The sequence below is a fragment of the Bacteroides sp. MSK.18.37 genome, from assembly GCF_019129155.2.
GTDB classification, from domain to species: domain Bacteria; phylum Bacteroidota; class Bacteroidia; order Bacteroidales; family Bacteroidaceae; genus Bacteroides; species Bacteroides ovatus.
This window is the reverse complement of record NZ_JAHOIB020000001.1, coordinates 3,402,618-3,517,960: the sequence shown is the minus strand read 5'-3', so window position 1 is coordinate 3,517,960 and position 115,343 is coordinate 3,402,618. Positions and strand designations below refer to the sequence as shown.

Below are 115,343 nucleotides of genomic sequence, written 5' to 3'. Positions count from 1 at the left end.
TAACGTTGTGCTTCACGGATGACAACACTTGCTATATTGGCAAAAAAAGGATTATCTATGTGTGGTACAAGAAGGCCTATAGTATATGTCGTGTTGTTGCGCAAACTTTGCGCAACTATATCAGGCTGATAGTCCAATTCTTTAACGGACTGCAAAATAACCTCCTTAGCAGACTGGCTGATCCTATATTTCTCTGATTTCCCATTTAACACTCTGGAAATCGTAGAGATAGAGTACCCAGTTTTCTTTGATACATCAATCAGAGTTTTCTTCATTACTGGTTGTTTTTTGCAAAAATAACATTTTATTTGAGAAAAAAGCAAGAAAAATATTTTGTTTTGAAAAAAATTTCTATATTTGCGCAAACGATTGCGCATCGTTTACGATTCAATTCGCCTTAATACTTAATACTCATTATATGGACACAAAGAAGAAAATCGTAGTGATAGGTAGCAGTAATACGGATATGGTTATCAAATCAGACCGTCTACCAAAACCAGGAGAAACAATTCTGGGAGGAAACTTCTTAATGAATCATGGCGGCAAAGGAGCTAACCAAGCCGTAGCTGCTGCAAGACTAGGAGGAGATGTCACTTTCATATGTAAAATAGGAAATGACATTTTTGGAAATGAAACCTTGGAAATGTTTCACAAAGAAAAGATCGACACTACTTATGTAGGAATTACCCCGCAGGAACCATCAGGAGTAGCTCTTATCAATGTCGACAAAAAAGGGGAAAACTGTATTGTTGTTGCTTCCGGAGCCAACGGGACTTTATCTATTGATGACATACAAAATGCAGAACCTGCCATCAAACAGGCATCCATCGTCATTATGCAGTTGGAAACTCCAATCGAGAGTGTCACTTATGCAGCCAAAATGGCTAAAAAAGATGGAATTACCGTTATATTAAATCCCGCCCCTGCCCCTACCCAACAACTGCCTGACGATTTATTAGCCAATGTCGACATTCTTATTCCTAATGTCACAGAGGCTGAAATCATCTCGGGAATGCACATTACAGATGATGAATCGGCAAAAGAAGCGATTCGTTATATTAGTTCGAAAGGCATAAAAACTGTCATTATTACGATGGGAGCCAAAGGAGCTCTCGCCTATGAAAACAATGAGTTTATCCACCTTCCAGCCTTCAAGGTAGAAGCAGTAGACACAACCGCTGCCGGAGATACATTCTGCGGCGGATTGTGCGTAGCTCTGTCTGAGGGCAAAAATCTAAAAGATGCAATTATATTTGCAAGTAAAGCCTCTTCTATTTCTGTTACCAGAATGGGAGCACAAGTATCTATACCTTTGAGAAAAGAAATACAATAATCATCCTTAATTCTGTTATTATGATAAAACAATGTTCAATCCACGGTCTATTGACAAGTATGTTGTTAATAGTATTTTCTTTGATGAGCAATGATGCTATTGCCCAGAAGGCAATAAGAGGTACAGTCCTCGATGAAGCAAATGAACCCATTATCGGTGCCAGTGTCCTTGTTAAAGGTACAACAAATGGTTCTATTACAGGAGTTGATGGAACCTTCAATGTAAAAGCGAATCCTTCTGATGTATTGGTTATATCTTATGTAGGTTATGCAACTGTTGAACAACAAGTAGGAAATCAGACACAGCTTGTAATACACCTGCGCGAAGACTCGAAAGTGCTTAATGACGTTGTAGTAATCGGCTACGGCTCTACCACAAAGAAAGAGCTTACAGGATCGGTTACCAGCATGAAGAAAGATGACCTCAATCCCGGAACATTCACCAATGCTATGGGAATGTTGCAAGGAAAAGTGGCAGGATTACAAATTATCAACCCGAACGGTGCTGATCCGACAGCCAAATATGAAGTATTACTTCGCGGAACAAACACACTTTCCGCAGGCCAAGGTCCATTAATTATTATTGATGGGGTGGCAGGTGCAGATATCAGAAATATCAATTTTCAGGAAGTGGAATCAATTGACGTATTAAAAGATGGTTCGGCAGCTGCTATTTATGGAACAAGAGGTACGAATGGAGTAATCATCGTCACAACTAAACGTGCAAGAAGTGGCAAAACGGAAGTTTCTTATGATGGGCAACTCACCGTGGGAGTCGTTTCACGCAGAGCAAAACCTTTATCGGCAAGCGAATACAAATCTGTTATCAAGGAATATCGCCCAGAATTGGAAAGTTATATTTTTGACAGTGATACCGATTGGTTTAAAGAAATTACACAAACTCCGTTCAGCCATAAGCACAACTTGTCTATATCCGGAGGTTCCGAGAAGTTCTCACACCACACTTCTTTCAATTATGAAAAGAGCGATGGCTTGCAAAAGCATAATAGCTCCGAAAAGCTAATGGCACGTACCAATATTCGCCAGTCATTATTAGATAAATGGGTCGATTTGGATTATAACCTGAATATCATTCATCGCAAATACAGCCCTTCCTCTACAAGTGCTTTTATGCAGGCATTTACCCATAATCCAACAGAGCCTGTTTATGACGACAGCGATCCGGATGCCGGAGGATATAGCCGTATCAAAGCAATGGAATATTACAATCCGGTAGCGATCATTAACGAAAGGAACATGGAAAGTAAGAATGATAATTATGGTGCAAATATTCGTGCTACTCTAAACATATTGCCTATAAAAGGATTAAAATGGGAGAACTTTGTTTCATACGACAAGGAACAATATGAGACACGTGAATACTACACACATTATTATCCAAGTTTAATAGGAACAAACGGGCAAGCCTATATTGAAAACTATCAGGAAAACGAAACACAATATGAGTCTACTTTAAATTACTCGAATATTTTCGGAAAACATTCCATTCAGGCATTACTCGGATATACATACCAGTATACTTACAGCACATCTGCATCCATGACAAATTCCGGTTTCGACTTCGATGACAACCAGACTCATAACATCGGAACAGGAACGAATCTAACTGAAGGCAAAGCCAGCATGTCGTCCAATAAAGAAGATAATACATATATCGGATTCTTCGGACGTTTTATGTACAACTACGATGATAAATATCTTTTGTCTGCTTCACTACGTCGTGATGGCTCCAGCCGTTTCGGTGACAATAATAAGTGGGGATGGTTCCCGGCTGTCAGCGTAGGTTGGCGTATAAATAAAGAGAAATTCCTCTCGAATGTCAAATGGATCGATGATTTAAAATTGAGAGCCGGATACGGAGTTACCGGTAACCAGGATTTCTCAAACTACAAATCTTTGATGATGATGACTACAGCCGGTAAATTCTATTACAATGGCCAATGGATCAATACTTATCAACCTGCAAGTAATGCAAATCCGGATCTAAAATGGGAGAAAAAAGCAGAGTTCAACGTTGGTGTCGATATGACAATGTTTGACAACCACCTCTCGTTCACTTTTGATTATTACAAACGGACTACATCAAACTTGCTATATGACTACATCGTGCCAACACCTCCTTATGTATATAATACCTTGTTTACGAATGTTGGAAAAGTTACTAATGAAGGAGTTGAATTAACAATATCCGGTACACCTTTTAACACTAGGGACTTTACATGGAATACCTCACTTACCGTTTCGCACAATAAAAACAAATTGGTGAAATTCACCAATGATGAATTCACTAACGGAACATACAAAGTGGGATGGTCTACAAGTGCTGCCTGCTACACTCAACGTCTGATAGAAGGACAGTCATTGGGTACTTTCTATGGTCCTATATGGTTAGGAACTGATACAGATGGAAAAGATGTATTGCTAGGACAAAATGCAGACGGTTCCGTACCGGAAGAACAATGGGAAAAAATTGGCTGTGCTTATCCGGATGCCACTCTTAGCTGGAGTAATACCTTCAGATATAAGAAATTCGACTTGAGTTTCTCACTGCGTGCATCTATCGGCGGAGAAATTCTGAACAACTATGCGATGGAATATGAAAATCTAAGCAGCATCGGACTTAGAAATATCTCATCAAACTGGTTATCTCAAACGAATTTCACAAGTACGACCTATAAATATTCCTCCAAATATATAGAGGATGCTTCTTATTTAAAACTGGATAATGTAACCTTTGGATATACTTGGGATTTCACATCCAAAATGATAAAAAGACTAAGATTGTCTCTTACTGCACAGAATGTATTCTGTATCACCGGTTATTCTGGTGTCGACCCAGAAGTTGCTCTTTCCGGACTGGAACCCGGTATGGAAAGTTTGAGCTATTATCCGCGTACAACAGAATTTACTTTTGGAGTTAATATAGTATTCTAAAAAAATAAGATTACCATGAAAAAGACAAATATAATATTAAGTTTCGTTATCTGTATATTATTATACGGATGTACCGATCTTAGCGAAACTGTATACACAGGAGTAGCGATGAATGACTTCTTTAAAAATGAGAAAGAACTGGTAGCCAATGCAGGTAGAGCGTATACGAAATTACAAGGATACAATTCCGAACAAAGTTTATGGACATTGCTTTTACAAGCTTCTGATGAATGTGCCGTTCCCGCTTGTGGTGGTTCCTGGTACAGCAATGGACGTTATGAAGAAATCCAGACGAATAAAATTCCACCTGCAAATAAATTATTGACAAGGGGATGGAACTGGATATTTAATGGTATTGCTGCATGTAATGAAATTATTTACGAAACGGAATTATCACCTATCCAGTTTGAAGGAAAAGAGAAGATTATAGCTGAAATGAAAATATTGCGTGCTTTCTACTATTATCAAGCCATTTCTTGTTGGGGAAACGTACCTTTCACAACTGACTACACGGAAACCGGATACCCGGAACAAAAAAGTCGTGAATATATTTTCAACTATCTGGAAAAAGAAATTAATGACAATATCGAGTTCCTAGACAGGGAGCCTTCAGATACTAATTATGGACGGGCCACACAAGCTGCCGCTTATTGCATTCTTGCGAAAATGTATCTGAATGCAGAAGCATGGTTCGGTACTCCAATGTATGACAAAGCAGAGAAAGCCTGTAAAGATATTATGGATATAGGTGCTTACAGCATTGAAGACTCTTATTCTACTAATTTTGATATAAAAAATGAAGATTCTAAGGAGAATATCTTTGTAATCCTGTATGACAGAGTATATACTAGCGGTGACAGTAACTCATTTTATTTGCATACGCTGACATTGGAAGCTGCATCACAAGCAACATTTAATATTCCGGCAGCCCCATGGTCGGGTTTTCTCTGCCAACCGGACTTTTTCCAAACATACGCAGAACAAGATCTTCGCAGAAGTCAGAGCTGGTTATACGGTCCTCAAGTAGACCTAAGCGGAAAGGATCTTGGTTTCGAATATACTCCTGTCTTCCCCGAAGAAAAATATTACAATAGCAACGGAGGACGTGGCACATACGACGGTGCACGCTGCTGGAAATGGCATTACCAGACTGATGGTTCTTTAAAAGAATATACAGTTAGTATGGACAACGACTTTGCCATCTTCCGTTATGCCGATGTTGTATTAATGTATGTAGAGGCTTTGGTACGACAAAACAGAACAAGTGAGGCCATCCAACTGGCAGACTTCAAGAAGATTCGTACAAGAGCAGGGCTTGATGCATATACTACAAGCCAATTGACGGTTGATGAACTTTATGCAGAACGAGGCAGAGAACTGGCATGGGAAGGATGGCGCCATGAAGATATGATACGTTTCGGAAAATATCTGAAAAAATATTGGGCACACCCTGACCAAAGTTCAGAAACTTTTAGAAATGTATTTCCAATTCCTACGGATATTTTAAATGCAAATCCAAAATTATCTCAAAACAAAGATTATTAACCACAATTGGAAGGTTCACATAGAAAAGTGTACCTTCCAACAAATCAACCCTGATAAGTATGAAAAAACCAATCATCTTTTTACTTGTTTTAATTACCAACATCTTATTTATCTCTGCACAGAAAATTTCAAAGACAGAGTTAAAAGACAAAATAGCTGGAGCTTGGATCGGGCAAATGGTAGGAAATATATATGGACTTCCTTTTGAGAACAAGTTTGTAGATGAACCTGCCCCGGAATCCAGATTTCCATTCGGTTACACTAAAAACATAGATAAATTGCAGAAGTATAACGGTGCATTCTCTGATGACGATACTGATGTTGAGTATATCTACTTACTATTAATGGAGAAATATGGTGTAGAACCTACTTATGCCAATATGCGCGAAGGATGGATGTATCATATCCGTGACCGTGTATGGCTAGCCAATAGGGCTGCACTCGGATTAATGCATCTTGGATTCACCCCTCCGTTCACAGGTGACGAAAATCTGAATCCGCACTGGTATCAGATCGACCCTCAATTGATTAACGAGATATGGGCGTATACAGCACCGGGAATGATTTCATATGCTGCAGGAAAAAGTGATTGGGCGGCCCGTATCACAAGCGATTCGTGGGCGGTATCTCCCACTGTCCTATATGGTGCAATGTACGCTGACGCTTTTTTCTGCAAGGATATCCGCAAACTGATTACACGAGCCTTGAAAGAACTACCTGCTGATGACAGATATGCGATAGCTGTAAAAGAGATGATTGCTTTATATGACAAATATCCTAAAGATTGGGTAAAAGCACGTCAAATCATGGCTAAAAAATATTACATAGATGAACCAGCCATGACAAAAACAATCTGGAATGCTAATCTGAACGGATTATGCGGGATTTTGGCTATGTTGTATGGCGAAGGAGATTTCCAACGGACATTGGATTTAAGCTGTGCAATGGGATTTGACTGCGACAATCAGGCAGCCACTATCTCCGGACTTCTAGGAGTAATGTATGGTGCAAAGTCTCTTCCCGAAAGTTTGACTAAACCTATCGAAGGATGGGAAAAACCCTTCAACGACCGGTATATCAATATCACCAGGTTTGATATGCCCGATGCTTCCATTGAAGACATGATTGAACGTACTTACAACAAAGCAATCGAACTGGTTTGTGCCAAAGGAGGAAAAGTAAAGGGTGATATGGTATATGTTAACCCCAAAGCACAATTCATCCCCCCTATGGAATTCTGTATCGGTCCGAATCCGGACTTGGAAATCGGACAGCCTACCGATTACTCATTTGCCTGCAGAACAAACGCTGATTTCAAATGGGAACTGGTAAAAGGTAAACTTCCGGTAGGAGTTACATTCCAAAACGGTAAACTGGCAGGAACTCCTACAGAAGCCGGCAAATATCCAATTACCCTTCAATTAAGCGCAAATAACAAGAACTCAATTACTAAAGACTTTGAGTTATTGGTTAAAACCAAGAATATAGCCCCCAAGGCTGACACTATTTACGCAAATATTCGCAAACTAAACGAAGAAGTACTCGATTCTTGCTGGATTACCTTTGGAAAACCGATGTACGCAACAAATGTAGAAGTAATTAATGACGGAGTCAAAGATGGCGTAGGATCTGTATTTTATTCATTAGCGGCCAAAAGTAATCTGCCTAAAATAGACTATTTCGGATACGGTTGGAAAGAAGAGCATAACATCAATATGCTTGTTTTAGATATGGGCTGTCTGGAAGAGTTCGGAGGATGGTTTACTTCTCTAAACATTCAATATCTTGGAAATGACGGACATTGGTATGACGTAGGTAAATTCAAATCAACTCCGGCACTTCCCGAAACCGATATTGTATTTTTCCAACCTCCGTTTGCACAATATGTTTTGGAATTCCCGGCAGTAGAAACCAAGGGAATACGCGTACTAATGGATGCAAAAGTGCAGGAACACTGGCATAAATACACAAAGAATGTATCATCATTCATCTCTATCACCGAGTTGGGAGTTTATGAGAAATAAAGGAGGAGAAGAATGAGGAAAATAATTACGATATGTATTATAGGGCTTTTTGCTCTCAACGTACAAGCCCAGCCTGTAAAAACTTTAAAGTTATCTGATAAAGAACTTTTAGATAAGATTAAAGGAGGATGGGCCGGACAAACCATTGGTGTTGTTTTCGGAGCACCTACAGAGTTTAAGTTCACGGGAACTTATATTCAAGATTACCAGCCAATCCCCTGGGCGGAAGGTTACGTAAAATATTGGTGGGAAAAGAAGCCCGGATTGTTCGATGATATTTATAACGATTGCACGTTTGTTGAGGCATTTGATGAACTTGGCCTGGATTGTTCACAAGAAGAACTTGCCAAAAGATTTGCATTCGCTGATTATCATTTGGCCCATGCTAACCAAGCAGGCAGATATAATATCCGCCAAGGTATCATGCCACCGGCTTCCGGTCATTGGTTGAATAACCCACATGCAGACGATCTGGATTTCCAGATCGAAGCAGACTTCATTGGTCTGATGGCTCCGGCAATGCTGCCGGAAGCATTGGATATCGCCTCCAGAGTAGGCCACATTATGAATAGCGGTGACGGTTTTTATGGCGGTGCTTTCGTAGCAGCTCTTTATAGCTCCGCTTTCTATGAAAAAAGTCCTGAAGCGATTCTAAAAACCGCAATCTCTGCCATACCTGAAAAGAGTACATTCCATCAATGTATTCAGGATGTAATCAATTTCCATTCTTTGCACCCGGACAACTGGAAAGATTGCTGGTACTTCCTGCAAGAAAAATGGAACTGCGATGTAGGATGTCCCAAAGGCGTATTTCTAAACTTTAATATTGACGCCAAGCTCAATTCCGCTTTCGTAGCATTAGCTATGCTCTACGGTAAAGGAGACTTCACCAACTCTATCGATATTGCAACACGCTGCGGACAAGATTCTGACTGTAATCCGTCTACAGTCGGCGGTGTACTCGGCGTCATGTATGGGTATGATAAAATCCCTTCATTCTGGTTAAACCCTTTGAAAGAAGTAGAAGACTTTACATTTGAAGGAACGAATATGTCGTTGGCAAAAGCATACCAAATGAGTTTCGATCAAGCTAAACAACTCATAGTCAAAACAGGTGGAAAAGTATCTGGTGGGGAGATAGAAATTCCAATCAAAAAGGCGGATGTACTTCCTTTAGAACAAAATTTCGAAAACACCTATCCACTTTATAGAGAACGCAAAGACTGCTTCCTGACAGATACATTTGAATTTGATTTCAATGGTAACGGATTTGTTATCTGGGGCAACATTTGCTGCACAAGAAGTATTACTCCCGATTATATCAATCGTGTATCTACACGCCACATCGGTTCCGAGGTGTTCGGATTGGCAGAGCCCAATGACCCTTACGTTGCTAAAGTGGAAATATGGATTGACGGAGAACTGGACCATGTAGCAGCTTTACCCATGAGAAACACAGACCGCAAAGTAGAACCAGCCTGGAAATACCTCATGAAAGAAGGAAGACACCACGTTAAAATGAAATGGTTGAACCGCAAAAAAGACTACATTATTCGTATCAACGACATAATGTATTATTCAGAGAAAAAAGAACATGATAGATTTTACTTTAATAAATAAGTTAAGATGAAAAAAGTCCTGATTAACATCATTCTACTATTTACCTTTTCCATATCGGGAATGGCACAAATAGAATATGGAAAAACAGTTGAAATAAGTAAAGAGGTACTGCTCGACAAAATTAAAGGAGGCTGGGCCGGACAAACCATAGGATGCACCTATGGCGGTCCTACAGAATTTAAATACAGAGGAGCGATCATTCATGAGAAAACTCCAATAATCTGGTATGATGACTATTGCAAGGACATCTTTGCAGAAGATCCGGGATTGTATGATGATGTATATATGGATCTTACCTTTCTGGAAGTAATGCAAAAAGAAGGGATAAATGCCCCTGCCGAATCATTTGCCAAAGCCTTTGCAAACGCAGATTACAAATTATGGCATGCCAACCAGGCAGCCAGATATAACATATTGCACGGTATTATGCCACCAGCATCGGGACATTGGAAAAATAATCCGCACGCTGACGATATTGATTTCCAGATTGAAGCAGACTTCATTGGAATGATATGTCCGGGGATGGTAAATACCGCCTCCAATTTTTCGGACAAGATAGGGCATATCATGAACTACGGCGACGGATGGTATGGAGGTGTATACATGGGAGCAATGTATGCATTGGCTTACGTAAATAACGACATTTATACAATTGTCACGGAAGCTCTTAAAACAATACCCGAACAAAGTAAATTTCACCGTTGCATCACAGACGTTATTAAATATTGGAAACAATATCCCGATGACTGGCGTAAATGCTGGCTGGAAATAGAAAACCGGCATGCTTTTGAGATTGGCTGCCCGGAAGGGGTATTCAATGCATTTAACATTGACGCCACTATCAATGCGGCTTACTGTGTGATGGGACTTTTATATGGCAACGGCGACTTTTTCAAAACAATGGATATAGCCACTCGTTGCGGACAAGATTCCGACTGTAACCCGGCAACTGCCGCAGGAATTCTTGGAGTCATACAAGGCTACAAGGCTATCCCCGAATACTGGAAACCGGCACTCGAAAGATGTGAAAATATTAAGTTCCCTTACACAGATATCTCTTTAAGTTCTGTATACGACATTAATCTCAAACTATTGAGTGATGTATTAAAAGCAAACGGAGGAAAAATAAAAGGAGATAAATACTATACCACGATTCAGAAGCCAAAAACCGTAGCATGGGAAGTTTCTTTTGAAGGCTTATATCCTTCTGAAAGAAGAGTTATCAAATATGATCTCGGTACAGAAAAAACATTTGAGTTCAATGGCAAGGGAGTTGTTTTAATGGGGATGATCAGGCAAGATGTTAAAGATAGTAATGACAATTACATCGCCATCCTGGAGGCCTACATTGACGGCAAGAAAGTAGAAACCATAGAAATGCCTTATGACTACATAAAAAGAAAGTATGACATTTTCTATAATTATGATTTAGAGGAAGGACCTCACAAACTGGTTATTAAATGGATTAATCCGAATGAAAAATATGCCGTTCAATGTAAAGACATGGTGGTTTATTCATCCACACCGGCAGAGCCAATCAATCCTTATAAATAAAAGAGAGAAGCCATGAATAGAAAACTACTCCTATTATTAGCCTTATTATTATTTTCCTACGGATTGTCATCATGTTCGTCTGATGATAACAATCCGTCCGAAGGCGAACAGACCGATACACCGGAACTGTTTACCAAACGCTATAATCCCGATCAAAGTTTTTACAGCAAAATATTAGGACAAGAAATCAAATATTCCGTATTACTGCCTCAAGAGTATCTATCGGAAAGTACGGGTAAATATGGAGTAGTTTTCCTTCTACATGGCTGGGGAGGAAACCAAAGTTCATGGGGACCTTCAGGTCTGAATATTCAAAGCATAGCTGATGCGCAAACCAGCAATGGTAGTATTCGCCCATTGATCTACATCATGCCGGAAGGTTTCAACACTTATTTTTGCAACCGCTATGACGGAAAGTTCAACTATATGGATATGTTCATTAATGAACTCGTACCCCTGATTGATAAGCGGTTCCGAACAACAGCCAGTAAGACGGAAAGAGCTGTTGCCGGATTCTCTATGGGAGGTTTCGGGGCATTAAGTATAGCATCGCAACATCCTGAAACATTCTCGGTATCAATAGGATTAAGTCCCTCTCTAAATACAGATGAACAATACATCTCTTTGTCACAAGACGGTTGGAATCTTCAATGGGGAAACAACTTCGGAGGAAGCGGCCAGACAGGAACAGGCAGGCTGACAAGCTATTATAAAAGCCAATGTCCGCTACACTTTTTCAAGGATAAACCAAGTTCCACATTTCAAACAGTACGGTATTACATAGACTGCGGTGATGATGAAGAAAGACTATATGCAGGAAACGGTGAATTACATTCTCTATTACGGGACAAAAATATCAAGCACGAATATCGTGTACGAAACGGTGCCCATACTGACAGTTATTGGCGTGAATCCATGAAAGAGGCACTGCCTTTTATCGAACGTTCATTCAAAGGAGAAAACTATCCGCAGGAAACTCTGAAAAAATTCACAGAGGAATTACATGCTACTAATAAAAACATAAAAGTAGGTAATTCCAATATCGAACTATGGTTACCGGATGACTACAATTCCGAACTAACTTACAAAGTTCTTTATTACAGCAAAGGAGAAGGTAATGTTGATCTTACAACAAAGAAGGTAGCAGTGGCATTAGATTCTCTTATGCAAATCAAACGTATGATAATTGCAGGTTTTAATGTGAAAGAAATGATTCTAAATGAAACAAATTTTTCAGCTATTACCGATGCTGTGGAAAAGACGGTTCATACGGAAAGCAATGCAGATTTCAGATTAGGATTAACATACGGTTCAGAAGCTGATTACTTATACAATCAGTCAACAGGCAATGCCCCTGCTATCAACTTTTTCTTTGCAGAAGACGCAGATATTATCAACCTTTCTGCCGAGAATCGTGCCAAAATCTATTATTTGGACATAACAGACGAAGGCAGCAACTACAATAGCATCTTTACTCTGTTCAATGGATTGCGAGGTGCAGAAGCTCCGGTGCAATATCGTGTCAGAAACGGGCTGGATAGTGAACAGTCCGCCCAAACAGGTATTTATTCAATGAGTTATTATATTGGTGAACAGTTAATAAAGAAATAATATGAAGAAGATACTGTTATATATTATCCTATTTCTATCAGGTATAGATGGAGCTTGGGCACTTCCCATAGAAAAAGAAGGGATGAGTATTTACAGTCCGTCCCTAAAGCAAGAAGTCTCCTACTCCATTATCTTACCGGAAGGTTATGAACATTCAGAAACAGAATATCCAGTCTTATACATGTTTCATGGAATAGGAGGTGATTATACCAGTTGGCTCGAATACGGCAACGTTGCCCGTGTAATGGATAAAATGATAAAAGAAGGAAAGATTCAACCTTTCATTATGGTTATTCCTGACGGTTACCTGTCTTATTACAGTGACACTTATGATGGCAGTTCCCTTTATGAAACTTTCTTTATCAAAGAACTGGTTCCATATATAGATAACAACTATCGTACTCGCAAGGATATTAATGGACGCTCGATCATTGGTTTCTCTATGGGAGGATTCGGAGCATTATCCGTTAGTTTGCGCAACCGCCACTTATTCGGCTCTGTCGTTGCGTTATCGCCATCCATCCGTACAGAAAAACAATACATAGAAGAAGGGCCACAAAAAGGATGGGACAATCAATGGGGACGGATTTTCGGAGGAGTGGGAAAGAATGGTAAGCAGCGCCTAACCAGTTACTATAAACAACATTCACCCTACCACATTCTTTCCACCCTCCGCAATTCCGATTTAAAAGGATTTGGCATCATGCTGGATATTGGAGATAAAGAAGGTACTCTTTGCGAAAGTAATGAAGAACTGCACCGATTATTACTGGAAAGACAAATACCTCATGAATGGGAAGTACGTTCAGGAGGACATGATTTCACCTGCTGGAATACTGCACTGCCCAAAGCATTCAGATTCATAAACGAATATTTCAATGGAAAGCGGTCAGGAAATAGTGAGAGTAGTCTTCCGAATGAGACTCCGTTTATCCAAACAGCCAATGCAACGGTCTATTATCCGGAACAGGCTCAAGGAAGCACAAGAAAATATCCTATTATCTATGTACAGGGAGAAATTAACGAACAACAGCAAAAGGTTCTCGTCAGTCAGTTTCATCAAATGGTAGATGAGAATAAAACATGGCCTGCTGTTCTTTGTTTCGTAAAAGCTAACACAGACCTGTCAGAAACAATTTCTGATATAGAAAAGCAACTCTCCGGCATCAGAGGTTCCCAACGTATGCGGGCTTTAATCACTTTGGGAGATAATATCAAAGAAGGTATAGAAGCCATTCAGGGAGAAAATTTGTTTACCGGCATAGTCTGTGTAAATGCCATCGGCAACGAAAATGATGCTCAAAATCTTATAAAAGCAGTCAACTCTTACAAAAGATATCCCAGATGCTGGATAGAGATACTCCCCGAATCAAAAGAATATGGTTTTAGTAGTAATATACATATCCTTTTGAAAGAATCGGACCTGGAACATGAGTTCCGGTCAAGAAAATGTAAAGAAGCCAATGTTTTCACTTATTGGGAAGATTGGATACTATATTTAAATAACAGAATTCATGTTTAACAATTAAATACTAATAGTATGTTCACAGTAAACAGTTATTTATTGGCAGTTATATTCTGCATCGTAACCATGATTTGTTGGGGTTCCTGGGGTAATACCCAAAAACTAGTTTCCAAAAATTGGCGTTATGAACTTTTTTATTGGGATTATGTGATTGGAATGGTATTGTTCACCATCTTACTAGGCTTCACAATGGGTAGTCATGGAGATACCGGACGTTCATTCCTGGAAGATCTGGGACAAGCATCAGGAGACAGCATTGGTTGGGTTATCTTGGGGGGCGTAATATTTAATGCTTCAAACATTCTTCTTTCAGCGTCTATTTCCTTGGCTGGTATGTCTGTTGCTTTTCCTTTAGGAGTTGGCATTGCATTGGTATTAGGGGTAATCGTCAATTATCTGGGAATTCCAACTGGTAATCCTTTGCTTTTATTTGGCGGTGTAGCTCTCATTGTTATTGCTATCATTTGCAATGGAGTGGCTTCCGGAAAAATGCAAAAGGGAGAAGAAAGCAGGAAAAACAACAAAAAGGGAATTATCATTGCATTAATTGCCGGTGTACTGATGTCTTTGTTCTACAGGTTCGTAGTGAAAGGTATGGACGTAGAAAACTTCAATTCTCCTGCTATAGGAATGATGACTCCTTATTCTGCCATCTTTGTTTTTTCAATAGGCGTATTACTAAGCAATTTTGTTTTCAACACATTAGTAATGAAATGTCCTTTTGTCGGAGAAAAAGTCAGCTACTCCGAATACTTTAAAGGAAACACGAAAACTCATATATGCGGAATGCTTGGTGGAGCGATATGGGGACTTGGTTCCGCGTTCAGCTATATCGCATCAGGAGAAGCTGGTCCGGCGGTATCTTATGCACTAGGACAAGGCGCACCACTTATTGCCGCTATTTGGGGAGTATTTATCTGGAAAGAATTTAAAGGTTCAACGAAATCTGTTAATCAACTACTGGCCTTGATGTTTATCTTCTTCCTGGTTGGTTTGGGAATGATAGTAGTTGCCGGAAACTAATTATTAACCTTAAATAGAACAACATGAAAAAGTATTTTTACTTATTAGCCATGCTGGCAGTAGTACTAGGTACGACTGCTTGCAGTGATGACGACAATCATCCCAGTACAAACATTCTGGATAAACCGGAAGTTACTGTTCCTGATGTAAAAGAGAGTTCTGCTGTTATTACATGGAAAGCCATAGGAAACGCAACAGCTTATATTTATAGCTTGAACAACGGTAGTGAACAAAGTACTGACCAAAATACAATTCAACTGACAGGTTTAGAGCCGGAAAAAAGTTATACATTCAAAGTAAAAGCTCAAAAAACCGGATCAATCTATTTTGAAGATTCAGACTATGCAGAAATCACTTTTACAACAACCTCTGAAGTAACAGTTTATCGGATAGCCACTTTTGCGGACGACTGGGATAAATGGTATTACGAATATAATGACAATGGTACGGTTAAACGTGTCTACAGGCTATATGAAGGAGAGTTGGATAGAGAATGGCTCTTTGCTTATGACGGAAATAATATCACAGTGACAGGTAAGAACGCATATAACATGACTTTAAATGACCAAGGTTATGTTGCAACTTTTGTAGATGGTTCCAACACTTACGAATATACTTATGATGAGAATGGCTACATGACCAAAGTTGAAAAGAATGGCAATATTGCATCTAACATCACCATAGAAAATGGAAATATTATGCAATGGACCAGATTTTCAGATGGAGTAGAGCAGTTTAAGGTTCAGACCTATTCTGCCGTGCCTAATGTGAGCGGAGCACATTGCATCTATGCGGAAAGCAGTGGAGCTAGTCGTTGGCTGGTTGAAACTGGTCTCTTTGGAAAAGCTTCGGCTAATTGCCATACGAGCAGTGGTTGGCAACATTCATCCAGTACAGCTACTTACACATTCGAATATGACGAAAATAGTTGTATCAAAGAGGAAAGCAAAAACTATGACGGATATATAGAGAATTTCTATTATACATATTTCTCCGAATAGCACTTTATGAAATAACTAATTCATGGAGGTGTGTCTAGAAGTCTGGCGCACCTCCATGAATTATAAAGTTATTAGAGACTTTAGACTGTTATATCCAGTAAAACCTCTCCCCTTACATTCAGCACCTTAATCCTCAATTCATCGTTCTTCTTTTCCAGAATCATCACCGTAGCACTGTCCATCTTATATCCTCCACCAATAATAACTGGATAATTATTACCCAGTTCCCCTTTCGGATGGTAAGCGTATTTATGGGTATGTGCATTCAGACTGACATTAAAAGGTGCTTTTTCCAATAATTTAGTCCACAGATCTGCACAGAGATTCTTTTCATAATTACCGTAAAGCGGAATATGATGAATAAGGACACGTTTCTTTGCTTTCTTGAATTCTTTGGCAGACAGTTCTTTTTTCAGAAAATCAACCTGTTCATTACGCAATTGAGTAAAATCGTTCAAGCCATAATATACCCAATGGTCGTCCGGTTTATCTTCTCCACAATCCAACATGACGATACGGGTATCTCCCCAGTTAAAAGAGGCATAAGTTTTATCTCCCACATAATCAAAATGGTCACGCAAACCGATAGAATAGGCATTGCGGATTTCATGGTTGCCACGCATAAAGAAAGTCGGTATGCGATCGCCACACACTCCTTCGGTCAGTTCACTGATAAATGTGGTTGCCTGCTCGTGATCCACAGGATCATCCACACAGTCACCATTGAAAACAACAAAATCATACTTAACATCCTGTATTTGTTTACATAGAGTACGGAAAGTATTGGTATGTTGATGCAAATCATTAAAAACAATAGCGGTAAAAGACTCTGTATCAGCAACAGGAAGAGTAAATTCACTGAAGGTCGATTGTGCTGTATTTCCAAATACCTTTTTATATGCCTGATAAAGCAACATCTCTTGCGAACACACACGATAATAATATTTCTGTCCGGGCTGTAAGCCATCTATACGTATTTTATGCAGCTTGTTATTGCAGACCACCTGACCGTCAACAATCATACGCGCACGTTCCAGCCGGGTAGTATCTGTGCCATATTCCACCCAGCAATAAGAAGGAACGGTTGTTTCCCACATCACAGTAATGCCATTACCCACAGGATTCTGCAAATAAGGTTTAGTACGGAATATCTTGTCTGCCTTTTCAGCGGTACGCAATTCCACAAGTATGGGACGATGGTCGGAAGCCATTAGCTCATTAACTACTTTCGCAGATATGACAGCAAATCCGGTAGCGTTTTGCTTTGACACGGCAATATAATCAATGGCCTCTTTTGGATCGGGAGCAGGATAAGTATGCTTTTCCGGATTGGAGAGTATTTGAAAATCCTTTTGCAATTCTTTGATGAAATCGGATTCAGGTTCAGCATTCATATCTCCGGCTAGAAAAAGAGGCTTTTTATAGGAAGCAATCAATGACTTCACTATTTCCAGGGACTTCATGCGATCTCCTTCCGTTAATGACAGATGAGTACAACAATAAATATAATCCTCAAATTCTGCCAGAATCAAGGTGCGGGCCTCTTCTCTACCAGGTAAAGGGATAGTTTGTAAACGTAGCGGAACTTGCTTTGTCAACAGTCCGATTCCATATTTACCTCCTTCAAACTCTATAGCAGGTGCAAAACAGGCATGCATCTGTGTACGTTCAGCTATTTCACCCAGCACATATTTCTGCCCGCTCCGACGGGTCATACTGTCTACCTCTTGTATAGCCACAACATCAGGAGAAGCATTATTTATCACATTGGCTACCCGTTGAAAACTGCAAATATCATCCATGCCGTTCGCATTTTTAATATTATAAGTCATCAGTCTCAATGTATGTTGAGCCTGTACCGGAAAAATAAATAGAATGACGAAAATGAGTAAAAAGATCTTTTTCATGTTCTTCATTTTTGGGGGTTATGTTAAGTCCCCCAAAGGTAAGAAAAAAATAAAAAGCCACAAAGATACGGATTCATACCTTTGCGGCCTCTTATTGTTAAGAATAACTTTTCTCTAAATGGGGGGATGAGAATAAAGCTATATTATTTACAAGGTCGATTTATTATCTTATTATTTCTTTTGCCACTTTGCGGCAGTATCCCACATTTGCGGATCTACGCTATTAAAGTGCCAAAAACCGATTTGAGAGATTCCCAGTTCATCAGCTAGTTCAAGTAGCGCTTCCGTACTTCTGGCATCACTTGCATAAAACAGATGCCGATTACCATCAGTACCATCATACAGATACATGTTTACCTTTTCATAACATAACCAGATAGGAGAAGGCAAAATTCCATTTATACTGTCAGGCACAGATTGGTAAATCTGCCTTCCTTTGATGCCGCCAGTTACAGCATAATCATTTGCATAAGCAGGCAACGCCATCACTAATTTATCATTTGGAATATGTTTCATCCAGAAAAGCATCGCCTCTCTAGTCCATAGATAATTAGACGTAGGTCCAATGCCCATACAATCATCCCTATGTTTGAGCTCGGGCTTATCTATCCCAGGTGCAAAATACATATCGTAACACATCACTCTAACTAAGTCGCAAGTAGTATTCAAAACTGCCGGATCGTGAAACATCTTAGTTTCGTTATCCTGATACAAAGCCGGATAAAAACTAACGCAATGGCTTAATTTCTTTCCAACAGCATGGAGTTCTTTTGAAGCCAGTTTCAGGAATTCGGTATATGCATCCTGAATATCAGGGTTCAAATGTTCGAGATCAAGATCTATTCCATCATATCCGTTTGCATTGCAATCACTTACATACTTCTCAACAAGCGCCTTTCTTTTCTGTGGCGTATCAATCGTTTCTTCATTCCCACCTACAGCCTGATATACTTCGATATGATTCTGATGACATTCATCGATAAATGATTTCGGAGGATTCCCGAAAACGCTAATGGAACTAATAATCTCTTTCACTGGCTCTATATCCTTAAAAGAGCTTCCATCTATATAGACATACCAAGGAGCTACTTTCTTCTCCTGGGTGGTGGAAGAGAATGTTTCCTGCTTGCAGGAAACACTCGTCATTACCAACATTACACAGCATATAGCTGTTCCAATTATACTTAAATACCTCATTGAATGTAAAGTAAACTGTTATTCTTCATCATAATTATACTTCTTATATTCTATATAGTCATATTTGACTGTATATGTCTTTGCAGTAGGCTTATCTCCTTGCCAGCCACCTCCATCAGCAAAGGTCATCATTGAGAATCCAAATTTAAACTGTGCCGGAGTATACCAAGTAGTAAATGTTTTCGCCACTTCACCATCTATAATCCATGCCGCCCAATATGCACCATCTGCATTAAGTCTAAGGTCAATAGTCAAAGTGTGTTTACCCGGATCAATAGGTACACCGTAAACTCCCATAGCTTCCGTATAACAACGTACCAGCATCTGACCAGGAACAGGAGGAACCGTACAAGCCGCACGATCATTTTCAGTACCCGAGAAAACAAACATAGAGAATGACCTTTCTTCAGCATTAGTTGCAGCGATATTACCACCTGCCAACCATTTTTCACCTACCCCTACCAAAGGAACATCTATTTCCCATGTATATTTTCCAGCTCCTATCTCCGGACCATAAACGAAGTTATTCCCGTTAGATAGATTCAAACTTCCATCCGCAATCGTTCCTCCATTGTTAGTCCATCCAACAGGAACAAAACCAGCTTCCTCAAAGTCCCACTTCACTGTTGTTCCCTCTGGTTCGGGAGGAAGCTGACCTTCGATAATCGGCTTCATTGAATAATCATAAGGAACATATTCAAGATAATCAAATAAGGCATAATTTTCTTGAGTTGCCGCATGATCGCCCATACCATAAAGATTCTCGACACTAGATATAGCACGGAAATAAGCCTCTTCACCATAATCTAATTGTGCCCTCTTTAAAACTTTACCATCAACCGACCACTCCGCCAGATATTTCTTATTTTCTAACTTCAAATCCAATACAAACGTATGCCAAGCATCCCCCTTAATAGGCGTGAATTCAGAGAAAAAAGGATTAGCCTGACTAGTCACAAGGCACAGCATATCATCTGGTCCGGCACTATGTGCTGCACGGTCTGCAGCTGTACCGGAACAAATTTCAAAATCCAATTCATGCCCATCGTCAAAATATAAAAATGCTCCAATACTGGCCCGGTCATTCATTCCGAATTTAGGGACATATATCCTCCATTCATAACGACCTGATCCGAATTGCGTTGTTGTCTGCACCTTGAAACGGTCCCCATTAGTACCTTCATACTCTTCACCTGCCCGGGTATAGATTCTTAACGCTTTTCCATCTTCACATTCGTCATTATCTACGATAGTGATCGGATTGATCCCTGCCACAAGCCCCGTCTTTTGCAATCCAGTAAAGTCACCGTAATTATAAATGGTTCCTTTATAGCCATCCTGAATAACTGTGATGGTTCGAAGTTCAGCACCTTTCGCCGCTATGGTCAAGGTTGCACTGCGTTTTGGGCCGTTATTCTTATCAGCAGCAATTGTTAACGTACCATTACCAGTTCCTTCCAAAGGAGAAACAGTAAGCCAATTACCACCTGCCTGATCCACTGCAACTTCCCAAGCTGCTTCTGACGTAATATCTACAGTCTGAACTTCAGTAGAGGAGACTCCGAATGTTAAAGCATTTGTGGAGATTCCGCATGCAACAATCTCTGTTTTCTCTTTGAAGCTATCACCGCATGATACTAAAGAGGCATTACATAATACACCTATTGCTAAATATAAATATCTTAGTTTCATAATGATTGTTTTTATTGTTTCATTCAGTTCTTCAAATTCGGATTAATAGACGAATCTACAAAAGGACGGGGAAGATACATTTTACTGTCATTCCACGTACCAGATACGGAAACAGCTTCTTTCCTGAAGACTCCGGGAGCCACTTCAATCTCCGGATTTAATTTTCTGTATTCAAAATGATCTTTAATGCGATTCATGCGAAACATATCCCTTGCTCTAGTGGCAATATTTCCCCAATAATATCCGGCTATTTCCCAGCCATGTTCATTATAGGCAGCTTCTGCCAGATCATCATACGACATGGTTGTCTTATAGATATCCCGGTCTGCAACAACAGATCCATTGGCACGATTGCGTACCTCATTCAATAAGTTGACAGCTTCCGTGATACTGCCTGTTTTTGAACGACCTACGGCTTCGGCATACCAGCAATATACTTCTGCCAAGCGAATAATCTGATGCGTCTTTTCTCCATTCTGATTCATCGAAATCTTCGGATTCGTATAGTCGAATTCTTCTCCAGTGGTCGTTTCTACTTTCTTCATGAAACAGGGAGCAACAACCACACGTGGCGCTTCCGGATTGGGGTCTTCCCACCAATCACGCAACTTAGTTTCATTCTTCAATATGATTTTCGGGAAATAAGATGCATCTTTGCGTGAGCCTTCCGGGAAATCATACCAGAATTTAATTTCTCCGTTCGTATCTCCCCATCCACCGCCACCATAAGCATAGTCTGCCAGGAAATCAGCTAAAGGGGCATTGGTAAGTGCATCTATTCCCAAATTATAGTAAACGCCAAGCAACACTTCAGGATTATTCTTATTATACTCCATCGAATATACTTGCTTATAATCAGGTAATAATTTGTAGTAGTAAGTACCTTTCTTCGCAGCATCGATTACTTCTTTTGCCTTTGCAGCGGCCAGTTGATAATATTCTGTTCCTTTGTTCAACGGCCATCCCGCCATTGCCATATACACATAAGCCAATGTTGCTTTTACAGCTCCTTGACTAACAGCAATGTTTACCCCATTTCTTGCGTAGGGTTCTTTAGTATAATTAGCAGGGACCATTGTTTCTGCCTTTTTCAGATCAGATACAATCAGCTCGTAAATTTCAGGAACGGTTGCCAATGGCATGTTGTAATTGATTTCATCTTTCACAACCATAGGTACCTCTCCCCAAGCCATTACAAAGTAAAAATAAGAATAGGCACGCCAATAATAAGCTTGTCCAATGGCTGCATCTTTCTCTTCCTGGCTCACCTCCGGAGTTCGTCCGGCATTATCTATAATGAAATTAGCAGCTTTTACCAATCTCCAACGAGCACCCCACAATTCAGTCACCCAAGTGTTATTGTCCGAAACATTATAAGTATCTACCTCACGCAACCCCTGTTTATTAGCTGCAGGGTGTGTAGAAATATCATCACCCATCACTGATTCGAAACCTGCCCAGATATTTGCATACATATCACTCGCAACTTTGGAATACATTCCATTCAGAGCCAAGTCCAGATCACCTTTTGAATTAAAGAAATTAGTTACCGCCAACTGCCCCTTAGGATCTTCTGTCAGTAAATCCTGGCAAGACACCATCCAAAGTGCTATCAATGCTAGTCCGACAGATTTGAATATTCTATATATTGTTTTCATATCCATGTATAGTTAAAAGATTAAAAGTTAAGTTTCATACCAAAAGTGAATGTTCTTGGAACAGGATAAGATCCCATATCCACACCATTAAAGCCATAATCGGATTCACTGTACACTTCTGGGTCCATACCTGTGTATTTCGTTAATGTAAACAGGTTTTGAGCACTGACCGACAGTTGAATATCGGCTACTTTCGTTATCTTCTTAGGAATATTATACGTAAGGCTTATATTTTTCAGTCTCACAAATGATGCATCTTCAAGCCAGAAATCGGAATCAGGATAGTTTCTATTATCTGAATTTTTATGACTTGCATACACAGCATCTGCTTTATTGGCTACTTTATCCCAACTTTTGTAATAAGCATCGGATAAAGAGATGAAGCGATATACACCTGTCATAGATCCCATCGCATAGCGGCTTACATTCAGTCTATCTTGTCCTAATGCAGCATTGATAAAGAGATTGAGCGTCCAGTTTTTCCAAGTGAATGTATTATTCCATCCGAAAGTCCAATTAGGCTCGGCCTGCCCTTTAGTAACCAGATCGTCAGCACCCGGATTGGTTGTCAAACTTCCATTAGATTGATGTTTATACAAGTTGGCGCCCTGGTCATTAAAGTTTGCCCATTCATAAAGATAGAAAGAGCCAATCGGATACCCTACTTTTTTAATTTGAATGGGACCACCGCCAATACTTGTATAATTCTCCCCAACGATAAAATCACTACCTGCCAGATCGATTATCTTATTCTTTAAATAAGATGCATTCAGCGATGTTTCCCAACCAAATATATCTTTGTCTGTCAAAGGAGTAGCTGTAATGGTGAATTCAACACCAGAGTTTCTAACTTCACCTTGGTTGACCCAGAAAGAGCCACCTCCGTTATACTGAGGAGCAGGTTTGCGAAGCAACAGGTCCTTAGTATCCTTTCGGAACCATTCGGCTGTAAAACTCAAGCGACCGTCTAAAACACTGGCGTCCAAACCTATGTTATACTGATAGGTGCTTTCCCAAGTTACATCCGGTGTAGCGAGATTTCCAGTCCAATAACCGGTATGGATTGCATCGCTACCATAACCGTCATAATTTGTAGGAGCCAACATACCTAATGTTGTGTAAGCACCGATACTTTGATTACCAACAACACCAAAACTGGCTCTTAGTTTCAATTGCTGGACAATGTTTTGTTTGCTCATAAAGTTTTCTTTAGCAACATCCCAAGCAACAGCTGCTGACGGAAAATATCCCCACTTATTATTCTTCTGAAACTTAGATGAACCGTCGGCACGGAAAGTACCTGTCAGCATATACTTCCCTTTGTAATTGTACATAATTCGACCAAGCCCGGACACAATAGCTTCTGCGGAATAGCCATTCTCTCCATCGCGTGTCTTTGCATTTTTTGCATTCCAATAACCAACAAACTCATTGGCTAAATCACTTCCGGTCAATTTTAGATTTCTGCCTTCGGCACCACTTGCTTCAAATACAGCTGTTGCAGTCAGATGATGATCGCCGAAACTTGTGTTATAAGTCACATTATTGGTATTCTGCCAGAATAGATTCATCCTGCTCGCATTTTCCATACCACTAATTTGTCCGGGTTTTGCTAATGACGAGGTGAAAGAGTAACTCGGAACATGAGAGTAATTAGCAGCACCCTGTACAGACAATGTCAACCCTTTCATTATTTTGAAAGTCAAATCCATATTAGTATTCAAAGCATACACGTATGAGTCACCATAATTTGCGACACGTGCACCATAAGGGTTTCCGTTTACTGAATTATAAGGGTCCATATTATAAACGCCCGTTACCGGATCTTTCATTTCCATCGTAGGAGAATAGTTCAGAAAGTTCATAATGTCAATACCCCCATTATGACTGTGAGTACGTGAAGCATTAATTTTGGTAGAAAGTGTCAACCACTTGGTGAGTTCATTATCCAAATTTATCCGCAACTGTGCACGTTGATACTTGGTCGTGATGGTCATGGCTGTCATATTCAGTACATTGGCTGAAATAAGATACTTATTTTTAGCCGTTCCACCCGAAATACCTAATTTATAGTCCTGACTAATACCGGTCTGCAACATCAAATTCTGCCAGTCAATGCCTTTGGAGCCATTCTTATAGGCTTCCATCTCATCATCTGCAAATGAGATACCATTATACTCCTTTAATGCAGTCGCATATTCATAAGCATTCAGTAAGTCATATTTTTTAAGGATGTTCGATACGCCTATAGCCACATCTGCATAAATCTGCACTTTACCTTCCACCCCTTTTTTAGTAGTTACCAATACCACACCATTAGCGCCGCGTGAGCCATAAATAGCCGTTGCCGAAGCATCCTTCAGAACTTCAATAGATTGAATGTCAGCAGGATTTACATCTAGTCCACCAGACATAATGCCATCGATGACATACAAGGGGTCATTGCTGGTATTAAGAGAAGTAGTACCACGAACACGAACTTTAACTGTACCACCAGGTAAACCATTTACGCTCGTCACTGCCACACCTGCAGTACGTCCTTGCAGAATATCTTCCACCCGCTTTACCGGCTGATCCTTAAATTGTTTGGAAGAAACAGAAGCCACAGCACCTGTTATATCTGATTTTTTCACTGCACCATAGCCAATGACCACTACTTCACTCAATTGGTTCTGATCTTCCTGCATTGTAATCTTCAAACTGGTATTCGTTCCCAGTTTAACCTCTTTAGTCACGTATCCGATATAAGAGAATGATAGTGTAGAGCCAACAGGAGCACTAATCGAGAACTTTCCGGAAATATCCGTTACGGTACCAGTTTGTGCATCTTTAAGAGTTACGTTGACACCGATGATAGGTTCATTGCTGTCGGCATCCGTAACAGTACCCGAATACTGCTTTGCAACCTGTGCATAAGTAGATGTAACTGCTGCAAAAAGAAATAGTAGCAAGCAGCCAAGCGTTTTTCTTAGATTATCCATATACTTTTCATTTAGTTAGAATATAATAATATTAGATTTTTAGGAATTTTAGATACAAGTCAAGGCATTCAAAATGTTCCCAACATTACTCCGCCACCTCTTCATTCTACAGTTTTAGGATGTATTCATAGTAAATAGTCTTTTTTTTAAGGTTTAATACGTTTCGTATTTAGTGTTAACTGTGCAAATATAGGCGCAAAGCATGGAAATAGAGATCAAATAACATCCATAATTAGTCCGCTACTGTTCAAAAGGATCATTCTGAATATCCTTTCGAGCTATCTAATGAGCTTTGTGGACAAAAGAAGATGAAATCTATTGTACAGTTTCATAACTTCTTTTATATTTGCTCTATCAAAAGAACATAACTATGTCAAAAGCACACGTACTAAAGAGGTATTCTTTTCTAATCTGGATATTATTCTTTGTTCTTTCTACCAAGGCTGAACAACAAGACTACTACTTCAGACAAATTTCTTTGGAACAGGGATTGTCACAATCAAGAGTGCAGTGCATTTACAGAGATCATTTAGGAGTAATATGGATAGGTACCAAATGGGGGTTAAATAGTTATGACCAATCTGAACTGAAAAGTTATTTTCATGACCGGGAGCAGCCCAACTCATTGCCCGACAATTTCATTCGTTTTATTACAGAGGATCGTTTAGGCGATTTATACGTTTCTACCAATAAAGGAATTGCCATCTACAATAAAGCAGAAAATCAGTTTCAGCCATTGAAATATAACGGGAAGCCATTTAACGCTTGGTCTTATCTTCAAATAGGTGACAATTTCCTGTTTGGAGGAGAAGAAACTTTATACCAATACAATCTGACGGATAAAAGTATTACGACAATCTTCCCCGACATCGATGGAGACAAGTTAAAATGTATCAATCGCATCTTTCAGTGGAGTCCCGATGTGCTGATAACCAGCAGTAAAAAAGACGGGCTTTGGATGTACGACTTGACAAAAAAGAAAATGTATCGATGTCCATTTGTAAAAGAGCGCGAGATAAACACCATATTTGTTGACTCTCAAAACCGGCTTTGGGTATCATTCTATGGCAAAGGAATAGCCTGCTACTCGAAAGAGGGGAAAAGGCTTTTCAGTTTATCCACCAAAAATTCCGGGCTCAACAACGATATCATTTTTGATTTTCTTGAAAAAGACAACCAACTTTGGATAGCTACTGACGGAGGAGGTATCAACATACTTGACTTCCAGACTATGAAGTTCTCTCATCTTAAACATATTTCCGATGATGAACAATCCTTGCCGAATAACTCTATCTACCGGCTGTATAAAGATCAGATGGACAATATATGGATAGGCAGTATACACGGAGGATTATTCGCCATTAAGAAAGTGTTCATCAAAACCTATAAAGATGTTCCACTGAACAATCTCAATGGAATTAGCGAACGTACCGTGGTTAGCATCTTTGAAGATAAGGATACATTGCTTTGGATTGGAACAGACGGAGGAGGTATCAACTCATTTGACCAAAAAACGAATACATTTCATCATTACCCTACTACATACGGGGAGAAAGTTACCTCTATCACAAATTTTTCTGAAAATGAGCTCTTATTATCATGTTTTAATAAAGGGGTATTTACCTTTAATAAGAGAACTGCACAGATGCAACCTTTTCCCATTATCAATGACTCTATTTCGAAAAGAGAATTTTCATCCGGTGATTTGGTAAATCTATATGCTACAAAAGATAATATTTACATATTAGGAGCAAAAGTCTATATCTATAACAAGCATACCCGGCAAACATCTATTCTCTACGCACCCCAAATAGACATTCAACGCCAAATAGCTATGCAGGCAATTTATTCCGACGATACGCATCTGTATCTAATGGGAACCAATAACCTGTTTAAACTAAACTTCAAAACTAACGAACTATCTTCATTAGTCAATATGAAAGAGGGAGATGATTTCACATCGGCCTGCCGGGATGATAAAGGTAACTTTTGGATAGGAAGTAATTTCGGACTGCTCTTCTATAATAAACAGACTGGAAAAACAGAAAAAATACATACCAACTTGTTCAACAGTGTATCCAGCCTTGCCTATGATAAAAAAGGAAAAGTCTGGATAGGAGCACAGAACATGTTCTTTGCGTATATTATCAACGAAAAACGTTTTGTTATCCTGGACGAATCCGATGGAGTTCCTTCCAACGAATTGATATTTACCCCTATTCCTGCTCTTCGTACTCCCAATCTGTATATGGGAGGTACTATGGGACTGGTACGCATTAATACGGATATTATTTTCGAAAGCAATTCGTCTCCTATTCTCAAGCTACTTGAAGTAAAACTGAATGGTAAATCAACTCTGAAACAGGTTAATAATAACTGTATTTCGATTCCCTGGAATCATTCATCGTTCAACATTAAAGTGATTGCTGACGAAAAGAACTCCTTCCGAAAACACCTTTTCCGATATGTCATCACAGGAAAAGACAAAATGGTGATCGAGAGTTATCTCCAGACACTCGAATTGGGTACATTAGCATCAGGAGAATATACCATCAGCGTATCCTGCGACACCTCCAACGGTGAATGGAGCCAGCCGACAGAGATCTTAACTATTATAGTCTCACCTCCTTGGTGGAAATCTACCTGGTTTATTATACTATGCATTTTCTTTGCATTTCTAGTGGCAGGAATGGTCTTCTTTAGTTTGATAAGAAAAAAAGAAAATCGGCTGAAACGTGAGATGCGGGAACATGAGAAGAAGATATATGAAGAGAAAATACGCTTCTTAATCAATATCAGCCATGAGCTACGCACCCCTTTGACACTCATCTATGCTTCCCTGAAACGAATTCTCAATAAAGAGGTGAAGCAAGACGAGCTACCGGAATATCTACAGGGTGCATTCAAGCAGGCCAATCAGATGAAAGATATTATCAACATCGTGCTTGATGCACGCAAAATGGAGGTAGGGCAGGAAGTGCTACACATCTCTTCGCATCCTTTGCACAAGTGGATACAGGAAGTGGCAGAAACATTTCAAACTGCATCGAAGGCCAAAGAAATTGAAATTACATACGACTTTGACGACAGCATACAATATATCGCGTATGATGACACCAAATGCAAAGTTGTTCTTTCCAATCTGATTATGAATGCTTTGAAATATAGTCCCAATCAGACTCGTATCGTCATAAAAACAATCCGTACAAATGAAAGTATACAAGTACACGTACAAGACCAGGGAATCGGATTGGATAATGTAGATATAAAAAAGCTCTTTACCCGTTTCTACCAAGGCAAACATAATGAGGGAGGAAGTGGTATCGGTTTATCTTATGCTAAAATGTTGATTGACTTACATGGAGGTAGGATGGGCGCTTTCAATAATAAAGACAGAGGGGCCACATTCTTTTATGAAATACCGGCTAATCTACAAGAACAAGAAGTATCATGTCCTCAACATTCCTACCTCAACGAACTTTTAAGTTCTCCGGAGGAAGAAGAGAAAATAGAATCCGAGGCTTTCTCTCTACAAGGGTATTCACTGTTGATTGTAGAAGACAAACAGGACTTAAGGGAATTCTTAAAAAGTGCCCTTAAAGATAAATTCAAGAAGATCTATCAGGCAGAAAATGGACTGGTAGCACTGGAAGTTATTAAGCAACAGCAACCGGACATTATAGTAAGTGATGTAATGATGCCACAAATGAATGGCTATCAGCTATGCAAGGAAATTAAAGAGAATCTGAATATTAGCCATATCCCTGTCATCCTGCTTACCGCCAGAGCCGATTCTGAAAGCCAGATGTTAGGATACAAATTAGGAGCTGATGCCTATTTACCCAAACCATTTGAAATGGAAATGCTCCTTAGCGTGATCCAAAACCAGATGAGAAATCGTGAATATATTAAGTCCAGATACAGGGGCAATCAATTCATTCTGTCTCCGCAAGAGGCCACTTTCAGCAATGCGGATGAACAATTTATGATCAAATTGAATGAAATGATCGATCAGAATCTGTCTCAACCAGATTTGGATGTGAAATTCCTGACTACTCAAATGGCAATGAGCCGGACATCCTTATATAATAAGATCAAGGAACTGACCGGCATGGGAGCAAACGATTATATCAATCGTAGAAGAATCGACAAAGCAATCATTCTTTTAACTCAGTCTGGCATGAGCATTACTGAAATATCAGAGCAGGTAGGTTTCACTTATCAACGATATTTCAGTACGTTATTTAAAGAAATGAAAGGAATGACTCCTTCTCAATTCAGAGCACAACATGGTTCCACCCAACAACAATCAGAGTAGATTCAGCACTTTAGTTTATCATTTATATAGAAATTATACTCCCCGGAACAGAGCGATTAGGATTTCCAGTGCAGATTTGGACGTTTCATGATTTGAAATGACTAAAATCTGATGAGTAGAATAAAGCATTCGACTACTTTTGCAGCAAGCAATTGATAGAAAACGAATACACTTAAATTCAATTATTATGAGAAACTACTATTTAACTCTGTTACTAATATGCATTTGCGGCCTTTGCTTTGCACAGCAACAGACCAATGACATCAGTACTAAAAATCCGCCAAACAAAGAATGGAACTTCAACAATCTGGATGGATGGAAATACGGACATCAGGATAACAACCCGGATAATCAATGCATATTAGAGAATGGTTACTTACGGATCTTTACCCGGGCTAACTCGGTGGATCGGAAAAAGGTTCATACTGTAGAACGGATTTATACAACAGGAAGATATACCTGGCGTACTCATATCCCGCAAATGGGAATAGGAGATCAATGTAGCGTGGGTTCGTGGATATACCATGACGACCAACATGAATTGGATTTTGAAGTCGGATATGGTAAAGATAAAGTTCGCAAGGAGTTAAATGCAACTCCCGACGAAATGATTGCTTATATGACATCGCAGGCATATCCTTTTTCTTCCGTTCCTGTAGTAATCAAGACCGGATGGCATCTGTTCGAAATTGATCTGACATTAAAAAACGGGAACTATTACATCACCTGGTTAATAGACAACGAGCCCAAACATGAACTTCAACTGGAATTTGGGAAAGACATTGCATTCCATATTTTTTGCAGTGTAGAGAATCTTAAATTTATTGGAGACCAACCGGCACAGCAGGAAAACTCCGGATTGTTTGATTTCGTCAGATATACATATCATGACTAAATAAATAAACTTAACACACATTTCTTAAAAGCCCAAAAAATTAATGCCATGAGAACAACGTTCATTTCACTTTCTCGGATATTCATGAACATTTGTCTCCATGCGCAGGATAGAGTAGTCGATGAAGGTCATGCTCTCTAAATATAAAATAGCCCTCGCTACAAATTTGTAACGGGGGTATTTTTTAGAGGAGTTATTCCTCCTCCTGCTAATATTTTGTTTATGTGCTTTTTATATCTGAATACATCAATCAGATAATCCCTCTCACTCTATCGTCAAATGCAGAAAGCGCAGCTTTCGCTCCTTCGCCCATAGAGATAATAATTTGCTTATAAGGAACCGTAGAAACATCTCCGGCTGCATAGATACCCGTCACATTCGTACGGCAATGTGCATCAATCATGATTTCGCCCGGACGGTTGGTTTCCACTATGTCGCGGAATACACTGCTATTCGCAGAAAGCCCGATTTGTACAAATACACCATCCAACTCAACCAAACGTTCTTCTTCCGTTTTGCGGTCTTTGATGCGCAGGGCAGTCAGCTTATCACCATTTCCTATCACTTCCGTAGTCTGTGAACTTACAAACACTTCCACATTCGGCAATGATTTAAGTCGCTCTTGAAGTACACTGTCTGCTTTCAACTCATCCATAAATTCAAAAACAGTGACTTTGGAGCAGATACCAGCCAAGTCAATCGCTGCCTCAATGCCGGAATTTCCTCCACCTACTACTGCTACATGCTTTCCCTTATAAAACGGCCCATCACAATGAGGGCAGAAAGCAACACCACGACCGATATACTCCGCTTCTCCCGGAACATTCAGTTTACGCCAGCTTGCACCAGTTGCAATAATCAGTGCCGGAGCCAGGAATTTCTCCCCAACAGAGGTAGTGATCTGCTTTTGTTTTCCAACCACTTCTACTTTTTCTACTTTACGATGCTCCAGCAAATCCACCGGATAACGCAACAAGTGAGTTTTCAGATTATCGGCAAGTTCATTTCCTGTCGTTTCCGGAACAGAAATTAGATTTTCAATACCCACCGTTTCTTTTACCTGTCCGCCAACACGCTCGGCCACGATAGCTACACGGAGTCCTTTACGGGCAGAATAAATAGCTGCTGATACTCCTGCAGGTCCTCCACCGACTACAATCACATCATATTCTTTCACCTCTGCATTCGCTTTGGTTTCGTCAATACCATATTGATCTTCCAACTTGGCAAGCAATTCGCCAAATTCACCACGGCCTACATGAAGCAATTTTCCATCTGCAAAGACAGAGGGTACTCCTTGTATCTTCAGTGCATCTACTTCATCCTGATAAAGCGCACCGTCTACCATTTCATGCGTAATAGCCGGATTCAAAGTAGTCATTGCATTCAGAGCCTGCACTACGTCAGGGCAGTTCGTACAAGTCAACGAAACATAAGTGGTCAGATGTATCGGGCCTTTCAGTGCTTTCACACGGTTGCAAACGGCCTCATCGGGAAAGTTCTTTCCTTTGCCGTCCAGATTCAGGATAGCCAAAAGCAATGATGTGAACTCATGTCCGTTAGGAATACCCCGGAATGTGATTCCGGTACGATCACTATTCTTTAATAAAGTAAACTTCAATGCTTCTCCCTCATTCACCGAGCAAGTGATATGATCGGAACAATCCGCTACATCTCCCAGCAACTCCAATAATTCTGTTTTGTTTTCGTGGCTGGATGATACGGATATATCAAAAGTAAAGTTTGCCTCCAGCCCAGCAAAAATACCCTTTAGTTGTTCTTTTAATGCAGATTCTAACATATCTTTTTCCTTTCATTTTTTTAAAAGAAAGGCCGGCAGCGTCTCTCGTTACCGGCCTCCCATAATCACCATTATCAAGATCTATCAAATCTTACCTACCAGGTCAATGCTTGGTTTCAGGGTAGACTCACCCTTCTTCCATTTAGCCGGGCAAACTTCTCCGTCATGGGTAGCAACAAACTGTGCAGCTTCCACCTTACGAAGCAATTCACTTGCATCACGGCCAATATTGTTATCATTCAGTTCCACCACTTTAATCTTTCCTTCCGGATTGACAACGAATGTACCGCGATAAGCCATACCCTCTTCTTCGATATATACACCCAGTGCACGGCTCAAAGCGCCAGTCGGGTCTGCCAACATCGGATATTGAATCTTGCGAATACTTTCAGAAGCATCATGCCAAGCTTTGTGCACGAAATGAGAGTCAGTACTTACCGAATAGATCTCTACACCCATCGCCTTGAACTGATCGTACTTTTCAGCCATATCCACCAATTCAGTAGGACATACGAAAGTAAAGTCAGCAGGATAGAAGAAAAGAATCGCCCATTTACCTTTCAGGTCATTGTTGGTTACAGTCTTGAAAGCTCCGTTGTGAAAAGCCTGAACACTGAATTCAGGAAGTTGAGAATTTAAAATTGGTTCCATAATCTTTATTGCTTTTATTGTTATTAATTGATTTGACTTATAACATCAGAAACAACGTTTTGTTTTTTGTTTCTGATGCAAAGATAAAGGCAGAAACCCCGCCTTTGCAAAAAAAGCCCAATCGAATATTTCTATGCGGTGATAGATGAAATTAATAAAAGCATTTTATACCTTTGCATGCATAAACAAAAAAACTGGAAAATATATACGATTATGGAACATCCTCTTGACCAATTCTTATATTGCCCTAAATGTGGTTCCTCTCATTTTGAGATTAACAACGAGAAATCTAAAAAATGTGCAGATTGCGGCTTTGTCTATTATTTCAATCCTTCTGCCGCCACAGTAGCACTCATCTTGAATGAGAAAAATGAACTGCTTGTCTGCCGGCGTGCTAAAGAGCCAGCCAAAGGGACTCTCGATCTTCCCGGCGGATTCATCGATATGAATGAAACAGGCGAAGAAGGTGTTGCTCGCGAAGTACTGGAAGAAACAGGGCTGAAAGTTAAAAAAGCCGTTTACCAGTTCACACTTCCCAATATTTATGTTTATTCAGGTTTCCCTGTACATACTCTCGATATGTTTTTCCTCTGCACTGTAGAAGACATGAGCCATTTCTCCGCCATGGATGATGTAGCAGATTCTTTCTTCCTACCTCTCTCCGAGATTCATCCGGAAGATTTTGGGTTGGATTCTATCCGTCGCGGACTTAGCTTGTTTCTAGCTCAATGCCGCTAAGATAATCTCATCAGCCTGATAGATTGAGAGTATTTCATCTATAGTTATGTCCCATTTTTAAGATATTCCTCCAAAACATCAGATAAAAAAATAATGATCTGGAGAATAAAATGCATAAAAACATGCAACTGTATGCAAAATCACAGGCTAATACCGTATAAATTCAAGTCGAATATGCATCTTTTTCTATCAAGAAAAGATTCGTTGGTTTAAAACCAAGGAGTTCTTCCCCACCGAGGAACGCTTCCTTTCTCACCGACGAAGCAGCTTTTGCTCGGTGAGGAAGACAAATAAGGGAAAATTAAGACCGTTTTTCTTCTATTTCATCACAAATATCGAAAAGGCAACAAACAACAAAATGCCAGTTTCTAACCACATTTCAGTTTACACAACAAGTGAAAAAGAAGAAAAGCATTACAATTTAATCGACAAACATCTCCTATAACAAAAAGAAAGAATTTCGCACCTACAAATCTCTGCGTTTTTTTATATTTCTCAATCCCTCCCAGTAATTACGCCTTTTATTCTCGTTTAAATATTCCTTTTCTTAAGATGGGCCATTTTTCAGTAGCCAATTGATGTATTTGTAAAATAGAAGTTCATCTCAACCAAATAGATCAAAGTAATTTATCACATAATCTTAAACAATCATATTATATTACTATAAATGAACAAAATACAACATATTGTGTTATCTTTGTAACCACCATTAATTTAATGGCCATTAAATTAACCGCCATTAAGATAGCAATAATATGAAGTTCTACGACCGAAAGAAAGAAATGGCGATACTGTATGCAGCTAAAAAGCAATCACAAACGAGCGCTTGCTTTACTGTAATGACCGGACGCCGACGAATCGGAAAAACAGCTCTACTCTTAGAGTCTGTCAAAGACACCCGATTCGTATATATATTTGTAGCAAGAAAGAGTGAAGTCCTGCTTTGCGCACAATATCAACCTGTCATTCAGGAAACGCTTGGCATTCGTATCTATGGAGAAATCAGAGAGTTCGCACAGCTCTTTGAACTGCTGATGCAACATTCCCAAAAGGAAAATTTCACATTAATCATTGACGAATTTCAAGAATTTCTCTATATCAATCCGTCTATCGCCAGTGATATACAACGTATTTGGGACCAATATCACGCGACTTCCAAAATCAATTTCATTGTATGCGGTTCCGTTTATTCAATGATGAAAAGAATATTCGAAGACCGCAAGAAGCCACTATACGGACGCCTTACCGCCCGAATTTCTCTGCATCCATTCACCACCACCGTTATCAAAGAGATTCTAGCAGACCATGCCCCTCAATTCACATCGGAAGATTTGCTTTGCTTGTATTTGCTGACAGGTGGAGTAGCCAAATACATCACCCTATTGATGGAAGCGAAAGCATTTAATAAAACTGCCATGATAAATTATGCGCTTTCCGAAGGCTCACCATTTCTGACAGAAGGCAAAGACATGTTGATTTCCGAGTTCGGGAAAGACTATGCCAATTATTTTTCTATCCTATCTCTCATTGCAGAAGGAAAAACAACACAACGAGAGATTGATTCCATCATCAATAAAAACACCGGTTCCTATTTAGCCAACCTTGAGGATGAATATTCATTAATCAAAAAAGTGAAACCGATGTTCGCTAAACCTAATAGTCGTGCTACCCGTTATTGCCTGCAAGACAATTTTCTACGATTCTGGTTTCGCTTTATTTTCTCAAACAACGCAGTACTGGAAATGGGGAAAAACCATTTACTGATAGAATATGTAGAAAAGAACTATGAACAATACAGCGGCCTATTGTTAGAAAAATATTTCCGTGAACTTATCGCTGAAAAAGAAGAAGTTACCGACGTAGGTAACTATTGGGACAAAAACGGAGAAAATGAAATAGACCTGATCGCCCTCAACCGGTTTAACAAAACAGCACTTATCGGAGAAGTAAAAAGAAATCCGAGAAAAATAAGTATCCCGGCATTGGAAAAGAAAGGAGAAACTTTACATAAAGAATTAAATGATTATAAAATAACTTTCAAAGGATTCTCATTGAAAGATATGTAGTACTTTTGCATAAACACCCGATTATGAAAAAAGAAATTACTAGACTCATTTGTGCCGCCATCTGCTGCACGCCCATTATAGGATTTGCCCAGACAGGTGACAAGTTCACTTCGACTGACAACCTTTATAAAGAAGGGAAAGAACTTTTCCAGGAAAAGAATTATGCAGCTGCTCTGCCGGCATTGAAAGCATTTGTAAAACAAAAGCCTGCAGCCAGCCTTCTTCAGGACGCAGAGTATATGCTAGTCAGTTCGGCTTACGAACTGAAAGACAAAAACCGCATCGAACTCCTCCGCAAATACCTTGACCGTTATCCTGATACTCCATACGCTAACCGCATTTATGCGCTGTTAGCCTCCTGCTATTTCTACGAAGGAAAATATGATGAAGCACTGGCACTCTTCAACTCTGCCGACCTCGATTTGTTAGGTAATGAAGAACGGGACGACTGCACCTACCAACTGGCTACCTGTTATCTGAAAACCGATAATCTAAGAGAAGCAGCCATCTGGTTTGAAACTTTGCGTGCCAACAGCCCCAAATACGCCAAAGATTGTGATTACTATCTTTCCTACATCCGCTATACACAAAAACGTTATACTGAAGCGTTGAAAGGCTTCCTCCCCTTACAGGACGACTCAAAATACAAAACCCTCGTCCCCTATTACATAGCCGAAATTTATGTGCAGCTCAAAAACTACGATAAAGCACAGATTGTAGCTCAAAACTATCTGTCAGCCTATCCGAATAATGAATACGCAGCAGAAATGTACCGTATTCTGGGAGATGTCTATTACCATTTCGGACAATATCACCAAGCCGTAGAAGCATTCAACAATTACTTGAATAAGGATCGCTCAGCTCCCCGGCGGGATGCCCTTTATATGCTAGGACTCTCCTACTACCAAACAAAAGTATACTCCAAAGCAGCCGAAACATTAGGTAAGGTAACAACTGACAACGATGCCCTTACCCAAAATGCATATCTCCACATGGGACTCTCTTATCTGCAACTGGCAGAGAAAAACAAAGCACGCATGGCTTTTGAACAGGCAGCCGCCTCCAATGCTAATATGCAAATCAAGGAACAGGCAGCTTACAATTACGCTCTTTGCCTGCACGAGACTTCTTTCTCCGCTTTCGGTGAATCAGTTACTGCCTTCGAGAAATTCCTGAATGAATTTCCGACTTCTCCTTATGCTGAAAAAGTCAGCAGCTACCTGGTAGAAGTTTACATGAATACACGTAGCTACGATGCAGCTTTGAAATCAATCGACCGGATTGCCAAACCAAGCGCACAAATATTGGAAGCCAAACAGAAGATACTGTTCCAATTAGGAACTCAATCTTTCGCTAACGCCGACTTCGAACAAGCTCTGAAATATCTAAACCAATCCATTGCCATCGGACAATACAATCGTCAGACCAAGGCAGACGCTTACTATTGGTGTGGAGAATCCTATTACCGTCTAAGCCGAATGGTAGAAGCCGCACGTGATTTTAATGCTTATCTGCAACTCACCACCCAACCCAATAACGAAATGTATGCGCTTGCCAATTATAACTTAGGGTATATCGCTTTCCACCGGAAAGACTATACGCAAGCAAGCAATTATTTCCAAAAATACGTTCAACTGGAGAAAGGTGAAAATGCAACCGCACTTGCCGATGCATACAATCGTATTGGTGACTGCCACCTGCATGTACGTAACTTTGAAGAAGCCAAACAGTATTATTCGCAAGCCGAACAGATGAATACTTCTTCCGGAGACTATTCTTTCTATCAGCTGGCTCTTGTATCCGGTCTGCAGAAAGACTATACCGGTAAGATTACCTTGCTGAACCGTCTGGTAGGAAAGTACCCTGCTTCTCCTTATGCCGTAAACGCTATTTACGAGAAAGGGCGTTCCTATGTTTTGATGGACAACAACAATCAAGCCATTACTTCTTTCAAAGAATTACTTACTAAATATCCTGAAAGTCCGGTCAGCAGGAAAGCTGCCGCCGAAATCGGATTATTATATTACCAAAAAGGAGATTACAACCAAGCAATCGAAGCCTACAAACAGGTTATCGAAAAATATCCGGGTAGTGAAGAAGCCCGCCTTGCCATGCGTGATTTGAAATCTATTTATGTGGATCTCAACCGCATCGACGAATTTGCTGCTTTAGCAAATGCCATGCCAGGACACATCCGTTTCGATGCTAACGAACAAGACTCGCTTACGTATGCCGCCGCAGAAAAGATTTATGCACGAGGCAGAATGGAAGAAGCCAAAACAAGCCTCAACAAATACCTGCAAACTTTCCCGGAAGGAGCCTTCAGCCTGAACGCACATTATTATCTCTGCCTGATCGGAAACGAGCAGAAAAATTATGATATGATTCTTCTCCATTCCGGTAAACTGCTGGAATATCCTAACAATCCGTTTGCAGAAGAAGCACTGATCTTGCGTGCTGAAGTGCAATTCAACCAGCAAAATATGGCTGAAGCATTGGCTAGCTACAAAATGCTGAAAGAAAAAGCAACCAACGTAGAGCGCCGCCAACTTGCTGAAACGGGTATTCTGCGTTGCGCCTTCCTATTGCGAGATGACATAGAAACCATCCATGCAGCTACCGACCTGCTTGCAGAAGCCAAACTTAGTCCGGAGCTAAGAAATGAAGCTCTTTATTACCGTGCTAAAGCCTATACCAAGCAAAAGGCTGACAAGAAAGCAATGGAAGACTATCGTGAACTGGCCAAAGACACACGTAACTCTTACGGTGCCGAAGCTAAATATCAGGTTGCACAATCCCTCTACGACGCAAAAGAATATGCCGCTGCAGAGAAAGAGTTGCTCAACTATATAGAACAGAGTACGCCACATGCTTATTGGCTAGCGCGCAGTTTTATCCTTCTATCCGACGTCTATCATGCTACGGGTAAAGATCTGGACGCACGCCAATATCTGCTAAGTCTGCAACAGAATTATCAAGGGAATGACGATATTGAAAGCATGATTGAAAGCAGACTTAGTAAATTGAAAGTTGAGAATTGAGAATAAAAAAATAGAAAAGTATGAAACGATCTCATTATATAATAGGAGGACTCGCATTGGCTATGTCAATGCCATCCTGCCTTCAAGCCCAAACCACCCAACCGAAGGATACAACAATGACCCGCACGGTCGTTGTGGAACAAGAATATAACCCGGACATTATGGACGCCTCGAAAGTAAACGTCCTGCCTAAAGTAGAAGAACCGACAGTGAGCAAGAAAGAAGTAGAGTATGCTACAACATTCTTTCCGGCCACTTCCGTTCCGGCAGGCCTGATGCGCCCCTATACCGGAAAAGAAGTTCAACCCGGCACTACCCCGGGATATGTACGTGCCGGATATGGTAATTATGGCAATTTGGATATTCTTGCCAATTATCTATTCCGTCTGTCGCAGAAAGACAAATTGAATGTACGTTTCCAAATGGATGGAATGGATGGTAAGTTAACTCTTCCCTTCACAGATGGAGAAAAATGGAATGCATTTTATTATCGCACACGCGCAAATGTAGATTACACACACCAATTTAATAAACTGGACTTAAATATTGCCGGAAACTTCGGATTGAGCAACTTCAACTTCCAACCGGAAAGCGTAAACAGCAAGCAGAAATTCACATCCGGTGACTTCCATGCGGGCATTCATTTCACTGATGAGACTGCACCACTGCGTTTCAACGCAGAAACAAATCTGTTGATGTATGAACGTCAACATAACATGTTCAATGAATCTGAAGCCAATACAGGTATCAAGGAAACAATCATACGCACCAAAGGCGATGTCACGGGAGCTATCGGCGACCAACAATTAATAACTATCGCTTTGGAAATGAACAATCTTCTCTACAACGGATATACAAAGAATGTTTCCACCGGAGATGAATACTTCAAAAACTACACAACGCTTCTTTTAAATCCATATTACGAACTGGATAATGATGACTGGAAACTGCATATCGGAGCCAATGTAGATTTATCTTTCGGATTTGACAAGTCTTTCCGTATCTCACCCGATATCACTGCACAGTATATTTTTTCTGATAGCTACATTGTTTATGCAAAAGCAACCGGCGGTAAGCAATTGAATGATTTCCGCAGATTAGAAAGTATCTGTCCTTACGGTGAACTGCCGGAGGCAAATACCACTGCCACTTTGGGATACGTACAACGTCCTTATGATACTTACGAGCAAATCAACGGTAGTATCGGATTCAAAGCAAGCCCTTATCCGGGACTTTGGTTCAACGTGTTCGGTGGTTATCAGAATCTAAAGAACGACTTATCTTATTTAGGTTTTGACCCAAGTAATATTCATTCAGGTTCTTACCTTTCTTTTGCTCAAGATAATACAGAAAATCTCTACCTTGGCGGTGAAATCAGTTACGATTACAAAGATATCCTCGGAATATCAGCTAAATATACTTACCGTAATTGGGACAGCAAAACAGAGGAATATCTGTTGGCTGTGAAACCAGTCAGTGAAATGTCTTTCAATGTACGTATTCATCCGATCTCTGCTCTTAACATAAATCTAGGTTATGATTACATCAGCCGGAAAGAAGTGAAAGAATATGCAAAAATGACCGCAATTAATGATTTGCATATCGGAGCCAGCTATAATGTATTCAAAGGAGTATCCGTTTATGCTCAAGTACATAACCTGCTGAACAAGAAATATCAATATTATTTAGGTTATCCTACGGAAGGATTCAATTTCTTAGGAGGATTGAGTTTCCGATTCTAAGGAAAATAGACAGAATATAATAAAAACACAATATGCCCATCCCGTACTATTCGAGATGGGCATATTGCATTAAATATCATCTTATTTCATTTTAATATATACCACCGAACGTCCTGAATCAAATTTTAAGATTTACCATATTAGCCTTTACCTTCACAGATGTAAATTTCAAGATTTTATTAAATTCTCCTTATAATATAAGGTAGGGAGAATCTTTTTTTTTACTTTTGTCCCCGAATATTGTGGTACAAGCCATTATAAAAGAAAGAATTATGCAGAAAAACCTTGTCATTGTCGAGTCTCCGGCAAAAGCAAAAACGATTGAAAAGTTTCTGGGGAAAGATTTCAAAGTCCTTTCTAGTTACGGACACATACGCGATCTGAAGAAAAAAGATTTCAGTATCGACGTAAATAATGATTTTAAACCCAGCTACGAAATCCCGGCAGACAAAAAGGCGCTGGTTAGCACACTAAAGACAGAAGCTAAAGAGGCAGAAACCGTATGGCTCGCATCCGATGAGGACCGCGAGGGAGAGGCAATTGCCTGGCATCTGTATGAGGTCTTAAAACTAAAACCGGAAAACACAAAACGAATCGTATTTCATGAAATTACGAAAAGCGCTATTTTAAAAGCGATTGAGCAACCACGCGACATTGACCTCAACCTCGTAAATGCACAGCAAGCACGACGGATTCTGGACCGTATCGTAGGTTTCGAACTCTCTCCCGTGCTTTGGAGAAAAGTGAAACCGGCACTTTCTGCCGGACGTGTTCAGTCTGTCGCTGTCCGCCTGATCGTTGAACGTGAACGTGAAATACATGCTTTCCAAACGGAAGCCGCTTATCGCATCACTGCCGTATTCCTCGTTCCGGACACGGACGGAAAACTGGTGGAAATGAAAGCTGAACTGGCTCGCCGTATTAAAACAAAAGAAGAAGCGAAAGCTTTCCTCAACGCATGTCAGGGAGCAAGCTTTGCCATCGACGATATTACTACCCGCCCGGTCAAGAAAACGCCTCCTGCTCCATTCACAACATCTACGTTGCAACAGGAAGCCGCACGCAAACTAGGATATACCGTAGCGCAGACCATGATGCTCGCGCAACGCTTATACGAATCGGGATTCATCACTTATATGCGTACAGACTCTGTCAACCTCTCGGAATTTGCGACAGCAGGCAGTAAAGACGCTATCATCAAAATGATGGGTGACCGCTACGTACACCCCCGCCATTTCGAAACAAAGACTAAGGGTGCACAAGAAGCGCATGAGGCTATCCGCCCTACCTATATGGAAAACCAATCCATTGAAGGAACAGCACAGGAAAAGAAACTGTACGACTTGATATGGAAACGCACCATTGCCTCACAAATGGCAGATGCAGAACTGGAAAAGACAACTGCTACCATAACAATAAGTGGCAGCAGCGACGTGTTTACAGCCATCGGCGAAGTGATTAAGTTTGACGGGTTCCTGCGTGTATACCGTGAATCTTATGATGATGACAACGAACAGGAAGATGAAAGCCACCTGCTTCCTCCCCTGAAAAAAGGTCAGAAGTTGGAACACGGCCCTATCATCGCAACCGAACGTTTCACCCAACGTCCTCCACGCTATACTGAAGCAAGTCTTGTACGCAAGTTGGAAGAACTGGGTATCGGACGTCCGTCTACGTATGCACCTACTATCTCTACCATCCAACAACGCGAATATGTGGAGAAAGGTAATAAAGACGGGGAAGAACGGCAGTTTAATGTCATGACATTGAAAGATTGTCAGATTAAGGATGAAAACCATACTGAAATTACCGGTGCAGAAAAGGCGAAGTTATTCCCAACGGATACCGGCACTGTGGTAAATGATTTCCTTACCGAATATTTCCCAGACATTCTGGATTTCAACTTTACCGCCAGTGTAGAAAAGGAATTTGACGAGATTGCAGAAGGAGAAGTGAAATGGACTTCTATCATGAAGAATTTCTATGATAAGTTCCATCCGTCTGTAGAAAACACATTGGCTATCAAGACGGAACATAAAGTAGGCGAACGTATTCTGGGAGAAGAACCGGGAACAGGCAAGACTGTTTCTGTTAAGATTGGTCGCTTCGGTCCTGTTGTACAGATTGGTACTGTAGAAGATGAAGAAAAACCACGCTTCGCACAAATGAAGAAAGGTCAATCCATGGAAACCATCACTTTGGAAGAAGCACTGGAATTATTCAAATTACCTCGTACACTGGGCGAATATGAAGGAAAATCAGTCAGTGTAGGCGTAGGCCGTTTCGGTCCGTATGTCCTGCACAATAAGGTATATGTATCGCTCCCGAAAACACTTGATCCGATGGAAATTACTTTGGAAGAGGCAGAACAGCTGATTCTGGAGAAACGCCAGAAAGAAACGGAACGCCACATCAAGAAGTTTGAAGAGGAGCCGGAACTTGAGATTCTGAACGGACGTTACGGACCTTATATTACCTATAAGGGTTCCAATTATAAAATTCCTAAAGATATCGTCCCGCAGGATTTGAGTTTGGCTAGCTGTTTGGAACTCATCAAATTACAAGATGAAAAAGGACCAGCGACCACAAAAAAAGGACGATTCGCAAAAAAGAAATAAAAAAACTAGAAAAAGAGCAAATTATATAATTAAATGTATATATTTGCTCTTTATCTTTTAATACACAAACTTATGAAGCAAACAAATTTAAAGTATTTAATGATAGGAGTGCTTACCATAGCTTCCATCAGTTGTATGGACAAAGAGCGTGACTTATCTTGGGAGAGAAGGCATATGCCAAAAGAAGCATACTTCGACTTCAACATGACCCAAGCTGTCGCTTTGGATATCAATTATTGTTTCAAAAGCGAAAATTATCGTGTTCTTTTTAACATTTACGATCAAGATCCCATTGAATACTCAGCTGACGGCAGCGTGTCCCAAAAGGACATAGAGCCTATCTACCGTGCAGTTACAGACGAAAAAGGCAAATTCAGCGGAGAAATGAATATTCCGGCGGACCTCTCGGAAGTATGGTTATCATCGGATTATTTAGCCACCGTATCTCCTCTTAAACTAACGATTGACGACAGTCGTCGGCTTTCATTTAATCAAGATGCATATATCGCTACCTTACGTTCACAAACGGCATCAAAAACCAGAGGAGTGACCGTGAACCAACATACCTATCTAAAAGAATGGCATGTTCTTCCCAATGCAGACTGGGATGACAGCGGAAGACCAACCAACCTGGAACCTAAAATAAATATACCTCCGGCAGACGTACTATACAACATCAAGTATGTTTTCAGAAAGGTTACAGTCAAAGATGAGAGCGGTAAAAGCAAGGTTATGAACATCAGTCAGAATTATCCGGAGTTTTTTGATGGTTCCATCAAAATGACTTCAGATATTCCAATTGTTAACCCGACCGAAGTAAGCCTCGTATTTATAAACAGCTCTGCTGCATGGTACAATACAGTTGGATATTACACCTATCCGACCAACAATCCGCCCCAGAGCACGAGTGATATAAAACAAATAATTGCATTCCCAAACACCTCTCCTGTTTACAAGACTTTAGGGGTAGGAGCATTAGTGTGTGGCGAAGAAATAAAACTCAAATATTGGAATGAAGAGACACAGGAATACGAAGACAAATTTCCTGCAGGAGTCACAATTGGCTGGTGCCTTCAAGGTATGGGATTCAAGAGTAAACTCACCTCAGAAACAGATAAAGACAAAGTGGGCGATATCATAAAAGGTATGGGGGCACGCTACTCCACCAGGAATCTAAACACGAATAATACACAAAGAACTGTATCTCTCCGTGATTCCAAGTCCGGGCAGATTGTAGCAGTAGGATTCGAAGATAATATTGACTTCGATTATGCAGATGCCATCTTCTATATTCATACGTCAGAAAAGAATGCTATTGACCCGATATTGCCTCCATTGCCTGAAGACCCCGAAGCAATCCCCGAGCAATATAAAATTTCTTATTCCGGTACACTGGCTTTTGAAGACTTATGGGCTAAGTTAGGTGATTACGATATGAATGACGTAATGGTAAAGTACACCAGTACGATGACCCGAAATGCTCTTGACAATCGCATTTACGAAATTGAAGACAAGTTTATCTTACAGCACTGTGGCGGTTATCTGCAAAACGGATTTGGATATCAATTACACAAGCTCTCAAACAGCAATGTCAAGAGTGTAAAAATAACGGGGCCTGATGCCAGTGGTTTATCAAGTTCTATATACATGGAAGGAAAAGAAACAGAGCCTGGACAGTCTCACCCAACCATATTGTTGTATGACGACATGACAAAATTCAAAAATATCACTGATGAATCAAAGAAAGAATATACTGTAACCATCACGCTTGATGGAGCTAGTGAGAAAGAGGTGGTACCTCCTTACAACCCGTTTATCTTCATCAGTTCCAACGAGGGTAGAGGCAAAGAATTACATCTGATAAATTATCCCCCGACTGACAAAGCCGACTTATCGTTACTGGGAACCGGAAAAGACATCTACAGACCAGAAGAAGGGATGTATTATGTTTCTGCAGACTTGATGCCGTTTGCTATCAATATGCCAGTAAGTAATCTCCCGGTTCCAGAGGAAGGGAAACGAATCGATCAATCATATCCCAAGTTCTCTGGATGGGTATCATCGAATGGGAAACAAAATAAAGATTGGTACAAATAAAGATTGATACGATTTAAATAAGAGCAGCCCGGATATTGTACGGAATCGCTATCGGGACTTCGCATTGCGAACCATCGATGAAAAAGACATAATAGACATCCGTTTAGAAAGGCGCGAATTACGCAGTTCACACAACTTCTTGAATACTCACCAAGAATTCGTGTGAACTGTGTTTTTATTTTAAGCCACAATATTATAGGATATAAGTATTATCCGTTATGAATGGGCTTTCATCATTAAATCTTCGGCTCCCATTTTATCTTAAAACCTTTATTAGGGAATAGCATATCAAACACAATCACGAATATAAAAACAGATGTTACCAAGATATTCATCGTCAATAAAGAAATGTGATAAGGCCAGGGAAGCAGTAAAGCCAAAGCTATTACAGCAATAATATGTGATAAAGGAAGCATACGGCACGTGACATATTTATAGATACTATTTGCCAGAATATAAACGATTGGTCCGATAATCAGAACAAAAACAACTTCCGCTCTCATTTCTTGTTCGGGATGGGCAACAATCAGTTCGTCTCCTACCGCACAAATAATCAATGCTCCCACCAGTACGATATGAATTGCATTATAAATCAACCCCAGCTTTCCGGGATCTTTCACTTCCTGTATTTTCCGACTACCGGCTTCACTGCTCACATCAAAGTAAACCCACCACATAGCCAAACTACCAATGAAAGATATGACAGCAGAAATAATCACGAGAGGCGTCCATTCTTCTACTTCACTCAAAGAAGCTCCTGTCATCAATAGAGTTTCTCCAAAAGCAATAATCACAAACAACTGGCAACGTTCCACCAAATGATGCCCTTCAATAGTCCATTCCTTGCTACTGTCCGAACGTCCCAGACGAGGTAAAGCAAATCCGTGCATCGGGGCTGTATAATCACAGATAGCGGCTATAATCCACAGTAGAATTTGCCATTCTCCCTGCAATATGGCACCCGTAATCCAAAAGACGGCAGATATACAGAACCAGCCCATAATTCGCTTAAAATTAGCAGCCAGATGATGATCTCCTAACACCCCGATAATATAAAGTGTTCTCCCTGCCTGTATCAGAACATAGCAGACAGCAAATATCAATCCCCGGTAAGTAAAGGCATAAGGAATGGCAGCCGCCATCACCAGCCCCACCAGCATACTGATAAAAAGAAGAATACGTATCGGCCGGGTATCCGGGTTGAACCAGTTAGTCACCCAGATGGTATGTTGCCACAACATCCAGACTGCAAACCACAGGATTGTTTCTTTCAATAATCCTTCCCAAGTGAGATTATGAAGCAAATAATGTGAAAGTTGCGTGACCGAGAAAACATAAATCAGGTCAAACAGCAGTTCGGAATAAGAGACAGTAGCAGTTTCCGTTTCTCTCTTCCGAAGCAATGGATGGGGGGAGTAAAACATACGGGGTTCCTTTTATATATATATAAAAGAAACCCCGCAGAAGTCTATTTTGTTCAGAGAAAGTCTTACATTCTGGAAGGAACTTCGATACCCAGCAAATTCATTCCCAAGCGAACAACTTTAGCTACATTAGCAGACAGAGCGATACGGAATACTTTCACCGCCTCATTCTCTTCGCGCAGAATACTATAGTCATGATAGAACTGATTGTATTCTTTCACCAAGTCATAAGTATAATTAGCAATAATAGACGGGCTGTAATCTTCACCGGCTTGTTTTACAACAGCAGCAAAGTCGGCAACCATCTGAATCAGCCCTTCTTCCTTTTCACTCAATTCAATACCAGCCGGAATCTGTTCAGGAATCACGATACCTGATTCGGCAGCTTTCCGAAGTACAGACTGGATACGTGCATAAGTATATTGAATAAACGGACCTGTATTACCATTGAAGTCGATAGATTCTTTCGGATTGAATGTCATATTCTTACGGGCATCGACTTTCAGAATGAAATATTTCAATGCTCCCAGACCCACAATACGGGCAATATCATCAGCTTCTTCCTGTGTCAAACCATCCAGTTTGCCTAGTTCTTGTGAAGTTTCTTTAGCAGTGGCAATCATTTCCTCCATTAAGTCGTCAGCATCAACTACCGTACCCTCACGGGATTTCATCTTACCTTCCGGCAGTTCCACCATTCCGTAAGAGAAGTGTACCAGACTCTTACCCCATTCGAAACCAAGTTTATCGAGCAAGATAGAAAGCACCTGGAAGTGATAGTTCTGTTCGTTACCTACTACATAAATCATCTTATTAATCGGGTAATCGGCAAAACGAAGTTTAGCCGTACCGATATCCTGAGTCATGTAGACAGAAGTACCGTCACCACGGAGAAGGAGCTTATGATCCAGTCCTTCGGCAGTTAGGTCGGCCCATACGGAACCGTCTTCTTTCTTGTAGAAGAAACCTTTTTCCAGACCTTCCATTACCTTTTCTTTTCCTTCGAGGTAAGTATTGGATTCATAATAGATCTTGTCAAAGCTAACCCCCATCTTCTTGTAGGTTTCGTCGAATCCTGCATATACCCAGTTGTTCATCATTTCCCACAATCCGCGTACTTCCGGATCACCGGCTTCCCACTTCACCAACATTTCGCGGGCTTCCTGCATCAATGGAGATTCAGCTTCAGCCTTTGCTTTCGCTTCATCGCCACTCATTCCCTGCGCTGTAAATTTAGCCATCAGCTCTTTTACTTCCGCTTTATAATGCTTATCGAAAGATACATAATAATCACCTACCAGGTGGTCACCCTTCTTACCCGAAGTTTCAGGAGTTTCACCGTTTCCGTATTTCTTCCATGCCAGCATGGACTTACAGATGTGGATACCACGGTCGTTTACAATATTTGTTTTGACTACCTTATTGCCGTTTGCCGCTACAATGTTAGCCAATGCGTTGCCTAAAAGGTTATTACGCACGTGTCCCAAGTGAAGCGGTTTGTTTGTATTCGGAGAAGAATACTCAATCATCACCAATGGAGAAGCGTCAGTGACCTGCATTAAGCCGTACTGTTCATCCGCCTGAATCTCGTTCAGCAATTCAATCCATGTAGCCGATGCAATAGTCAGGTTCAAGAACCCTTTTATCACATTAAACGCTGCTACAGCCGGATCGTTTGCCTTCAGATATCCACCGATTTCCTGTGCTGTTTGCTCCGGTCCTTTTTTTGACATCTTCAGAAAAGGGAACACGACCAGTGTCAAATGTCCTTCAAATTCTTTCTTTGTTTTTTGCATTTGCACCATCTTTTCAGGGACTTCCTGACCGTAGAGTGCTTTCAGTCCACTAATAACGGACGCTACAAGTTTATCTTCTATCTTCATAATCAAGTTATTTCTTGCGCGCAAAGATACAAAAAAAGGAGACGCATCGCGTCTCCTCTCCTAATTTCTTTCAACTATCTATCTTATTCAACAGCTGCAGATAATTCAGCACCAGCTTTAAATTTAGCTACTTTCTTAGCAGGAATAGTAATAGTTGCCTTTGTAGAAGGGTTAATACCAGTTCTTTCAGCTCTTTCGCTTACTGAGAAAGTACCAAAACCTACGAGAGATACTTTGTCACCAGCTTTCATAGCATTAGTAACTGAAGTGATGAAAGCATCAAGTGCTTTTTTTGCATCGGCTTTGCTCATTTGAGCTTCAGCAGCCATTGCGCTAATAAGATCAGACTTATTCATAATACGTAAAATGATTAATTAATATATATGTTACACAAAAGATTATCCCACAATGGATTAATTCCACAAATATAGCCGAACAAAACAACATATCAAATAAAAACATAAAAAAAACGCAGCAAATTATTGAAAAAGAGCTAATAGGAAGCGTTTTTCATGCTTTAAAACAGAATTTATTCGTACTTTTGCGTCTATTATCTAAATATTCAGAAATAAAAATGATGCCAACTGTAACTAAAAACCTGATAATTATCAATGTACTAGTATTTTTCGGGACAATCGTAGCCCAACGTTACGGCCTGGATTTAACGAATTATCTGGGATTACATTTTTTCCTCGCAAGTGACTTTAATCCGGCACAGCTTATCACTTATATGTTCATGCACGGCGGATTCAGCCACATTTTCTTTAATATGTTTGCCGTTTTTATGTTCGGACCGATTCTCGAACAAACCTGGGGACCCAAACGTTTCCTCTTTTACTATATTCTCTGCGGTATCGGTGCGGGACTTATCCAGGAAGGGGTACAGTATATTCAATATGTAACGGAACTTAGCCACTACGCACAAGTGAATATAGGTACAGGTGTTATCCCAATGGAAGAGTATCTGAACATGATGACCACCGTAGGTGCTTCGGGAGCCGTTTACGCCATATTGCTGGCATTCGGTATGTTATTTCCCAATAACCGGTTGTTTATCTTCCCGCTGCCATTTCCTATCAAAGCGAAGTTCTTCGTTATAGGATACGCCGCGATTGAATTATGGTCAGGACTTGCCAATAGCGCCGGAGACAATGTCGCTCACTTTGCTCACCTGGGAGGAATGTTATTTGGATTGATCCTGATTTTGTATTGGAGAAAAAAAAGCAATAACAATGGGACATATTATAGCTGATTTAAAGGAGACATTCAGAAGAGGAAATATTTTCATCCAACTGATTTATATCAACGTAGGCATCTTTCTGATCGGCACGTTGATTAACGTTTTCTTGCGACTGTTTGAAGTAAGTACCCCCGATATATTCGGTATATTTGCCCTGCCGGCATCCTTTATCGGATTTATTCATCAGCCGTGGTCGTTATTTACTTATATGTTTATGCATGCCGGTATCCTGCATATTCTATTCAATATGCTTTGGCTGTATTGGTTCGGAAGTTTGTTTCTCTACTTTTTCTCGGCCAAGCATTTAAGAGGACTATATGTATTAGGAGGTATCTGTGGAGGTTTACTGTATATGGTTGCCTACAATGTATTTCCTTTATTCAGTTCGCAAGTGGCGGGTGCAACATTGGTAGGAGCATCAGCTTCCGTATTAGCCATCGTAGCTGCTACGGCTTATCGTGAACCAAATTACAGGGTGCAACTTTTTCTTTTCGGTGCTATCCGTCTCAAATATCTGGCACTGGTTGTTATCGGAATCGATGTATTATCCATCACCTCAAGTAATGCCGGAGGACATATCGCCCACCTGGGCGGTGCTCTTGCAGGACTTTGGTTTGCCGCCAGCCTAAGTAAAGGAACTGATTTGACTTCCTGGATCAACTGGATTCTGGATGGTTTCACCTCCTTGTTTCAAAAGAAAACATGGAAACGGAAACCGAAAATGAAGGTACACTATGGAAACAGTGCCACCGGTCGCGAGAAGGATTATGATTACAATGCTCACAAAAAAGCACAGTCTGATGAAGTGGACCGTATTTTGGAAAAACTAAAGAAATCCGGTTACGACAGTCTGACAACTGAAGAAAAGAAAAGCTTGTTCGACGCAAGCAAAAGATAAAGGAATGGAACATATTGGCAAATTTGTCGCATATCTGATACTTGCTGTCAACGCTCTCTTCGTGGGAACGTTGATATTAAGCGCTTATAGCCCTTACCTTAACCCGAAAATAAATCCACTTGCTTCCAGCTTGGGACTTGCATTTCCGATATTCCTGACGATTAATCTGATTTTTATCGGCTTCTGGGCATTTGTCAATTACCGCTATGCGCTCTTGCCTGCCATCGGTTTTCTAATTTGTATTCCGCAGATACGGACTTATATTCCTTTTAACTCCACCACTAAAACCATACCGGAAGGAAGCATCAAAATCCTATCCTACAACGTAATGAGTTTCAACAATTTGGAGAAGAAAGATGGAAAAAACCCGGTATTGTCTTATCTTGTAGATAGTAACGCCGATATTATCTGTCTGCAAGAATATAACACCGCTACCAACAAGAAATACCTGACGGAACAGGACATTAAAAAAGCATTGAAAGCCTATCCTTACCAATCCGTCCACCAACAAGGGAAAGGAGATGTGCAACTTGCCTGTTTCTCCAAGTTCCCCATACTCTCGATACATCCCATCGAATATGAAAGTAATTATAACGGCTCCATGAAATATGTACTGAATGTGAATAACGACACTCTTACATTAATCAACAACCACCTGGAATCCAACAAGCTCACCAAAGAAGACAGAGGGATGTATGAGGATATGATTAAAGACCCGAATGCCAAGAAAGTAAAAACCGGACTTAGGCAATTAATAAGAAAACTGGCGGAAGCATCGGCTATCCGGGCTACACAAGCAGATTCTGTGGCTAAAACCATTGCAGAAAGTAAATATCCGACAACCATAGTATGCGGCGATTTCAACGACGGTTCTATCTCATATACCCATCGCATCCTGACTCAAAAACTAGACGATGCATTCACACAGTCCGGTAAAGGATTGGGTATTTCCTACAATCAGAACAAGTTCTATTTCCGCATAGACAATATCTTGATCAGCCCCAACCTGAAAGCCTACAATTGCACGGTAGACCGGTCTATCAAGGCATCAGACCATTACCCGATCTGGTGCTATATCAGTAAACGATAAGAACTGAAAACTCTAATAAAAAACACTTATGATGATTAAAAAGACACTAACCATTTTAGCAGTAAGTTGTATGATGTACTCCTGTGCTACGAAAACAGAAAGCAATCCTTTCTTTACAGAGTTTCAAACCGAGTATGGTGTTCCTTCTTTCGACAAGATTAAATTAGAGCACTATGAACCTGCCTTTCTAAAAGGTATAGAAGAACAGAATCAAAATATCGAAGCCATCATCGAAAGCCCGGAAATTCCGACATTCGAAAATACGATTGTGGCTTTGGATAACAGCGCACCCATCTTAGACCGGGTAAGCATCATTTTCTTCAATATGACAGATGCGGAAACGACTGATTCGCTGACCGCACTTTCCATCAAACTGGCACCGGTTCTTTCGGAACATAATGACAATATCTCCCTGAATGGGAAACTATTCAAACGGGTGAACGATGTCTACCAAAAGAAAGATTCATTGAACCTGACGTCGGAACAAGAACGTCTGCTGGACAAGACTTATAAAAGATTTATCCGTTCCGGAGCGAACCTTGGCGAAAAGGACCAAGCTCGCCTCCGCGAAATCAACAAGGAGCTTTCTACACTTGGCATCACTTTCAGCAACAATGTGCTGAATGAGAATAATGCCTTCCAACTTTTCGTTGACAAGGAAGAAGATCTGGCAGGATTGCCTGAATGGTTCCGCCAAAGTGCGGCCGAAGAAGCGAAAGCAGCCGGACAACCGGGAAAATGGTTGTTCACCCTGCACAATGCCAGCCGTCTGCCTTTCCTGCAATATTCTGAAAATCGCCCGCTCCGGGAGCAAATATACAAAGCTTATATCAACCGCGGCAACAACAACGACGGGAACGATAACAAGGAAAACATCCGCAAGATCGTTTCTCTCCGCCTGGAAAAAGCGAACTTATTAGGTTTCGACTGTTATGCAAACTTCGTCCTGGATGAAACCATGGCAAAGAACGCCAACAACGTAATGAGCCTTTTAAATAACCTCTGGAGCTACGCACTGCCAAAAGCAAAAGCAGAAGCTACCAAACTTCAGAAATTAATGGATAAGGAAGGAAAAGGAGAAAAACTGGAAGCATGGGACTGGTGGTATTATACCGAAAAACTGCGGAAAGAAAAATACAACCTGTCTGAAGAGGATACAAAACCTTACTTCAAACTGGAGAATGTACGCGATGGTGCTTTCGCCGTAGCCAACAAATTATATGGCATCACCCTAAGCAAACTGGAAGGCATACCAACTTATCACCCTGATGTAGAAGTCTTTGAAGTGAAAGACGCAGACGGTTCCCAGCTCGGTATCTTCTATGTAGACTATTTCCCACGTCCCGGGAAAAGCGGTGGTGCATGGATGAGCAACTATCGTGAGCAACACGGAACAACCCGTCCATTGGTATGCAACGTTTGCAGCTTTACCAAGCCGGTAGGCGACACCCCCTCTTTATTGACCATGGATGAAGTGGAAACCCTGTTTCACGAATTTGGTCACGCCCTGCACGGACTGCTGACAAAATGCGAATACAAAGGAACATCGGGAACCAACGTGGTACGCGACTTTGTAGAGCTTCCTTCTCAAATCAACGAACACTGGGCGACTGAACCCGAAGTGCTGAAAATGTATGCCAAACATTATCAGACAGGAGAAGTGATACCCGACGAAATCATCGAGAAGATACTGCAACAGAAAACTTTCAACCAGGGCTTCATGACCACCGAATTACTGGCCGCCGCCATCCTCGACATGAACCTGCACACGATAACAGATGTAAAGAATCTGGATATGCTTGCATTCGAAAAAGAAGCGATGGACAAGCTTAACTTGATTCCCGAAATAGCACCGCGTTATCGCGTGACTTACTTTAATCATATCATTGGCGGATACGCAGCCGGATACTATAGTTACCTATGGGCCAACGTATTGGACAATGATGCTTTCGAAGCTTTCAAAGAACATGGTATTTTTGATAAAAACACCGCCGACCTGTTCCGCCATAACGTATTGGAGAAGGGAGACAGCGAAGACCCGATGGTGCTTTATAAGAATTTCCGTGGAGCGGAACCAAGCCTGGAACCACTACTGAAAAACAGAGGAATGAAATAATTCAGCAAAAAAGCCCTTAAACATCAAATATTTGAGGGCTTATTACACATGAATGTGAAAAAAAAACTATATTTGCAGCCTTGTATGCGGCAAAAAGAACTTGTGTACGACAGAATTTAACTGAAAATTAAATTAAAAAAGTAATCATCATAAATTAAAAGTAAAATGCAAAACAAAGGATTTGTAAAGGTTTTTGCGGTATTACTCACACTGGTATGTGTGTTCTATCTCTCCTTCTCCTTCGTAACACGCCATTATACCAACAAGGCGAAAGAAATTGCGAACGGCGACCCGAAAGTGGAACAAGACTACCTCGACTCTCTCTCCAATGAGAAAGTGTGGTTGGGTAACTGGACGCTGAAACAATGTCGTGAGATGGAGATTAGTTTAGGTTTGGACCTAAAAGGTGGTATGAACGTTATCCTTGAAGTTTCTGTACCTGATGTTATCAAAGCACTGGCTGACAACAAGCCGGATGAAGCTTTCAACAATGCATTGGCAGAAGCTGCAAAACAGGCTGTAAACAGCCAGGATGATATCATCACGCTATTTGTCAGAGAATACCACAAAGCTGCTCCTAACGCAAAACTTTCCGAACTCTTCGCAACACAACAGTTGAAAGACAAAGTTAACCAGAAATCATCGGATGCAGAAGTTGAAAAAGTATTGAGAGCAGAAGTAAAAGCTGCTGTTGAAAACTCATATAACGTACTTCGTACACGTATCGACCGTTTCGGTGTTGTTCAGCCGAATATCCAGAGCCTGGAAGACAAAATGGGTCGTATCATGGTGGAATTGCCGGGTATCAAAGAGCCGGAACGTGTGAGAAAACTTCTCCAAGGTTCTGCTAACCTAGAATTCTGGGAAACTTATACAGCTAAAGAAGTTCTTCCTGCCATGCAATCTGCTGATGCTAAATTGCGTGCTGTATTAGCGCAGGAGACAGATGCAGACTCTACCGCTGTAGATTCCACCAAAGAAGCTCCGCTTGCAGAAGCTACTCCGGCCAAGAAAAGCGTAAGTGCTGCCGACAGTCTTGCTGCTGCCCTGAAAGGAGATGCTACAACTACTGAAGATAATTCAACAGCTAACCTGGCAGAAATTAAAAAGCAATACCCTCTGTTGGCTATCCTGCAGTTGAACTCTAGCGGACAAGGTCCTGTGATCGGTTACGCTAACTACAAAGACACTGCTGATATCAACAAATATCTGGCTATGCCGGAAGTTAAAGCAGAACTCCCGAAAGACCTTCGTTTGAAATGGGGTGTTTCTCCTTCTGAATTTGACAAGAAAGGACAGACGTTCGAATTATATGCTATCAAGTCTACCGAACGCAACGGTAAAGCTCCGTTGGAAGGTGATGTAGTAACAGACGCGAAAGATGAATTTGACCAATACAGCAAACCGGCTGTCAGCATGACAATGAACTCTGACGGTGCACGTCGTTGGGCACAGCTGACCAAACAGAACATCGGTCGTTCTATCGCTATCGTTCTTGACAACTATGTATATTCTGCACCAAACGTAAACTCTGAAATCACAGGTGGACGTTCACAGATTACAGGTCATTTCACTCCTGAACAGGCAAAGGACTTAGCAAACGTATTGAAATCAGGTAAGATGCCGGCTCCGGCTCACATCGTACAGGAAGATATCGTTGGTCCGTCATTGGGTCAGGAATCTATCAATGCAGGTGTATTCTCATTCGTAGTGGCTCTGATTCTGTTGATGATCTATATGTGTATGATGTACGGCTTCATACCGGGTATGATTGCCAATGGTGCATTGTTCCTGAACTTCTTCTTCGTATTAGGTGTCCTCTCCTCCTTCCAGGCAGCATTGACAATGTCCGGTATTGCCGGTATGGTGTTGTCACTAGGTATGGCAGTGGATGCGAACGTACTTATCTACGAACGTACAAAAGAAGAACTTCGTGCCGGTAAAGGTGTGAAGAAAGCACTTGCTGACGGTTATTCCAACGCATTCTCCGCTATCTTCGACTCGAACCTGACATCCATCATCACAGGTATCATTCTGTTTAACTTCGGTACCGGTCCGATCCGTGGTTTTGCTACGACATTGATTATCGGTATTCTAGTATCCTTCTTCACCGCTGTGTTCATGACCCGTATAGTTTACGAACACTTCATGAACAAGGACAAACTATTGAACCTTACATTCACAACCCCTGTTTCAAGAAACTTGATGACCAACACACGTTTTGATTTTATGGGAACAAACAAAAAATCCCTTATCATCACTGTAGCCATCATCCTCGTTTGTATCGGTTCATTTGCCATGCGCGGTTTAAGCCAGAGTATCGACTTTACCGGTGGACGTAACTTCAAGGTACAGTTCGAGAATCCGGTAGAACCCGAACAGATTCGTGAATTGATCTCCAGCAAGTTCGGTGATGCTAACGTTAGTGTTATCGCTATCGGTACAGATAAGAAAACTGTACGTATCAGCACCAACTACCGTATTGAAGATGCAGGAAACGATGTTGACTCTCAAATCGAAGCATATTTATATGAGACTTTGAAACCTGTGCTGACTCAAAACATCACTCTAGCTACCTTTATCGACCGTGACAATCACACTGGTGGTAGTATTGTAAGTTCTCAAAAAGTGGGTCCGAGTATCGCAGACGATATCAAAACAGGTGCCATCTATTCCGTAGTACTGGCTTTGATCGCTATCGGTCTGTATATCTTAATCCGTTTCCGTAACATCGCATATAGTATTGGCTCTATTGTAGCTCTATCATGCGATACCATCATGATTATCGGTGCTTACTCATTGTTATGGGGTATCGTTCCATTCTCACTGGAAATTGACCAAACGTTTATCGGTGCTATCCTGACAGCTATCGGTTACTCTATCAATGACAAGGTGGTAATCTTCGACCGTGTACGTGAATTCTTCGGCCTGTATCCAAAACGTGACAAACGTCAGTTGTTCAATGATTCATTGAATACTACACTTGCACGTACTATCAATACATCATTAAGTACATTGATCGTATTGCTGTGTATCTTCATCCTTGGCGGTGATTCAATCCGCAGCTTTGCATTCGCAATGATCTTGGGTGTTGTTATCGGTACATTGTCATCACTGTTCATTGCATCTCCGATTGCATACAACATGATGAAGAACAAAAAAGTCGTAGTACCAGCTACGGAAGAATAATAAACTCCACAAATAGAAAAGCCTCTTCCGAACATTCGGTAGAGGCTTTTTCTATTGATTATTAAAACAAATAGAAGCTATAAGACGTTCATCTTAAAAGAAGCTATTGTTACACTTAAAACTTGATACAATATGAAAGCAAAACAACACCACTCTCATAGATTCTTCTGTAGTAGCCCCGAGGGGAATCGAACCCCTATCTAAAGTTTAGGAAACTTCTATTCTATCCGTTGAACTACAAGGCCGCTTCAAATTTGTTTGCAAAGATAACGGTTTCTGTCGATTTAACAAGAATAAAAATGCAGGTTCCTTTCAGATATTTCAAATAATTGGCGTCAATAGGACAATAAAGTAGGATTTATTTTGATAATTCGATTAACTTTCCGACCTTTGCGCTCACAAATTGAAAGTAAAATCAGTTTTTAAATTAAATATAGTAATTAAAGTTATGGCAGACGAAATGATGGTTAAAGAATTGGAGGAAGTAGTAGTACGTTTCTCCGGCGACTCCGGCGATGGTATGCAGCTGGCCGGCAACATCTTCTCGAACGTGTCGGCTACAGTGGGAAATGACATCTGTACATTCCCTGACTATCCGGCAGACATCCGCGCCCCGCAAGGTTCGCTAACCGGTGTTTCCGGTTTCCAGGTCCACATCGGCGCCGGACAAGTTTACACTCCCGGAGACCGTTGCCACGTATTGGTGGCTATGAACCCTTCCGCACTGAAAACACAAATCAAATTCTGTAAACCGCAAGGACTTATCATCACCGACTCCGACTCATTCGAAGCCAGAGATTTGGAAAAGGCACAATTTAAAACCAACAATCCCTTTGAAGAATTAGGAATAAAACAGGAAGTATTGGAAGTTCCTATCTCTTCCATGTGCAAAGAGAGCCTGAAAGACTCCGGATTGGATAACAAATCGATTCTCCGTTGCAAAAATATGTTTGCACTCGGATTGGTTTGCTGGTTGTTCAACCGTAACCTTGCTGCTGCTGAAAAAATGCTGCGCGAGAAATTCGCCAAGAAACCCGAAATAGCAGAAGCTAATATTAAGGTATTGAACGATGGCTTCAACTACGGAGCAAACACTCATGCTTCTGTCTCTACTTATAAGATTGAAAGCAAAGCTCCGAAATCAAAAGGACTTTATACAGATATCAACGGTAATAAAGCAACCGCTTACGGACTGATTGCCGCAGCTGAAAAAGCAGGTCTGGGGCTCTACCTGGGTTCTTATCCTATCACTCCGGCTACTGATATTCTGCACGAATTAGCTAAACATAAATCATTGGGAGTCAAAACCGTACAGTGCGAAGATGAAATAGCCGGTTGTGCTTCTGCAGTTGGTGCCGCTTTTGCCGGTGCTTTGGCAGTGACTACGACTTCCGGCCCCGGTGTTTGCCTGAAGAGTGAGGCGATGAACCTTGCTGTAATCGGTGAACTTCCATTGGTGATTGTCAATGTACAGCGTGGCGGTCCGTCTACCGGTCTTCCTACTAAATCAGAACAGACCGACTTATTACAAGCCCTTTACGGACGCAACGGCGAAAGCCCGATGCCTGTAATCGCTGCAACATCGCCGACCAACTGTTTCGACGCCGCTTATATGGCATGCAAGATTGCCTTGGAACACATGACTCCGGTTGTATTGCTGACTGATGCTTTCGTAGCTAACGGTTCTGCCGCATGGAAACTTCCTAACCTGGATGAATATCCTGCCATCAATCCTCCGTATGTGACCCCGGATATGGCCGGCAACTGGACTCCTTACCAACGTAATCCGGAAACAGGCGTACGCTACTGGGCTACTCCGGGAACTGAAGGATTCATGCACCGCATCGGTGGTCTTGAAAAGAGCAACGAAACAGGCGTTATCTCTACCGAACCGGAAAACCACAATAAGATGGTTCATCTGCGTCAGGCCAAAGTGGATAAGATTGCAGACTATATCCCCGAACTCGAAGTATTGGGTGACGAGGACGCAGACTTGCTGATTGTTGGCTGGGGCGGTACTTACGGACATCTCCGTCTGGCTATGGACTATATGCGCGAACATGGAAAGAAAGTGGCTTTCGCTCACTTCCAATACATCAATCCGCTGCCGAAGAACACTGCCGATGTGTTGCGTAAATATAAGAAAATCGTGGTAGCTGAACAGAATCTGGGACAATTTGCAGGTTACTTGCGCATGAAAGTGCCCGGATTGAACATCAGCCAGTTCAACCAGGTGAAAGGACAGCCTTTCGTCACGAGAGAATTGATAGATGCATTCACTAAATTATTGGAGGAATAAAAGATGAGCGATAAAGTATATACCGTACAAGATTATAAATCAGGTCAGCCACGCTGGTGTCCGGGATGCGGTGACCACGCTTTCCTGAATTCACTGCACAAAGCCATGGCCGAACTGGGAACAGCTCCGCACGATATTGCCGTAATTTCGGGTATCGGTTGTTCTTCCCGTCTGCCTTATTATGTAAATACCTATGGTTTCCACACCATCCACGGACGTGCAGCCGCTATTGCAACAGGAGCTAAAGTAGCCAATCCAAATTTGACTATCTGGCAGATTTCCGGCGACGGTGACGGTCTGGCAATCGGTGGTAACCACTTCATCCACGCTTTACGCCGTAATATCGACCTGAATATGATTCTGTTGAACAACCGTATCTATGGTCTGACAAAAGGACAATATTCACCGACTTCGGAACGCGGACTTGTAACCAAGTCTTCTCCTTACGGAACCGTGGAAGATCCTTTCCGTCCCGCTGAACTGGCATTCGGCGCCCGCGGACGCTTCTTCGCACGCTGTATTGCAGTAGATGGTGCCGCTTCGGTAGAAGTATTGAAAGCAGCAGCCAACCATAAAGGTGCTTCTGTTGTAGAAGTTCTGCAAAACTGCGTGATCTTCAACGACGGAACTCACGCCAGCGTTGCCACCAAAGAAGGACGTGCCAAGAATGCTATCTATCTGGAGCATGGCAAACCGATGTTGTTCGGCGAAAACAAGGAATTCGGATTGATGCAGGAAGGCTTCGGGCTGAAAGTAGTGAAACTGGGTGAGAACGGTATCACAGAAAAAGATATCCTTATCCACGACGCACACTGTCAGGACAATACACTGCAACTGAAACTGGCTTTGATGGAAGGTCCCGACTTCCCGATTGCGCTCGGTGTAATCCGTGATGTAGACGCTCCGACTTACAATGATGCTGTCGTTGAACAAATCGAAGAAATCAAAGGCAAGAAGAAATATCACAATTTCCAGGAGCTGTTGATGACTAATGAGACTTGGGAAGTGAAGTAATTCACTGCTCATCAATAATATAAAAGCTGGAGGAAAGATAAAACAATCCCTTTCTCCAGCTTTCATTATAAATACACCTCAAGTTTGCTTAAAGGTCATCTTCAGTCATCCCACAGCATACTGGGCGTCACCCCACAAGCCGTGATTTGTTTCATGCCATGAAACCATTTGTTTCTCACCGAGAAACGAAATGTTTCAAGCAGGGAAACAAAGTGTTTCACGCCGAGAAACAAACAGTTCCAAACAGGGTTGGAACTAAACGGTTGCAATGAAATCAAAAGCGCTCCATTATCTCCATACACATACGCCCGTTATGGTAAGGACATTTCCAAAATCCGGCTTTATCATCCTCACGGTTGACAGTCCCATCAGCCGAAAGGCTCCAGTACCATTCTCCATTTGCATAATCAATTAAATACTTTTTGATGAACTCCCAACACCGGACAGCACGTGACAAAGATAGCTTGTCACCGAAATGTTGATATAGATTCATGAATCCTACCACTGTTTCAGCTTGTACCCACCAATGCCGGTCGGCATCAATAGACGAACTGTCAGTCCGTAATTCGTAAATCATTCCTCCGTCGGAAAGAAAGCCCTCCGCAGCAGCTTCAGCCATCTCAACGATATACATTTCTATTTCGGTCAATAGTTGGCGGTCAGCAAGTACGAGTGCCGCCTCATGAATAAGCCACGACGCTTCAATATCATGACCGTAAGATATAATATGGTAATTGCTTCGCCAGTTGTCGTCAAAGAAAAGTTGCAGATGCCTTGTGTCCATATCCATAATCTCATCAATGAACAAACGGATAAGATTATGCAACCGGCTTTTCAGCATTTCATCCTTCCATATCCGGAAAAGATTGGTATAAGGCTCAAGAATATGCAAATGAGTATTCATCGTTTTGCGTTCATTAGCATCCTTGTCACTGAGACGCATATCTGCTATTTCTCCCCATTCTCTGGAAAACGCTTCATAATACCCATTTTTTCCTTTGTCAAAACAATGCAATTCGATGTCATGAAAAAGGCGGACAGCATATTCCAAAGCCTCGTCGTCCGCCGTTGCCCGATGATACTCACTCAGTCCATAAATAGCAAATCCGATAGCATAGACCTGCTTCTTTGTATCCAAAGGCTGCCCATGAGCATCTATGCTCCAATAAACTCCTCCAAATTGTGTATCATAAAAGCGGTCGATTATTTCACGTTTGGCGCGAGTGGCAATTTCCAGATATTCGGTCTTATGCAACAGGCGGTAAGCAGCAGAGAACGTCCACAGGATGCGTGCATTCATGACAGCTCCCTTCTCCGCTTCAGCAACCAAACATTCCTGCCCTGTGATGCGACCGTAAAATCCTCCATTCCCTCTATCCTGCATTTTTTCTATCCAGTAAGGGAGAATATTAGTGGTAAGCACTTGTTGCACCTCCTCTTTCAGGCGTTCAATAGTAGTTTCCATAATCCTAAATGTTTAATGTTGGTTTCTCTTCTGTTCCAGTTCCCCGATGATTTCTTTCATTCTTCTTTCGGATAGCGGATACATGCTGATAAATAAAATACTCAATAAGGTACCTATGGCAGGCAAAAAGCTGAGAAACATCCTGATACCATTAATAGCCTGGTCATTTTGCACCACATTCGCCTGGAAACCGAAGTACCCCAACAACCAGCCAGTGACAGCGCTGCCGATTGCCCACCCGAACTTCTGGCTCATGGATGAAGAAGAAAATATCAGTCCGGTAGCCCTGTTACCCGTTTTAAGTTCGGAATAGTCTACACAATCGGCATACATGCTCCATAAAAGAGGAAAAATACTGCCGGCACAAATACTGATAAGTATCTGGAAAATAAAAATGAGTACGAGATTCTCTTTATCGAACCAGTAGAAAACGATACTGAGCACCGTTGCAACTACCATAGCCCACATATAAGTTCTTTTCTTCCCGATACGGTTACTGACCGGAGCGGCCAAAACCACTCCGATAATATTAGCCGCCTGTCCAATAGCCAGGTACAGTCCGCTTAATACAAATGGGATACCTAGAAAAGTAACCGGCTCATTACTGTTTTCTACAATAAAGTACTTGAAATAATACACAGTGGCACCGTCACGAATGGAATTGAAAATCAAGGCAGCAATACCCGCTCCCAACAAAATCCACCAGGGACGGTTGTGCAACAAATCTTTCAAATCATCTTTCAGCGGGGCTTGCTTCTCCCTTATAGGTTTCACACGCTCACGGGTCAAAGCAAAACAACCGATAAAAAAGACAGTACACATGACAGCAATCACAGTTACAGCCATTTCCCAACCATATTGCTCACCATGTCCCTCGCTAAAAGCATTCACCATAGGCATGAACAGCAGCAATGCGATGAAACTGCCCAAATAGGCAAATACCATGCGGTAGACAGACAGTACATTGCGATCGTGCGGTTCGGCACTCATTACACCTAACAGAGAAGCATAAGGCACATTGATAGCAGAATAAACCATCATCATCAGTGAGTAAGTAATATAAGCATATACAATCTTCGCCGTCATGCTCCATTCGGGAGTAGTAAAAGTAAGGATTCCGATGAAGGCAAACGGAAAAGCAAGAAATAGCAGATAAGGGCGGAACTTCCCCCACCGTGAATGAGTGCGGTCGGCAATGATTCCGACAATAGGATCGAATGCCGAATCCCATACACGAGTGACGAGGAACATAGTCCCCACAACGGCTGCAGACATCCCGAATACATCCGTATAGAATATCATAAGATAAGAGCCGAACAACTTCCAGAACATAGAGGAAGCCATGTCTCCCAAACCGTAGCCAATCTTTTCTTTTAGTTTTATCATGGTAGACCGTTATTTAAGGATGCTGTGCATCAACTCATCAATTTCAGGTTTTTCGCAATCTGGCGTTTCAGTATTTCCACAGAAGCAGATGAAGAATAACCGTCTTGCGGAGTATTCAGACAATAATCCACCAATCGGTCTATGGTAGAAGTTGCCACATGCATACGTGTATCACTCGAAGCGTAATAAATGAATACTTTTCCGTCTTCATCTGCAATCCAGCCATTGGAAAACAGTACATTCGAAACATCTCCCACACGCTCCCCGCCTTCGGGAACCATGATTGCCCCGGCAGGAGAAGCTATCACACGCGTCGGGTCTTCAAGAGAAGTCATATACATATAAAGAACATACCTTAACCCGGCGGCACATCCGCGAACCCCATGTGCCAGATGCAGCCACCCTTTAGGAGTCTTGATAGGATGCGGTCCTTCTCCGTTCTTCACCTCTTTGATGGTATGATAATAGCGCCGGTCAATAATCGTTTCCTCTCTTACCTCCGCATGAGTCATATCGTCCACCAATGCCCAGCCGATTCCCCCTCCGCTTCCGGCATCGATGAATCCGTCCTGCGGACGGGTGTAAAGTGCATATTTCCCATTGACGAATTCGGGATGAAGCACGACATTGCGTTGCTGGCTTCCGGTCTTCAAATCAGGCAGCCGCTCCCAGTTCACAAAATCTTTGGTACGAGCTATGGCAGCAGTGGCAGTTGCCGACGACAAGTCGCCCGCCGGCGCTGCCGGGTCATGTCTTTCCGCGCAGAAAATGCCGTACACCCAGCCGTCTTCATGCGCCGTAAGGCGCATATCATAAATATTGGTAGCCGGAATCACATCTTCGGGCATCGTAATAGGATAATCCCAAAAACGGAAATTGTCAATGCCATTAGGACTCTCGGCCACCGCAAAAAACGATTTACGGTCGGCACCTTCCACACGTACTACCAACAGGTACTTGCCGTTCCATTTAATAGCGCCGGAATTCAATGTAGCGTTCATGCCGATACGCTCCATCAGATAAGGGTTGGATTCAGAATCCAAATCATAACGCCAGAAGACAGGAGTATGGGCAGCCGTCAGTATCGGATACTTATAACGGGTGAGAATACCGTTACCGTCTTCCAAAGGCACATTCTTGCTGGTAATCAGTTTATTGTAATCATCAAACAGAGTATTCAACTTCTCTTTAAATGTAATCATATCAATCGTCAAATTAAATGTCGTTATTCTCTTATATATATTCACTTAACCTCTTCCAGATAAAGTACCCGACTGGAATAATCACTCAACTTATGGTAATCCACTTTGTGATTATAAGGCATTTCCAGCCCGTTCGCCATCAGATACGCGCCGCTGAAAGCTTTTCCTTCGTAATCCAGAGGCTGGTTGTCTATCCTGTTCAGCTCGGTCACCTTATAAATCTTATCCGGATGAAGCCCCGCCATCCTGGTACGCGGCAAATGCTGATTGCAAAAATGCTCGGTCTTCCACCAATAGAACACAGCCTTCTCTTTTTCCGGTGCAACATACATCAGCGAAGCTGCCCCCAGCCTGTCATACGGAGAAAGCAACCGGTAAATATCTCCCAACTGTACCACAGGACGAATCATTTTATAATCAGCAATAGCTTTACGGCATAGCTCTTTCTCTTCGCCTGTCATATTCTTGGGCTGTATTTCCATTCCCAAACGACCGCTCATAGCCACATCGATACGGTATTTCAAAGGAATGGTGCGGAAAGTCTGATGATTGGGCGCAGCACTGATATGTGAAGCCATAGCTATAGCCGGAAAGAAATAAGAGGCTCCCCATTGCATATAAATTCGTTGCAACGCATCCGTATTGTCACTCACCCAAAACTCATCAAAGTAAGGAAGCACTCCATAATTGGCACGCCCGCCTCCACTGGCACACGCCTGTATGGTGAGTTCCGGATATTTGGCACGTATCCGGCGGCAAACATTCTCAAATCCCCGATGATAGGCAATATACAGATGACTTTGTTCATCCTTCGGCAGATAGTCCGACCCATGATTCATAATAGCCATGTTCGCATCCCATTTGATGTAATCTATTTCCGGATAATTGGTCATCAAAGTGTCTACAAGATTGAATATGAAATCCTGCACCTGCGGATTACCCAAGTCAAGCACCACCTGCGTCCCTCCACGCCCCAATACCGGTTCGCGCAAGGGAGCTTTCAATATCCATTCCGGATGTTTTTCGTAAAGTTCACTAGTGGTATTGGCCATTTCCGGTTCAATCCATATACCGAACTTCACCTTATATTGGCGGGCATCGTCCACCAATTTACGGATACCACCGGGCAGCTTCCCGGTATCCACCTTCCAGTCGCCCAATGAAGAATTGTCAGAGTTACGTTTGTATTTATCGCCAAACCACCCGTCATCCATCACAAACAGTTCACCGCCCATAGATGCGATATCTCCCATCATCTGGTTCATACCGTTCTCGTTGATATCAAAATACACTCCTTCCCAACTGTTCAGCAATATTTTACGGAGAGAATTTCCATGCGCCAGTTTGTATTTGCGCGCCCAACGATGAAAGTTACGGCTGCATCCGCTCAACCCTTCAGCACTGTAAGTCAATGCTAAAGCCGGAGTTATGAAAAGTTCTCCTTTCTTCAAGTTATAAACTGAATTTTCTTCATTTATGCCGGCATAAAACTGGTGATATTCACTATCGTCCGTATCAATGCGCAGTTTGTAGTTTCCGCCATAACAAAGAGCTGCACCAATGACATTGCCATAGTTCTCCTGAGGTTTCCCGTCAAGCGAGAACATCACCTCGGCATGTGCCGTATGTGAATTTCTCACACCGTCCCGGTTCTTTATCACTTTCATGCCCGGTTCAAGAGGTTCCTGCACAAGCCTTCCCTCGTTGGCCCATGAGCCATACAGACTTGATAACCATACATCTCCCCTTCTCACAGGCAGAAAAGCCGAATCAAACTTACGTAACATAACGTTCTTTTTCTCCGCATGGGCTATCTCCGTCCAAGTCTCTATGATATCGACATCGGAGTAGGCCTTGTAGCACACATTCACAGAAAACGGATAGACCTTGTCTTTCAGTTTAATGACAGCAGTAACTGCTCCGTCAGTGTTCTTTATTTCCGTACCAGCCACTTCCATTTGCAAAGTCATATTTCCGTCGGCATGAGTCACTGCCAGCGCCGACTCACCCGGGCAGTTCATACCATATACCGGATAAGCCCCATGTTGCATGGTAGGTGCATTATAAACTTCGCGACAGTCATTTTCAGTAAGCTTACTGCCATAATATACATACTTCAACTCTCCTCCCGCCGGAGCCGAGAGCACCAGTGAGGTACGAGGGGTTGACAAATGTATATTTTGGGCAGCCAGGTCTCCTGTTACAAACAAAAGCATAGTAAACAGGCAGATTCTAATCAGGTTCTTCATCATGTTTCCTTATTTATAGAGTTCAAAATTGTCTCCGACAAACAATATTTTCGGAGACCGACTGAATTTCACAAAATCATCGGCAGATACTTGTCCGGGATAGGGAGCATAATAATGAGTGGACTTTTCACGCGCATTACGCCAAACCAGTACATAACTGAGGGGATATTTCTCAATGACAGGCAACAGAGTCCCTGTCCACCATAAAGAATCGGGAATGCCTTCCAATCCTGTTTCGGTCAGGGCAATAGGCTTATCGTGCTTCTTGCCCGCCTCGGTCAGAATCGTCAGCATCTTGTTCAATTGCTTGATATACTGGGAACGTTCAAACTGATATACATCCGTACCGAGAACATCTATAATATCATCCCCCGGATAGCGTTCAAGATATTCCTCAACCGTATCAGATTCCATTCCCGGAGAGTAAGCTAACAGCACATTATTCACTCCCTTCAGACGCAAACGGTCATTAGTCATCCGCCAAAGGGTCTTGTACTGTTCCGAAGAGCACAAATCCTTTCCCCACCAAAACCAGCTTCCGGTATGTTCATGCCAAGGGCGGAACACCACAGGAATGAGTACACCCTCCTTTGTCTTCAGCGAAAGCAGGAAATCGGCCACACGGTCTATCCATTCGAGCATTTTCACATGGTTCTCTCCCCCTTGCATGACAGAAGCCACTACGGTGCTATCGGTCACATCCCATGAGTCACCGCCCGTTTTCGGATTACGTACATGCCAACTGAGCGAAATCATGCCGCCACGGGCATACTGCTCGATAATATATTCACGAAGATGCGCAAAGGATACTTTGTCAAGATTATGTGTTCCTCCGAGTTCAATCTCGCCCAAATCGAAAGACATCACCCCCGGATAGGCACCGCAGACACTTTTAACATCGCTACGACCCTTATCTCCTTCCCAACCTATTCCGTAAGCAGTATCATCATGATGACCGAAAAGGATGCCTTTCCGTTCCGCCTGTTTCAAGTTTTGCAACAAGGCAACTGTTTCCGGAGTTTTTTCACCGGTTTCTCCACTTCCGCTACATGCAGTCGGCAAGAGGAGGCAAAATATCGCATTAATAGTCAGAATAATATATTTCATCATAAAAGTTGAATAGTCTGTTATTTAAACGAAGGCAAATCACTACGGCAAATCACACCAGGCTGGCCGAAAGCGTTGTTCCACCAAGCCTTGTCGGCATGTTCGTGCTGTCCGGAATTAAAAACAGGCGCAGTAGTGTCCTTTGTCACTTCATAATCATACCAAGTCATGAACCATGCCCATTGGGCTCCGGCTGCCAGTTGCTTGTCTATGGTTGCCACATCACCACATTCGCTAAGTGCAATCAGCTTGTCCGGGAAAGCTTTTTTTAGTGCATCAAAATCCGTTGCCAGTCCGGCAGCGCTGGTCTTGTGGTACACGTCCCGTCCGATAATATCCACGTATGCATCACCAGGATACCAGTCCCTGTCGTTCGTTTCACTAGTCCATACCCAGATAAGATTGTTCAGCCCTTTCTGCTTGAAAGTCTCATATACGAGTTTCCAGAGCCGTTTGTATGAAGCTGCATCTTTCCCCCACCAGAACCATTTGCCTGCAGCTTCGTGCAACGGTCTCCAAATTACAGGAATATTCTTCTGCTTCAAAAGCAGTAAGTAACCCGCCAATTCTTCCAAATCGGCTTTAATGATTTCATTTTCCCGGGTTCCCTCCTGCAATGCCTTGGTGATGTCAAAATCCGTTTCACTAATCATACATTTATACTCACTGCTATTTTCCGTGACCGGCACATTCCAATGCCAGCAAGCAGCAACCAATCCTCCGGCATTCCACCAGTCTTCAACAACCGATATCTTATTATAATCAATCCAGTCGGCCGGTGAAGCGGGAAGGTTCATGTAATCAAAGCAGGCAATGGCAGGATACTTCCCGGTCTGACGGTTTACCCATATTGCTTCATTGACGTTCCATGTCACGTTCGCCATTGTACTGCTCAAAGTTTTTCTCCCCCAGCAGTTTCTCAGATATGTATACACTTTCTTAGCCTCAACGGATGCACCTTCGGTGCAAAGTTCTTTCTTTATCAATGAATTGTCCACCGGTTCCGACTCCGGAGCCGGAAAGTCTTCCCCGGACGAGGAAGAGCATCCTGCTCCTATGCCGCAAAAGATGAAATAAATCAAAAAGTTATATATATTCTTCATACCTATTTTCTATAATCATTTACCGGATTTTCTTCTCAATACGGATATTGGCGAAACTGTGGTCTACGTTCCAATCCGAATTAGGTTGGAGAATGAATGACAACCCTGTCCATCCTTCCGAGAAAGCATTACCCGACACGGTCTGCAAATCAATCGAAACAGTACACCACTTCCCGTAAGTATTGAAACTGCCATTCGCAGAAGGATTCCACGGATAATTGCCATTATTAAGCTGAATCAGATAGCCATATCCAGCCGAATCGTAGAACGGATGTCCCGTAGGAGAGTAAACCTCAAACTTAAAATTGTAATCGGCAGGAGCTGCCGCCACATCAGCCGGACAGTTGAATCCTCCGCAAACAAGATTCGTCCAATTCCAGGCACCATAACTGCCGGTTACCCTAAAATAAGGTCCATAGAGAATTTCGGGCTCATTGTCGCCTGCTTCATTGATGATAAGTTCTTTGCCTGCCCAGAGTCCGTAATCATCAGGATGAGAAAGGTTCCAGATAATCGCATCCGTCATACGATAAGGGATTTTTTCGGTATGTGCAACAGAACCCGCTCCCATATAACTCACTTCGATGACAGAGTTATCCTGAGCATCTTCAGGAATGACAACTGACATATATTTGTCCGAGATGGAATCTACCTCAAGCTCGACACCATTCATTTTGACAGTAGAAGTGGAATTCGCGCCTCCGAACCCATAGAGGTCGAAGTATTTACCTTTCAGCTGTACAGATGTGCCGGGAAGAGCAAACTCATTATATAGACCGTCCACCTGAACCAAGGGTACAGACACCGTGAAATCATAAGTGGTACTTCCCAACTCCGTTTCATAATAGAGCTTATTATTCACTTCCAACGGAATCTGACGGGGAATGGGAAGATAGGCACTGCTGGCAGTCGCATATACCTCACCGACAGGAAGTTCAACATCATTGAACATCACTTTCCTCACACGGCTTAAATTGGAACCGTCGAGTACAATCATCTGCTCCAGATTTCCGTCAGTGATTGGCAACAATTTATCCCTGTCTTTGGAGTCATACACAGCGTCAATAACGGGGGCACCGCTTGACGCCATTTCGTCATCATAATTATCATTATAGGTCACTATGTCCTGACAAGCACCAAAGCTCAACGCCATACAGCACATAAGAGTTATGGATTTGAAAGATAATCTTTTCATGAAATATTGATTTTAAATTTCTGACTTTATTCTAGAATAGGGAAGGCACTTTAACTCCAACCCGGATTATTGCTGTCAATCGCTTCATTAGTAGAAACCTCATCAGAAGGCAATGGAAAGAGCAAATGACGCTGTTCACGATGTTTGTTCACACCGGCTTCATCGTAGTGGGTTTGAGAACCGTCCTTGTTGATTCCGCCGATAGAGTTCATCACTTCCACATAGATTCCCCAACGAATCAAATCCCATCGCCTGTCTCCTTCCAGCGCAAGTTCTTTGGCACGTTCTTCAAAAATGGCGGAACGCAGGGCTTGTTTGGAAGCAATGGCTCCATCACCGGAACTTGATGCAAGAGTGGCATTCGAACGGATACGTACCCTATTCAATGCACTGATAGCCTCCGAAGATACTCCATTATCCAATTCACATTTCGCTTCTGCGTAAATCAGCACGATGTCAGCCAGACGAAGGAAAGGCCAGTAGGCATCCGATTTTTTCTGTGTGGCGTCTGTAACGTCTGCATATTTGTTGGTGAATGCCAGACACTCGTTCGATACGTTAAAGTAATAGTTACGTCCGTCGTTGTAGGGAGCTTCCGGTTCTGCCACATAATTTCCGTTAGCATCATAGCCTGTGGCCTTCAGCACGTACTCCGGCGTATTCGGATAGAAAAAGCCGCTCTTCGGTTTTCCCTCTTCGTCCTGATAGCTTACTATAAAACGATGTTTCACTCCTTGTGTGACACGGTAATCCTGAGAGGTGAACAGAGTATACCAGTGATAACGGTTGCCGATATACAGACCGCTGGCCACTACACCGCGTCCATTGTCAATCCCATTGTACCATTCAAAGATACTGTTTCCATAAAGTTCATCACCGTTGGCACCTTGCAAGGCAAACAGGTGTTCGGTACTTTGCCCCAGTCCGGAACGCTTCCACAGTTGGTCATAAGGAAGCAGGTCATGGCTGCCGTAGTTGTTGTCCGGAGTAGGATAGAGCAGATATCCCGCCCATTTGGCAGCTTTTTCATAGCAATCCCTCCAATCGAAACTCTCGTAACCTTTCACCTGAGTCTTTACAAACTCCCGCCTTACAGGCATATCCAAGACTTTATCGTCACCATTGTATGAATAAGACGAACCGGTCATCACTGTCATTTTCTCACCTGCAGGAAGTGCACCGGAAGCCATGGTTGCATATACTTTAGCGAGCAGTCCGACAGCTGTTCCTGCACATACATGTCCTGTCTGATACTCCGCATCCGTATTCTTATAAAGACGGGGAATGGCTTCCTCTTCCAAAAGACGAACTATTTCAGCATAGACATCGGCTATCGGACGGCGAGGATTGTTGTATCCCGTCCCGTCCGTGACAGCCCTGTCAAACAACGGGATCTCACCATACGCCTTTACCAGCATAAAATAGGCAAAAGCCTTTTGGAAATACACCTCACCCAGACCGTTCGTCTTTACCCGTTCATCGGCACCCGTGATTGCATTGATATATTTAATAGCCACATTAGCGCGATTAATCAAGTTATAGCAACCCTTCCAAATGGTATTGGTCACATCATCTCCCTGATAATTGCCGGCACCTGCATTGCTGAATGCCCAGTCAGGGCCGGAAGCATAGTCACAGTCCATATCAAGCACGCGGGGGAAATTCCCCCAACGGAACATATCGTCCGCCCATTTACTGTACACGCCGGTCACCCATTGGCTGACTGCAGCATCATCGTTGCCCACCTCTTCCGGGCCCACAAAAGAATATGGCTTTTCGCTCAAGAAATCCTGGCAAGCGGAGAAAGTTGTCATGCCTGCTAAAGAAAGAGATAACAGGATATATATTTTTTTCAGTTTCATGGAGTTACATTTAATTGTTTATCATCTTAAAAATCTACTTTTATGCCCAATGAGAATGTGCGGCTGCTGGGATAGGAATACACATCAACACCACGCCGGGAGGCATCCGAACCGAAAGCATTCACTTCGGGGTCGAACCAGCTATAGCCGGTAATGGTGAAGAGATTGGTTGCGCTGGCATACACATTGACATTGCTGATACCTTTGAAATTAGGTTTCCAGACATACCCGATATTCAAGCTTTTCAGCTTCAAGTAAGAGCCGTCTTCTACATAACGGTTAGAGATAAGCATATTACGTTCGTAGCCCGAAACGGCTTTCGGCCACTTTGCCTGGGCGGCATTGGCTTCTGTCCAGCGGGTATTATAGGCTTCATGGGTGATATTACCCACATTCCCCATCTTCATATCCATCAGGTTGCCATTGAAAATGTCGTTTCCCTGACTTCCTTGCAGGAAAAAGCTCAATGTAACGCCCTTCCACTCGAAGTTGCTGGTAAGTCCATAAACAAAATCAGGATTCGTATCTCCGATAATCACCCGGTCGGCCGAAGTAATATCGGGATTATCATCAAAGTTCCTGTATTTTATTTCACCAATCATACCGGCGCCTTTTGCGCGGATATCTGCACTGGGCGAAGCCATCACCTCTGCCAGATTATCATAGAATCCATCTTCTACATAACCATATATAGCCCCGATAGGACAACCGTTGCGCTGTATGAACACCTCATCAGCCGAACTCCATAATTTCTGCGCAAACTGGTCTGCTTTCAGTCCGCCAATCCTGTTGCGGTTGAACGAGATATTCGCATCGATATTCCATTTCAGCGGTGTATTCTGCAACACATAGAACTTACCGGTCAGTTCAAGCCCTTCATTAGTGATGTGTCCGCTATTGACCATCATGCTACCGAAGCCGGTACTTGAAGGGATTTTCACATCCTGAAGCAAATCGCGTGTTTTCTTATGATAATAATCCACCGTCAGGTTAATACGGTTATTCAAGAATCCCATATCAATTCCCACATTATATTGGGCAGTCGTCTCCCAGCGCAAGTCATCGGAAACCGGGCCTCTCCAGTCCACTTCGGCAAAGCCGCTGTTGATAGCCCCGCCAAAAGGATAGTTTGCCATATTAAGCATTGGCAGCGTACGATAACTTCCGATACCTTGGTTACCCGTTTCACCATAACTCAGGCGCAACTTCAAGTTACTGAATATCCCCAAATCTTTGATAAACTTCTCTTCCGACATACGCCATGCAACAGCTCCAGAAAGGAAACTAGCCCACTTGTTCTTATCGGTAAACTTACTCGAACCGTCAGCACGACAGGATGCAGTAAGGATATATTTATCCATGAGAGTGTAATTGACACGTGCCAGGAATGAAGCTAAAGCTGCATCTCCCCTGTCAGACCTCAATTTGCCCGGATTAGCTCCCAAACTCATATCGAAATCCTGAGTGATGTCGTTGGGAAATCCCGTGGCCGACATTGCTTTGCTTCCCCAACTGGATTTCTCTGCCGTAAAACCTGCCACCGCATTAACGCTATGGATACCGAACGTCTTATCGAACGTCAGCAGTGATTCGGCGGTGATTCCCAACCACCAGTTGCTTGACTGTTCGGCCTTGCCATTGATATTAGTAGTGGACGAACCTTCCTGCGTTTCGCGGCCATAGTACATGCCACGGTCATTGTTAGTATAACTGATACCCAAATTCTGTCTGAACTTCAGAAAAGACAAAAGTTTAACCTCCATATAGCTTGAATTGAACACATTTATGCTGCGCAAATTATCTTTTGTGTTGGTTATATAAGCCAACGGATTAGATGCAAGCCAGCTCAATTCACCAGTTTCCGCCTTATTCTTCTGCGGATCATACGTCGAGGGAAACACCAATGCAGAACGGATAACACCACAATCAGAAGAGTTGGTCTTCGAGAAATCCGTATCAGTATGTGTGAAACTGGTATTCATGCCCATTTCCAACCATTTGGTTATATACCTGCCTATATTGGAACGTAATGAATAACGGGTAAAACCGGAATTCTTGATGATACCGTCCTGTTTGAGGAAATTACCGGAGAATGAGTGCCAACCCTTGTCCGAACCGCCCGATACACTGATATTATATTCCTGCGAAAAGCCGTTCTGATAAATCAAATCCTGCCAGTCGGCCACCCCCACATAGGAAATGTTACCATATTCATCTACATAATCACCCGGTCGGAGGAAGTCTTCCGGTGCCGGCAGGTATTTGCCAGCAGAAGTATCGTTTCCGCCACCCGGCAAGGCCGGATATTCCCAAGCCCCGGGATACGGCAGCTTGCCATAAGGTTTATTACTATATTTATAATCATTAAGCACTTGTTCGTTTTGATAATTGGCATAAGTGAATGCGTCGAGCACATCCATACGTTTCGCTATCTTCGAGAATGTAAAGTTGGCACTGAATTCCACCTTTTCATTTCCCTTCTCACCTCGTTTGGTGGTTATGATAACAACCCCGTTCGCCCCACGGGAACCATATATGGCAGTCGCGGAAGCATCTTTCAAGACATCAATACTCTGAATGTCGTGCGGATTGATAAATGCCAATGGGTTTGATTTATTCTGACTGTTATTTGTGTCACTGGCTGGGGTATCTCCCATATCAAACGGCACGCCGTCTACAATATAAAGAGGTTGTGAGTTGGTAGAGAAAGAGTTCGTACCGCGAATCTGAATACTGATGCCGCCCCCCGGAGCGCCGTCACTCTGATTCACCTGCACACCGGCAATCTTGCCCGCCAACCCCTTACTCAAATCAGTAGGATTGCCTTTCATCAGGTCGTCACTTTTTATCTGCGAAACGGCACCGCTCAAATCACGTTTCTTCATTGTACCATAACCCACTACGACAACCTCGTCCAGCAGTTCCGCATCATCCTTAAGAACAACAGTCACCTGGGCCTGTCCGTTCTTTAAGGATACTTCCTGCTGCTTATAGCCAATAAAGCTGACCTGTAAAACCGCCCCTTGCGAAACGGTTAATGTAAAATCACCGTTCAAATCAGTGATAGTTCCGTTTGTCGTACCTTTCTGTACTACATTTGCACCAATCACCGGTTCTCCCGAAGCATCCGTCACCCGTCCTTTTATTTTAACGGATTGCTGTTGTATCATTGCTGTCGTGTCGGCAGACGCATTAGCGGGAAGAGGAACACCACTAACCAGAGATGCCAAGCAGAGCCCTGTGATAAATACTGTTTTTCTGGATTTTAGATTCATAATATAAATATTTGATAGGTTTTTATTCTGTCGATTTAAGGACTTCCTTTTGACTGTGGCAAATGTACGAATAAAAAAGTACCGCCTATTTCTCATTTGATTTTCAAACTATCCGAATTGTATCCCGACCGGAGAATAATCGATTCGGGATAGAAAAAGATACAAAAGACACATATCTTCCCCTAAAATGATACATTCGGGATAAGGGATTTATGAACGGAATTCTTAACTTAGCAACGTGAAAAGATACAATTATGAAAAGACACTTACGAATTCCTTTGTTTCTTCTTATCTCCTTGCTGAATAGCCTGGCATCATACGCTTCAAACGAAATGAGTTTTCACCAGCTGGGAGTAAAAACAGGCATGTCCGACAATTATATTCAGGCGATAGAACGGGATAAATATGGGTTCATGTGGTTTGCTACCCGTGATGGCCTGAACCGCTATGACGGGTATCATTTCAAGACTTATACCACCCTCCGGCAAGGAGCTTACAACAATAGCGTAGAATGGGTAGCAGAAGATGCAGCAGGCAATATATGGATAAAAACTCCGGTTAACTATTGTTTTTATGACCGTGAAATGGACGAACTGGATAACAGAACGGAGCTTCTTCTGCACAAGATAGGTATCTTTGAAAGCCCCAGGCAATTATTCATAGATGACGACAAGAACCTGTGGTGTGTTGCAGACAACACATTGTATTACTACATCTTCTCCGATGAAACGCTGTACAAACAGTCACTTCCGGGCAGCGTAAACATTGCCGACATGGCATGCCGCAACAAAAGATGTTACATTCTCATGACCGATGGAAATGTAATTAACATAGACTGGATGCATAAATCCATAACCAAACTGTTTCATACGGAAATACATACCACTTATGTGCCTCACATTTATCTGGACTTTTCTTCCCAGCTTTGGGTGTACGCCCCGCACAGCGCGGATGTCAAATGTTATTCTCTGACAGAAAACAACTGGATTGACTTTGCCGCCCGAACGGAACTCAGTAGAGAACGAACCATGATTACCACAATAACCGACGACGGCAAAGGGAATATCTGGATAGGAACCGATGGCAGAGGAATATTCATATGCCCGTATGATAAAGAAAAGGGCAAGGTGACGCGTCTATTCAAGGATGTCGACAAATTATATTCCCTGCCGGACAATCACGTGACCTATATCTATAAGGACAACCGCGACGTGATATGGATAGGAACCGGCAAACAGGGCGTAGCCTATTCAGGTTTGAACAATCTGATATTCGAAAACCATTATTGTCCCCAACTGGAGGATGTCAGTTGTTTCTACGAAGACGGAGAGGGCAAACTATGGCTGGGATTTGACGGTGAAGGCATAGCCAGTTACGACAAGGATAAAAACACCTATACTTATTATAAATCAAAGAACAAAGAAATTCCTTCCGACTTGATTGTTTGTTCTTTCCATGACAACAAAGGCAGAGTGTGGTGGGGAAGTTTCGGCGGTGGAGCGTTTTATTATCAGAACGGCCAGTTCACTCCGCTCAAAGCGGCGGAAAATAATCCGGTGGAACTGCCTCAATACATACGTCGTATCACACAGGATAATGCCGGTAACTTATGGTTTGCCACTTACTCGCAAGGACTCTACTGCCTGGAACCTTCCGGAATGCTCAAAGATTATACAATGAGTAATTCAACTTTACTGACCAATTACATTGCCGACCTGGCATATGTTGATGGTCATTCTCTTTATGTGGCTACCAGTTCCGGAGTGTACCACATGAATACTTCCACCCGGGAAATGACGATATTGGAACAAACTGCCGACGGTGAAGAAGTGATACAAGATAAGTTCGCCAATTGCATCTATCAAGATTCACGCGGACTACTATGGATAGGCGGACGGAAAGGGGTCAATGTGTATAGCCCGAAGCAAAATAAGTTAATCAATTTGAATACCGCAAACGGTGTTTCCCATTCATATATACGTGCCATTATCGAAGATGCATCTCACAATATGTGGCTCACTACAGACCATGGCATCACCCACGTGGAAGTAGTGGAATCCGATGCTACCAGTATGCCCGACTTCCGTTGCCACCCTTATTATGAAGAGGATGGAATCGGTAACCTTACTTTCAATAATTTTTCAATCTTCTGCAATCACAGGAATGAAGTAATTGCCGGAGGCGGAGGAGGATACGTAAAAATTATCCCACGCGGCAATGACTTGTTTTACTTCGACCGCCAAGTAATATTCACCGACTTATATATTGATAATGAGTGTGTCAATGCAAACAGGCCCGCACACAACGGACGTATCATTCTCACAAAGAACATCCAGTTGCTTAACAACCTCAACCTGAACTATTCAGACAACAGTTTTGCTGTGGAAGTCTCGGCTATGGACTATGGCAATCTGCACAAGCTACAATACGAATACAGACTCAATAAAAACGAAGAATGGACAAAGCTGGAGGGAAACCGGATTTATTTCAATAAACTGGCTCCCGGAACTTATCAACTTCAAGTACGGGTAATGAAGGTTCATGATTATGAAAACGATGCAAGTGCTACACTTTCCATCAATGTGTATCCGCCATTCTGGCTTTCTAATATAGCTTATAGCATCTATGCATTACTGTTGGTGAGTGCCATATCACTTATCTTTATCCACATGAAACGGAAACACCGTCGATTATTGCTTCAACAAAAACGTGATATGGAAACGGTGCAGCAGCATGAAATTGACGAAGCCAAATTACGCTTTTTCACTAATGTAAGCCATGACCTGCGCACTCCTTTGTCACTTATCATCACTCCTCTTGAGCAAATATTGGCTACTAATACGGCACAAGACATAAAAAAGGAATTGAAGTTGATTCATCGCAATGCATTGGCACTCCTGGACGTTATCAACCAACTGCTTGATTTACGTCGGCTGGATAATGGTAAAGCCCAACTCAATCCTTCCCACGGTGATTTGGCAGATTTCATCAAAGAAGTATGTGATTCTTTCTATTCGTACGGCGACAAAAAGAATATTGCCTTCAGCCTTTCATTGAAAACCGATAATCTGGAAACAGACTTTGATAAGAATAAAATGCAGCGCATAATGCTTAATCTATTATCGAACGCATTCAAATACAACGTGAATCACGGAAGCGTGAACGTAGTGCTGGATCGTATCATAAAAGATGAAAGAGAATATGCCTGCATCCAAGTGGCGGATACCGGAATCGGGATACGTGAAGAAAACAAAGCTAAAATATTCGACCGTTTCTATCAAGAAGAGCACTCATCCACTGATTATATCGGCAGTGGCATAGGCATGCATATAGTCAAAGAATATGTTACTCTCCATAATGGCGACATTCAAATTCGCGATAATCATCCCCAAGGTACTATCTTTGAATTTATGTTCCCCATACGACATGAATGCAAGAACATAAATCCCACGGCAACGCCAACTGAAAGACCAGACATACAGGAAGAACCGGAGCAAGCAAAAACGCCAACAGGTCGTTCATTACTTATTGTGGAGGACAACGAAGATTTCCGACAATTCATTGTTGACTGCCTGAAAGACCGATTTACTGTTTATGAGGCCGAACAAGGTGAAAAAGCAATGGAGATATTGGCCCTGCATGATATCAGCCTTGTGATAAGCGATGTCCGTATGCCGATAATGAACGGACTGGAGCTATGTAATAAGATAAAGGGAGACTTCCGTTACTCACATATCCCTGTTATTTTACTAACTGCACGAACCGCCCAGGAACATATGCTGGAAGGATTGCGTGAAGGTGCCGATGACTATATAACCAAGCCTTTCAATCTGGATATTCTTCTACTCCGTATCCAAAAGCTGTTAGAATGGAGTAGCCGCAACCATCAACGATTCGGAAAAGTTGAAGTGTCTCCTGCCGAGATTACCATCAGCACTATTGATGAAAGGCTTATTGAGCGAGCCATACAAGCAGTGGAAGAGAATATGGACAATACAGATTTCTCTGTCGAAGACCTAAGCATGACTGTCGGAATGAGTCGTGGTCACTTATACAAAAAACTAATGACGATAACAGGCAAGTCCCCTCTTGAATTTATCCGTGTCTTGCGCATAAAAAGAGGAAAGCAATTATTAGAACAGAGTCAGGAAAGCATTTCTCAAATAGCTTATCAAGTGGGACTGTCACCCAAACAATTCGCTAAATATTTCAAAGAAGAGTTCGGATGCCTGCCTTCAGAATTCAACTGTAAAAAGGACTGATTCCCTATAAGAAAGCATGCTTTTGTTGCAATGAAAAATAAAAGATGGAGAAAGAAACTTGATTCCCTTTCTTGTTACAGTCAAATTCCTTACTAACTATTAGAATAAAAACCGCCTTCAGCCTTCAGTTCTTTAAAAAAGCCCCTTTTCATCGGTGATTTTTGCTGAAAGCACTCCTGAAAGCAAAAGTGTTTAACTCCAGTTCCTTTTGCCATATTTACTTTCAACAGAGGCTCTGTTGTAACAAAACGGAGCCTGCATTTCATTGTAACAGAGCCTCTGTTTTACCCAAATACAGGCTCTGTTTTGTTCAGCCCACGTGCTGGCGTGTTCGAGCCCACGCGCAAGCAGCCATAAGCCCACATTTCACCTCACTTTTGCCCACGTGGTGGATCTATAGATCCCGCTTGGTGGACATGTATATTCAGCATGGTGAGTATATATACCCATCACGCTGAATATATAGCTCTACTAGTAAGCCTGAAAAGCTGAATGCGCTGAAAGCACTCCCCCTTGCCTACAGTACCTTCCTGCAAGGGATGATATTTTCCGGTTTCAGCCGCTATCTCCTTCCAGCAAAGCGTTTACAGATAAAGCAGAAACGGCTGAAAGCGGATTATAGCATGAAAGTTCAATAAGAGGGTTTTGATTAAAACATTCCATTAAATCTCCGAAAGTTTAAGGTATAATTAAAACTTTCAGGCCCATGAACTTTCCTCGAATCCTCAAAAAAAGAAAAGGTTATATTGACCGAATAAAACCTTTTATGCAAAAATCAGTAGCCAAGGTGTTAACAGGGCAACGCCGTGTAGGCAAAAGTTTCCTCCTTTACCAACTTATTGAAGAAATTTTAGCAGAAGAACCGGATGCGAATATTATCTATGTCAATCTTGAAGATTTTACATTCAGTTCTCTACAAACAGCAGAAGATTTACACTCGTACATCATTTCTCATAGCAAAGAAAAAGTTAAGAATTATATCTTTATCGATGAAATACAAGATATTCCCGGGTTTGAAAAAGTCATCCGTTCGCTCCTACTCAATGAAGATAATGATATATACATTACAGGTAGTAACGCCAAGATGCTTTCAGGAGAACTCGCCACTTATTTAAGTGGCAGATATATCGAATTCAAAATATATAGTCTCTCCTATTCTGAGTTTCTTGAATTCCACGGATTAACTGAAAGTGAAACGAGTTACGAATTATATAGCCGTTATGGCGGACTTCCCTATTTATTAAATCTACCTCTCGAAGATGAAACAGTCAATGAATATTTGAAGAGTGTATATTCCACGATTGTATTTCGTGATGTTGTCAGTAGATACAAGTTACGCAATACTTTGTTCCTTGAGAAACTGATTCAATTTTTATCCGAAAACATAGGCAATCTCTTCTCGGCAAAGAATATCAGTGATTATTTAAAATCACAACATACCGCCATATCAGTAAACCAAATACAAAGCTATACAGAATATTTAAACAATGCTTTCCTTATCCACCGAGTAGAGCGGTATGATTTAATTGGGAAACGCGTATTTGAGATAGGAGAGAAATATTATTTCGAAAATATGGGAATCCGGAACATTGTCATCGGATATCGCATTACAGACAAAGCCAAAATATTGGAAAATCTAGTGTATAACCACCTTTTATACAAAAGTTACGATATTAAGGTTGGCTATTACGGAGATAAGGAAATTGACTTTGTCGGAGAAAAGAATGGAGAAAAACTATATATACAGGTCGCTTTAAAAATAGATAGCGACAAGACAGCAGAAAGAGAATTTGGAAACCTGCTAAAGATACAGGACAACTATCCCAAAATAGTGGTAACAGAAGATACATTCAGCGGAAATAGCTACGAGGGTATACGCCATTGTTCTATACGCCAGTTCTTAATGGAGTAAACCATACAATATACGAAAAATAAATGCAGTACACCATCGGGTTGCCACGAGCAATCAAATCGCCTTTGGTGTGCTGCATTTACATTTGAATCAAGTCATCTATAATACCATGGATTCTGCTGCAAGACGGGCGGCAATGTCCATTGTTAGTTAGTAATAGACAGATCGGTTACCTTATACGGATGCTTTACTGCTGCATGGGCAGCTTTCTGAGCAACAGCTTTTCGTGCCTCATCCAGCCCTTCCGGGGTATAAGGATTCCCGACTACATTGTGTTTGAAGATGCGTTCGAACCAGGTACAGGCAGCGGTATAACGTCCAATCTTCACATCCAGATGATAGCCGTCCCGATTCAGGTGGTCGCCGATGAAAGAGGTGCGCGCATTTTGTATGGCAGTGCCCGAAGGGATGACAATCTTTATCTTATTCGCCTTAGCCGCTTTCTTCACTGCATCGGCAATAGCCTGATACATGGTGAGTTGATTGCAGTTGTAGTTTTTAAATCCACTATGCCTGGAAGTAGATGCATACGCCCAGGTTTGGTGCAGCATCAGCTTTGTTTTCTTTGGAAGGCGTGCTTTTACATATTCTATGAGCTCGGGAAGAGAAGCTTCATACGTCTCATACATTCCCGAAAAAGGACTTGCCTGTTGCAGGCTGACGTAATCCCAGTCTTCATCTGCAAGCACCGTTTCCAAAGACATCTTACCCTTTTCCCGTTTTTTTCCATCTGTACCGATTTTCCGGTAGGCATAGGCAGGAGCATTGTCACGGGCATTTTTCACATGACGTTCCAGGGAACAGCCGCCAATAAACATATTGCCGATTATGGTTGAAATGCCTTCGGCTTCGGCAAGTTCATGCAGATATTGCTCCACGGCATCTTGGGAGAAGCTGTTGCCGATGGCAAGTATCCTGACCGTTTTTTGCTGCGCATACACTCCTCCGGCAAGAAGGAGCAGTATGCACATACAAATCACTACAATCTTATATTGCTTCATCACATTCAAATATAACTAAACTTATCGGTTATTTCTCTTTTTCATGTAATAATCTCTCATCAGATACCACGCTTTCTTACGCATACCTTGGTCGGATATGAGCCCTTTGCGGTTCCAGCCATCCTGATTGGTGGGGTGGAAACGGAATGGGGAACGGAAGTCGAACAGAATCCAGGGAGATACGCCACGCAGGTTCGGGATATTGTCGAACATACGGATATTGTCTCTGTACAAGCGTGCCTGGTATTCTTCACTCCAAGAGCTGACTACGTTCTCATCACCGGACTGACCGTACAATGCTTCGCCGCCAAATTCCGAGATAATCAACGGTTTGTCCGTCACTACTTCCCATATAGCGTCTTTCGGTTCCACAGGCCACGGATGATACCAGCCCATATATTTATTGATAGCTACGACGTCCAGTTGGGAAGTAAAAGAATCTTCCATTACAAAACGCTGTTTTTCGCTATTGAAGTGCACAAGGTCGAAAGCGGCAACATACAGGCGGGTAGTGTCCAGTTGCTTTCCCGTTTCGAGCAGGGAAGTAAGGAATTCATTCCGTTCTTTGGAAGGCTGTGTTTCATTGGCGACACCCCAATAACCTACCGCGCAGCGGTTCTGATCACGCTTAATCATTTCAGAAAGCATCCTCTGCGCTTTCTTACGGGTATCATTGTCTGTAAAGTCAATGCCTTGCCAAATGGGAATCTCCTGCCAGAGAAGGAAGCCCATCTTTTCCGCCAGGCGTACCGTGTACTCATTCTGCGGATAATGAGCCAGGCGAATCATGTTCACGCCAAGCGCTTTCGCTTCATTCAGCAACATGGCCGCATCGGCTTCCGAGAAAGCACGTCCCATACGTTGCGGGATTTCTTCGTGAAAAGAGATACAGCACATAAATGTCGGCTTCCCGTTCAGGTAAATATCAGTTCCTTTCACGGTGATATTGCGGAAGCCGATTTGCTCTTCCACACGGTCGGCACTTGAAGATACAGTCACGCCATAGAGTTTCGGTTCTTCCGGCGACCAGCGTTGCAGCCTCTTCGCATTCAATACGGTTTCCGCCTTTCCTTCTGCGTCGGTGGTGAGCTCCGCGTTGATTTTGAGTTCGGGGATGGCAACTGTTACTTTCTCACCAGCCTTTTTATCAGAAAGACGCACGCGGGCGATGATGCGGTCTGGAGTGTTTTTATCCAATTGGATGAAATAATCTTTTATAAATGTCCGGGGAGTTTTCACCAGCAATACATCTCTTGTGATGCCGCCATAGTTCCACCAGTCGAATGCCATAGCGGGAATGGCGTCTTTGGTACGGCGGTTGTTCACTTCTACCGCCAAGAAGTTGTCACCGTCTTTCAACAGGTCTGTCACTTCCACTTGGAAAGGAGTAAAACCGCCTTCGTGCTCTGCTATCTCTTTTCCGTTCAGGTAGACTTTGCTACGATAGCTGACAGCACCGAAATAAAGGAACTGGCGTTTGTCTGCCAAGCGTTTGGCATCAAAGTGACGGGCATACCATACAGTGCCTTCGTAATACTTCAATTCGGGTGATTGAGAGTTCCAGTCTCCCGGAACATTAAGACGCAACCCGCCTTCAAACGCATATTCGTAGAAATCAATATTTCCTTCCGGTTGCCGGTTTTCATAGATTTTCATCCGTTGTCCCTGGTCGTACAGGTCGATGATGGCATTCCATTTACCATTCAGCGAATGGATGTTGCGACCATATACATTCGTTATCAGCTCCTGTGCCGCAACGCTTCCGGCAAAAGCGATTAGCAACAATAGACATAGACTTAATTTCTCACCTGTTTTCATTTAAGTATGTTGTTATAATTAGTGTATATAATAAGTTCAGGCACGGATTACACGGCTTTTAGAATAGAATAGGTAAAACAACAGTGTTAATCCGTGTAATCCGTGCCTATTTCGATTTATTTTTTAGGAAATTCATTACCCAGTTCCAGGCTGCGCTCCACTGTTCGGCATAGGCATAGTGAGCGGTCGTTTCAGCTACAAACAGTTCTTTTGGAGCATTAATCACGTTATAAGTGGAGTAAGTGGTGGTAGGCGGACAAACTCTGTCATTATATCCGAAGATATAAAATCCCGGCACTTTAACCTGACGGGCAAAGTTGACTACATCAAAATACTGAATGGTTTTAATCTTTTCCGGTGTCCGGTTCTTCTCATCCTTAAACAGATGCGGCCAACCGCCTGCACGACCGTGGGCATAACCCGCCATATCACACAAAGCAGGATAGAAAGAAACCAATCCCTTGACACGAGCATCCAGTCCGGCAATTACAATGGAAAGCGCACCGCCCTGGCTTCCTCCAAAAGTCGCCAGATTACCGTTAAATTCGGGAAGTGTGTAAATGAAATCAATGGCTCTCACACAGCCTGTATAAACCCGTTTGTAATAGTACTTGTCCCGATTGTCCATATTGAACGAGTGGTAATTCTTCAAAGCACCGTTATAAAGCCGGTGATACACATCTCCCGTCAGGTTGACCGGAATGCCGTGGATACCGATTTCCAGAATAATAAAACCTTTTCCGGCACGTTCGGCTTCTCCGTTATAGGCACGGATGCCTGCGCCCGGCACTTTCAGAATCGCCGGATATTCCCCGGAAGCCTTCGGAACACAAAGGATGCCGTACATACGGGACGCATAGTCATTGTTCGCAAAGGAGACATGATATACGTTCACCTTATCCGTGCACCTTTCTGGCAGTAAAGTCATTATCGGTTCCAGTGCCCACTTTTCAGCGGCTTCTTTGGTACTTTTCCAAAATTCCAGAAAGTCGACGGGCAACGGAGTGGTCGGTTGCAATTTTTCAGGAGAAAAGCCGACGGTAGCCACGCCTTCATACTCACGCCCTTGGCAAGTGACAAAAGCACGGCAACGCAGGAACCCTTCTTTTTTCATAGTCCCTGCGTTAATTTCAAGCTTTTCATTCTTCAAAGGCTGTTTGCCTGTCTGATGAGGTTTCATCATGTCTTCCGAAATCTCATAACGTACTTCCAGATTATCCTGTGGGATATTGCATTTCAATACCACTACTTTGAATTTCACTTTTTCTCCCGGTTTATACAGCCAATTGGTGTGGTCTGGAGTGACCTGCACTTGAACCAGTCTTTCCTGCGGCTGTCCCCATGCAACTATCTGCATGGAGACAAATGCTATCAGGAGAAGAAGAAAACGTACACTTTTTACCATAGTTCCCTATTTTATTTCATTTGTCGTTGTTATATTAATATCCCATTTATCAGCTATTAATACTCATTGTCTCAAACTATTAATACCCATTATCTCAACTATTAATACCTATCCGCTCAGCTATTAATACCTGACAACTCAACTATTAACATCCAACAGCAGAGGTATTAATGCTTCTCTCCACCTACCATACTACTCTGCGAATCAGAAGTTAACACATCACTCGTTATTAGCGTAGAATGCAGATAGCCGCCTTTTTATGGTTTTACTTCGTATTGATAGAGTGCGAAAGAGTTCTTGTCATTTAGCTCGAAACTTACTCTACCCTGTGCGCCGACTTTTGCAGCAAACTTCTTGCCACTTCCCATCACAGGGATAAAATCCACTTTCTTGCCTTCAGGAAGCCAGGTGTCAATAGTCCCCCTAGCTTGCTCGTTGTCTTCACGGTAAACAACAAGATAACCTTGCGTGCCGGAGACGGTCGATTGGAATCCGGTCCACGAGCGTCCCGAGGGTTCTTCACCAATAGGCAGTATGACGCCTTGATGAAACCGGAGTTGCAAGGGTTGGTATTTCTTGAGCAGAGATGCCGTAATATAAGCCTCTTCGGGCAAGTTCGAAGCCTCCATCCAAGCCAACGGCTGTGCCGCCAAGGTGATAGCAAAGAGGTAATCGAAACTGTAACGGGCGGGGGCAAAAGGATCGGCAGCGTCATACTTGTCGGCATTACGCCATTTATTAAGAAACTCTATCTGCATCTTCTCCGCCGGTACATAGCGAGACAGCATCCAGAGGTTGCGCAAGGTGCGATAAGGGTAATAGTTGCCCCAATCGGTATAGCGGTTTTCCAGGAAGATGTTGCCGTACTCGTTCATATAGTGATACCCGCCGCGACGACCGGCAGTGGCATCGAGGTTGAAAATCACTTCATAGTTGGTTTGCTCCAACACGGTATCAAACAGTCGGCGCAGATTCTGTTCGGCTGTCTTGGTAGGTATCTGCAGGCCGTCTATCTTGAAACAGCAGATGCCGTACTTCTTATAAAGTCCGATAATGGCTTGCGCATCTTTTTGCCAATCGGCAAAATCATTCTGTATGCTGGGGTTGAACCATAATCCGATGCGAATACCCAATTTCTTGCCTTTCTCTACAATAGGTTTCAGACCATGAGGGAATTTCGTGGGGTTGGGCGTCCAGTAACCGGTATTCTTCCAAATATCCTTAAAACTACCTCCGGCGGTCTTTGAGTTAGGGCTTTTTCCGCTCTGCCAGCCATCATCCAGTTGAAAGAGGGTGATGCCCATGCGTGCGGCACGGTCTAGTTCTGCCAGACAGAAAGCCTCATCTATTTTGGCATCCTGGCTACGGTCGCCCCAGGTATTGAGCATAATCATCTCATCCTGTGCGGCGGTATGATGACGCAGTTGTTTCTGATAGAGGCGCAAGGCAGTAAGCGCTTCTTGCTCGCCGCCGGTATAGATGCCGGTAACGCATCCATAAACGCGGGTCCAGCTATCCGGCTTTACATCATGAGACGCAATGCCCAGCCCCACTACCATAAAATCGCTAAAGTCCGCCACGAAGTCAGAACCCGGATAATGTAATTGGGTACTGCTGCTAGGAGCCTCTTTCAAAAAAAAGAAGCCTTGACGCGTAACTACGTCATGAGCAAAAAGCAAATTACCACGATACGTATTGCGACGGTAAGGAAGCCAGGTACGCCCGGTCACCAGATTGTCGTTCCAATCGGTGTAGTCGAAAAACTCTATTGTGCGGGCACTCCAATGATTGCCGGATAGTTGCAGCCTGTCGAGCGTGGGAGTTTTCACCCCCGTAGCCATATCGGCCGTGTGCTCTATATTTTTGCGGTCAGCGTTAGAGCGGTTATCCTCCTTATTCTGATAAAGTTCCACTTGTCCTTTCAGATAGGTGTCGCAAGCAATGGCGGGACAGTCTGCATAAATGCGATAGCGACGCTCTATATTCAGCGAACCGATAGTGCAAGCCACGGTAGCCTGCAGATAACTGGCGTGGATGCCGTTCGTCGGTATCTCGTTCACGGTGAGCGTGGCATCCGTAGGGATACCTTTCACAATCGAGAAATCGGGTTGTTTGCCCTGTACCGGAATGTTTTTTCCGTGTTGCTTGTCAGTAAGGCTGATGGTAACGGGTGCACCGTTATTCCACAGCATGGCGCGTTCCATATAGTTATTGCCTATACGTAGCGTGTCACCTTTCAGAAAAGCGTAATACTGTTGTCCTCCCCAAAGCGGCAAGGTACATATTGCCGATAGAAATATCGTAATAATATTTTTTTTGCTCATAGTTTGTCTACGGTTTGATGTAAGCTCCCGGAACTTCCAACAATTTGTTGGGTTCGTTGAAGCGTTGGTTATCGGGCACATCGCGTTTGCCCAGACCCGCTTGCATAAGTTGCTTCAGTTCGGGCAGGTGATGATGATAGATATCGCGCGGCTCTACACTACGTTTGTGGCAGAGTCCGGCTGCCATACCTACTACTTCACCCATCATGCCGGTAGTACGCATCACACGTACCGTACCCAAAGCTACATGGGTGCAACTCATATTACGACCTGCCATAAAGAGATTGTCCACATTGCGCGAATAGAGGCAGCGATAGGGAACGGCATAAGGATGAATCCAACGATGCACCGTAGCCGACTTGAATTCATTGCCGGGAAAGCGGACACTGTTCACGCTGTCGGGGAAGTGAAGGTCGATGCTCCAGGTCGTGGTAAACGAAGCATCCTCATGCGCCACATTCTTGTCTATATCGTCCTGTGACAGTACGTAGTCGCCCAAGAGACGGCGTGATTCACGTTTGCCTGAAACATACGCCACCCAGTCGAGGGAACGGTTGGCATACTTCTTATGGTCTTTATAGTGATTCTTCAGATAGCTCCAGTTGGAATATATCACCAAAAGTCCATAGTCGCGTACACGTTCAGCTTCGCTGACTTGATTGCGGTTCATACCCGTTTCCCATTTCCACTCGCCCATAGTTACAGGCTCACAGTTTTCAGCGTCAAAGCGCACGCCATATTCAAAATGAGGGAATGAGGTTTTCTTCTTCATATCCTTACTATACCATTGTATAGAAGCCCCCATCACCAATGAGTCGGGTTGCTCGGGAGCAAGGCTCTCGCCATATTCATCGCGACCTTCACGCCCCATAGCCCAATCGGCACCGGCTAAATAGCCTATGGTAGCATCACCTGTGCAGTCGCTAAAGAGAGGAGCGGTAAGTTCGGTTTGTTTGCCTGTCTCGATGTGCTGGATAGTGACTGACGCAATGCGGTCTCCTTGCATCTTCACGGCTACCGCACGTTGAGAAGCATAAAGGGTAATGTTCTTTTCGGCCTCTATAAAGTCTTCCTTCTTCTGGTCTTCATAGTAGTCGCCCGGTTGGGCATTGCCGGAACGTTCATGACCGAATTCACGTATCATACGCCCCAATCCCTGATTAGGTCCCATTTCGATGATACCGCCGAGGTGTACACGAATCTCCGACGAGTTATTACCGCCCAATACAGGACGGTCGTTCACTAATGCCACCTTACAACCTAATCGGGCAGCAGATGCGGCAGCACACATTCCAGCTATTCCCCCTCCTACTACCACAAAGTCGTATTGATGAGCGGGCACCGGCTGTTGTTGTCGCAGGCGGGTACGAAGTGCGGCTGTCTCTGCCGCATCCCAGGTAGCGGGCTGCGTATTCGCATCGGTCGTAAGGTAAATGGCATCGCAACGACCGTCGAAACCGGTGAGGTCTTTCAGGGCAAGGGTGGTAGTCCCTGCTTTCAATACTGTCTTTCCGGCAAATTGCCATTGCCAGGAATTACCGGTATGTCCTAATGTAGCTTTCAGCAATTTGCCGCCTAAAGCCAGGCGGAACTTTCCGGGGCCCTCGGCATCGGTCCAAGGTGAAGTCCAGTTGTAAGTACGGGCATATACGTAGTAAGTGCCCGCCTGGGGAATGTTGATTTCTGCCGTAGCATCCACCACAGGGATGCCCATGCCATGTGCCATGAGATAGGGCGAACCCATTTGATCCATGAACTGCTGGTCGAGCACCCAGCCGCCTCGCTGGCTGAAGCTTTCTGCTTCGATGAGCAGTTCTTCGGCTACAGCCACAAGGCTACAGGCTACGGCTATGCATGTCAATAAGATTTTTTTCATCACAGTACAGCGTTTTTATGATTATTGTCTACTATCTTCACAGAGGGAACAGATTATCTCGCCATTTTGTAAATTTCATTGCCTGCCATCAAAAAAGCACCAACTCCATAAACCTCCGTCATGTCACGAGTCACTTTCTTCGGGTCGGCACCGATTTGCTGCACATAACCCAGTTTCCCATTCGGTTCCACAGCCGAGACTAATGCATTCCAGCCTTTTATCATTACAGGAAGATAAATTTCCTTATCCAATAAACCTTCGTTTATTCCATAAGCAATGGAATAGACAATGAAAGTAGTGCAACTTGTTTCCGGTGATGGATAAGAGGCAGGATCCAAAAGACTGGCATGCCAGAAACCGTCCGGATGCTGTAATCCGGCAACACGGGTAGCCAGTTTTACAAATAATTCCTCATAGAATTTGCGGTTCTTATCTTTCTTGGGCAGTTCCTTTAATATTTCAACCAGACCACCAAGCACCCAACCGTTGCCACGTCCCCAAAAGACTTTCTTGCCATTGGCTTCGCACTTATCAAAATAACGCCAGTCACGGTAGAACAAGTTTTCTTCTTTATCGAACAGGTAATCATAAGTCGCTTTATACTCACGATTCATAAATTTGATATATTTTTTCTCTCCGGTCAGCATATACAGTTTGGCATATACAGGGGGAGCCATAAAGAGAGCATCACACCAAGTCCAACGTTCCAAGGTCTTTAAGTCTCCCTCCACCAGCTTGAAACTACCTTCGGATGGATGATTGACAATCCATTCCGTACGGGCGAGCGTAGGGATAATCATTGCTTCGTCTTTGTACTTGCGGTATAAATCCAAAAAGGACTGTGATACAGCGATGTCATCAGCATGATAAAACCGTTTGTCCGGCTGCCAGCAATTCCGTCGGCCTATACGGGTAAGCCACTTATAATATGTATCATCATTGTCTTCTTTTTCAGCCAATTCCGCCCAATCCACCATGCCGACATAAAGAGCACCTTGCGGCCAGTTCAAGTCGTCATGTTCAGGAGCGGGGTGTGGATTGGCAATCTGCCAATCCGCCACCTTTCGCATGATAGACTTTATTTCTGCTTTTTGAAAAGGAATCTCTGTTGCCATTATAAAAACGGAACATAACAGAGACGCTCCCAATAAAAGTGTTTTTTTCATTCTATATTTATTTGTTTATCATTCGGTCATTACAGTTCAACCATAGCCTTTAAAGGCAATTGACTGGAAGCAGGACCGACTAAGATCTCAAAGTCTCCTTTTTCCACTACAAAGCGGTGTTGATTCATATCGTAAAAAGAGAATGCATCCTCATCCAGCACAACAGAAACCCGCTTCTTCTCCCCTTTCTTCAAGAATACCTTTTCATATCCTTTCAGTTCTTTCAACGGACGGGGAACAGAAGACTGTACATCATGCACATACACTTGTGCCACCTCCGAAGCATCCATCTTACCTGTATTCTCTATATCAAAGCTAACGGTAACCTGATGCTCACCCGTTTTCTCCGCAGCCATATTACTATAAGCGAAAGTAGTATAGGACAAACCGTAGCCAAACGGATAGAAAGGTTCTTTTCCCGAACGGTCGTATCCACGATAACCGACAAAGACACCTTCGGAATAGTCTACACGCTTAATCTCCGCCTTTAAGTTCTCGTAATAACTGCCGTGCACTGGATTATCTTCCCATTTCCGCTCGATAGAAATCGGTAGCTTTCCGCTTGGAGAAATCTTACCGGTCAGGATTTCAGCAATTGCCTGACCGCCTTCCTGCCCCGGATACCAGGCCATAAGAATCGCTTTTGCAGCATCATACCAGTTGGTGAAATCCACACCGCCACCGGCGTTCAGTACAACCACAACATTGGGATGCATAGACGCAATCTTCTTGATAAACAATTCCTGATAGCGAAGCAAGGCAAACGGACGGTCAAAGCCTTCGCCTTCGGTATTACTATTGAAACCTGTGCAGAACACAACATTATCCACCTTTGCCAATCCTTGACGAAGTTTCGCCTCATTAAGGCTATAAGCATTAAAACGAATGATGGCCGAAGAAATATTATCAAAGAATTCAATCCGGAAACGGTATTCCTTACCACCCTCAACCGGCAGTTCAACTTCACGGCTAGAGTATGAATGATTTCCCCAATCTCCTGTAATATGCTTGTCATTCACAAACAGACGATAACCGTCATCACCACCGATATGAAGTTTCAACTGCCCGTCAGTTTGTGACATGTAGCAGGCTGTCCAACGGACAGAGAATCCATCTGTCGGAAAGCCGTCCAAAGGTGCTCCATATCCCCAGTCATAATCAACAGAGGATTCCGTGCGTATTACTTCAGGCTGGCCCGAAAGGGTCTTGTTTTTAAAGTATTCAGCTTTGAAGCCTTTCATCTGACGATTAGCATCAGTATAAAACTCATGGACAATATCTTCATAAATCACATCATCCGTCAATAGTAACAGATTCTTTTTCTTCAATTCTTTCAAGCCTTGAGCCACTGAGACGGTAGAAAAAGGAGTGACAAAACCACTGCCGCCACCGGTAGGAATCAAATTTGCATTAGGCCCCATTACGGCTGTCTTTCCTTTCAGTGGGAGCAAGTTTCCTTCATTCTTCAACAGGACTACACCCTCGCGCGCCAGTTCTAAAGCTGTCTGGCGGGAGAAAGGATTATCCTCTGCGATGTTGCTGTCTTTCTGTTCCTTATCCAGCATACCATAAGCAATCAGAGTTTGCAGGATGTGTTGTACTTTCAGGTTGATGGTTTCTTCTGTCACTGTGCCGGCTTTGATAGCAGGCAACAGATTCTCCAAATTCATAAAACGTCCTTTCGGCATTTCGAGGTCAAGTCCGGCGTTAGCAGCGCCTACGGCGGAATATACAGAAGTCCAGTCCGACATCAGAATACCTTTGAAGCCCCAAAGATTGCGCAAGACATCAATATTCAACCATTTATGTTCGGTGGCATGGACACCGTTCAACAGATTGTAGCTGTTCATTACGGCGCCGACATTGGCTTCCTGTACTGCTTTCCGGAAAGCCGGGAAATAGATTTCCTGCAAAGTACGTTCGTCTATGTCAGAGCTGGCATGGTGGCGGCTCCATTCCTGGTTGTTGGCAGCAAAGTGTTTGATTGTAGCAATGACTCCTTCCGATTGTACTCCCAGGATATACTGTTTCGCCGTTTCACCTGTCAAGTAAGGGTCTTCACCGAAGTATTCAAAGTTACGGCCGCACAATGGAGCACGATAGATATTCACGCCCGGGCCAAGCAGAATATTAACTCCTCTTGCCTTGGCATCCTGTCCCAAGCCTTGCCCTAACTTATAAAGTAATTCCCGGTTCCAAGTAGAAGCGGAAAGTATTCCGGAAGGATATAAAGTGCTCTTGGGAGCATGATTACGAATTCCCTGCGGCCCGTCAGCCAACTTAATTTCAGGTATTCCCAAACGGGGAATGGCACGCAGAGAAAAACTGGTATATCCGGAAATATACTCTATTTTCTCTTGCAAAGTCATTTTTGATACAATGTCCTTCGCACGTTGTTCGGCTTGGGGAGTGATTGTCTGTGCACAGGTTAATATGCTCCATGCAAGCATACATAAACCTATGCCTCCTATTTTCTTTTTCATGGTGATTCTGTGTTAATATAATATGTGTAAAAACCAACTTAGCTATCAGCTCTTCACACACTTTTGTTCTTTACATTTTTAGTCTATCAGTTCTATTTTAACGGTCTGTCCTTGTACCAGAATATGATATTCGCCGGCTTCAAGGAAGCGTTTACCATCCTCATTGACAAAACCGAAATCACGTTCCAGGTCGATGTCGAAACGGAAAGTCTTCGTTTCTCCGGCTTTGATAAATTGTTTCTCAAAGTGTTTCAGTTCTTTCACCGGACGGGTGATAGAGCAATAAGGATCGGAAATAAACCAATGAACAGTCTCTGCTCCATCGCGGGCACCGGTGTTGGTGACGGTCACTTCTGCCGACAGTTTATCGCCGCGCTTCACCTTAGTAGCAGAAGGGGTAACAGTGCCATACTTAAATTCGGTATAACTTAATCCATGCCCGAACGGATATAACGGATCGCTTGTTATATCTTTATAAAATCCCTGATGTCCGCGTCCGCTCTTGCGGCGATTATAATAAATAGGAATTTGTCCTGTGGAATAAGGGAACGTCATGGCTAGTTTACCGGAAGGGTTGATACGTCCGGATAAAATTCCTGCCATTGAACGTGCACCATTTATTCCCGGTTGCCATATCTCCAATATAGCATCACAAAGAGGTTCCATGCGATTTAATTCCAAGGGACGTCCATTAGAAAGCACCAATATAATAGGTTTACCAGCCTCCTTTAGTTCTTTCACCAATTCTTCCTGAATCTGTGGCAAAGCAATCGTAGAACGGGAAGCATTCTCACCACTCCAGGTAAGCATCTCACCCAAACAAACAATGACTACATCAGACCAACGAGCAACGTCCAATGCGCCAGCAAAACCTGAACGGTCATTGCCCTGCGGTTTGCATCCCATTGCATAACGTAATTCGGCATCTCCTCCAAACTCGGCAGTCAACCCATCATAAAGCATTTCCACATCCGTATCTTTTCCATGTCCGCACCAGGAACCCAATAAGTCCCAACCATTTTTTGCCATTGGACCTACTACGGCAATCTTTTTTTTGTTTGTAAGTGGTAATATCTGATTGTCATTTTTCAACAGCACCATTGATTCTGCTGCCAGTTGAGCGGCCACAGCCATACTTTGCGGACGGAAAAAACGATCCTTCTCATTAGTAACCGGAGTATAAGGACGTTCGAACAAACCCAGACGGAATTTTACACGCAATACTCGACGGACTGATTCGTCAACTTGTGCCATTGTTACCTTACCTTCCTCTACAAGCTCTTTCAGATAACGATCGTAGGCATGAGACATCATATCCATTTCAAGCCCCGCATTAAAAGCATACCGAGCAGCATCTTTCTTTGTAGCGGCTAATCCCTGATTCTTTAACTGTTCCACAGCCCCCCAGTCAGACACAATGAACCCGTCATGTTTCCAGCGTTTCTTTAATATCTCGGTCATGATATAAGGATTAGCTGACCCAGGTACTCCACTGATGTCATTGAAAGAACTCATCAAAGTGGCCGCACCAGCTTTCACCCCCATCTCATAGGGCAGTAGATAAGTATCCCAAAGAGTTTGAGCTGAAATTTCGGTATAAACATAATCTCGCCCAGCCTCCGAAGCACCATAACCTACATAGTGTTTCAGACAAGCAGCCATACGGTTCTCTGCTGACATATCATCTCCCTGATACCCACGCACCGAAGCAGCGGCAAACACTCCATTTGTATAAGGATCTTCACCATATCCTTCGGCTACACGTCCCCATCGAGGATCACGTGCCACGTCGATCATGGGAGAAAAAGTCCAATCAACCCCAGACATGCGGGCTTCTTGTGCAGATACCGCACATGCCTGTTCTACCAATCCCGGATTCCATGAACAGGCCTGCCCCAACGAAATAGGATATATGGTGCGAAATCCATGAATAGCATCGTAGCCAAAAATGATGGGAATGCCCAAACGAGATTCTTCCATCGCTTTTTTCTGCATACTATTACGCAACTCTGGATTTATATCAAAGTAAATCAAAGAACCAATCTCTGACGGTACTTTTTTCACTTCTTCGCCAACATTATTCACATTGTTATTTCGTCCCAATGTATATTGGTTTAGCTGCAAAATCTTTTCCTCCAATGTCATACGCGATATTAAATCATCAATACGTTTTTCAATTGGAGCTTTGGCATCCTTATACAAAGGAATACTCTTTTTATCTTTTGACGAAAGAGAATGTGTGACTCCCAATAGGCACAATCCCAAAATCAAAACTTTTTTTCTCATCTGTTTTTTCGTCGGTTAGTTATCATTTCTATTTTTCAATTGATTATGACTTACCGAGCTGTCACTTCAAATAATTTCAACCATCCGGCAGATGTCACATTGTTCTTCACAGCAAGGTGAATTCCAATCTCATTCTGCTTTGTCGTATCAACAATACCAACAGCCCACATGTATTTACCTGCCTCCACGCCTTCAACCCGGGTTGTAAACGTATATGATTTAGCCGCACCTTTCACCCAATCACAAGCTTCCGGTTCTCCATCAACAAATACATACTTCGGTTTATCATTCTTGGTGTCCAATAAAGCAAAAGCTACTTTATATTTATTCTTCCACTGGGGAATATTTGTCGGACAATATCCCCAACCAAAATTATTCCAACGGTGCGCTATTTCAATCTGTTTACCATTAGAGATAGTTGTAGGCAAAGAAATTCTGTCCGGAAATAAACGGTAGCTTCCTTCTGTACAGAATTGTTTAACTAATTGGAAAGCTTCATTAAACCATGAATAAGCTTCTCCATTATGAAAGTCTGAATTATAGCGTAAATCCATCATATTGACGCAAGCTGTTTTAGCCTCATCAAACTCACCTTGACGTACTTCTGCATAATTGGCATATCCATCTCCCAGAATCGAGTTTCCATGAGAATTTTTCACCCAGCCACCTTCCATTACTACAGGAACGAGATACTTCCACTTGGCTATAAAATTGCGTTCCCAAGTAGAATAGTAAGTTTTCATACCAAACGCATCGTGACGTAATGAATATCCTTTAGCTACTGCTTTTCCTATTAATCTTTCAGTATCTTTATCATAATTATTGCCGTCCCATTCCTTACTTGTACCTATCCAACGATGATAATTTACAAACACAGGAACTTTATCAAATACTTGAGAATATAAATCTGTCACCCAATCGAAAACAGCCTCACGAGTCGGCAGCTCCGGTTTTCCCAACTCACGCACCTGATAGTACCATACACTATGATACTCTCCCCATTTTCCAAATCCTGAACCACTTACAAACTGTACTTTGTCGGGATCATTAAAATCCTTAGCCAAAGCCCTGATAAATTTCTCATAATATTTCTGGAAAATAGGATCATCCGGATAGGGAGACCATACTTTTACTGAACCTGTTTGTGTTTCATATCCTTTCGCGCCAGCCTCTTTTACAAAATTCGGAGTAAAATTATAGTGCTTATCACGGCTATCCACCACAAAAGTAAAGGCCAATTTCATATTTCTTTGCTTAGCTCCCTCTATCAACATCTTCAGTCGCTTAGCCGAAGGGGTATCACAATCGGAATTCCATGCGTATTTTCCTTCTTCAGGATTAAAATCAGCCCAGGCACCACGAAGGTATAAGGTATTTGCATAATCAGAGACCTTTACAGTGCCTTCTGATGACGGGAAATTATCATAATCCTGCCAGAATGTGGAAGATAAACCATCACCAATACCCGCATATAATACCCATCCGGAAAGAGGATTATGCAAAATGATATTTCGATTCTGCTTTACCGTGACAATGCTGTTCCCAGGAATAGAAGTATCTTCTACCAAACCATCATCACCATTATCACCTCCTTCTTCATCATTATCACTGCCGCAAGCGACTAATGATATAGCCATAGAAAAAATAAGCCCGCAACTTATTTTTCTCAAACTGCACATATTTTGAAAATTAATCTTCATACCTATAGCTCTTATTTTTTTATGCTTACTTTCGACAATTTTAACCAGCCCGAATCCAATATATCCCCTTTGGCGGCAATATCCAGCCCTACGAGATCTTTATTACTCCGGTCAACCAAGCCCACAGCCCAAACATAAGTACCCGTTTCAACTTTGGACATATCCGGCTCAAATACATATTCAGCGGGACTTCCTTTTATCCACTTGGATAAATCTGTATCCGTATCCACAAATGTATATCGCACCTCATTCGTTTCAGAATCAAGCAAAGCGAAAGCTACTTTATATTTTTGATTCCATTGCGGAATATTAGTAGGACAGTACCCCCATCCCAGATTGTTCCAGCAATGTTTAATAGTCGGCGGTGTTTTTTTAGAGACTTCTAACGGCAAAGAGATTTCACTGGGATAGAGCCTATACCCGCCTTCCCGAAGGAATCGGCGTACTAAATCAAAAGCATCTTTAAACCAGGACTTTGTATCACCAAAACGAAAATCCATCATATTGACATGTGCCTCTTTGCTGTCATCAAACTCACCGCGTCTTACGTCCTCGTGTGAATCCTTGCGATATCCTCTAGGATCCTGCCAATAATTATGTGATTTGACAATCCAGCCACCTTCCATAATAATGGGGCATATATTACGATATTTTTCTGCAAACCTACGTTCCCAACTACCATAATAGGTTGTCATACCAAATGCATCATGACGTAATGAATATCCTTTCTTGATTGCTTCTTCCAGCATTTCTTCACTGTCAGCAGCAAAATGTTCATCATCTACCCAATCTTTTCCCGCACCAATCCATCTATGGTAGTTAATTACTACCGGAACTTTATCAAAAGCTTGAGAATATATATCTGTCACCCAATTGAAAACTGCTTTCTTTGGAGTATCATCACCTGTTGAATAAATCATTGTATGATATTCTCCCCATTTCCCAAGTCCGAATCCATCTATAAATTCAACTTTCGAAGGATCGTTGAAATCTTTAGCCAGGGCCTTCACAAATTTAGTATAGTACTTCTGAAAAACAGGATCGTCAGAATAAGGTGACCATTTACCTTTATTCATAAATCCTTTTGCACCGGCATCTTTTACAAATTGAGGAGTAAATTCTGTTCTCTTATCACGACTGTCAACTACAACACGAAATGCCAAACGCATATTCCGCTGATAAGCTCCTTCAATATATGCTCTCAAATTAGAATCAATCTTCCAACCATATACATCTTCCTGTGGATTAAAATCTGTCCAACTAGCGCGAATATAAAGCGTATGAGCATAATCTGTCACACTAACATTGTGTCCCAGTTCAGGAATATACATATGGTCATACTGTGCCCAAAAATCTGCAGCATCCACTCCCATACTTGCATAGAGCACCCATCCTGTAAGCGGGTTATGAAGAATACGCAAAGAATCAGGCTGAATCGTAACTATGTTATTCTCTGATAGTTCCTTATCAAATGAAACGGCTGAATTCTCGTCTCCGAAAACAGGAGATAAAAGGAACATAAACAGACAAAGAGACACAATTACTCTATAATAACTAATCTTTCTTATAACCATACTACTAATTGTTTTTTTAAAGAGTGCTATATCATTGTTCTCTTTATTCATATAAAAATCACGAGATTGATATAGCACTCTTAATTTTATCCTGCTTGATTATCTCTTATCAAAGAATACTGTCAGTTCTTTAATATCTAATTCTATGTAATTAACTCCTACAGGTACACTAAAGAAAGCATAGCGGTTGTTAGCTTGGCCACCGACTACAGTCTGTTTCTGATTGTAGTCACTCTCTGCAATATCAAGGCAACCGTCATAAGATCCTCTGATGGCATCTGCTGTTGAACCAAAGGTATAGCAACCGGCACTTTGCGGTCCGACTTTAAAGTTCAATCCACCCGGATGTGCATTTCCATCTTTGTCTTTAATGGAATTCTTTCTGGGTAACTCCGCTCCTTTGTATATAAACAAATAAGGATTTGCCAAACTAGGTGTCATAGAATGAGCCATAGTGAATCCTGTATCACCAGTGCCATCTTTAGCCCATCCATCGTATGGTCCCCAAATAAAGACTCTTTCAATAGTGGTAGTCACCGTATTATTATTCCATGTCCACGAAACAACCATTGGTTTAGGATCTGTTTCGGGGGAGTAAATCGTAACCTTTTTAGTATTTATATTAATCACAACACGATAGACACCTGCAGTCTTAATATTCCAATGATAAGCAAGTGCAGCTGCTTCCGGGCTCATTGTCGAGATATTCATTGCTGTACCATCTGTAAAATCGCCCGATTCTTCGGGAGCAATAGCCATATCTTTCTGTCCATTAAACAAGATCGGGAAATAAATAGTACCAGGTTGCAGTTCTGCATGGAACGCATATTGATTTTCATCTTCTATCGTGCGAGTCATCTCTACATCTGCGCTAACACAAGTTCCGGCAATATAGATTTTATCAGCTTCTATAAAATTACTAGCCAAACCTATAGTAACGGTACGTGTTTCAAAATCTACCACTACACGATACTGCCCATCTTCAGGAATCACCCAATATCCAGCATTATCTGTTCCCTTAATTTTAGCTTCCATTGCTCCATCAGTAATCTGTTGTTCTGCAGTAACTGGTGAAATGGCATTAATCTTATTTTCATCTTTCCAAACAATCGGGAAGTGAAGGTTACCTGCCTTCAAGTCACAAATGGAAACATAACGCTTCGGCTGACTTTCCATTGGCAAGATTTCAATATCTTCACCATTAACAGCTGTGCCTGACATATAAAGATGGTCTGCAACAAAGGTCTTTTCAGAATACATCTTTACTTTTATAGTAACTGTAGAAACTTCCGGTTTTACAAACTTTGGGCCTTCTATAGAACCGATAATACGGGCTTGTAACTTTACTAAATCACCAGGATGCTGCTTCCACTTTGACACCAATAAACTTTGCAATTCTTTATGAGTATAACTTTTAGAAAAATCATCATCAATATACTCTCTTATCATTGTGTTTGTTCCAAAACTGTTATTTTCCAGATCCATTTTATAAAGATAGGAGATATAATAGTCAGAGCCTATTGGATCAGCTTCCGTCCAGTTTAACGTCAATGCAACCTCATCCGGGGTATCTTCCTTGAGTTCTATTTCATAATCAGAAGGAGTCAGGACTAAACTTGTACGATTATCGAGCAAATCAGTAGTATCGTCATCATCATTACATGCTACCATGAAACACGAAGCAAGTGTCAGGAAGAAGAACCGTAAAAGGTTCTTCTTAAATATATATCCGTTTTTCATATCTATATTCAATATATTAATATTATAACTATTTATTGGTTTCCGACGGTCCAGTCAGGAGTTTGTACCAAATTCCAATTCTTATCAATATCGTCCTGTGGAATAGGCCACCAATAGCTTATAAATTTACGTGTCTGATATACTGTACGAGTATAATATTTATTTCTATAGTCCGCATCGGATACTTTAATATAAGCATTCATGCCATAAAAATCACCATCCAATACTTTCTCGGCTAATTTCCAGCGACGCAGATCATTAAAACGAAGTCCAGATTCACAATTCAATTCCACACGCCTTTCTTGACGAATTAACTCGCGCATTTCTACAGGATCTGATGGGGCTGTTATCTTGCCTTCTTCAGCTGAAACACTATATTCGGGAATACCCGCACGCTCACGAATCAAATTGACATATTTCAGAATCTCTTTTTGATTAGCAGTATAAGTGCCCTTCTCAATGCTATATTCATTTAACGCCTCAGCATAACTTAAATAGATCTCTGCCAAACGACATAATGCACCATGACGGTTTTTATAATCTCCACTGCCTTCTTTGGGATTTGCAGATGGGTCTACTCTCTTACGTACCAGATAGCCGCTCCATGGAGCGTCGTGAGAGGGACCACCGTCTTTACCATCCATATAAAAGTCAGTATTTCTCTTACCACCAATATGCCATTGTTCGTTATGCAGTACTGAAATATAAAAACGAGGCTCGCGATCACAATACATTTTATATGTATTGGCGTCTACAACTACATTTTCATCTTTATTACGATCTCCTTCTGAAGACCCATACTGCCACTTTGTAGAATAAGTCTCTTTTTGCGTACTAAAGCCTGTCTCTGAATAATTAGCATCTGGATTAACTTTAGGAGAGCCATCCGAATTATAGCCTATAATAGGTCTTTGACCGTTTCTCATGAAAAAAGCATCAACCAAAGATTGAGTTATTCCGATCGCTCCCACGCCATTAATACCCAAACCACGTGGGATACAGTTTTTATCATACCATCCACCGGAATCCATTGTACGAACAAACAGTAATTCTCTGTTGGCTTCATTCCATCTCTTCATCACTGCATTTTGATAAGAAAGAAAAGGATCAATATCACCGTTATCCAAATATTCATAATGCAAATGATAGCCAGATGCTTCCGCCTCATCTATAACCAGTTTACAAGCATCCACTGCCCTTTTCCATCGTTCCGGATCATGTGTAGAATTAAAGATAGGGGTTCCATCAATGTTTTTTATATTCGCCAATGCAGGATTACCATTCACCAAGTCACTTGCAGCAAATAATAAGATACGCGCACGCATTGCCAAGCACCCGACAGAAGTTACACGACCATATTTCTTATCTTCAGTTTGAGTGGCAGGTAATTGTTTTGAGGCTTCCAACATTTCTTGATCCGCCCAATCAATTACATTATAAAACGGCTCTTGTTTCAACATCAAATCATCAGCCGAAGTACTTTCACTAGCCTCGCGAATAATGGGAACTGAACCATAAGCTATAGCCATCATAGAATTATAATAAGCTATAAAGAAACGACATTCAGCTTTCATAAAGTCCACTTCTTCAGCCGGTACAGCCTCCAGCGGGTGAGCATGTTTGATAAACAAATAAGCGGAACGGATATATTTAGGATAAGTATTCCAATAAGTAATTACTCCGGGATTGTCTGCTGTCCAGTTACCTTTTTGATATTGAATGGCTTTAAATCCTTGCGCTTCCCAACCAACCGAAGGAATCAGTTCATCAGCTATGGCATCCGGACCATCATAAGTATAATATTCAGGCAGGCCGCGATAAACATATGCCAGCCAACGTTCCATATTCTTTTTATTCTCAAATACTGATTCTAAGTCCAACTGGTCATCCGGTTGCTTATCCAGATAATCAGAACAAGAAGAAAAAGCAAATGTCGTAATAATACTTAATACTATAAATTTTAATATGCTATTTTTCATATGCCCTATTATTAGAATTTAATTTCAAAACCTGCAGATAACGATTTCATAATTGGGTACGCAGCCCCTGTAGTATTCTCGACTTCCGGATCCCACAAATCAAATTTTGAGAATGTTAAAAGATTTGTTCCTCTCACGAAAAGACGAATGCCTGATATAACTGTAGTATTTCTCCACAAATTCTTTGGTAAAGAATAACCAAGTTCAATGTTTTTTAAACGTAAAAAACTCATATTCCGCAGCCACCACGTAGAGGATTGGTTATTATTACTATTTATACCATCATCCAAACGCGGATAAAATACGTTCTGACTTGGGTTGTCTACAGTCCAACGATCATTTGCATTAGTAAACATATTGCCTGTCACTCCTCTATTGGCACCCGGAATAATACTTGATCCTAATATATTCCAACTACGACCTATGCCTTGGAAGAGAGCTCCAAAATCTAAATTCTTATATTTCATATTCAGTCCAAAGCCATATACTATCTCCGGATCTTTTGTTCCTCCGATTGGAGATTTATCAAATACGTCCACTTTACCATCACCATTGACATCTCTGTATCTGATATCCCCCGGACGTAATTTACCTACAAAACTTTGAGTCGGAATTCCTTCTTTCAGTTTACCTGTACTTACGTCTTCAAAGTCGTCTGCCGTAAACAAACCTTCTGCTATATAGCCAGTTAATTGCCCTACCGGATGCCCTGTTTCAGCACGGTTAGTACCAACTACTGCACTAGGTTCATCCTTTTCTGTTATTTCATTATGAGCATAGGTAAATGTTCCCATTAAGCTGACAAATAAATCCTTGCCAAACTGTTTATTAACATTTAAAGAAACTTCTACACCCTGATTAGTCACTTTTCCAAAATTCTTCCAAGGCTGCTTCATAAATCCAGCTGTCATTGGAACAGACTCACGTGGCATAAATATATCTTTACGGCGTTCATCGAAATAGTCTAATTGCAAATCAATCATACCATTCAGGAAACCTAGCTCAACCCCCAAATTCATCTTATTAACAATCTCCCATGTCAAATCTTGTACTGCAAACTCGCCTTCTGCCATACCAGTTAAGCCATAACTGCTATCCAATCCCCATTTATACATGTTTAATGTCTCATAGTCATCGGTAATTGTAGAGAGGTATGCAAAACGGCGTCCACCTAAATTAGCATTACCTACCTGACCATAGGATGCACGCAATTTCAATTTAGATATGACTTTACGCAATGGTTGCATAAATGCCTCTTCCGATACAATCCAACCAATGGCTCCTGAAGGGAAAAAGCCATAACGCTTGCCTTTGGCAAAATTTTCAGAACCATTATAGCCAAAATTAAATTCACCTACATACTTACCCGAATAGGTATAAGATGCACGTCCTGCCAATCCCTGATTACGGTAAGGCAACTTGCTTCCATCATCATAATTACGACGATTAAACAATAACATTGCAGCAACGGAATGTTTCTCGGCGAATGTACGGTCATAAGACAAAGTAGCTTCCATATATACGCTCTTATTTCCATAATCACCGCTTTTTGAGTAATCCAGGAAATTAGTACCATTGGATTTTGATGCTATAATCAAATTACCTTCATCATCACGTCCTGTAGCAGGCACATAATAATCCGGTGTCTTTCCACGAGAAACAGTACCCGAAGAAAACCTGTCAAATGAGAATGTTCCTTTTACTTTCAATCCCGGAAGCAGGAATTTCAAATCTTGTTCTACAGAAAACAGTGTTTCAATCTTACTGTCGCTTTTTCTTTTATATCCACTTTGAGTAGCCCATGACCAAACGTTTGGCTCCTCTGTTGTCGGTATCTGCCCACTGGAATATTGTGCAGGGAAAGCATGAGGAACAGCAACGAACGCTTTCTGGAAAATTTGAGATATATCTTTCGTTGTAGAATTTCTATCTTGCAAATATCCACCAATATTAAAACGTAATTGCGTAGTAGGACTTAATTTCAAATCCACATTAGAACGCACGTTATAACGTTGTAATTTAATAGTAGGATCCCAATCATAGCTTTTATCACGTTTCAAAATACCACGTTCATTATACGCAGCAGCAACAAAAGAATAACGTAATGTCTCTGTACCACCGGAAATATCTACTGTTACACGCTGATTCGAAGCATAATCATTTGCAATTGCATCCATCCAATTCACGTCCGGATATAAATCAGGATCATACCCTGCACGAGTTTTTGCAATACGATCTGTATATTTAGGTTGTTGTCCTGTATCCATCAAGATATCATCCAAAACCTGCATATAATCCGCTGCACCCAAATACTCAGGAAGTTTAACCGGCTGTGTAGCTGCAAATTCAGCCTTTACAGTCACACGAGGTTTACCAACTTGTCCGCGTTTCGTATTAATTAAAATAACACCATTAGCTCCCCGCACTCCATAAACAGCACTTGCAGCAGCATCTTTCAACACAGAAAAAGATTCTATCTCTTCAGGATCAATATTATTCAAATCGCGTTCTATACCATCAATCAAAACCAATGGGTTTTGTCCGGCATCCTGGAACGTACTAATACCACGAATCCAGAAAGAAGAGTTATCATATCCCGGTTCACCAGAACGTTGCACAGCTAATACACCGGCAACCGTACCAGCCAGATTATTACTTATTGAACGAGTAGTAGAAACCTTTAACTTAGCAGGTTCAATCGTTGTGATAGAACCAACAACAGACTCTTTCTTTTGTGCGCCATAGGCAACTACTACAACCTCATCTAATTGACCAACATCTTCTACCATTTGTACATTAACAACCTTCCGGTTATTAACAACCTCTTCTTTAGGAACAAAACCAATATAACGAAAAGAAAGTACAGATTTTCTTTCAGGAACAATAATACTATAATTACCATTCATGTCTGTCAACGCATGTACTGTAGAATCATTTTTCAAAATGATTGTTACACCAATCAAAGGCTCACCTTTTTCATCTGAAACGTTACCTGTTACCTTAATACCCTTTTGTTGTGCAGTTTGTTGTACTTTAGGAGCTTCTGGCACCGAAATAGTAATTTGTCTCCCCGACATCTTATAATTCAGTCCTGTCTCTGAGAACAACTCTTTTAATACAGCATCTATTTTCTTATTGGAAACTGAAATGGAGACTTTGTTATTCAGATTTTTCTGAACATTAGCAGAGTAAATAAAAATATACTTACTATGTTTTTCGATATAATCTAAAATATCTTTAACTGTAACATTCTCATACTGTACTGAGAATAAATCTTCTTCGGAATTCCAACTAATAGAATTAGTACCGAATGAAGAGAATGGAATCATAAAAAAGACGTTTATAATGCAAAAAAGCTTAAGTCTTTTCTTTAAGTGTAGAAAAATAGTTTTCTTTACCATAAAAATTTCTTTTTAGGTTAACAATTTTGGATTTATTGATTTAACTAGGGAATTACTATCGGGTAAATACGGCAATATTTATCCGATTTTTTTTGTCATAATAGCAGTCTGTTCTTCATAGGCAAACATATTAAAAGATTAATTAAAAAAATTATTTATTTAAATATATACTAGTATCACTTTTTTCGATTGTGAATGGCAGGGTTTGCTGAATACATTCAATCACCTCGTCTATATCATCTTTCAAATCTAATTTCCCATACACTTTTTCTTTACCAATAATTGGATCACATTGAATAGATATACCATAATAGATGCTTAGTCTTTGAATGATCTGCGACAAATCATTACCATTCAATAGCATGATCCCCTCTACCCAACTAATATACTCTGCTACATCAACTTGCTTCTGATAAGCAATTGTACCATTTGCTATATTCAACAGATCATTAGGATTCAAGCGTGCTTTCTTTTCATTCTTATCAGTAACTTCTACCGCACCTTCCACCAATACAATATTAGTTGCCCCCCCTTTATAATTCGAGATATTGAACTTCGTTCCTAACACTTGCAGTTTAAAATCATCAGACTCCACTATAAAAGGATGTTTCTTATCATGCGCAACTTCCAGAAAAACTTCTCCTTGGGCATAGATTTTACGAATGTCTCCTTTAAAACAACGAGGATAAATCACTTTTGACTGAGAGTTAACGACCAGCCGAGTCCCATCAGACAATTCTACTCTAGCCCTTTTCCCCGCAGGAACAAGTAGCTGATTATATTCTTGTTCCTCTTTGGTTTTCTCTTCATTCTCTTTTATCACTTGTGAATTGACAGCAACTTTCCCCTCTTTCGAATACTTAATGAAAGCATCTTCATCCAAATTAAGCTGTTCCTTGGAAGTAATAAGAGTCACTTCCTCAACAGATTGGCTATCCATTTCTTCAGCAATAGCCTGGAAGTCTAAATTACCACTTCCATTCTGATTCAAAAAATAAATAGTTGAAATGCAAATCAAAAAGGAAGCAGCAATAGAAGCTGAAGCAACTAAGAAATATTTCTTTCTGCGCTTCATAGCATCTTTTCGCATCTTTCGTTGAGTCTTCTCTATGATAGAAGATGGATCAATCTTTTCCTGCGCACAATTTTGCCAAAAGAATTTCAATTTCTCTGCATCAGGCATAGAAGTAAAATCATCCTCAATATTTTCTTGAGAATTCAATTTACTAAATAAATCTGCGAGACGATGGTATTCTTTCAAGCTCATAATCCTTTTTTAATGTTGTTCTATAGATAAAGACGCAACTAAAAAAAAAATCTCCCAGTCAAAAATGATTTTTTTTCATTTTTCTTAGAAAACAAATAAAAGTAGGATTAGCTATGTGAAAAAATAAGGCATTAATAAGCAGGAGAGTAAAAACTTAGCTCTTGCGAGATTTCAGATTCAATCTTTTAGCAATTTCATCTAACGCAAAAGCAATATGGTTATTGATAGTCTTCACTGATATGTTCAACATATCTGCGATATCTTTATAAGGAAGTCCATCTATTTTTGCTAAGAAAAAGACATGTTTACACTTGGGAGGAAGTTGTTGAATGGCGTCATTAATTTTAGCCATTTCTTCCTTACTAATCATCTCCTCGGCTGGAGATTGAACCGGCTCAAAAATAAAATCTTCGATATCATCAAATGACAATTCATACTTTCCAGTTTCCTTCCGCAAAAAAGAAATCGCTTTTCGATAGGTGATTGTCTGGATCCAAGCATTCATATTGCCAATTTCAGCCAGACTTTTTCTATTTTTCCAAACTTCAAAAAAAACATCACTCACAATCTCTTCAGCTGACTCCTTCTGGCCAAGTAGCGCAAATGTATAGTGATATAAACGCGAAGAATAATGCTCCATAAAACGATTGAAAGCAATTTCATCGCCGTCTACTATTCTACATATTTCATTATTCTCAAGTTTCACAGAAGTATTTATAGATTATTTCCAATTAACAAAATTGAGCCAAATATAGCAGTATCGTATCAATTACGAAAATAAAACACCATAAAAAGGAATTAAAAGTTATCAATTATAGAAAAATGGCTATAATAAAAACATTACCATTTAGCTATAAAAGTCTCTTACTTAAATAACGTACAGGATACCATACAGAAAGGAATCCGACTGCCAAAACGGTGATAAAAATAAGTACCATATCCCAAGCATGAACACTGACAGGATAGGCGTCTACAACAAAAGTTCCGCCACCGCCCCCCAATGAAATTATACCGAATTTCTGTTGGATAAAACATAGGATTAAGCCGAGGACAATACCGGAAATAGCGCCAAAAAGAGAAATGAGACGTCCTTCAAAGAGGAATATTCGGGAGATGAGTTTATCACTAGCTCCAAGACTCCGCAAAGTTACTACATCATCCTTCTTATCCAAAATCAACATGGAAAGAGAACCAATTACATTGAAACAGGCAATCATTAAGATAAAGGTCAGAAATAAATAGGAAATAAGTTTCTCTATCTCCATAATACGGAAAACATCTGCCTGCTGCTGATAACGATTCTGAACAACAAAATCATCACCTAATATGTTTTCTATTTTAGATTGTACCGATGAAGTATTTACATTAGGCTTTAATTTCAATTCCATCGCAGAGACTTCTGTTGTATAATCCAGAAGCTGGCGAAGAAAATCGAGAGAAGTCAGAATATATTTCCCGTCATATTCTTGCTGATTCACAACAAATACGACACCCGGAGAATACAGGTAATCACGATTAAAAGAAGCTCCGGGATTTGCCATGTTCACTTTGGCATTCCGCTTGGGTAGATAAACCTGAAGAGGATCAACAAATTCCAAACCTGTACCCAAAGTCGCAACCAGTTCCACTCCCATGACCCCGTAGTTCACAATAGAGTCATGAAGAACAAATTCACCTGCGCCATAGAGTATACTGTCTATAGCAGTCAGTTCTTCAAAGTTATCCTCCACACCTTTCAATACAACCATAGCTTGCCGATCCTTGTATTGCACCATTGCATTTTCTTCAAGTGTTTCTGTAAACACCTCCACTTCAGGAAGTGCACAAACAGCGCGAATCCGTTTATCCTGCGCATCAAAGACTTTTCCTTCACGAACTGTTATTTTCAATTGCGGGTCAAAAGCCGTAAAAAAGCTAGCGACCATATCCTGAAAACCATTAAAAACGGAAAGAGTGCAAACCAAAGCAAGTGTAGCAAGGGCTACCCCACATACGGAAATACCGGATATGATATTAATAGCGTTATGCTTTTTTTTTGAGAAAAGATAACGCCTGGCTATATAAAAAGGAAAGTTCACCTCTGCAATGAATTATTTCACTTCAGCAATGAATCTATTTTCTCAATATAATCCAATGAATCATCCACAAAGAATTTCAGCTCGGGAATGATGCGCAACTGGTGACGCACACGAGTTCCAAGTTCATAGCGAATGGATTTCATATTGTTATTGATATTCTTCACCATCTCTTCCGCTTTCTCCGAAGGAAAAACACTGAGATAAACACGGGCAATACTCATATCAGGACTGATACGAACTGCACTAACAGAGACCAATGTGCCCGGCATGGACTTTGTTTGAAGCAGGAATATCTCACTTAGCTCTTTCTGCAACAGGCGAGATATCTTATTCTGTCTGGTTGTTTCCATAAATCTACTCTTTTATCTTACTTTTTTCTTATAATCGTTAATCCGTCACGTAAAGGCAATATCACTTTTTCCACTCGCACATCTTCCGCCACCAAATCATTGAAGGCTTTAATACCAATCGTCTGTGCATCCGTGTTGCGAGGCTGTTCGAGAACATGCCCGTCCCACAAAGTATTATCAGCAATGATATATCCGCCTGCAGATAAATGCGCCAACGTCATCTCGTAATATTCAATATACTTACGCTTATCACCATCAATAAAAGCCATATCAAAGGTAACACCTAAACACGGAACAAGTTCTAAAGCATCACCTATATAAAAACGAATTTTATCGGCAAATGGTGATTTTTCCAACCATGGACGGGTAAAATCCTCTTGTTCATCATTGATCTCAAACGTATGCAACATTCCACCTTCGGCCAGACCTTCTGCCAGACAAAGGGCAGAATAGCCACTATACGTTCCTATTTCCAATATCTGACGGGGCCGAATCATTTCTACAAACATTTTCAGCATCCGTCCCTGCAAATGCCCGGAAGCCATACGAGGACGGAGCAGTTTTACATGTGTGTCCCGGTAGAGCGACTTTAAATAATCGCTCTCGGGATCAATATGCTGCAAAATATATTCGTCTATTGATTCGGTTTCCTGCATAAAACAAATCTTTACGAATTACAGATAGCGGTTATTGTTAGGTAATACAGTCTCCTCTGCATGCTTCAAAGCATCTTCCACTACATTAATTTCGAGGAATGATGTTTTCGTTCCCGCCTTACCACTACTCAAATAACCAACCATATCAGAAGGCTGTAAACGACCTTCTTTCAACAAACGGCGCAATGCTGCAAAGTAATACTCCTGTCCGTTAGCTAATTCCGGCATATAGATAGCTTCCACACCATAAGACAAAGCCAAATGACGCATCGTCTTTTCTTTATAACAGATAGCCAACACCGGATACTTTCCACGGAAAGCTGCCAGATTGCGGGCAGTACGTCCGCTATAGCTATCAGTAATAATGGCACGTATTTTTAGTTTAGAGGTAGCCTTCACTGCCTGTTTAGCAAGGAATGCCGTAACATCATTACTATTCTCATCCAATGGAATACGGATATCATTTTCCTCCAATTTATCTTTTTCAGCCTGGGCAGCAATCTTAGTCATTGTTCTCACTGCCTCTACCGGATACTTACCATAAGCAGTTTCCCCACTCAACATCAATGCATCTGTACGATAGTAGATTGCATTAGCAATATCAGTCACTTCCGCACGAGTCGGACGAGGGTTATTTATCATCGTATGGAGCATCTGAGTAGCCACGATTACCGGCTTCTTTGCCAAAATACATTTGCGAATCAATACACGCTGGATTCCCGGGATACGTTCCTGTGGAACTTCAATACCCAAGTCACCACGGGCCACCATTACACCATCTGCCACTTCCAGAATTTCATCAATATTATCTACCCCTTCCTGATTCTCAATCTTAGCAATAATCTTAATATCACTATTATGAGCATCCAGAATTTCACGTATATCAAGCACATCCTGACGATTGCGTACAAAAGAATGAGCGATAAAATCAATATCCTTTTCAATAGCATAAAGAATATTGTTACGGTCTTTTTCCGTTAATGACGGAAGATTAATGCGAACACCCGGAACATTTACGCTCTTACGGCTTCCCAAAGTAGCATCGTTCTTGACTTCACACAACAAATAATCGTTAGTCTTATCAATAACTTCCAGTTCCAGATCACCATCATCAATCAGGATCATACCACCGATATTCAGATCGGACACAAAGTTCGGGTATGAAACAGCAATACATTCACGGGTTGTCTCCAAATCCGGATTACCTACAATCTTTACTTTATCACCTGTCTTATATGGAATTGGTTCTGCATTAGCCGTCGTACGAACTTCCGGACCTTTTGTATCCATCAAGATCGCAATACGGTTGGACACAGCACGTACATTTGCAATCAAAGCTTCAAAACCTTCACGGCTAGCGTGCGCTGTATTCATACGCACCACATTCATCCCAGCTTCAAACAACTGTTTTATAAAATCCACATCGCAACGTCTATCCGAGATGGAAGCCACAATTTTAGTCTGTTTCAATAACATAGTCTTTCTACCTATTATATATTATATTACCTTATTTATTATCTATCTAACAAAGCTTCCAAGGCCAAACGGTACGAATTCAACCCAAAGCCACAAATCACTCCCTTGCAGGCACAAGCAATCATCGATACGTGTCGGAAAGACTCCCGATTATGCACATTGGAAATATGTACCTCAATCACCGGAGACGTCACAGAGCGAATAGCATCCTGCAAGGCTATGGAAGTATGTGTATACGCACCTGCATTCAGAATGATGCCATCCACATCAAATCCTACCCGCTGTATGCAGTCTATCATTTCACCCTCAATATTCGATTGAAAATAGCCGATCTCCACGTCAACGTATCTTTTGCGAAGATCAACCAAGTAATCTTCAAATGTAACGCTTCCGTAAATGGAAGGTTCACGCTTACCCAACAGATTAATATTCGGGCCATTAATAATTTGTATCTTCATCGCGCAATCCTGTTTTTTATATACCTTTGTATCCAAAGAACAATATTTCAAGGTGCAAAGGTAGAAAAAAGAAATGGAAATCAACGAAAAAAAGAAGAAGAAGGAACAACAAGAGGTGATAATCAGGAAGTATCAGCAGTATCTCAAACTGGAAAAGTCTTTATCTCCTAATACGCTGGATGCCTATCTTACGGATCTGTACAAACTGATAAACTTTTTGGAGCAGGAAAAGGTAGGGATACTAGACGTATGTTTATCTGATCTTCAACATTTTGCAGCCGGATTACACGATATTGGCATTCACCCCCGTTCACAGGCCCGCATCTTATCAGGAATCAAATCATTCTTCCGTTTTCTCATTATTGAAGACTACCTGGAAGCAGACCCCAGTGAGTTATTAGAAGGACCTAAAATAGGCTTTAAACTTCCTGAAGTACTGACCGTGGAGGAAATTGACCGGATCATCTCCGCCGTCGACCGCAGCAAAGCCGAAGGACAGCGAAATAGAGCTATTTTAGAGACATTATACAGTTGCGGACTTCGCGTATCGGAGCTTGTCACCCTCAAGCTGTCCGACCTTTATTTTGATGAAGGTTTTATCAAAGTAGAAGGAAAAGGAAGCAAACAGCGCCTCGTCCCCATCTCTCCACGAGCCATTAATGAAATAAAACTTTACATACCAGACCGTAATCAAATTGAAGTAAAAAAAGGGCATGAAGATTTCGTTTTCGTCAGCCAGCGGAGAGGTAAAGGACTTTCCCGGATTATGATCTTTCACATGATAAAAGAATTAGCGGAAAAAGCAGGCATTACCAAAAACATCAGTCCGCACACTTTCCGGCATTCCTTCGCCACTCATTTACTGGAAGGTGGAGCCAATTTGCGAGCCATTCAATGCATGCTCGGACATGAATCTATTGCGACAACGGAAATCTATACACACATTGACCGCAACATGCTTCGTAGTGAGATTATTGAGCATCACCCGCGAAATATCAAGTACCGGAAAGAAAAAGAGGAGTTATTTCATTAAATTATGATAAAATCGCCCCCTTATCTATATAATTATATTAAGAATTAATATCTTTGCGTTACTTTTTCTGTGTGAGCAGAAGGAGGTTGGCAAATAGACGATATTTCAATTACAAACATTTAATTTATACCTAAAATGACTAAGAAGTTGTACTTGCCTTTACTCATGGCAATGGTTGTTGCATTATTCTCTTCTTGCAGCAAAAAAATGGGTGAATTATCAGCTGATTACTTCACTGTTACTCCGCAAGTGCTGGAGGCAGTAGGTGGTAAAGTTCCTGCGACCATCAATGGTAAATTTCCTGAAAAGTATTTCAACAAGAAAGCGGTTGTAGAAGTTACTCCGGTTTTGAAATGGAATGGCGGCGAAGCTAAAGGCCAACCAGCTACTTTCCAAGGTGAAAAAGTGGAAGGTAACGACCAGACTATCTCTTACAAGATGGGCGGTAGCTACACTATGAAAACGTCTTTCGACTATGTTCCGGAAATGGCTAAGTCTGAATTGTACCTGGAATTCAAAGCTACTATCGGTAAGAAAGTAGTTACTATTCCTGCTGTGAAAATTGCTGATGGTGTAATCTCTACTTCTGAATTAGTAAACAATACATTAGGTAACGCTAACCCTGCATTGGGCGAAGACGCTTTCCAACGTATCATCAAAGAAAAACACGATGCTAACATCATGTTCTTGATCCAACAAGCTAACATTCGTTCCAGCGAGTTGAAGACTGCTAAAGAATTCAACAAAGAAGTAGCTAACGTAAACGAAGCTGCTAACAAGAAGATCAGCAACATCGAAGTTTCTGCATACGCTTCTCCTGATGGTGGTGTAAGCTTGAATACTACTCTTGCTGAAAACCGCGAAGACAACACAACTAAGATGTTGAGCAAAGACCTGAAGAAAGCAAAAATCGACGCTCCGATCGATGCTAAATATACTGCACAGGACTGGGAAGGTTTCCAAGAACTGGTTTCTAAATCTAACATCCAAGACAAAGAGTTGATCCTCCGCGTTATTGCAATGTACCAAGATCCTGCTCAAAGAGAAAGCGAAATCAAAAACATCTCCGCTGTATACAAAGAATTGGCTAACACTATTCTTCCTCAGTTGCGTCGTTCTCGTTTGACTTTGAACTATGAAATCATCGGTAAGTCTGACGAAGAAATCACTAAACTGGCTTCTTCTAATCCTTCTGAACTGAATGTAGAAGAATTGCTGTATGCTGCTACACTGACTAGCGATCCTGCTAAACAAGAAGCTATCTATACTCAAGCTACCAAACAATTCCCGAACGATTACCGTGGTTACAACAACTTGGGTAAATTAGCTTACCAGGCTGGTAACATTGACAAAGCTGAATCTTACTTCAAGAAAGCTGCCAGTGTTAATGCTACTCCTGAAGTTAACATGAACTTAGGTTTGATCTCTTTGATGAAGGGTGACAAAGCTGCTGCAGAAGCATACTTCGGTAAAGCTGCCGGCACAAAAGAACTTGGCGAATCTATGGGT

At 41.8% G+C, this 115,343-nt stretch carries 69 protein-coding genes and 1 tRNA gene (2 of these 70 cut by a window edge); 29 read left to right on the top strand and 41 right to left on the bottom strand.

From position 1 onward, the window contains the following. Positions 1-275, bottom strand: partial view of a LacI family DNA-binding transcriptional regulator gene (locus KSX81_RS13860; RefSeq protein WP_004323118.1) — the 5' portion only. It extends 742 nt beyond the left edge of the window; the window shows 275 of its 1,017 coding nt (coding positions 1-275); it begins with the start codon at positions 273-275; its stop codon lies off the left edge, out of view. 143 nt (positions 276-418) lie between these two features. Between KSX81_RS13860 and rbsK the strand changes: the two genes are divergently transcribed. Genes rbsK through KSX81_RS13810 form a run of 10 tightly spaced genes read left to right on the top strand, consistent with a single transcriptional unit; the run spans position 419 to position 16,190 of the window. Then, positions 419-1,333, top strand: a complete 915-nt coding sequence (rbsK, locus tag KSX81_RS13855; protein WP_217725521.1) for a ribokinase — start codon at positions 419-421, stop codon at positions 1,331-1,333. 20 nt (positions 1,334-1,353) lie between these two features. Beyond that, positions 1,354-4,287 (top strand): SusC/RagA family TonB-linked outer membrane protein, encoded by a 2,934-nt coding sequence (locus tag KSX81_RS13850; protein ID WP_217725520.1) that lies wholly within the window; start codon positions 1,354-1,356, stop codon positions 4,285-4,287. Positions 4,288-4,302: 15 nt separating this feature from the next. Beyond that, the gene (locus tag KSX81_RS13845; RefSeq protein ID WP_004296456.1) at positions 4,303-5,832 is read left to right on the top strand and encodes a RagB/SusD family nutrient uptake outer membrane protein; all 1,530 of its coding nucleotides are present in this window, start codon (positions 4,303-4,305) and stop codon (positions 5,830-5,832) included. 59 nt (positions 5,833-5,891) lie between these two features. Continuing rightward, complete coding sequence (locus tag KSX81_RS13840; RefSeq protein WP_004296457.1) at positions 5,892-7,856, top strand: ADP-ribosylglycohydrolase family protein; 1,965 nt, start codon at positions 5,892-5,894, stop codon at positions 7,854-7,856. Between the two features lie 12 nt (positions 7,857-7,868). Continuing rightward, a complete protein-coding gene (locus tag KSX81_RS13835; RefSeq protein ID WP_004296458.1) occupies positions 7,869-9,476 on the top strand; it encodes an ADP-ribosylglycohydrolase family protein in 1,608 nt (535 codons plus the stop codon). 6 nt (positions 9,477-9,482) lie between these two features. Further along, positions 9,483-11,030 (top strand): ADP-ribosylglycohydrolase family protein, encoded by a 1,548-nt coding sequence (locus KSX81_RS13830; RefSeq protein WP_004296459.1) that lies wholly within the window; start codon positions 9,483-9,485, stop codon positions 11,028-11,030. A 12-nt stretch (positions 11,031-11,042) separates the two neighbouring features. Then, entirely contained in the window at positions 11,043-12,641 is a 1,599-nt protein-coding gene (locus KSX81_RS13825; protein WP_004296460.1) for an alpha/beta hydrolase, read from the top strand. Between the two features lies 1 nt (position 12,642). Then, positions 12,643-14,163: an alpha/beta hydrolase gene (locus KSX81_RS13820; RefSeq protein ID WP_004296461.1), complete on the top strand. Its 1,521-nt coding sequence runs from the start codon at positions 12,643-12,645 to the stop codon at positions 14,161-14,163. An 18-nt stretch (positions 14,164-14,181) separates the two neighbouring features. Beyond that, the gene (locus tag KSX81_RS13815) at positions 14,182-15,189 is read left to right on the top strand and encodes a GRP family sugar transporter (protein ID WP_004323116.1); all 1,008 of its coding nucleotides are present in this window, start codon (positions 14,182-14,184) and stop codon (positions 15,187-15,189) included. A 23-nt stretch (positions 15,190-15,212) separates the two neighbouring features. Then, positions 15,213-16,190 carry a fibronectin type III domain-containing protein gene (locus tag KSX81_RS13810; protein WP_004296463.1) on the top strand — a complete coding sequence of 326 codons (978 nt, stop codon included), beginning with the start codon at positions 15,213-15,215 and terminating at the stop codon, positions 16,188-16,190. 80 nt (positions 16,191-16,270) lie between these two features. Here the strand turns inward: KSX81_RS13810 and KSX81_RS13805 are convergent, their stop codons facing one another. From KSX81_RS13805 to KSX81_RS13785, 5 genes are all read right to left on the bottom strand, one after another. Beyond that, entirely contained in the window at positions 16,271-18,097 is a 1,827-nt protein-coding gene (locus tag KSX81_RS13805; protein WP_004323115.1) for an endonuclease/exonuclease/phosphatase family protein, read from the bottom strand. Between the two features lie 171 nt (positions 18,098-18,268). Further along, entirely contained in the window at positions 18,269-19,252 is a 984-nt protein-coding gene (locus KSX81_RS13800) for a glycosyl hydrolase family 18 protein (protein ID WP_004296465.1), read from the bottom strand. Positions 19,253-19,312: 60 nt separating this feature from the next. After that, positions 19,313-20,986, bottom strand: coding sequence for a BACON domain-containing protein (locus KSX81_RS13795; protein ID WP_004296466.1), 1,674 nt, complete (start codon positions 20,984-20,986; stop codon positions 19,313-19,315). Positions 20,987-21,009: 23 nt separating this feature from the next. Then, positions 21,010-22,644: a RagB/SusD family nutrient uptake outer membrane protein gene (locus KSX81_RS13790; protein ID WP_032844229.1), complete on the bottom strand. Its 1,635-nt coding sequence runs from the start codon at positions 22,642-22,644 to the stop codon at positions 21,010-21,012. A gap of 20 nt (positions 22,645-22,664) precedes the next feature. After that, positions 22,665-25,625: a SusC/RagA family TonB-linked outer membrane protein gene (locus KSX81_RS13785; RefSeq protein ID WP_004296468.1), complete on the bottom strand. Its 2,961-nt coding sequence runs from the start codon at positions 25,623-25,625 to the stop codon at positions 22,665-22,667. A gap of 370 nt (positions 25,626-25,995) precedes the next feature. On the opposite strand from KSX81_RS13785, the gene KSX81_RS13780 reads away from it, so the two are divergent. Continuing rightward, positions 25,996-29,943 (top strand): two-component regulator propeller domain-containing protein, encoded by a 3,948-nt coding sequence (locus KSX81_RS13780; RefSeq protein WP_195401481.1) that lies wholly within the window; start codon positions 25,996-25,998, stop codon positions 29,941-29,943. A gap of 187 nt (positions 29,944-30,130) precedes the next feature. Further along, positions 30,131-30,838: a hypothetical protein gene (locus KSX81_RS13775; RefSeq protein ID WP_004296470.1), complete on the top strand. Its 708-nt coding sequence runs from the start codon at positions 30,131-30,133 to the stop codon at positions 30,836-30,838. Positions 30,839-31,088: 250 nt separating this feature from the next. On the opposite strand, the gene ahpF is transcribed toward KSX81_RS13775, so the two are convergent. After that, positions 31,089-32,639: an alkyl hydroperoxide reductase subunit F gene (gene ahpF, locus KSX81_RS13770; RefSeq protein ID WP_004296471.1), complete on the bottom strand. Its 1,551-nt coding sequence runs from the start codon at positions 32,637-32,639 to the stop codon at positions 31,089-31,091. A gap of 84 nt (positions 32,640-32,723) precedes the next feature. Next, positions 32,724-33,290 carry an alkyl hydroperoxide reductase subunit C gene (ahpC, locus tag KSX81_RS13765; RefSeq protein WP_004296472.1) on the bottom strand — a complete coding sequence of 189 codons (567 nt, stop codon included), beginning with the start codon at positions 33,288-33,290 and terminating at the stop codon, positions 32,724-32,726. 213 nt (positions 33,291-33,503) lie between these two features. On the opposite strand from ahpC, the gene KSX81_RS13760 reads away from it, so the two are divergent. From KSX81_RS13760 to KSX81_RS13735, 6 genes are all read left to right on the top strand, one after another. Continuing rightward, complete coding sequence (locus KSX81_RS13760; RefSeq protein WP_004302478.1) at positions 33,504-34,028, top strand: NUDIX hydrolase; 525 nt, start codon at positions 33,504-33,506, stop codon at positions 34,026-34,028. A gap of 755 nt (positions 34,029-34,783) precedes the next feature. After that, a complete protein-coding gene (locus KSX81_RS13755; RefSeq protein ID WP_004296475.1) occupies positions 34,784-36,094 on the top strand; it encodes an ATP-binding protein in 1,311 nt (436 codons plus the stop codon). 23 nt (positions 36,095-36,117) lie between these two features. Continuing rightward, positions 36,118-39,135: a tetratricopeptide repeat protein gene (locus KSX81_RS13750; protein WP_004296476.1), complete on the top strand. Its 3,018-nt coding sequence runs from the start codon at positions 36,118-36,120 to the stop codon at positions 39,133-39,135. Between the two features lie 20 nt (positions 39,136-39,155). Continuing rightward, entirely contained in the window at positions 39,156-40,877 is a 1,722-nt protein-coding gene (locus tag KSX81_RS13745; RefSeq protein WP_004296477.1) for a hypothetical protein, read from the top strand. Between the two features lie 272 nt (positions 40,878-41,149). Next, positions 41,150-43,495, top strand: coding sequence for a type I DNA topoisomerase (gene topA, locus KSX81_RS13740; RefSeq protein WP_052587840.1), 2,346 nt, complete (start codon positions 41,150-41,152; stop codon positions 43,493-43,495). A 72-nt stretch (positions 43,496-43,567) separates the two neighbouring features. Further along, positions 43,568-45,592, top strand: a complete 2,025-nt coding sequence (locus tag KSX81_RS13735) for an LruC domain-containing protein (protein WP_138274388.1) — start codon at positions 43,568-43,570, stop codon at positions 45,590-45,592. 236 nt (positions 45,593-45,828) lie between these two features. On the opposite strand, the gene KSX81_RS13730 is transcribed toward KSX81_RS13735, so the two are convergent. The 3 genes from KSX81_RS13730 to KSX81_RS13720 form a co-directional block, all read right to left on the bottom strand. Beyond that, positions 45,829-47,016 (bottom strand): low temperature requirement protein A, encoded by a 1,188-nt coding sequence (locus KSX81_RS13730; RefSeq protein WP_004296480.1) that lies wholly within the window; start codon positions 47,014-47,016, stop codon positions 45,829-45,831. 65 nt (positions 47,017-47,081) lie between these two features. Further along, on the bottom strand, positions 47,082-48,899 hold the full coding sequence (gene argS / locus KSX81_RS13725; protein ID WP_004296481.1) for an arginine--tRNA ligase: 1,818 nt from the start codon (positions 48,897-48,899) through the stop codon (positions 47,082-47,084). 83 nt (positions 48,900-48,982) lie between these two features. After that, positions 48,983-49,255 carry an HU family DNA-binding protein gene (locus tag KSX81_RS13720; RefSeq protein WP_004296482.1) on the bottom strand — a complete coding sequence of 91 codons (273 nt, stop codon included), beginning with the start codon at positions 49,253-49,255 and terminating at the stop codon, positions 48,983-48,985. 221 nt (positions 49,256-49,476) lie between these two features. Between KSX81_RS13720 and KSX81_RS13715 the strand changes: the two genes are divergently transcribed. From KSX81_RS13715 to secDF, 5 genes are all read left to right on the top strand, one after another. Further along, positions 49,477-50,151, top strand: coding sequence for a rhomboid family intramembrane serine protease (locus tag KSX81_RS13715; protein ID WP_008776855.1), 675 nt, complete (start codon positions 49,477-49,479; stop codon positions 50,149-50,151). Continuing rightward, entirely contained in the window at positions 50,132-51,037 is a 906-nt protein-coding gene (locus tag KSX81_RS13710) for a rhomboid family protein (RefSeq protein WP_004296484.1), read from the top strand. Before KSX81_RS13715 ends, KSX81_RS13710 begins: the two co-directional genes overlap by 20 nt. Positions 51,038-51,041: 4 nt before the next feature. Further along, positions 51,042-52,127, top strand: coding sequence for an endonuclease/exonuclease/phosphatase family protein (locus tag KSX81_RS13705; RefSeq protein ID WP_004296485.1), 1,086 nt, complete (start codon positions 51,042-51,044; stop codon positions 52,125-52,127). A 31-nt stretch (positions 52,128-52,158) separates the two neighbouring features. Beyond that, positions 52,159-54,243, top strand: coding sequence for a M3 family metallopeptidase (locus KSX81_RS13700; RefSeq protein WP_085939354.1), 2,085 nt, complete (start codon positions 52,159-52,161; stop codon positions 54,241-54,243). A gap of 165 nt (positions 54,244-54,408) precedes the next feature. Further along, positions 54,409-57,432, top strand: coding sequence for a protein translocase subunit SecDF (gene secDF, locus KSX81_RS13695; protein WP_004296487.1), 3,024 nt, complete (start codon positions 54,409-54,411; stop codon positions 57,430-57,432). A 173-nt stretch (positions 57,433-57,605) separates the two neighbouring features. Here secDF and KSX81_RS13690 read toward each other — a convergent pair. Beyond that, a tRNA-Arg gene (locus KSX81_RS13690) sits at positions 57,606-57,677 on the bottom strand. 203 nt (positions 57,678-57,880) lie between these two features. Here KSX81_RS13690 and KSX81_RS13685 point away from each other — a divergent pair. Continuing rightward, positions 57,881-59,731 carry a 2-oxoacid:acceptor oxidoreductase subunit alpha gene (locus KSX81_RS13685; RefSeq protein WP_044919250.1) on the top strand — a complete coding sequence of 617 codons (1,851 nt, stop codon included), beginning with the start codon at positions 57,881-57,883 and terminating at the stop codon, positions 59,729-59,731. 3 nt (positions 59,732-59,734) lie between these two features. After that, positions 59,735-60,745: a 2-oxoacid:ferredoxin oxidoreductase subunit beta gene (locus tag KSX81_RS13680; RefSeq protein WP_004296489.1), complete on the top strand. Its 1,011-nt coding sequence runs from the start codon at positions 59,735-59,737 to the stop codon at positions 60,743-60,745. 274 nt (positions 60,746-61,019) lie between these two features. Here KSX81_RS13680 and KSX81_RS13675 read toward each other — a convergent pair whose 3' ends face one another. From KSX81_RS13675 to KSX81_RS13635, 9 genes are read right to left on the bottom strand one after another with little or no spacing between them, the layout of a single operon-like run. Then, positions 61,020-62,210, bottom strand: coding sequence for an AGE family epimerase/isomerase (locus KSX81_RS13675; protein ID WP_004296491.1), 1,191 nt, complete (start codon positions 62,208-62,210; stop codon positions 61,020-61,022). A gap of 12 nt (positions 62,211-62,222) precedes the next feature. Beyond that, positions 62,223-63,596 carry an MFS transporter gene (locus tag KSX81_RS13670; protein WP_004296492.1) on the bottom strand — a complete coding sequence of 458 codons (1,374 nt, stop codon included), beginning with the start codon at positions 63,594-63,596 and terminating at the stop codon, positions 62,223-62,225. Positions 63,597-63,625: 29 nt separating this feature from the next. Beyond that, positions 63,626-64,798, bottom strand: a complete 1,173-nt coding sequence (locus KSX81_RS13665) for a glycosidase (RefSeq protein WP_004323080.1) — start codon at positions 64,796-64,798, stop codon at positions 63,626-63,628. A gap of 41 nt (positions 64,799-64,839) precedes the next feature. Continuing rightward, complete coding sequence (locus KSX81_RS13660; protein WP_004296494.1) at positions 64,840-67,050, bottom strand: alpha-galactosidase; 2,211 nt, start codon at positions 67,048-67,050, stop codon at positions 64,840-64,842. 6 nt (positions 67,051-67,056) lie between these two features. Beyond that, positions 67,057-68,157 carry a glycoside hydrolase family 26 protein gene (locus tag KSX81_RS13655; RefSeq protein ID WP_004296495.1) on the bottom strand — a complete coding sequence of 367 codons (1,101 nt, stop codon included), beginning with the start codon at positions 68,155-68,157 and terminating at the stop codon, positions 67,057-67,059. Positions 68,158-68,174: 17 nt separating this feature from the next. Then, positions 68,175-69,257, bottom strand: a complete 1,083-nt coding sequence (locus KSX81_RS13650; RefSeq protein ID WP_004296496.1) for a glycosyl hydrolase — start codon at positions 69,255-69,257, stop codon at positions 68,175-68,177. A gap of 19 nt (positions 69,258-69,276) precedes the next feature. Beyond that, positions 69,277-70,452 carry a glycan-binding surface protein gene (locus tag KSX81_RS13645; protein ID WP_004323073.1) on the bottom strand — a complete coding sequence of 392 codons (1,176 nt, stop codon included), beginning with the start codon at positions 70,450-70,452 and terminating at the stop codon, positions 69,277-69,279. 50 nt (positions 70,453-70,502) lie between these two features. Continuing rightward, positions 70,503-72,314: a RagB/SusD family nutrient uptake outer membrane protein gene (locus KSX81_RS13640; protein WP_004296498.1), complete on the bottom strand. Its 1,812-nt coding sequence runs from the start codon at positions 72,312-72,314 to the stop codon at positions 70,503-70,505. 26 nt (positions 72,315-72,340) lie between these two features. Further along, entirely contained in the window at positions 72,341-75,589 is a 3,249-nt protein-coding gene (locus KSX81_RS13635) for a SusC/RagA family TonB-linked outer membrane protein (protein ID WP_217725519.1), read from the bottom strand. Between the two features lie 254 nt (positions 75,590-75,843). Here KSX81_RS13635 and KSX81_RS13630 point away from each other — a divergent pair, with 254 nt between their 5' ends. Both KSX81_RS13630 and KSX81_RS13625 read left to right on the top strand, forming a co-directional pair. Then, positions 75,844-79,851, top strand: a complete 4,008-nt coding sequence (locus KSX81_RS13630) for a hybrid sensor histidine kinase/response regulator transcription factor (protein ID WP_074726655.1) — start codon at positions 75,844-75,846, stop codon at positions 79,849-79,851. Between the two features lie 706 nt (positions 79,852-80,557). Further along, positions 80,558-81,763: an ATP-binding protein gene (locus KSX81_RS13625; RefSeq protein ID WP_217725518.1), complete on the top strand. Its 1,206-nt coding sequence runs from the start codon at positions 80,558-80,560 to the stop codon at positions 81,761-81,763. Positions 81,764-81,909: 146 nt separating this feature from the next. Here the strand turns inward: KSX81_RS13625 and KSX81_RS13620 are convergent, their stop codons facing one another. The 20 genes from KSX81_RS13620 to aroQ all read right to left on the bottom strand — a co-directional run bounded on the left by KSX81_RS13620 (position 81,910) and on the right by aroQ (position 112,801). Then, on the bottom strand, positions 81,910-82,764 hold the full coding sequence (locus KSX81_RS13620) for a DUF4886 domain-containing protein (RefSeq protein ID WP_004296506.1): 855 nt from the start codon (positions 82,762-82,764) through the stop codon (positions 81,910-81,912). 21 nt (positions 82,765-82,785) lie between these two features. Then, positions 82,786-84,582 carry a glycoside hydrolase family 2 protein gene (locus tag KSX81_RS13615; RefSeq protein WP_004296507.1) on the bottom strand — a complete coding sequence of 599 codons (1,797 nt, stop codon included), beginning with the start codon at positions 84,580-84,582 and terminating at the stop codon, positions 82,786-82,788. Positions 84,583-84,688: 106 nt separating this feature from the next. Further along, entirely contained in the window at positions 84,689-85,987 is a 1,299-nt protein-coding gene (locus KSX81_RS13610; RefSeq protein ID WP_004296508.1) for an acetylxylan esterase, read from the bottom strand. A 257-nt stretch (positions 85,988-86,244) separates the two neighbouring features. Further along, positions 86,245-88,311, bottom strand: a complete 2,067-nt coding sequence (locus KSX81_RS13605; RefSeq protein ID WP_004296509.1) for an alpha-galactosidase — start codon at positions 88,309-88,311, stop codon at positions 86,245-86,247. Between the two features lie 7 nt (positions 88,312-88,318). Further along, complete coding sequence (locus KSX81_RS13600) at positions 88,319-90,187, bottom strand: FAD-dependent oxidoreductase (protein WP_004296510.1); 1,869 nt, start codon at positions 90,185-90,187, stop codon at positions 88,319-88,321. Between the two features lie 53 nt (positions 90,188-90,240). Then, on the bottom strand, positions 90,241-91,353 hold the full coding sequence (locus tag KSX81_RS13595) for a glycoside hydrolase family 105 protein (protein WP_004296511.1): 1,113 nt from the start codon (positions 91,351-91,353) through the stop codon (positions 90,241-90,243). A 29-nt stretch (positions 91,354-91,382) separates the two neighbouring features. Then, complete coding sequence (locus KSX81_RS13590) at positions 91,383-93,836, bottom strand: beta-glucosidase (protein WP_004296512.1); 2,454 nt, start codon at positions 93,834-93,836, stop codon at positions 91,383-91,385. Between the two features lie 78 nt (positions 93,837-93,914). Beyond that, the gene (locus tag KSX81_RS13585) at positions 93,915-96,122 is read right to left on the bottom strand and encodes a glycoside hydrolase family 3 N-terminal domain-containing protein (RefSeq protein WP_004296513.1); all 2,208 of its coding nucleotides are present in this window, start codon (positions 96,120-96,122) and stop codon (positions 93,915-93,917) included. Positions 96,123-96,172: 50 nt separating this feature from the next. Further along, complete coding sequence (locus KSX81_RS13580; RefSeq protein WP_004296514.1) at positions 96,173-97,822, bottom strand: hypothetical protein; 1,650 nt, start codon at positions 97,820-97,822, stop codon at positions 96,173-96,175. Positions 97,823-97,833: 11 nt separating this feature from the next. Then, complete coding sequence (locus KSX81_RS13575; RefSeq protein ID WP_004323060.1) at positions 97,834-99,396, bottom strand: hypothetical protein; 1,563 nt, start codon at positions 99,394-99,396, stop codon at positions 97,834-97,836. Between the two features lie 99 nt (positions 99,397-99,495). Next, positions 99,496-101,136, bottom strand: coding sequence for a SusE domain-containing protein (locus tag KSX81_RS13570; RefSeq protein WP_004296516.1), 1,641 nt, complete (start codon positions 101,134-101,136; stop codon positions 99,496-99,498). Positions 101,137-101,168: 32 nt separating this feature from the next. Then, entirely contained in the window at positions 101,169-103,115 is a 1,947-nt protein-coding gene (locus KSX81_RS13565; protein ID WP_004296517.1) for a RagB/SusD family nutrient uptake outer membrane protein, read from the bottom strand. An 11-nt stretch (positions 103,116-103,126) separates the two neighbouring features. Next, the gene (locus KSX81_RS13560; RefSeq protein ID WP_004296518.1) at positions 103,127-106,516 is read right to left on the bottom strand and encodes a TonB-dependent receptor; all 3,390 of its coding nucleotides are present in this window, start codon (positions 106,514-106,516) and stop codon (positions 103,127-103,129) included. A gap of 151 nt (positions 106,517-106,667) precedes the next feature. Further along, positions 106,668-107,783 carry a FecR family protein gene (locus KSX81_RS13555; protein ID WP_004296519.1) on the bottom strand — a complete coding sequence of 372 codons (1,116 nt, stop codon included), beginning with the start codon at positions 107,781-107,783 and terminating at the stop codon, positions 106,668-106,670. A gap of 154 nt (positions 107,784-107,937) precedes the next feature. Beyond that, positions 107,938-108,489, bottom strand: coding sequence for an RNA polymerase sigma factor (locus KSX81_RS13550; protein ID WP_004296520.1), 552 nt, complete (start codon positions 108,487-108,489; stop codon positions 107,938-107,940). A gap of 145 nt (positions 108,490-108,634) precedes the next feature. Next, a complete protein-coding gene (locus tag KSX81_RS13545) occupies positions 108,635-109,861 on the bottom strand; it encodes an FtsX-like permease family protein (protein ID WP_004296521.1) in 1,227 nt (408 codons plus the stop codon). A gap of 17 nt (positions 109,862-109,878) precedes the next feature. Beyond that, positions 109,879-110,211 (bottom strand): 30S ribosome-binding factor RbfA, encoded by a 333-nt coding sequence (gene rbfA, locus KSX81_RS13540; RefSeq protein ID WP_004296522.1) that lies wholly within the window; start codon positions 110,209-110,211, stop codon positions 109,879-109,881. 17 nt (positions 110,212-110,228) lie between these two features. After that, complete coding sequence (locus KSX81_RS13535) at positions 110,229-110,867, bottom strand: O-methyltransferase (RefSeq protein WP_004296523.1); 639 nt, start codon at positions 110,865-110,867, stop codon at positions 110,229-110,231. Positions 110,868-110,885: 18 nt separating this feature from the next. Beyond that, positions 110,886-112,343 (bottom strand): pyruvate kinase, encoded by a 1,458-nt coding sequence (gene pyk, locus KSX81_RS13530; protein ID WP_004296524.1) that lies wholly within the window; start codon positions 112,341-112,343, stop codon positions 110,886-110,888. Positions 112,344-112,381: 38 nt separating this feature from the next. Next, positions 112,382-112,801: a type II 3-dehydroquinate dehydratase gene (gene aroQ, locus KSX81_RS13525; RefSeq protein ID WP_004302531.1), complete on the bottom strand. Its 420-nt coding sequence runs from the start codon at positions 112,799-112,801 to the stop codon at positions 112,382-112,384. A 73-nt stretch (positions 112,802-112,874) separates the two neighbouring features. Here aroQ and xerD point away from each other — a divergent pair, with 73 nt between their 5' ends. Together xerD and KSX81_RS13515 are read left to right on the top strand one after the other, a co-directional pair. After that, entirely contained in the window at positions 112,875-113,834 is a 960-nt protein-coding gene (gene xerD, locus KSX81_RS13520; RefSeq protein ID WP_004296526.1) for a site-specific tyrosine recombinase XerD, read from the top strand. 135 nt (positions 113,835-113,969) lie between these two features. Continuing rightward, positions 113,970-115,343, top strand: partial view of a tetratricopeptide repeat protein gene (locus KSX81_RS13515; protein ID WP_004296527.1) — the 5' portion only. Its footprint extends 321 nt past the window's final position; 1,374 of the gene's 1,695 nt are visible here — the first part of the coding sequence; it begins with the start codon at positions 113,970-113,972; the stop codon falls past the right edge of the window.

Bases quoted from the DNA above. Each gene is read 5' to 3' on its own strand.
- KSX81_RS13750 (WP_004296476.1), top strand. From the start codon at position 36,118: ATGAAAAAAGAAATTACTAGACTCATTTGTGCCGCCATCTGCTGCACG.
- KSX81_RS13580 (WP_004296514.1), bottom strand. From the start codon at position 97,822: ATGAAGATTAATTTTCAAAATATGTGCAGTTTGAGAAAAATAAGTTGC.
- KSX81_RS13830 (WP_004296459.1), top strand. From the start codon at position 9,483: ATGAAAAAAGTCCTGATTAACATCATTCTACTATTTACCTTTTCCATA.
- KSX81_RS13610 (WP_004296508.1), bottom strand. From the start codon at position 85,987: ATGGTAAAAAGTGTACGTTTTCTTCTTCTCCTGATAGCATTTGTCTCC.
- KSX81_RS13780 (WP_195401481.1), top strand. From the start codon at position 25,996: ATGTCAAAAGCACACGTACTAAAGAGGTATTCTTTTCTAATCTGGATA.
- argS (WP_004296481.1), bottom strand. From the start codon at position 48,899: ATGAAGATAGAAGATAAACTTGTAGCGTCCGTTATTAGTGGACTGAAA.
- KSX81_RS13850 (WP_217725520.1), top strand. From the start codon at position 1,354: ATGATAAAACAATGTTCAATCCACGGTCTATTGACAAGTATGTTGTTA.
- KSX81_RS13660 (WP_004296494.1), bottom strand. From the start codon at position 67,050: ATGATGAAGAACCTGATTAGAATCTGCCTGTTTACTATGCTTTTGTTT.
- aroQ (WP_004302531.1), bottom strand. From the start codon at position 112,801: ATGAAGATACAAATTATTAATGGCCCGAATATTAATCTGTTGGGTAAG.
- xerD (WP_004296526.1), top strand. From the start codon at position 112,875: ATGGAAATCAACGAAAAAAAGAAGAAGAAGGAACAACAAGAGGTGATA.
- KSX81_RS13700 (WP_085939354.1), top strand. From the start codon at position 52,159: ATGATTAAAAAGACACTAACCATTTTAGCAGTAAGTTGTATGATGTAC.
- KSX81_RS13620 (WP_004296506.1), bottom strand. From the start codon at position 82,764: ATGAAGCAATATAAGATTGTAGTGATTTGTATGTGCATACTGCTCCTT.
- KSX81_RS13535 (WP_004296523.1), bottom strand. From the start codon at position 110,867: ATGCAGGAAACCGAATCAATAGACGAATATATTTTGCAGCATATTGAT.
- KSX81_RS13710 (WP_004296484.1), top strand. From the start codon at position 50,132: ATGGGACATATTATAGCTGATTTAAAGGAGACATTCAGAAGAGGAAAT.
- topA (WP_052587840.1), top strand. From the start codon at position 41,150: ATGCAGAAAAACCTTGTCATTGTCGAGTCTCCGGCAAAAGCAAAAACG.
- KSX81_RS13605 (WP_004296509.1), bottom strand. From the start codon at position 88,311: ATGAGCAAAAAAAATATTATTACGATATTTCTATCGGCAATATGTACC.
- KSX81_RS13705 (WP_004296485.1), top strand. From the start codon at position 51,042: ATGGAACATATTGGCAAATTTGTCGCATATCTGATACTTGCTGTCAAC.
- KSX81_RS13570 (WP_004296516.1), bottom strand. From the start codon at position 101,136: ATGAAAAACGGATATATATTTAAGAAGAACCTTTTACGGTTCTTCTTC.
- KSX81_RS13805 (WP_004323115.1), bottom strand. From the start codon at position 18,097: ATGAAAAAGATCTTTTTACTCATTTTCGTCATTCTATTTATTTTTCCG.
- KSX81_RS13735 (WP_138274388.1), top strand. From the start codon at position 43,568: ATGAAGCAAACAAATTTAAAGTATTTAATGATAGGAGTGCTTACCATA.
- ahpF (WP_004296471.1), bottom strand. From the start codon at position 32,639: ATGTTAGAATCTGCATTAAAAGAACAACTAAAGGGTATTTTTGCTGGG.
- KSX81_RS13560 (WP_004296518.1), bottom strand. From the start codon at position 106,516: ATGGTAAAGAAAACTATTTTTCTACACTTAAAGAAAAGACTTAAGCTT.
- KSX81_RS13655 (WP_004296495.1), bottom strand. From the start codon at position 68,157: ATGATGAAATATATTATTCTGACTATTAATGCGATATTTTGCCTCCTC.
- secDF (WP_004296487.1), top strand. From the start codon at position 54,409: ATGCAAAACAAAGGATTTGTAAAGGTTTTTGCGGTATTACTCACACTG.
- KSX81_RS13665 (WP_004323080.1), bottom strand. From the start codon at position 64,798: ATGATTACATTTAAAGAGAAGTTGAATACTCTGTTTGATGATTACAAT.
- KSX81_RS13745 (WP_004296477.1), top strand. From the start codon at position 39,156: ATGAAACGATCTCATTATATAATAGGAGGACTCGCATTGGCTATGTCA.
- KSX81_RS13625 (WP_217725518.1), top strand. From the start codon at position 80,558: ATGAACTTTCCTCGAATCCTCAAAAAAAGAAAAGGTTATATTGACCGA.
- KSX81_RS13555 (WP_004296519.1), bottom strand. From the start codon at position 107,783: ATGAGCTTGAAAGAATACCATCGTCTCGCAGATTTATTTAGTAAATTG.
- KSX81_RS13785 (WP_004296468.1), bottom strand. From the start codon at position 25,625: ATGGATAATCTAAGAAAAACGCTTGGCTGCTTGCTACTATTTCTTTTT.
- KSX81_RS13715 (WP_008776855.1), top strand. From the start codon at position 49,477: ATGCCAACTGTAACTAAAAACCTGATAATTATCAATGTACTAGTATTT.
- KSX81_RS13760 (WP_004302478.1), top strand. From the start codon at position 33,504: ATGGAACATCCTCTTGACCAATTCTTATATTGCCCTAAATGTGGTTCC.
- KSX81_RS13675 (WP_004296491.1), bottom strand. From the start codon at position 62,210: ATGGAAACTACTATTGAACGCCTGAAAGAGGAGGTGCAACAAGTGCTT.
- KSX81_RS13730 (WP_004296480.1), bottom strand. From the start codon at position 47,016: ATGTTTTACTCCCCCCATCCATTGCTTCGGAAGAGAGAAACGGAAACT.
- KSX81_RS13615 (WP_004296507.1), bottom strand. From the start codon at position 84,582: ATGAAAACAGGTGAGAAATTAAGTCTATGTCTATTGTTGCTAATCGCT.
- KSX81_RS13585 (WP_004296513.1), bottom strand. From the start codon at position 96,122: ATGAGAAAAAAAGTTTTGATTTTGGGATTGTGCCTATTGGGAGTCACA.
- pyk (WP_004296524.1), bottom strand. From the start codon at position 112,343: ATGTTATTGAAACAGACTAAAATTGTGGCTTCCATCTCGGATAGACGT.
- KSX81_RS13820 (WP_004296461.1), top strand. From the start codon at position 12,643: ATGAAGAAGATACTGTTATATATTATCCTATTTCTATCAGGTATAGAT.
- KSX81_RS13795 (WP_004296466.1), bottom strand. From the start codon at position 20,986: ATGAAACTAAGATATTTATATTTAGCAATAGGTGTATTATGTAATGCC.
- KSX81_RS13565 (WP_004296517.1), bottom strand. From the start codon at position 103,115: ATGAAAAATAGCATATTAAAATTTATAGTATTAAGTATTATTACGACA.
- KSX81_RS13635 (WP_217725519.1), bottom strand. From the start codon at position 75,589: ATGAATCTAAAATCCAGAAAAACAGTATTTATCACAGGGCTCTGCTTG.
- KSX81_RS13600 (WP_004296510.1), bottom strand. From the start codon at position 90,187: ATGAAAAAAATCTTATTGACATGCATAGCCGTAGCCTGTAGCCTTGTG.
- KSX81_RS13630 (WP_074726655.1), top strand. From the start codon at position 75,844: ATGAAAAGACACTTACGAATTCCTTTGTTTCTTCTTATCTCCTTGCTG.
- KSX81_RS13845 (WP_004296456.1), top strand. From the start codon at position 4,303: ATGAAAAAGACAAATATAATATTAAGTTTCGTTATCTGTATATTATTA.
- KSX81_RS13575 (WP_004323060.1), bottom strand. From the start codon at position 99,396: ATGGTTATAAGAAAGATTAGTTATTATAGAGTAATTGTGTCTCTTTGT.
- KSX81_RS13670 (WP_004296492.1), bottom strand. From the start codon at position 63,596: ATGATAAAACTAAAAGAAAAGATTGGCTACGGTTTGGGAGACATGGCT.
- KSX81_RS13840 (WP_004296457.1), top strand. From the start codon at position 5,892: ATGAAAAAACCAATCATCTTTTTACTTGTTTTAATTACCAACATCTTA.
- KSX81_RS13755 (WP_004296475.1), top strand. From the start codon at position 34,784: ATGAAGTTCTACGACCGAAAGAAAGAAATGGCGATACTGTATGCAGCT.
- KSX81_RS13720 (WP_004296482.1), bottom strand. From the start codon at position 49,255: ATGAATAAGTCTGATCTTATTAGCGCAATGGCTGCTGAAGCTCAAATG.
- KSX81_RS13685 (WP_044919250.1), top strand. From the start codon at position 57,881: ATGGCAGACGAAATGATGGTTAAAGAATTGGAGGAAGTAGTAGTACGT.
- KSX81_RS13650 (WP_004296496.1), bottom strand. From the start codon at position 69,257: ATGAAGAATATATATAACTTTTTGATTTATTTCATCTTTTGCGGCATA.
- KSX81_RS13790 (WP_032844229.1), bottom strand. From the start codon at position 22,644: ATGAAAACAATATATAGAATATTCAAATCTGTCGGACTAGCATTGATA.
- KSX81_RS13645 (WP_004323073.1), bottom strand. From the start codon at position 70,452: ATGAAAAGATTATCTTTCAAATCCATAACTCTTATGTGCTGTATGGCG.
- KSX81_RS13800 (WP_004296465.1), bottom strand. From the start codon at position 19,252: ATGTTGGTAATGACGAGTGTTTCCTGCAAGCAGGAAACATTCTCTTCC.
- KSX81_RS13640 (WP_004296498.1), bottom strand. From the start codon at position 72,314: ATGAAACTGAAAAAAATATATATCCTGTTATCTCTTTCTTTAGCAGGC.
- KSX81_RS13590 (WP_004296512.1), bottom strand. From the start codon at position 93,836: ATGAAAAAGAAAATAGGAGGCATAGGTTTATGTATGCTTGCATGGAGC.
- KSX81_RS13595 (WP_004296511.1), bottom strand. From the start codon at position 91,353: ATGAAAAAAACACTTTTATTGGGAGCGTCTCTGTTATGTTCCGTTTTT.
- KSX81_RS13815 (WP_004323116.1), top strand. From the start codon at position 14,182: ATGTTCACAGTAAACAGTTATTTATTGGCAGTTATATTCTGCATCGTA.
- KSX81_RS13825 (WP_004296460.1), top strand. From the start codon at position 11,043: ATGAATAGAAAACTACTCCTATTATTAGCCTTATTATTATTTTCCTAC.
- rbfA (WP_004296522.1), bottom strand. From the start codon at position 110,211: ATGGAAACAACCAGACAGAATAAGATATCTCGCCTGTTGCAGAAAGAG.
- KSX81_RS13775 (WP_004296470.1), top strand. From the start codon at position 30,131: ATGAGAAACTACTATTTAACTCTGTTACTAATATGCATTTGCGGCCTT.
- rbsK (WP_217725521.1), top strand. From the start codon at position 419: ATGGACACAAAGAAGAAAATCGTAGTGATAGGTAGCAGTAATACGGAT.
- KSX81_RS13680 (WP_004296489.1), top strand. From the start codon at position 59,735: ATGAGCGATAAAGTATATACCGTACAAGATTATAAATCAGGTCAGCCA.
- KSX81_RS13835 (WP_004296458.1), top strand. From the start codon at position 7,869: ATGAGGAAAATAATTACGATATGTATTATAGGGCTTTTTGCTCTCAAC.
- KSX81_RS13810 (WP_004296463.1), top strand. From the start codon at position 15,213: ATGAAAAAGTATTTTTACTTATTAGCCATGCTGGCAGTAGTACTAGGT.
- ahpC (WP_004296472.1), bottom strand. From the start codon at position 33,290: ATGGAACCAATTTTAAATTCTCAACTTCCTGAATTCAGTGTTCAGGCT.